Source organism: Mesorhizobium sp. P2_F8, from assembly GCF_056403655.1.
In genome coordinates this window covers 172,388-287,730 of the sequence record NZ_JBFUFB010000005.1, presented here as the reverse complement: position 1 = coordinate 287,730, position 115,343 = coordinate 172,388, and the positions used below count along the sequence as shown (strand labels likewise).

The following is a 115,343-nucleotide window of genomic DNA, read 5'->3' as shown; positions in this document are numbered from 1 at the left end:
TTGCGCCAGACGAAATCATTGAGCTCATCGCTGCCGTCCGGTCGCATCACCCCGGCGTCGAGCTTCACCTTTGCGATTCAGACGCCAAGAGCTTGCGGCGACGGCTGCTCGAAGGCGATCTCGAGGCCGCCATCTACGCCTTGCCTTCGAACGTGCCCGACGAGGACGTGCACTCGCTACCACTCTTTCAGGAGCAGATGGTGATGGCCGTCCATCTGAACCATCGCCTCGCCAACCAGCGAAGCGTGCGGGTGAAGGATATGAGCAATGAAAGCTATATCCACCGCAACAATTGCGAGTTTGCCGGCTATGCCGATGCCATTCTCTCCGAACAGGGCGTCACCGTCAGCCCTGTCTACTGGAGCGATCGTGACGATTGGACACTGGCAATGATCGCTGCCGGGCTTGGCTTCGGTTTCATGCCCGAACACACCGCCAAGCACCCGGGCGTGGTGCCCTTGCCGATCACCGAGCCGGAATTCTGGCGCGAGGTCAATCTCGTCACCGTGCGCGGCCGCAGGCATTCGCCGGCAGTTGGCGCGCTGGTGCGCGAGGCCACGCAGAAGCGGTGGTTCGGCGAGCGGGCAAAGGCGTTGTCCGCCGCTGAATAACCTCGTCGCGAGCAGCAGGCTGCGTCGCATGCACCGGCAGCGGATCTACGGCACATCATCCGTACTCAGTTCTTCTTGATCGTCGAGGTCACGGACTGGATGACTTCGGTCGCCATCTTGAACTGCGCCTCGCGGTCGGTGATGCCATGCCGCTTGGCGATCCAGTCGAAATCGCTGTAGGCGGCGTAAACCGTTCCGTCCGCGGTCTGGTAGACCAGGACGCGAACGGGCCAGTCGAGACCGGCCTCGGGATTGGAGGTGATGAAGGTCGTGCCGAGAGCCGGATTGCCGAACATCACCAGCCGCGACGGCTTGACGTCGTTGCCGGCATTCTTGCCAAGCCTTGCCTGGTCGATGACGCCGAAGAACTTGATGCCCTTCTTGAGAACGTCCTTCTTGATGCGGGCGACGGTTTCGGCGACGGAATAGTCGCTCTTCACGGTGACGACACCGTCCGAGGCGGCGACCGGGAGAATGAGCGCCATCAGCATGGCGCCCCCGGCAATCATGGTTTTCAGGTAGTTGGTCATGTCAGTCTCCTTTGTTTTCCAGGTTGCATGAATCTTGGCTACTACGTTGATATCTTTGTCCAATATCTGAGAGCGCTTCGCGATCGACGACTTGCGATCGTCAGCCGGTTGGCGTCTTCAATGCTCGCGCGACCGCAATTGCCCCGGCGAGGACCGCGGCAAGCACGGCCACACAGGCGGTCCAGCCGACGCGGTCGTAGACCTGTCCGATGACGAAGCTGCCAGCGAGCCCGCCCGCATAGTAGGAGGCTAGGTAGATGCCGCTCGCGGCGGCGCGGTCGCGCGACGCGGTCCGGCTGACATGCCCGGTGGCGATAGCCTGCGCCAGGAAGGTGCCTATGGCGACCAGCGCCATTCCCGCAAGCACCACCGGCAGGCTGCTCACCAGAAGTAGAAGCAAACCCAGGATGGCCAATGCAAGCGTTGCGCCGATCCCGATCCCTGGCCCGAGCCCGGCAGCAACCCGCCCTGCGAGTGGTGTCGTCAGCATCGAGGGCAGGAAGACGAAATAAACCAGCCCCAGCGCCATGGGCGACAGCGACAGCGGCGCGGCGACGAGCTGGAAGTTCACATAGGTGAAGGTGCCTATGAAGACGAAGAGGATCAGGAAGCCGATGGTGAAGCAGGCACGCAACTCGACGTTCATCAACGGGCCCTTCCATGCGGTGCGGGCAGGCTCGTTCTTGGCGTCAGCGCGCATCATTGCCGATGTCTTCTGCAGGGTGAGCCAGACAAGGGCCGCGCCAATCAGATTGAGCGCGGCGAACGTGAGGAAGTTGGTGGAGATGCCAAACGTGTCGGCCACGGCGGCCGACATCAGCCGTCCGAAAAAATTGCTGGCGACATTGCCGGTCACATAGGCAGCAAGAGCACTGGTCGTTTGCCTCGATGAAAAGTGTTCGGCGAGATAGGCCATCGTCAGCGTGAACGCGGTCGACATGCACAATCCCTGGACGACACGCAGCGTGGCGAAGACCACGATGCTGTCGGTCTGCGAAAGCAACGTCGTCGGGATTGCCAGCACCGCAAGGCTGATCCAGATTCCGTTGCGCCGATCGAGGTTTCTGCCGAAAAGCGCCACGGCGATCCCGGCCACAGCCATGCCGAACGTGCTGGCGTTGACGGCAAAACCCATTGTCGCGCGGCTGACGCCGAATTTTATCACCAGCGAAGGCAGGATGGCCTGAGTGGCGAACAGATCGACAAGCGTGAGAAACGCGATCAGGGCAATCAGGCCGAAGCGCCAGCTGTCTGCGGCAACCATGCGGAGCCGCGTCGGTTCGGTGTGTTCAGTGGTAGTCATGACAGGACTCCGTGGCCGCACGTCCCCGGGCGGACCGCCTGAGGACGCGCTTCCGTCGCTGATTCCGGGATCTGTTCACCGCGATGGGCGGCTCACATCATGTGGTCGTCGTGCATCGCAGGAGGCAGGACGTCGGCGGAATAGAGCACTGCGGGAACCTTGCCGTTGTTCTTCCACCAATGGGCGAGCTGGCCGAATTCGGCTGTCACGTCGCCAGCCGGATGTTCGATGCCGACCTTGCAGGTGCTGCGATATTCGGTGATCGAGCCTTCGACGATCAGAATGTTGGCGGGGCGGACATTGTGCTCATGCCACGGCACGACACCGCCCGGCTGAACGACGAGCTTGCGCAGGCGCAGCATATTGCCTTTCCACGCTTCGCCCTTGCTGCTGAGATCGATCGCCGAGAGAACCGTGTCGGTCACGCCGACCGGTTTGCTGGGGTGTTCCTGGATGTCGGTCGTGGCGGCCTGGCCGGCAGGGCAGTCCCCGGCGAAGGCCGGCGCAGCGGAAAATGCAGCGGCTGCGGACAGCAAGCCGATTGCCAACGCAAAGTTGAGTTTCTTGGTAGCCATCTAGTATTTCTCCTTTGTCGGTGCCCAAACGCGGGAGGCGGGGCATGGAATGGAGAGTGATGGGTGCGGCGAACAAAGAGAAATGCTGACTGGCTCTCAATTCGATACCCGAAAACTATGGTCGGACATCACGACGAACGAAAGGCGCACGACAGGTCCTGTCGTGCGGCGCTGGAATTTATTTGATTTGCTTCAGGCAGCGGTGCGGATCGTTTGAGCGAGGGCGCTCTCAGGCCAGCCATGCGCCTTGACGCTGTTGACGAAGGCAGATGCCGCCGGCGAAAACCTGCGCCCCGCCACGACTACCAAAGACACTTCCCGCCAGACCTCGGGGTCGATGACCGGCCTGACCTGCAAGCCAGGGATCACCGCGCTGAACTCCGGAATGAAGCAGATCCCGAGGCCGCCTGAAACCATGTTCTGGATCCAGTCCTCGCGTTCGCTCGCATAGGAAATCCTGAGTTTCACGCCACGGTCATTGCACAGGCCGGCGAGGTGATCGCGATACTCGCAGTTCAGTCGCCGCAGATAATTCTCGCCGTCGAGTTCGGAGATGGCGACATTGTCGTTGCGGGCCAACCGATGGCCGTTTGGAAAAGCCAGGACGAAGCGCTCGCGATAAAGCGGCGTGACATCGAACCGTTCCGGAAAACTGTTGCTGGACGCCATGATGGCGACGTCGATTTCGCCGGACTCGAGCAGTTGTGAAAGCGAGGTCGGCACACCTTCCACCAGCTGCAGCTGAATGCCCTGCTGACGCCTGTTGAAATCGGCCAGCAGGCCGGTGAAGCGGCGCGGTCCGATGGTGCACATGACGCCAACCTTGAGGTTGGCATTTTCCAGGCACAAGAATCTCGACGCCTCCTGTCGCACTCCCGTCAGTTCGTCGAGGATCTGTTGAAACCGGGGTCGCAGCAGCGCGCCCAGGTCGGTCAGGTGAGTCAGGTTTCGCTCGCGGCGGAACAGCAGGCCGCCGACCTCGTCTTCCAGCTGCTGGATGGCGCGCGACAACGCTGGCTGGGTAACGTTGCACTTTTCGCCGGCCCGTGTGAAATTTCGTGTCTCGCACACGGCGAGGAAATAGCGGATGTGATGAATGTCCATGCCGATTGTCCCCGTTGCGTATGGTCCTTTTTTGCTAAACCGAACCTTGCCGCAAACGACATCCTCGTTCCAATGCACCGCCGCTATGAAGTTCATAGCATATCGTCATGGGGTGACGCAGGTTGGCGCCTTTGTAGCTTTGCTGGGACATAGGAGACGATGGCGAACAGCTTGAACGCCATCGCGCTCGGGTCTGATCTGGAAGCAGCGTGACGTTCAGCTGTTGCCGCCGAGCAGATGCACCTTGACGCAGAATTCTGCATGAGGCTTGCTCGTCGCTGCGTCGTTGCATTCCTTCTTCATGGCGCCCTGCTTGTCCGTCGACATAGCGTGCCAGGCTGCTTTGAACTCGGCATCCGATTTTCATCGTCTTCATCGCGGCGTCTGTGTAGAAGGCGGCCGACAGGTCGCCGAAGGCGTCAGCCGAAGTCGCTCCGGCAATCGGAGCGAGGGCAATCGCCCCAGGTACGCGATTCGTATTCTCATGATTTGCTCCTTGTGTGCTGAACGCTCTCCGGCGGCCGTCTCGATGCTGGTCCAGGGCAAAATCCCGGAATCTTCGCTTGCCGACTAAATCTTGCGGCGCGCGCGTGATGGCAACCAATGCAATCTGCCTATGGAGTTCATGCCACCTTGGCATTTCGCAAGCGGAAGGAGTTGCGGCAGTCTTTCCATCAAACGCCCAGTCTGGCGTTTTGGGGATGGAGACTGAAACATGCATATCCAGACCGGAACCGAAACCGACCAAGCCGTCTTTGCAAGACCTGCAGTCGATGACCGGGGGGTCGTGGACATTGTCCTGGCAAGCGACGCGCACGGCGCCTTCGTCTGGGGCGTCCTCGACCGCTTGCTTGACGACCCCAGCCTTTCCATCGGCAACATCACCGCGTCCGGCTTCGGTGCAATGGAGGCCGCCGTTCTGGCCTATGGCCTGGCCTTGGGCGGCCGGCGCGGCGCGCGGACGGCGCTCACCAACTTCTGGCGACGCGTCAGCCACGCATCGATTTTTGCCGCCGATGCCGCAAGCCCCCTGAGATCGATCCTGGAACAATCGATCGATATTGCGGTAATCCGCAACAAGGACCGCCCGCTGCAATTGAGCATCCTGGCCTTCAATGCCCGCACCGATGCGGTGAAGATCTTCGCCGGCGATCAGTTGTCGATCGACGCGATCCTTGCGGCCGCCACGATCCCGTTCCTCTTCCCGCCGGTCGAGATCGACGGTGACAGCTATTGGGGCGACGGCGACCTTTCGGCTTTGCGGGCCCTGCAGCTAGACACCGATCATCGGCTGGTGGTCACCGGCAAGCCGGCACTGTTCACGACGCCGTGCGCGGATCGCCGCCTCGCCGCCAGCCATTGTGCGATGAAGCCCGCCGCAACCCACGTCATCTTCGACAGCCAATACCGCGCCGGCGCAGCACTGTTCACAAGGCCCTGGACCGACTGGGGTGAACTGACCGACATGCGTGACCGAGGACGCGAACGTGCCGGGGACTGGCTTTTGGCCGATCTTTCCGTGGCGGAGGACCACCCGGCCTTCGACCGCGGAACCTAATAGATCTAGGCGCCTCCCTCCCGCCTGGCCGCGCCTGTTTCGGCCGCTCCCGAATGCAGGTGCCAAGCCCTCCGGTGCCCCCGCCGGAGGGCTTTTTGCGTGCGGCCTCTCAACATAGTGGCCGCGTATCAAATCCATGCCGAGACAGCATTTCAGCTCAGGGGCCTGATCGGGGACACTGCTTGCAGACAGGCCGCAAGGCCAGTCTTTCCCTCGAAACGCAACCAGGAGACACGACTGTGATCAACACCAAGACCCTCATCGGATCGGCCCTCGCTGCCGCCACTTCGCTCGCCGCGACGGCGGCCTATAGCGGCCCCGCTGCCAAGCCCGGCTTCGCCTTCGAGAAATGCTACGGCGTCGTCAAGGCCGGCCAGAACGACTGTCAGACCGCGACGCATTCCTGCGCCGGCACGGCCACCGCCGACAACCAGCCGGATTCATGGCTCTACGTGCCCGCCGGCAGCTGCGCCAAGATTGCCGGCGGCAGCGACAAGCCGAAAGCCTGAACCATCCAGACTTCACGCCAACCCCTTGAAAGGAGCAGACCGATGTCCCGTGCGTTGCAGCCCCTCCCGATCCCCGCATCAGCGGGCATCGGTCTTCGCTCCCCTCACATCGGTGAAATGCTGACCCGCAGGCCTTCCGCTGGCTGGCTCGAGGTTCATGCCGAGAATTACATGGGAGACGGCGCCGGCGTCGAGGCGCTGGAACAGTTGCGCCAGACCTATCCGTTGTCGGTACATGGTGTCGGCCTGTCGCTGGGCAGCGCGCGAGGATTGGATCGCCATCATCTCGAGCGGTTGCGCAAGGTCTGCGAGCGCTTCCAGCCCGATCTTGTTTCCGAGCACCTCGCCTGGAGCGTCGCCGACGGCGCCTATCTCAACGATCTGCTGCCGCTACGCTATGATGAAGAGGCGCTGGCGATCGTGGCGCGCAATGTCGCGACCGTCCAGGATACGCTGAAGCGTCAGGTGCTGATCGAAAATCTGTCCGCCTATGTCGCCTTTGCCGACTCCTCTATGAACGAGGCTGAATTCCTGGCCGAACTCGTGGCGCGGACCGGTTGCGGTCTGCTGCTGGACGTCAACAACGTCCAGGTCTCGGCGCACAATTTGCAATATGATGCCAGAGCCTTCATCGACGCGCTGCCGACCGATGCCATCGGCGAGATCCATCTCGCCGGCCACGCGACGAACCAGGTCGGGGCCGACACCGTGCTCATCGACGATCATGGCTCGCGTGTGCCGCCGGTCGTCTGGAGCCTTTACCAGCATGTCATAGGCCGGCTCGGACCGCGCCCCACCCTGATCGAATGGGACACCGATGTCCCGGTTCTCGATGTACTGCTTGGCGAAGCCATGTGGGCCGACATGCTCACCGCTTCGATCATGTTCAACCGCAAGCAGGCTGCGAGACACGCTGAAACAGCCAAACCCCGACCGATGTCCCTCACCCGCTTCGAAAGCGTGGGGACCAGCATGCCGGTGCTGGCGGCATTCGCTGCCGCCAAGGCCGGAGCAACCATACCGGTAGCGTTGACGCCAATGGAAGGAGGATACGATGTTGCCGCTTGAAAACCTGCAGACCACCATGGCGCGCTCGGTGCTTGCCATCGAACCAATGGTCTCCGCGAAAATGCTGACCGCCGGCAAGGCCGATCCATTGGCCCGCCTGCGCATCTACCAGAACAACACGCGCAGTTCGCTCACTGCGGTGTTGATGGCGGTCTTTCCCGTCACCGTGCGCCTGGTCGACGAACGCTTCTTCCGTTTCGTGGCGAGCGAATTCATCCGACGCCATCCGCCGGTGGAGACGCGGCTGTCGCGCTACGGCGCCGGCTTCCCGCGCTTCCTGAAGACGATCGACACGCTGTCCGACATGCCGATCGTCGCCGAAACGGCGCGGCTCGAATGGGCCATCGCCGAGGCACTCGATACGGCTTCGCTGCCAGCCCGCAGCCTTGCGGACTATGACAAAATCGACCTGGGACCTTCACCCGATATCCTGCTGCAGCCATCGCTGAGGCTGATCGTTTCACACTGGTCGATTCTATCGGTGTGGACGGCGCACCAGCGGGGCACAACAGTCGATCGGCATTGCACCTGGGCGAGACGTCCCGAACGCGTGGCGTTGTGGCGGACCGGGAACAGCGTCCGCCTAATTCTCCTCGACCGAGCAGACTTCGCCTTCCGGCATTCTCTCAAGCACGGCCTCGGCCTCGAACATGGTGCAAGCCGCGCGCTTGCGCTCGAACCGAACTTCGAACTCGTGTCCGCGCTCGTGCGTCTGTTCGCTGACGGGCTTGTCACAAACGTGCGCATCACAGTGCATTCCCTCTCAAACTGATGGAGACAGTCATGACCGCAATTTCAGATCATCCCTCGACCAGCCCGAGCGGCTTGGTCGGCCTCTGCCGGCGCATCATCAAGCTGCCCGAACGCATTCCATTTTCGCTGATCCAGCTTGCGGCCCGTGTCGCGGTCGGACATGTCTTCTGGCAATCCGCGCAGTCGAAACTGGCATCCTGGCCGGTCACGCTGCAACTGTTTGCCAATGAATACAATCTGCCGTTCATCGATCCGTCGATCGCGGCGCCGCTCGCGACGGCCGCAGAACTCACGGGCTCGGTGTTGATTTTCCTGGGGCTGTTTTCGCGCCTTGCAGCGCTGATGCTGCTCGGCGTCGTGTCTGTCATCCAGATCTTCGTTTATCCGGAAAACTGGGCAGAGCACCTGCTGTGGGCGTCGCTGCTGCTGCTTGTGCTGACGCGCGGGGCTGGCGTCTTCTCGCTTGACCATATCGCCGAGCGGACCTTTTCGGCATCGAGAAAATGAACATTTCGATCGAGTGGGAACAGCACGGTGCGCGTCTTCATCGTTCACGCCCACCCCGAGCCCAACAGCTTCAATGGCGCCCTGACCAGCGCGGCGCAGGGGGCGTTGTCTGCGGCGGGACACGAGGTCGTTGTTTCCGATCTCTACGCCATGGGCTTCAATCCAGTATCAGATCGCCGCAACTTCACGACCGTGCGCGACGCGACCTACTACCGCCAGCAGGCTGAGGAGGCGAATGCGGCCGCCCACGACGGATTTGCTCCAGACATCCAGGCGGAGATGGACAAGCTTTTCTGGTGCGACGTCTTGATCCTGCAGTTTCCGCTCTGATGGTTCGGGCTGCCGGCGATCCTCAAGGGCTGGGTTGACCGAGTGTTCGCGTCGGGCGGCAGGATCTATGGTGGCGGCAAATGGTATGATCGCGGCGTCTTCGCGGGAAAGCGCGCGATGTGTTCCGTCACAATCGGCGGACCGCCGCCGATCTATTCGAGCCGAGGACTGAACGGCCCGATCGACGCAATCCTGTTCCCGATCAACCACGGCATGCTCTACTTTGTCGGCTTCACGGTGATCGAACCGTTCCTTGTGCACGCACCAGCGCGCGTCAGCGACGGCGAACGCCGGATCTGCCTCGATCGTTACCGTGAACGCGTCCTCAGCCTCGCGCATGCCCCCACTATCGCTTATCCGAAGCTCGCGGACTTCGACGACGCCCATGTCTTGAAATCGGCGTGAGAGAAGCACTGTTCAGCTTACTGGTCCGGACGCCACACGCCGACCGCGGTTCCTGAGCTAGCAGGTTTGCTCTGATGCACCGACGATTTGAGGTCCTGCTCTCGCTGAGAATTTTCAGGCAGCGATCACGTTGCTGTGAAGTTGTAACAGTCGGTCGCCACGGGGCGAACAATGGACTGTTACGGCGAGGCCATCCTGGTGACGGGAGCAGGCTTGTCGCCCGTGGCTAGTGTTTGGGATCGAGCTGGAGGAGAAAGCCGATGCTGGAGCGCAACAAGGACAATCAGCCCAATCAGGAAAAACTGGAAGCGCTGCTGGGAAAGATGGTCGACGATCTCGGCGCCATCACCACCGGAGCGGCGGTACTGCTGGGAGACAGGCTTGGCCTGTTCTCGGCCATGAGCGAGGGCGGCAAGATGACCGCCGGCCAACTCGCCAACAGGACCGGCACGCAGGAACGGCTGGTCCGCGAATGGCTCTCGGCGCAGGCGGCAGCCGGCTATGTCGAATATGACGAGGCCGGCGACAGCTTCTACCTCAGCCCCGAGCAGGAGCAGGTCTTCGTCAACGAGGACAGCCCGGCCTTCATGGCCGGCGCGTTTGAGGTGGTCTCGACGCTGTGGCTTGATGAGGAGAAGGTCAGGCAGGCCTTCCGCTCCGGCAAGGGGCTCGGCTGGCACGATCACAGCGCTTGCCTGTTCCGCGGCACCGAACGTTTCTTCCGGCCGGGCTACAACGCCAATCTGATCGGCTCCTGGCTGCCGGCGCTCGACGGTGTCGTCGAGAAGCTGGAGCGCGGCATAGACGTCGCCGATGTCGGATGCGGCCACGGCGCCTCGACCGTGCTGATGGCCAAGGCCTTCCCGAACTCGCGCTTCACCGGCTTCGACTATCACGCCCCGTCGATCGAGCGCGCCCGGGCCGCGGCGAAGGAGGCCGGCGTTGCCGGCAACACCAGCTTCGAGGTGGCGCCGGCCAAGGATTTCCCCGGCACCTATGATCTTGTCGCCTTCTTCGACTGCCTGCACGACATGGGCGATCCGGAAGGCGCGGCCAAACATGTGCACAAGGCACTGAAGCCGGACGGCACTTGGATGATCGTCGAGCCCTTCGCCAACGACCAGCTTTCGGCGAACCTGAATCCGGTCGGCCGCATCTACTACGCCGCCTCGACCTTCATCTGCACGCCTGCCTCGCTGTCGCAGGAGGTTGGGCTGGGGCTCGGCGCACAGGCCGGCGAGGCAAGGCTGCGCAAGGTCGTATCCGGCGGCGGGTTCAAGCGGTTCCGCCGCGCCACCGAGACACCGTTCAATATGGTCCTCGAGGCACGCCGTTAAGGTGATGCGCACAAGAAGGCGACCCTCGACGTCAAGGGCTTTTGCAAGGGCGCACTCGTCAAGACCGGAGACCGGACCTTCTGCGTCGTCGGTGAATGGAACGACATGGACAGCCTAGCGGCGGCACGACCGCAGATGATCGGTTTGCTGGATACGATGCGCGGCATGCTGGAGGATCTCGGCGGCGACCTCGRCGTGACCGATCCCGTCTCGGGAACCGTCGTTGCCGACATCGGGTGAAGCGGCGGAGCCAAAAACCGAACGCCGCCGCAACCGAACGTCCGGCAATGCGCCTCGATCTCGGCACACGCAATGTCTACTTTAAGTTAGCGGGCAAGTCGGCCGTCGCAACCGGCCTGAGGCGCGAAGCAGACCCGCCTTTGCGCACGCCGTTCTACGCTGTAGCCCTCTCCCTTTTTGAAAACTCTTTGGGCGCAGATCGGACTTGCCAGATCGGAGATGGAGAATGCCAGTTCAGCTGAAGTGAGCTACGGACACGAAAACAATTTTCGGCAGCGAAAGTCGTCACCGAAACTACGCTAACGGCGCCGTTTGTACCCCTCACTCCCACTCGATTGTGCCGGGCGGCTTTGAGGTGACGTCGTAGACGACACGGTTGATGCCGCGGACTTCGTTGATGATGCGGGTGGCGGCGGCACCCAGGAACGCCATGTCGTAGTGGTAGAAATCCGCCGTCATGCCATCGACAGAGGTGACGGCGCGCAGCGCGCAGACGAACTCGTAGGTGCGGCCATCGCCCATCACGCCGACAGTCTGCACCGGCAGCAGCACGGCGAAGGCCTGCCAGATGGCGTCATAGAGGCCGGCCTTGCGTATCTCGTCGAGATAGATGGCGTCGGCCTCGCGCAGGATCTCCAGCTTCTCGCGGGTAATGCCGCCTGGGCAGCGGATGGCAAGGCCAGGGCCTGGGAACGGATGCCGGCCGATGAAGCTTTCGGGCAGGCCGAGCTCCTTGCCGAGCGCCCTCACCTCGTCCTTGAACAGTTCGCGCAGCGGCTCGACCAACTGCATGTTCATGCGCGCGGGCAGGCCGCCGACATTGTGGTGCGACTTGATGGTCACCGACGGGCCGCCGGTGAAGGAGACGCTTTCGATGACGTCGGGATAGAGCGTGCCTTGCGCCAGGAAGTCGGCGCCGCCGAGTTTCTTCGCCTCCTCCTCGAACACCTCGATGAACAGCCGGCCGATGGTCTTGCGCTTCTTCTCGGGATCGGTTTCGCCTTCCAGCGCCGAGATGAACTTGTCCGCGGCATCGACCAGGATCAGCGGCAGATTGTAGTGCTGGCGGAACATCGCCACCACGCCTGCCGCCTCGTCCTTGCGCATCAGCCCGTGGTCGACGAGGATGCAGGTCAGCTGGTCGCCGACCGCTTCGTGGATCAGAAGTGCGGCGACCGAGGAATCGACACCGCCCGACAGCGCGCAGATGACCTTGCCCTTGCCGACCTGCTTGCGGATCGCCTCGACCGCGTGTTCGCGGTAGGCGCGCATAGTCCAGTCGCCCTCGATGCCGGCGATGTTGTGGACGAAGTTGCGCAGCAGCCTTGCGCCGTCCGGGGTGTGCACCACCTCGGGGTGGAACATGATGCCGTACATCTTGCGCTCGACATTGCCGAAGATGGCGAAGGGCGAGCCTTCGGACTTGCCGAACACTTCGAAGCCCTTGGGCAAGGAGATGACGCGGTCACCATGGCTCATCCATACCTGGTGGCGCTGGCCGGGCGCCCACAGGCCCTCGAACAGCGGACTGTCCTTCTCGATCTCGACAAAGGCGCGGCCGAATTCGCGATGATCGGAGCTCTCGGCGACGCCGCCCATCTGCACGCACATCGCCATCTGGCCATAGCAGATGCCGAGCACCGGCACGCCGGCATCGAAGACGATCTGCGGGGCGCGCGGGCTGCCGATGTCCGACGTCGAGGCGGGGCCGCCGGACAGGATCACGGCTTTCGGATTGATGCGCTCGAACGCCGCCTCGGCCGACTGGAACGGCACGATCTCGGAAAACACGCCGGCCTCGCGGATGCGGCGGGCGATGAGCTGCGTAAACTGGCTGCCGAAATCGACAATCAGGACGGTGTCGGGATGATTGGCTGTTTTCATGGCGAGCGTTTAGAGAAAGAAATGAGTCGACGCAATGGGTTGCGGGGCCTTGCTGTCACTTCGATTCCACGACTTCACCTTCAGCGCCAGTGTCTTCATCCTTCGCCGCAGCCTGTCCGGCCGCAAGTGCTCGCAAAGCGCCCATCAGCGCCGTGAACCGCTCCTCGCCAATGCGACTGACATAGCGCCGCTCGATCTCCATCTTGACCCGATCGCCGTCGCGCAAGGCATCCAGCCCCTTGCTGGTGTAACGCACCATCTTGCCGCGGCCATCTTGCGGATCGGGCAGACGCTCGACGATCCCCTCCGCCTCGAGGCCGTCGAGCAGTTGCTGGATCGCCTGCTTGGAGATTGCCGAGCGTTCGATCAACGCCGACTGGCGCATGCCGTTCCTGGTGATGTGACCAAGCAGTCCGGCGCGTGCTTCGGTGAACCAGCCGTGACCGGCGGCGCGCATCGCGGCGGCGAATTCGGTCTGCCAGGCGCGGCTTGCCTGCCAAAGGCGCCAGCCGACGTGATCGGGCAGGGTGTCGATTTTTTCGTCAAGCTCCTTGACCATTTTCTCCAAACCCCATATAGTCAAGATACTTGACGATAAACATCCCGTCGAGGCTCTTTCGAACTCAAGCACGGACAGGGACCATGACAATTCTCGACAGGAACATGCTGGCCGTTATCATGGTTGGCACCACGCATGTCATCGACATGGGCGGCAAGGACGCCTTCATCCACTACGAAAACGAGAACCGGGCGCATATGCTGCTACCGGATGGTACCCTTTTCCATGGGATCTGGATGCTGCTCGACCACGGCTACAAGGTCGAATGGAAAGATGGCCCCACCGGCTCCTGGAAACTCGATCATACGCCAGGAGCGATCGACTATGTCGATGCGAGCGGCGCCGTGCGCGGGCGCATTTCGCGCATCGATTTCGGCGATCCGGAGAGCCTGGCGGCTTGATGCTATTTCCGGTCAGGCGCTCAGCAAGCCATCGCCGATCGCCTGTTCCAGCCGCCCGACCGCTGCGGCCAGTTTCTCGTCGATGACGTGTAGATATTCGGTCCAGTCGCCGACGTGCCGCAGATCCGCCGCGCCGTCGGAAATGCCGCGCAGCCCGATCAGCGGGATGTCGAACAGCTGGCAGGCGCGCAGGCAAGCGAAAGTCTCCATGTCGACCATGTCGGCGGCAATTGCGTCATAGGCGGCGCCGGTGACGATCGCGCCACCGGTGGACAGCGTTGCCTCCCTCAGGTCGGGTATCCTGAACGGCAGCGGCACGGTCACCGGCAGGTCAAGGAAAGGCGTCGCGCCCTTTTCGAAGCCGAGCGGCGAGGCGTCGATGTCGCGGTAGCCGACCGACACGGCCTGGTAGATTTCCGTCTGCTCCAGAGTCCGGCTGCCGGCCGAGCCGAGCGATACGACGAGGTCCGGCAGGGTCTTCCGAGACTTCAGCAAGGAGAGTTCGGCGCCCAGCTTGACGCCGGCCTCGACCGGTCCAACGCCGGTCATCAGCGGCGTGAACAGCCGCTTAAGGTGCGGGCCATACTCGGCCTCGGCAGCCATCACGAAGAGGACGCCCTTGCCGCCAAGCCGTACAATCTTACCCATCGGATCAGCCTTCGATGCCATCACGCCCGACCACCGTCATCATCGTTCCGGTCATGGTGGCGATCAGCTTGGCCTCGCCGTCGGCGGCAAAGGCATAGGCCTGGCCGTCGGCGACGATGATGGTGCGGCCGGGTTTTGTCACCGAACCGCGGAACAGGAAGCGTTCGCCCCTGCCCGGCGCCAGCAGATTGACCTTGAATTCGATGGTCAGCACGCCGGAGTTTTCCGGCATCAGCGAGAACGCGGCATAGCCACAGGCCGAGTCCAGCGCTGTCGAAATGACGCCGGCATGCAGGAAACCGTGCTGCTGGGTCAGTGCCGCCGAATAAGGCATCTCGATCTCGATGATGCCCGGCGTCACCAGCGTCAGTTCGGCGCCGATCGTGGCCATGGCCTGCTGGCGCGCAAAGGAGGTTCTGACGCGATCCTCATAGTCCGGGGCGGGTACGATCTTTGCTGCCATGGCCGCTGCCTTTCTTTATGCGGATAAGCTTATTGCAGAGGCATGGGCGGCAGGCAAATGCTTTTGCTGCACTGCAGCAAACCGATCTTAATTCAACCAGAGAAGCGATGCGTTGAGCAAGGTGGCAAACGCAACCCATGCCGCATATGGCGCGAACAGCCATGCGGATGTCCGGTCGCGGTTCCAGGCCGTGGCGATGAACAGCCCAATGCTGGCGAGAAGAAGCGCGATCACAACAAGCGCGAGCCCCATCATCTTGGCTCCGAAGAAGGTCGGCGACCATAGGAAGTTCAGCACCAGCTGGACGGCCCAGATTTTCATCGCGGCTCCCGACGACGCTTGCAGCCATGTCCGCCAGCCGGCCACGCCGATCAGGAGATAGAGGAGTGTCCAGGCAGGTGCAAAAACCCAGTTGGGTGGATTGAAGGGCGGCTTGGTGAGCGATGCATACCAGGCACCCGGCAGCGTCGCATAACCGATCAGCAGGCCCCCGCCGAGCACCACAATGACGAAAAGCAGAAGCGACAGATATCTTTGCAAGTATCCTATCCCTTGATCGCGGCCAGACGCCCGGCATCTGCAACTGGGGCGCTATCGCCGCCTGTCAACGGCAGCGTCAATTCGCCTTGCGCAACGCACAGAAGTAAAACCCATCCGTGCCGCTCAACGCCGGCGACAGCGAGACGTCGCCGGCCGGACCGATCCGCACGGCCGTCTTATGGCCGGGAAAACGGCTGTCCCAGAGCGCGCGATGATCGACCGGGACAAAGCCGCTGTTGCGATGCCGGAATGCCGCGACCTGCTCGCCATTCTCCTCGTCGAACACCGAGCAGGTGATGTAGACCAGCAAGCCGCCTGACTTGACGTAGGCTTTGGCGGCTTCGAGGATCGCTGACTGTTCGCCCTTGCGGGCGTCGAGCTGTCTTTGCGTCAGTCGCCATTTGGCATCGGGACGGCGCCGCCAGGTGCCGCTGCCGGTACAAGGCGCGTCGACCAGCACGATGTCCATATGGTTGCCGAGCGGAGCGAGTTCGGCCGGCTTGGTGACGACCTGCACATTGCGGTTTTCCGAGCGACGGATGCGGTCGAAGATCGGCGCCAGCCGCGCCTTTTCGGCGTCGTGGGCGAATATCTGGCCCCGATTGTCCATTGCAGCCGACAGCGCCAGTGTCTTGCCGCCGGCGCCGGCGCAGAAATCGAGCACCTGCATGCCGGCCTCGGCGCCGGCAAGGGCGGCCGCGACCTGCGAGCCTTCGTCCTGGACCTCGAACCAGCCTTTCTGGAAAGCCGGCTCGGCCTGCACGTTGGGGTGCCTGCCGTCGCCATCGATCGGCGGGATGCGGATGCCTTGCGGGGCGATGGCGGCAGGTTTGGCGCCGGTTCCCGTCAGCTCGGCCAGCACCTTGTCACGGTTGGCCTGCAACGTGTTGACTCTGATGTCGAGCGGCGGGCGCGTCGCCAGCGCCGCCCCCTCATCAGCCCAGGTGTCACCGAAGGTTTTCTCGAAAAGCGGCACGCACCAATCGGGTATGTCGGCCCGCACCGCGGCCGGTGCATCGGCGAGCCGGCGTTCGGAAATGGCCTGAAGCTCGGTGGCAGTCAGCAACGGCGGCGCGAATTTGTCACCGTCGAGCGCATCGTTCAGCGACTGCGCCGTCTGGCCCCATTCGAGCAACAGCGCGCCGAAGCCGATAGCGCGCGGCGTGTCTTCCCCCAACAGCCATCCGGCGGAACGCTTTCGGCGCAAGCCGTCATAGACGATGTTGCCGATCGCCGCGCGGTCGCCGCCGCCGGCGAAGCGGTGCGACAGGCCCCAATCCTTCAGCGCGTCCGCAACCGGCCGGTGACGCCGGCCGATGTCTTCCAGCACTTCGATGGCCGCAGCCAGCCGTCCGCCCAGTCGCATTCGTCATTCCATCAAATCGAGCACATGATCTCCGGGCCTGCTCTTAGAGCCTTTCGCGACTGGATTGAACCCCGCTTCCGTCTCATGCCGACGAGGTTGTCTTGACCGAGGCAGGCTGATCGCCCGACCAGTAAATGTCCTTGGCCAGAAACAACAGATCATTCAATAGATGACAGGTTTCTAATGTTCGTAACTGGCACCTGCAAGTACGCGATCTGGCGCAACCGCTCTGCTTTCCTAGTTTTTCGGTTGGGAATACTCTCGCCGCCATGATTCGCGACACGGAAAACGTGGACCGGCGGATCGCTACGAGGAGATGGCAATGAAGACTTATCTGGCGGAAGTTCTAGGCACATTTCTGTTGGTGTTCATCGGTACGGCTTCGGTGGTGACGGGCGGCTTCGGCGGTGCGCTGCCGCTCGGCCAGGAAGGCATCGGACTGGCATTCGGCATCGGTCTCATTGCGGCGGCCTATGCGATCGGCCCGATTTCAGGTGCGCATCTCAATCCGGCGGTGACGCTGGGTGTCTTCCTTGCCGGCCGGCTGCCGGCCAAGGACGTCATCCCCTACTGGATTGCGCAGATCATCGGCGCCATCCTGGCCTCGCTGGCATTGTGGATCATCGTCTCCGGCCAGGCCGGCGGACACACCGGCGGCTTTGGCGCCAATGGTTGGGACGTGGCGAAATGGGGCGTCAGCTCGGCGTTCCTGTGGGAACTGATCGGCACTTTCACCTTCGTCACCGTGATCCTCGGTGTCACCGCTGAAAAGCACTCGACGGCGTTCGCCGGGCTGGTCATCGGCCTGACGCTGGCAGGGTTGCACTTCGCCATCATCCCGGTCACCGGTACGTCGCTCAATCCGGCCCGCTCGATCGGCCCGGCGCTGTTTTCCGGCAGTGCGGCGATCGGCCAGCTCTGGCTGTTCATCGTTGCACCGTTGATCGGCGGCGCCATTGCCGGCGTCGTCGCCAAGGCGCGCGTCTTCGAGAAGGACTGAGGTTTGGAAGCTTGAATACGAAAAAGGCGCGGGCCGTGGCCCGCGCCTTTTTTTGCCGACCCTGCCGCGTCCCAACGACAAGGCCATACCTCACTCGCCTGTTTTCGCTCGCTTGGTCGAGCGCGCTGGGAAACCGGCCTATAGCTTTCTAAAGAAGCCGGACAGAATATTCGGACCTGCTTCGCCGGGCCGCAGTCTGATTCCGTCCTCGAAGCAGTTCAGTGTCACGCACTGGAAGCCGTTGTGTGCGAGGAGTGCCACCAGCGAGTCACGGTCGAAGTGGTGCAGGTGCTCGTTGGGGAGACGCATGCGCCACGTCTGGAACCACGCGTCGCCGTCGGCCCCGAGCTCGCGGCAGCGGCTATAAGGGACGGCGACGGCCAGATAGCGGGCCTGAAGGCGGGCGAGGAAACCCAGATCCGGGATGTGCTCCAGCACGTCGAACATGGCGACGAGATCCCACGAGCTGGCGAGCGCCTCATCCCAATCGACAAAGCGGACGCCCTTGGGCAGCGGAAACCTGGCGATGTCGCAGCCGGCGCAGTCGGAGACTCCGGTTATTTTCGCGGCCTCGACGAATGTGCCCGTGCCGTATCCAATCTCCAGCACGGACCCGGGAATCTCGCCGGTGATTCCAAGCACCCAGCCAAGTCGCTGATATCCGAGCTTGATGGTCCGGTCACTCAGGTCCTCGTAATAGGAGATGTATTGCTTGTCGTATTTGATCGGGGTGAAGTCGATCTGGTTGATCACGCCAAACTCGTCCACCTCGTAATTGTCCAACATCAGCGCGCGGCCTCCGATTCCGAATTCCTAAATCACAGCCAACCGCGGATCTGGGCGCAAACCGGTCATGGTATAAATATAAGAAATATATACGTAAAAAATACCACGATATGGACCATGCCAGTCAGAAACGTTGTTCTTTCGGTACTAAAACTTACGTTGCATATGAAGAGTGCTAGAACTAGAAGTACTGCGTCAGTCGATGGAAGCCCAAGGGTTAAACCTCTCCCCGTCAGCAGGCTGGCGGCTGCGACAGCCGGTATTGTCAAGCCAATTGTAGCGCATGCGGAACCCATCGCAACATTCAAGCCGCGTTGCAGCTCATTGTGAAGTGAAGCGCGAACCGCCGAAATGGCCTCCGGCATCAAAACCAACCCGGCGATCAATGCTCCCACAATACTGTCGGACTGGGTCACCTGGTAGGCAACGAGCGTATCTTCAACACCTGCGGCGACTTGCTCGGCGAGCATGACAATTCCAATCAGCCCGATCAACAGGAGCAAAGTACTGACAGCGACGCTTTCGTGAGGGGCGGTCCGCATCGAAACGTCGTGTTCCTGTCCTTGGACGAAGTCGTCTCGGTGCCGGACAGTCTGCGCGAACACAAAACTTGCGTACAGCAGCACTGAAAGCACGGCTACGAAGCCCAGTTGAGCAGCTGAAAATGTGCCAGGGCCCGTAGTTTGTGTGTAGGTTGGCAGAATAAGCGTCATGACGGTCAGCGCGGCCAGAACCGCCAAATATGCGCTGGTTCCTTGTCGAACAATTGCCTGCTTGCGATGACGCCAGCCGCCAAGCGCGAGACACATGCCGACAACGCCGGTAGATGTAATCATCATCGTTGAAAAGACGGACTCACGTGCAAGCGTGGGGTTGTTCTCTCCATGCAGCATCATGGAAACGATGATCGACACTTCGATTGCCGTCACGGCAAAAGTCAGCACCAATGTGCCGTAGGGTTCTCCTACACGCCGAGCCACCGCCTCTGCATGGTCGAGCACCACGAAAATGGTGGTGAACATAATCGCACTCGAAAGCCCTCCGACAAGGATCCTGACGCCCAGCGAACCTTCATCCACCGACAGCCCGCTTGCCCTGACTGCGACAGCCATCATCAAGGCGGCCAAGGGCATCGCATAAGAGATCACCGATCGTCCGAAACCACGCATTCAGGCCCCTATGCGTTTGCAAAACTTGCGGAAAACCCATGGGAGCACCGTCGCCAATATCCGGCAGGGCCCCCATTCGACCCCTCACAAACAACGTCACCAAACGATGCCGCAGGATCCGCGATCCTTGGCTGCATTCAGTGCACCGACAAATCGAAGCGCTGCTCCCCTTACGCCGTCTTCTGCGTCACCAGCCCCAGTTCCTTGACCATCGCCTCGCGCATCAGAAACTTCTGCGGTTTGCCGGTCACCGTCATCGGCAATTCAGTGCGGAAGCGAATGTGGCGCGGGATCTTGTAATGGGCGATCTGGCCGGCGCAGAAGGTCTTGATCTCCTGTTCAGTGGCGATCTGGCCTGGCTTGAGCACGATCCAGGCGCACAGCTCCTCGCCATATTTTGGGTCTGGAATGCCGAACACCTGCACTTCCCTGACCTTGGGATGGCGGTAGAGGAATTCCTCGACCTCACGCGGATAGACGTTCTCGCCACCGCGGATGACCATGTCCTTGACCCGGCCGACAATGTTGCAATAGCCCTCGGCGTCGATGGTGGCGAGATCGCCGGTATGCATCCAGCCATCGGTGTCGATCGCTTCGCGGGTCTTGTCGTCGTCGCCCCAATAGCCCTTCATCACCGAATAGCCGCGCGTGCATAGCTCGCCCGGCGCGCCGACGGCGACGGTGGCGCCGTCGGAATCGACTGCCTTGACCTCGACATGGGGGTGGATGCGACCGACCGTCGAGACGCGCTTTTCCAGCGGGTCGTCGACGCCGCTCTGGAACGACACCGGACTGGTCTCGGTCATGCCGTAGGCGATCGTCACTTCTGACATATGCATCAGCGACACCACTTTCTTCATCACCTCGATCGGGCATGGCGAGCCGGCCATGATGCCGGTGCGCAGGCTGGAGAGATCGAAGGACTGGAAGTCCGGATGATCGAGGAGTGCTACGAACATGGTCGGCACGCCATAGAGTCCGGTGCAGCGCTCATTTGCCACCGCTTTCAGCGTGGCGCCGGCATCGAACCCCTCGCCCGGGAAAACCATGGTCGCGCCCTTCGACACGCAGCCCATGGTGCCCATCGACATGCCGAAGCAGTGATAGAGCGGCACCGGGATGCACAGCCGGTCGTCGACGGTCAGCTTAATCGCCGAGGTGACGAAATTGCCGTTGTTGACGATGTTGTTGTGGGTCAGCGTCGCGCCCTTGGGTGCCCCTGTCGTACCTGACGTGAACTGGATGTTGATGGCGTCGCCGGGCTTCAGCCCCTCCGAGATTCGGTCGAGGCTGTCATGCTCGTCGCGCCCGGCCATGGCCAGCACATCAGCGAAATTGAACATGCCGGGTGAGTTGTCCTCACCCATGCGGATGACGATCTTCAGCGCCGGCAGTTGCTTTGCCTTGAGCTTGCCGGGTGTGGCGGTCGCGATCTCCGGCGCCAGCGTCTCGATCATGCCGAGATAGTCGGAGGTCTTGAACTTGACCGCTGTCACAAGCGCCTTGCAGCCGACCTTGTTCAAGGCATAGTCGAGCTCGGTCAGCCGGTAGGCCGGATTGATGTTGACCAGAATCAAGCCGATGCGCGCGGTGGCGAATTGCGTCACTAGCCATTCCCATCGGTTGGGCGACCAGATGCCGACGCGATCGCCCTTTTCAAGGCCCAGCGCCAGGAAGCCGGCGGCCAGCGCATCGACCGTGTCCGACAGTTCGCTCCAGGTGAAGCGCTTGTCCTGGTCGACGAAGACCGCGGCATCGAGCGTGGCGTATTTGCTGGCGGTGTCGGAAAACAGCGCGGGAATGGTCTTGTTGAGCAGCGGCGTCGAGCGCTCGCCGGAAACATGCGCTGTGCCGTCGACGGGTGCCACGAAGACATCGCCATTGCGCGATCCACGCGCGCGCAAATTGGTGGCATTCTTCAGCTCGTCGAGATTGATCGGCATCGCTGTCTCCTCCCAGGACGGGTCGAGCCTATCAGCCCGCCGGGATGGTGGAAATCCCGTCGATGGTACTGGAGGGCATCCTCAGCTGACGATGGCCGTCATCTTCGCGGCCACATCGCGCAGCAGCTCCTCATCCGCCGCTGCGCGCGTCTTTTTTGACGCCACCAGACAGGCCTGCGAGCGCAGGACGAGGCCGTCGCCGAGCACCTTGAGATGATTTGCGCGCAGCGTGGAGCCGGTGGTGGTGATGTCGACGATGACATCGGCCAGGCCCGCCGCCGGCGCCCCTTCGGTCGCACCGAGGCTCTCGACGATGCGATAGACCTGGATGCCGTGTTTTAGCGAGAAGAACTGCTGCGTCAGCCGCCAGTATTTGGTGGCGATCCTGAGCCGCCGGCCATGGCGCTGGCGGAAATCGGCGGCAACGTCGTCAAGATCGGCCATGGTGTCGACGTCGAGCCAGATGTCGGGCACGGCGACCACGACATCGGCATTGCCGAAGCCGAGACGGGCGACGATTTCGGCGCGGGTTTCCCAGTCGGCAAGGTTCTCGCGCACCAGGTCTTCACCGGTGATGCCGAGATCGACCGCGCCCTGGCCGATCTCGCCAGCAATCTCGGAAGCCGACAGGAAGGCGACTTCGATGCCTTCCGAGCCTTCGATGCGGGCGCGATAGGAGCGCTCGTCGCCAGGCAGGCTGACGGCGAGCCCAGCCTTGGCCAGTACCTCCAGCGCCTGCTCCTTGAGCCGGCCTTTCGACGGGATTGCCAGGGTGATCATGGCGCCGTCTCCCGCAATGCGTCGATGCGATCGAGCCAGACAGAAAAGCCGACGCCGGGGATCGGCGTCTTGGCGCCAAGCAGCGTCAGCAGCCGGTCGTAGCGACCGCCACCGACCAGCGGCCGTTCGCCATCTTGCGCCGCGATTTCGAAGACCAGGCCGGTGTAATAGTCGAGCGGACGGCCGAAGGCGGCGTCGTAGCGGATCCTTCCCGTCGGCAAGCCATGCGCTTCGATCGCCTTGGCGCGGGCGGCGAAATTCTCCAGCGCGGCGCCCAGCGAGAGCCCGGCGCCGCCGGCGAAGGTCGCCAACGCCTGGGCCGCGCCATCCAGCGGCACGTCGATCGCCAGAAAACTCTTCAGCGCCGCGAAGGCCTCGTTGGACAGCCGCACGCTGCGCAACTCGGCTTTCTCGATCAGCCGCCGTGCAATGTCGGCCGGCGATCGGCCGGCGGAAGCCGACAGGCCGGCCTCTTCCATGCCATTGACGATATGCGCGGAAAGACCTTCCAGATCGCCGTCGAGGACGAGCGCGGCGACTGGACCGGAGAGCTGGCCGTTGCGCGGAGGGTTGGCGAGATCGGCGAGCGCCGCCTGCAGCATCGGCGCCGAGCCGAAGGCGCGGGCAAGACGCATGCGCCAGCCGCGCGGCAGCCCAAGGGCGGCCAGCACCGCCTCGAAAATGGTCTGGTCGCCGAGCGTGATCGCCAGCGCCTGGCCGGGCAGCACCAGGGCAAGCAGCGCATGTGCGTCGGCCAGCGAACGGGCATCGGCTTCGGCGGTGTCGCGATCGCCCAAATCCTCGATGCCGGCCTGAAAGAACTCGTTACCGCCTTCGCGGCGCTGGCGGAACACCTCGCCCAGATAGGAATAGCGGCGCGGCGTGCCCGCCTGCGATCTTATGTGGTCGAGACAGACCGGAATGGTGAATTCCGGCCGCAGGCACAGCGCCTGACCGGTTTCGCTTTCGGTGAGAAAGATACGCCGGCGCAAGTCTTCACCGGCCATGTCGAGGAACGGATCGGCCGGCTGCAGCACCGCAACCTCGACCGCATGCGTGTTGCGCTTGACGAAGAGATTGATGATGTCGGCTGATATGGCGGGGTAGCGGGAGGTCATTGATCGGATGGGCGCGAGGCGCCCCCCTCTGGCCTGCCGGCCATCTCCCCCGCAAGGGTGGAGATCGGCAGTTGCAAGCCCCGCGCCTTTTTTCCAACGTTGAAGATTGGCGAAAGCGTTCGCGACATCCAATCTCCCCCCTTGCGGGGGAGATGGCCGGCAGGCCAGAGGGGGGTGTTCAAGCGCCACCTTTGGCGCGATCGGCGGCCTGTGCCGCCAAGATCTTTTTCACCTCGGTGACCAGTTCGCTTTCCGCCACCGTCACCTGCGCCGGGCGGGCGGCGCGCCATTCGGCGTTGTCTGTGATCTCGGCCGACATGCGGGCGCCTTCGATCAGATCCTTGATCTGCAGCTCGCCCTTGGCGCGCTCGTCGCCGCCCTGGATGATTGCGACCGGGCAGCCGCGCCGGTCGGCATATTTGAGCTGCGCCTTCATGCCGGCGCCGCCGAGATACATTTCGGAACGGATGCCGGCAGCCCGCAGCGCCGCCACCATCTTCTGGTAGCGGCCGAGGCTGTCGGTGTCCTTGTCCATGACCAGCACGACGACCGGCGCGATCACATCAGCGCTGTCGAGCTTGCCGAGGTTCTTCAGCGCGGTCATCAGCCGGGAGACGCCAATGGAGAAACCGGTCGCCGGTACCGGCTCGCCGCGAAAGCGCGAGACGAGGCCATCATAGCGGCCGCCGCCACCGACTGAGCCGAAGCGGACGATCTGGCCGTCCTCATTGGGAATCTCGGCCAGCAGTTCGGCCTCGAAGACTGGGCCGGTGTAGTATTCTAGGCCGCGCACGACGGAACGGTCCATGGCGATGCGGTCTTCGGCGTATCCCGCCGCCCGGACCAGAGCTTCGATCGTCGAGAGCTCGCCAACGCCTTCCTGGTAGACCGCATTCGTGCTGACGGTGGAATCCTGGCCAGCCTGTGCGTTCCTCGCTGTCGCGCGAAGAACTGCCTCGGCTTGTCCGTCATTCAACCCGGCACCCTTGGCGAAGTCGCCCTCGCCTTCCTTGCCGCCATCCCAGCGCCCCGGCCCAAGCAGAAGTCTCACGCCTTCGGGCCCTAGCTTGTCCAGCTTGTCGATCGCCCGCAGCACCGTCAGCCGGCGGCCGGCATTGTCGTCGCCGCCAAGGCCGATCGCCTCCAGCACGCCGTCCAGCACCTTGCGGTTGTTGACGCGGATGACGTAGTCGCCGCGCTTGATGCCGAGCGCTTCCATCACGTCGGCCATCATCATCGCCATCTCGGCGTCCGCCGCCACGCCCGGCGTGCCGATCGTGTCGGCGTCGAACTGCATGAACTGGCGGAAGCGGCCGGGGCCTGGCTTCTCGTTGCGGAACACCCAGCCGGAGCGGTAGCTGCGATACGGCTTGGGCAGCCGCTCGTAATTCTCGGCGACAAAACGCGCCGTCGGCGCAGTCAGGTCGTAGCGCAGCGACAGCCACTGGTCGTCATCGTCCTGGAAGGAGAACACGCCTTCGTTCGGCCGGTCCTGGTCGGGCAGGAACTTTCCCAGCGCATCGGTGTATTCGATCAGCGGCTGGTCGGCCGGTTCGAAACCATAGAGCTCATAGACCGAGCGGATCGTCGCCATCATCTTCTCGACGGCGCGGATGTCTTCGGCGCTGCGGTCGGCAAAACCGCGCGGCAGCCGCGCTTTCGTCTTTTCCGATTTGTCGGCCATGGAATGGGTACTCGGTGTTTCGTGGCGCTGTGCGATAGGAAATTTCCTATTTCCGCAGCGCGCGTGTCCTAACCGATGCAGCTTTGTGCGGCAAGGGTTTGCCGCCTTGCCTCTCCCTGCCGGGAGAAGGCAGAGGCGAACCGCCCCCGAAACAAAAACGCACCGAAAATGAAACATTCCCGCCATGGGTGCGGCATCGTGCCGACACAATCGCAGCCGATAAGTCGCGCCGACACGAAGGGGTTCGGGCCATGACCAGCACAGCGAGATTCCATGCCATCGACGGCAGCGCAGGCGACTTGCCCGCGCGCCTGCGTCCAGCCGACATCCACGCCCAGAAAATCGTCAGCCAGGCCGCCGGTCCGTTCGAGATACCGGCCGACACCGGCGAGGGACCATCCATGCGCGACGCATTGATGACCGGCCTGCTGGTGATCTACCCGACCGTGGCCACGGTGGTGGCGATTGTCGCCGGGCTTTTCCTGGCCAGTGCCAACGGCACCTGAGATTTGGGCGGAATCAGTACCGGTGGCTGCAACGATAGCAGCCACAAGGGGGTGCACGTCGGCGGACCAGCACGAATTGACAAACCTCGCGCCGCCCCTCATCCGCCTACCGGCACCTTCTCCCCGTGAACGGGGAGAAGGGATTACTTCGGTCGCTTGAAAGCCTTTCGCTCTTTCTCGACTTGCTTGCGGCAGACACAGCCCTCGAGATGGTCGTTGACTAGGCCCATGGCCTGCATGAAGGCGTAGACCGTGGTCGGGCCGACAAAGCTCCAGCCGCGCTTCTTCAGTTCCTTCGATATCCGAACCGAGACGGCCGTGGTCGGGTTGGCGCGCAGATGGGCGAGGTCGACGATTTCGGGACGCTCGTCCTTGCCGGGTTCGAACTTCCAGAACCAGGCCGCCAGCGAGCCGAATTCATCGGCCATTTCGCGGGCGCGCTTGGCGTTGTTGATGGTCGAGACGATCTTGCCGCGATGACGGATGATGCCGGCATTGCCAAGCAGGCGCTCGACATCCTTGTCGGTGAAGGCGGCGACCTTGTCGAATTCGAAATTGGCGAAGGCCTCGCGAAAATTCTCCCGCTTGCGCAGGATGGTGAGCCACGACAGGCCCGACTGGAAACCCTCCAGGCAGATCTTTTCGAACAGCCTGCGGTCGTCCGCCACCGGCCGGCCCCATTCATGATCGTGGTAATGCAGATAGTCGGGCAGATTGCCGTGCCAGAAGCAACGCGCGACACCGTCGGGGCCGGCGAGCAGGCCGGTGTTTTCTTTTTCCATAGCCAAAAATCCGTCCGTTAACACGCCTTTGCGCTGCATTTACTGCGGCTTTACCAGATTCCTGAACCCAGCGGTAACCACACCAAAAGGTTTACTGACAACAGCGCATTTTACGCATTCCGATTCATGTTTCGGTTGCTGCTTGCGCGCCAATGATCGCCAAACCGGGGAGCGTTTTCCACCCGGTTGTGTCAGACGATCAAGGTGCGTTCCGATGAAGACAGTTCTGTTTCCCGTGCTCGGTGCCGTGGCTCTGTTTGCCTCGGGCGTCACGCCCTCAACCGCCGGCGACCGCTATGCCGACAGGCCGCCGGTGATGGTGAGCCCCGACCTTTCCGCCCCCTGGGTGCTGCAGCTTGGCCATGCGCCCGGCATCGTTCGCCAGAACCGCCAGGTCGTGCAGCAGCCGCGCCTGCGCTACGCGCAGCCGGGGCTGCCCGACCGGGTGCAGACGGCGGCCGTGCAGCCGCCTTCCAAGCGGATGGTCATGCGTCCGCAGATCAACCCGATCTACCTGCCGCAGGAAGTCGCCTATGACGGCCCGCAGAAGCCAGGCACGATCGTCATCGATACGACCCAGAATTTCCTCTTTCTGGTCGAGAAGAACGGTAAGGCACGGCGCTACGGCGTCGGCACCGGCAAACCCGGCTTCGAATGGTCGGGCACGCACAAGATCACCAACAAGCGCGAGTGGCCGGACTGGCGCCCACCGGCGCAGATGATCAAGCGCGAGGCCGCCAAGGGCCGCTACCTGCCGACCTACCTGGCCGGCGGCCTGGAGAACCCGCTCGGCGCACGCGCGCTCTATATCGGCACGACCGAATATCGCATCCACGGCACCAACCAGCCATGGACAATCGGCGGCGCGGTGTCGTCAGGTTGCATCCGCATGCGCAACGAGGACGTCGTCGACCTCTATGAACGGGTCAATGTCGGAACCACGGTCGAGGTGATATAGTTTCGGCGGCGAATCACTTGGCCGGCAAAGCACCTCGCTTTTGGCGGCCAGTCTGAAGATACGGGGGACGGGCCGTATGGGGATGCGGCCAGTCAGGAAGGGCAGCACGGGAAACCGCGCTGCCCTTTCCGTTTCGACCGGAGCCTGAGGGTCAGCGAGACTATGCCTTGGGGGGCACGTCGCGCAAAAAGCATGACGGTTCGCTTTCGCGCTGCCCTTGGCGATGTTCTTTTGCTATGTCGGCGGCAACCGAGCAAAAGAGTTCACCCATGTCCCTGTCCGACGACAGCCGCTATCTCAAGGGCGGCCCGGTTGCCCAGCGCATCATTGCCGCCGTGCGCGAGGATGCAGCGATCGCCAAAGCCGAGGGGTTTCCGCCCAAGCTGATCTCGATCACCGTCGGCGATACCGCGGCGGTGGATGTCTACGTGCGCAACCAGCGCGCCAAGGCGCAACTGGCCGGCATCGATTTCGAGGAACGGCGCTTTCCCGCCACCATCACATCAGGCGAACTGGAAGCGGCCATCCACGGACTGAACGCCGATCCGCGCGTCACCGGCATCATCATCCAGCGGCCGGTGCCGGCACATATCCCGGTCCGGACGCTGCAGGCGGCGGTGCATCCGCTCAAGGATGTCGAGGGCATGCATCCGGCTTCGATCGGCAACATCGTCTACAACCAGCTCGACCTCGCGCCCTGCACCGCGGCCGCCTCGGTCGAGCTGCTGAAGGAGACCGGCCTCGACCTCAAGGGGCTGGAAGTCGTCATCGTCGGCCATTCCGAAATTGTCGGCAAGCCGATCGCCTTCCTGCTGATGAGCGAAGGTGCGACGGTGACGGTCTGCCATCACATGACGCGATCGGTTGCCGCGCATGCGCGTCGCGCCGATGCGCTGTTCGTCGCCGTCGGCAAGCCGCGGCTGATCAAGGCCGACATGGTCAAGCCGGGTGCGGCGGTCATCGACATCGGCATCAATTCGGAGATCGGGCCTGACGGCTCCAGCCGTATCGTCGGCGACGTCGACACCGAAAGCGTGCGCGAGGTCGCCTCCTGGATCACGCCGGTGCCGGGCGGCGTCGGCCCGATCACGGTGGCGATCCTGCTGCGCAACACGATGGTGGCGCTCAGCCGGCAGCGCGCGCTCTATGAAGCGACATACGGCACGGCCGACAGGCTGGCGGCCGAGTAAGCACCGAGACGGGCCACGAGGCCTACTCGGCGGCGATCAGGCTGTCTTCCGCAACGCCTTCCGGCTTCGGCCCGCCATAGGCCCAGTCGAGCAGCTTGATCGTGTGCACCACCGGCATCTTCGCCGCGGACGCGATCTGCGTGATGCAACCGATGTTGCCGGTGGCGACGATCGAGGCCCCCGTGGCCTCGATGTTTTTCACCTTGCGGTCGCGCAGCTTGGCCGAAATCTCGGATTGCAGGATGTTGTAGGTGCCGGCCGAACCGCAGCACAGATGGCCCTCGCGCGGCTCGCGCACGATGAATCCGGCCTTGGTCAGCAATTCCTTCGGCTGGCGGGTGATCTTCTGGCCGTGCTGCATCGAACAGGCCGAATGATAGGCAACGACCGTGCCCGGCTTGCGCACCGGGTCGGGCAGGTCGATGCCTGAGAGATACTCGGTGATGTCCTTGGCCAGCGCCGACACCCGCGCGGCCTTGTCGACATAGGCCGGATCGAGACGCAGCATGAAGCCATAGTCCTTGATCGTCGTACCGCAGCCGGATGCGGTGATGACGATGGCATCGAGCCCGCTCTGTTCGATGGCGCGCGTCCAGGCGTCGACATTTTGCCTCGCAGAGGCAAGCGCAGCCTGCTCACGGCCCATGTGATGGACCAACGCGCCGCAGCAGCCCTCGCCTGGCGGCACCACGACCTCGACGCCGAGCCGCGTCAGCAGCGAGATCGTCGTCTCGTTGATGGCGGGATCAAGCACCGATTGCGCGCAGCCGGTGAGGATGGCGACGCGGCCTTTTTTGGCCCCTTGCCCGGCGTGGATACCCGGTGAGGCCATCGGTGACGTTTTGGGGATCGATGCCGGCGCGAGCTTGAGCATCGCTCCAAGCGGCTTCAGCGCTTGGACCTTCCCGAACAGGCCAATGAACGGCTTGCCCAGCCTCGCCAGCCTGAGTGCTGCGCGAAAGCGTGCGGGATAGGGCAGCACGAAGGCAAGCATGGCGCGGGTCAGGCGGTCGAGCAGCGGCCGCTTGTAGGTCTCCTGGATGTGAGCACGGGCATGGTCGACCAGATGCATGTAGTTGACGCCCGAGGGACAAGTGGTCATGCAGGCAAGGCAGGACAGGCAGCGGTCGATATGGGTGACGATCTCCCTGTCGGCGGGACGGCCGTTCTCCAGCATGTCCTTGATCAGGTAGATGCGCCCGCGCGGCGAATCGAGCTCGTTGCCGAGCGTGACATAGGTCGGGCAGGTGGCGGTGCAGAAGCCACAATGCACGCATTTGCGCAGGATCTTCTCCGATTCCGCGACATGCGGATCGGCAAGCTGGGCAAGCGAAAAATTGGTCTGCATCGCGATCTAGTCCTAGGCCATGCGGCCGGGATTGAGGATGTTTCTTGGGTCGAATTCCTGCTTCAGCCGCGCGCTAAGTGCGGCCAGCGTCGGCGCCTGCGGCTCGAAAACCGGCAGGGCGGCGCGATGGGAAGGGGCGGCGCGCACCAGCGTCGCATGGCCGCCGCCATGTTTTCTCAACAGCCCACGCAGCAAAGCGGCTTCCGGTTCGCCCTCTTCCATGCGCAACCACACCAGCCCGCCCTGCCAATCATAGAACGCGCTGACAGCGGCCTGCATGCGCAGCGTCAGAACCATCTGGTGGCCCTCTCCCGGCGTCATCGACACACGCCAGACCGGCTTCTCGGTGCCGTCGGCGAAGGGCCTGCAATCGCGCACATCTCGCCAGATCAGCCGTGAAGCCTCGCCGGAAATCTCCTCCAGCGGTCCAGCCTTGCCGAGCAGCGTTTTCAGAGCGGCGATGCGATAGGCGACGGAAGGGCCAAAACCTTCGACGCGCAGCAACGTCGCGGCCTCGCTGCCAAGCGTGCCGCCGGCGACGCGCGCGGCGATACGCTCCGGCAGATGGGCAGCGCTCGACACTTCGGCGCTGGAGCCGAGCGCCAGCGCCATGGCGGTGGCGGCGGCATCGTCGAGCAGGCCACGGACGGCGAGCGTCACCTCGGTCTCGGCGGCGGGCAGCACCTTGAAGGTGACATCCGTGAACACGGCCAGCGTGCCCCAACTGTTGGCCATCAGTTTTGACAGATCGTAGCCGGTGACGTTCTTGACCACGCGGCCGCCGGACTTGAATGCCTCGCCACGGCCGGAAACGGCATTGATGCCCAGGATATGATCGCGCGCCGCGCCCGCCTTCAACCGGCGCGGGCCGGAAAGGTTCGCGGCAAGCACGCCGCCGATTGTGCCCTTGCCGGGCTCGCCACCAAGCAGCGGGCCGTAGTCCATCGGCTCGAAGGCAAGCTGCTGGGCGTTTTCCGCCAGCAGTGTTTCGATGTCGGCCAGCGGCGTGCCGGCCTTGGCCGACAGCACCAGTTCGGCCGGTTCATAGAGCGTAACGCCTGTGAGCTTGGACAGGTCGAGCGTGTGTTCGCACTGTTGCGGACGACCAATGCCGCGCTTGGAACCATGGCCAAGGATTTCGAGCGGCGACTCCTCCGCCGCCGCCCAGGCGACGGTGGACAGGACTTCGTCCGATGTGGTCGGGGTAAAAGACGTCAAAGCCTGTGCTCCCGGAGCTTTTCGAGCACGGCTTCGCCCCTTGGCGACAGCCGGTAACCGACCTCGAGGCTCTCGGTGAGGCCGAGTTCCTTGAGCTTGCGGACATCCTGCTTGAATTTCAGCGGTTCGACGCCGGCCATCGCAGCCAGCTCAGCCGCCCGCACTTCCGGGTGGGCGCCGATCGTCCGCAGGATCGACGGGAAGTAACCCGGTGCCGTCTTGTCCCGGCGCGCAAATCGTGCGGTCAGGGCGTGCCAATCCGCATCGGAAAGCGAGGCCTCGCCACGCAAGGCAACGCGTTCGTCGGGTTCGATACCGTTGAGTTCGATGCGGTAGACCGGGGTGCCGTCATGGGAGCCCAGCATCTCCTGAAGAGCTCCGAGTGCCGGAAAGCCGGCCGCTGCGTCCTTTTCCGTCAGTGCGGACATGTCCACGATCGCAATATCGCCGATCAGCACGACGCCCGACGCCGTCCTCACCCGCCCGCCGGCCTTGACTGTCGGCCGCTTCCAGCGGCGGAACGCGAGCGTCACTTCCTTGCGCGCGATCTTGTCCAGCGAGGATTGTTTGAACAGCAATTCAGACCTCACTCGGGCTCGCCCCTTTCGACAGAGGGGCATGTTCAAGCACCAGCATCTCTGCTCAAAACCTCGAAACGATGTACTGTTCCTGCTCTTTCATCGTAATGCGCCTTCGCCGATCGCACGCAGAACCCAAAGTTTGTCGGCCTCTGACACCTCTAGTTGGCCCAATCTAGTTCGACCAGAAGCGGAGATTCTGAGCACATTTCTTCCAGGAAACTCCCGCTTCAACGTCAGCAAGCCGAGGTGCACCAAGGATTGCAGGTCACGCGTATATGGTGGACAGCGAGAGCTTCCGACCGCCATCCCCTCTTCACCGTAACGATCCACGAATACCCACAGCAGAGCACCCATACGGCGCAAAGAAGGCGGTGAAACAATCGGGTTTGGGTCAGTTTCGTGTCTCCAACTGCCATGTAGCCGCCTATCGGCAAGGCGATCCTTAATGATCTTGGACAATGGGAAAGCTGGCGCGGTTGGCTTCTTTGCCATCTCAACTCAAAACCTCGGAATGTCCGGAAACGGCAGCTTGCCGCCGGAAATGTGCATGCGGCCGAGTTCGGCGCAGCGGCGAAGCTGCGGGAAGACCTTGCCGGGATTCAAAAGATGGTTGGGGTCGAAAGCGCATTTGACCCGCATCTGCTGGTCGAGGTCGATCTGGTTGAACATCTCCGGCATCAGGTCGCGCTTCTCGACGCCAACGCCGTGTTCGCCGGTAAGCACGCCGCCGACCTTGACGCAGAGCCGCAATATGTCGGCGCCGAAGCTTTCGGCCTTCTCGAGTTCGCCGGGCACATTGGCGTCGTAAAGGATCAGCGGATGCAGATTGCCGTCGCCGGCGTGAAAGACATTGGCGACGCCGAGACCGTATGTCTCCGACAGCTCGCGCATGCCGGCCAGCACGCGCGGCAGTTCCTTGCGCGGGATGGTGCCATCCATGCAGTAATAGTCGGGCGAGATGCGGCCAACCGCCGGAAAGGCCGCCTTGCGGCCGGCCCAGAAGCTCAACCGCTCCTGCTCCGACTGCGAGATGCGGCAGGTGGTCGAACCGTTCTTGTAGGCGATAGCTTCGACAAGGCCGATCAGGTGATCGACCTCGACACTCGGCCCGTCGAGTTCGACGATCAGCAGCGCCTCGACATCCAGGGGATAGCCGGCATGGACGAAATCTTCCGCGGCATGGATCGCCGGCCGGTCCATCATTTCCATGCCGCCCGGAATGATGCCGGCGCCGATGATGTCGGCGACGCACTGGCCGCCCTGCTCGCTGGTCGGAAAGCCGATCAGCAGGGCGCGTGCGGTCTCCGGCTTTTTCAGGATGCGCACGGTGACCTCGGTGACGACGCCGAGCAGACCTTCCGAACCGGTCATGACACCGAGTAGGTCGTAACCTTCCGCATCGAGGTGACTGCCGCCGAGCTGCACCACCTCGCCATTCATCAGCACCATCTCGATGCCGAGCACATTGTTGGCGGTGAGGCCGTATTTCAGGCAGTGCACGCCGCCGGAATTTTCTGCGACATTGCCGCCGATCGAGCAGGCGATCTGGGAGGATGGATCGGGGGCGTAGTAGAAGCCCTCCTGCTCGACGGCGGTGGTGATGCCGAGATTGGTGACGCCCGGCTGGGCGACGACGACGCGGTTGGGGAAATCGATGGCCAGGATGCGGTTGAAGCGGCTCATGACCAGCAGCACCGCGTCCTCGAGCGGCAATGCGCCGCCAGACAGCGAGGTGCCGGAGCCGCGCGGCACGACGCGGATGTTGCGGTCGTTGCAGTATTTCAGCAGGCGGGAAACCTGCGCCACCGTCTGTGGCAGCACGACGACCAGCGGCAGCTGCCGATAGGCTGTCAGGCCATCGCTCTCGAAGGCCCGCATGGAATTGGCGGCGTCGACGACGCCCTCGCCCGGGACGATGATGCGCATGTCGGCGACGATCTCGTCGCGCCGGCGCATCGTGGCGTCGTCTGGTTTCGGCATGGCCAGGCCGGACATCTGCAGCCTCGTTTTGCTTGACTGGTCAAAATCTTTTACCAGTGAAGCGCGGCGGTTGCAAATCCCGCTTTGGCGGAAAGTCCAAAGTCACCGCCGGACAGGCTTCCGCAGCGGCAATCTGCCGCTGCGGGTACAGCCCTATTCGCCCGCCGGCTTGCCGGGTTCGGAATGCATCCGGCGCACGCGGCGCACGCCCCACCACACCAGCAGAATGGCGACGGGTACCGAGGCGGCGGTGACGACCTCCGGCGCGAAGGCATGGCCGAAGATCGAGGCGCCCTTGGCGACATAGCCGACGAGGCCGACCACATAATAGGAGACGGCGGCGACAGAGAGGCCTTCGACGGTCTGCTGCAGGCGCAGTTGCAGGCGGGCGCGATTGTTCATCGACGCCAGCAGGTCGCGGTTCTGCTTCTCGACCTCGACATCGACCCAGGTGCGCAGCAGCGTCGTGGCGCGGGTCAGCTTGCGCGACAGATTGGCCTGGCGCTCCTCGACCGAACGGCAGGTGCGCATGGCCGGTGCGACGCGGCGCTGCAGGAACCCACCCCAGGTGTCGTAGCCGGGCACGGCTTCTTCCTCGAGCGCCTCCAACCGCTCGACGACGATGCCGTCATAGGCGCGGCTGGCGCCGAAACGGTAGAGGCTCGACGCGGCGTCCGCTTCCAACTCGGCGGCAAGCTCGGTCAGGTCGGCCAGCAGCGTCTGGCTGTCGCGGGTTTCGGCGACCTTCATTTCCAGCGTGGTCTGCGCCAGCCTGTCCTCGATGCGGCGGGCGCGGCCGGACAGGGTGAGCGCCAATGGCAGGCCAAGCATGGCCAGCGTTCGGTAGGTTTCGATGTCGATCAGCCGTTGAGACAGCGCCCCGGTTCGCGCCGGCGTCAGGCCGCGGTCGAGCACCAACATGCGGGTCATGCCGTCGCCATCCTGGCGGAAATCGGTGACGATGGCGGCGTTGCCGCGTTCGACCAGCGAATAGCACAGGCTGGTCGGGTCGAAGCCGGCGATCAGCCGCTCACTCGCTTGCGTCCACTTGCGGATTTCGAGCCTGATCCCCGAGATGACGGTTCCCGGCGGGGAAAACCCGTTGCCGAACGGCGAGTCCTCCAGCGCCCTGCCGCTTTCGGAGAGCGGGCCTTCCCACAGGTAGGTCGAGAATTCCGTGTGCCGCTCCCAGCGCAGCGAGCCCTTGCCCCACTTCATGGCGTGGTGGCGGGCCTGGCGGTCGGGCGCGGCAATGCCCAGACGCCGCGATAGTTCGGACAGCACCGCATGGTCGACACCGGATCCGCCCTCGGTCATGAAGGCGAGTTGCACCAGGACACGCGGCTTGTCGATCAGCGGATGCGGCCGGGCATGGACCTCGCCAAGCGCACCGGGCCGGCCCTCATGCGCGGGAAAACCCATGACGCTGCCCTTGGAGCGCGGCTGGAACTCGAGATTGGACGGGTCGTCTGACACGGCTTGTCCCCCGGGGTTCTCTAGACCCTCTTACATTGCGTCCCTCTAGGGCCAATGGCCAGATGACGCAAACAGCAAAGTTTAGCCGAAGACGATATGGCGTCAGGCGTCAAAATCGACCCGCTTCGACCAATTGGATAAATAATTTGACCAGTTGGCGACGCAGGCTTTATCCTGCACGACAGCGGTTCACCTTCCAGGCATTCTGTTGAGCGACATTTTTTCCAGGATCGAGCATTCGCGCACCGCCGACGAGGTGGTGCAGCAGATCGAGAGCCTCATCCTGGAAGGCGTGCTGCGCACTGGCGACCGGTTGCCTGGCGAGCGCGAGCTCGCACGCCAGTTCGACGTGTCGCGGCCGATCCTGCGCGATGCTCTCAAGGCGCTCGAAGGGCGCGGCCTTTTGACGACCAAGGCCGGCGGCGGCACGCATGTCGCCGACATCATCGGCCAGCTGTTCACCAAGCCGGTGGCCGACCTGATCTCGATGCATCGCAAGGCGGTGGCCGACTACCTGGAATACCGCCGCGAGATCGAGGGCGTCGCGGCCGAGTATGCGGCGCGACGCGCCACGCCGGAGGATCTGGCGCTGCTCGACCGCATCATGGCGCGCATGGACGAAGCGCACCGGACCGGCGATTTCGACGACGAAGCCGAAATCGATGTCGAGTTCCACCACGCGATCTGCGAGTGCGCGCACAACATCCTGCTCTTGCACACGCTGCGCTCCTGCTACCGGCTGCTGTCGGAAGGCGTGTTCCAGAACCGGCTGCTGGTGTTCACCGTGCCCGGCGCGCGCGACGCGCTGCTTGCCCAGCACCGGGCTATCCATGCCGCGGTGAAGGCCGGTGACCCTGCGGCCGCGCGGCAAGCGGCGATGGACCACATGATCTATGTGGAGCGGTCGATGGCCGAGGCCGAGCGCAGCGGCGACTGGCAACGCGTCTCGCGGCTCAGGCTCAGGCAACGTTCTGAAGGGGCCAGATGAAACCACACGCAGACGCTTCCAGGACTGATAAGCGGGGACCCTCATGAGCCAACTCCTCACCATCGCCGATCTCAAGGACCTCGCGCGCCGGCGCGTACCAAAAATGTTCTTCGAATACGCCGATTCCGGCGCCTGGACAGAAAGCACCTACCGGGCCAACGAGGAGGATTTCGCCAAGATCAAATTCCGCCAGCGCGTGCTGGTCGACATGAGCAACCGCTCGCTGGAATCGACCATGATCGGCGAAAAGGTGACAATGCCGGTGGCGCTGGCGCCGACCGGCCTGACCGGCATGCAGCATGCCGATGGCGAGATGCTGGCGGCGCAGGCGGCCGAGGAGTTCGGCGTGCCATTTACCCTGTCGACGATGAGCATCTGCTCGATCGAGGACGTCGCCTCGGTGACCAGCAAGCCATTCTGGTTCCAGCTCTATGTGCTGCGCGACAAGGATTTCGTGCTCGACCTGATCGACCGGGCAAAGGCGGCGAAGTGCTCGGCGCTGGTGCTCACGCTCGACCTGCAGATCCTCGGACAACGCCACAAGGATGTCCGCAACGGACTTTCGGCGCCGCCCAGGATGACGCTGGCCAACATCGCCGACATCGCCATTCGCCCGCGCTGGTGGATGGGCATGGCCGGCACCAAGCGCCGCACCTTCCGCAATATTGTCGGCCACGCCAAGGGCGTCGGCGACGTCGCCTCGTTGTCCTCCTGGACGACGGAGCAGTTCGATCCGCATCTGTCATGGAAGGATGTCGCCTGGATCAAGGAACGCTGGGGCGGCAAGCTGATCCTCAAGGGCATTCTCGACAAGGAAGATGCGCTGATGGCGGCCAAGACCGGCGCCGACGCCATCATCGTCTCCAACCATGGTGGGCGGCAACTCGATGGCGCGTCGTCTTCGATCATGGCGCTGGAGGAGATTGCCGACGCGGTCGGCGACACGATCGAAGTGCACATGGATGGCGGCATCCGCTCCGGCCAAGACGTGCTGAAGGCGCTCTGCCTCGGCGCCAAGGGCACCTATATCGGCCGGCCATTTCTTTACGGCCTGGGTGCACTCGGCAAGGAAGGAGTTACCAAGGCATTGGAAATCATCCGCAAGGAGATGGACATCACGCTGGCTCTGTGCGGAAAGCGTCTGGTCACCGACATGGGCAAGGACCAGCTCCGGCGCTAAGTCCGTGACAGCCTGACCACGGAGACGGCGCAGAGTTGGCAGAACCCGGCATCCATTTTCTCGACGCGCATGGGCCGGAAGGTGTGCGTCTTTATGCGATCGGCGACGTGCATGGCCGGCTCGACCTGCTGGCCGCCATGCATCAGCGGATCGAGGATGAGATCGAGCGGGATGCGGCTGCCGACTGGCGCGTCATCCATCTTGGCGACTATGTCGACCGTGGACCGGACTCCAAAGGCGTCATCGACTTCCTGATCGAGGCGCGAGAGCGCGACCCGCGCCATGTGATGCTGGCCGGCAACCACGACGTCGGCTTTCTCGACTTTCTCAAGAAGCCCGACCCGGAAGGGCTTTTCATCCGTTTCGGCGGCATCCAGACGGCGCTGTCCTACGGCGTGGCGATCAGTGAAGGCACCAGCATGTGGTTCGGCAAAGCCGAGGCCGCCGTGCGCAAAGGACATGAATCCCTGGTCGAGGCGGTGCCGCAAACCCATATCGATTTCTTGCGATCGCTGCGGCTTTCGCTGACGCTCGGGGATTTCTTCTTCTGCCATGCGGGCATCAGGCCGGGCATCGCGCTGGCAAGGCAAAACCCGCAGGACCTGATGTGGATCCGCGACATCTTCCACAATTATCAGGGCCTGTTCCCGAAGATCGTGGTGCACGGGCACACGCCGGTGCCGGAGGCGGAAGTGATGGCCAACCGGGTCAATGTCGACACGCTTGCCTGGCAATCAGGCATGCTCAGCGCGCTCGTCGTCGACGGCCCGGACAAACGTATCCTGACGATCACGATCAAGGAGGCTGGGACGACGAAGGGAGCTTGAGCGCGGCGCGTCCAGGGACGCGAAAACGCTCCGGCTTTCAGCGAAGCGAGGCGGTGACGCCGTAGCCGTCGACGGCGTTGTGGTTGTTGGCTGCGTCGGCGGAATAGATGCCGAGGCCGCACAGCACGATGGCGGACAACATGGCAAAGGACAGAAGCGCTGCTTTCACGGACGTCATCTCTTGTTGAGCTTGCTGCATCTGTGCACCAGGCGGTTACCAATGCGTTGAAACGGAGAATTCGGTTCAAAGTTTCGACGATTTCGCGCTTCTAGGCGCACTCTGTATCGACGGTGTGTCGCGCGGGTCACACCAAAGGTTCATCGCGGTTGCACAGCCGATGCAGAGCGGGCGCCTTCTAGGATGACGGGCGGACACAAGCCAAGGATGAAAGGGGTTTTCCCCAGGCGGTTTCACCGCCGCGTGCCAATTATGTCACGTGGCAGGGTGCCGAGGGAGGACGCTCAGATCGTCGCCACCCAGGCGCGGGCAATGGCCAGGCCGGCAGCGTCGGCATCAGGCCCGTTGCGGGCCATTTCGCCATCGAGCTTGCCAGCCCAGTCGGGATGGCGCGCTGCGATGGTCGGCGCAAAGGACGTGCTCCAGTCCTGCACCATCGGCCGGTCGGCCTCGAAATGGAACTGGAAGCCGTAGACGGCACGGCCGACGCGAAACGCCTGGTTCTCGGCGACATCATTGCCGGCGAGCCGCACGGCGTTTTCCGGCAGCACGAACGTGTCGTCGTGCCACTGGAAGATCGGGAATTTCTCCGGCAACGTGCCCAGCACCGGATCGCCCTTGGCGTCCGGCGTCAGCGACACGCCGTGCCAGCCGAACTCGTTGGCGCCACCGATGCGGTTCTCGCCACCGAAGGCACGGGCAACGAGCTGGCTGCCGAGGCAGATGCCGAGCACGGCACGGTCCTTGTCGGCGAAATCGCGGGTCAATTCGAGCAGAGCCGGGAAATAGGGATAATCGTCGTCGTCCAGCGCATTCTGGCCTCCGCCGAGCACCACCATGGCATCGTGCCCGCCAGCATCATCCGGCAGGGGATCGCCCTTGTAGGGCAAACGCAGATCGAGGTCGGCGCCCGCTTCCGCCAGAGCCGCGCCTACCTGGCCAAGACCGGTATTGTCGTAGTTCTGGACCACCAGCACCCGCATCGCAAAACCCTGCTGACATGAAAATGATGCGAGGAGCGATATCATGCCGCCAGCATTGCAGCCAAGATGCGTGTTGCGGGAGAAAACTATGCCACTGCAGAACCGGGTCGATCCGTTCGGCGCCATCCACGCCGTGCCCGAGCGCGGGCTGTTCACCGGCAATCGCGGCATCATCCACGATCCCGAGACAAAGACGCTGCTGAAAAAGCGCTGGGCGCTTCCGGCCTGGATCATCTGCGTGTGCCAATTCCGCGACGTGTGGCGCGAGCCGATGGGGCGCAACCGGAAGAGCGACGACCAGTTGGGCGGCAAAGCGGGTTGGACCGAGCTGTTCTTCCTCGACGAGGTAACGGCGCTGGCGGCCGGGCATCGGCCCTGCTTCTTTTGCCAGCGCGAACGGGCCAAGGATTTCGTCGGCCGCTTCGGCCATGCCTTCGGCATTGCCGAGCCACGCGCGCCGCAAGTCGACAAGCGGCTGCACAAGGAGCGGCTGGCGTCCGGTGGCAAGGCACCGATGCTGGCCCTTGAGGAACTTACGGGTCTTCCCGACGGTGCGATGCTTGCTGATGGCGGCACCGCCTATGCCTTGCGCGGCGGCAAGGCGCTGCGCTGGTCTTTTGCCGGATATGGCCCACCCGGCGATTTCAGCTTGCTCGAAGGCAAGGCGCTTGCGCTGCTGACGCCGGCCACGGCGCTCGCCGTCCTGCAGCACGGCTTTCGGCCGGTGTGGCATCCGACCGCCGAGGCTTGACGCCGGCGGGCGGCTCGCTCATTTCTCGGCGATGCGCGCCAATTACAAGATGCAACGCCTGTTCGTGCCCGACGATCTGCGGCCCGAGATCGAGTTCGATGCCGGTCAGCAGCAAAGCCACTATCTGCTGCATGTGCTGCGGCTTGGCGAAGGTGCTGAAATCCTGGTGTTCAACGGTCGTGACGGTGAATGGTCAGTGGCAATCGCGGCGAAGACAAAAAGGGCGGTGCGGCTGAAGGTGCTGGCGCTGCAACGGCCGCAGCCGCCGCTGCCCGATCTCATCTACTGCTTTGCGCCTCTGAAGCAGGGGCGGCTTGACTATCTCGTGCAGAAGGCGGTCGAAATGGGCGCCGGTGTCCTGCAGCCGGTCATCACCCAGCACACACAAGTGGCAAAACCTTCCATCGATCGCCTGCGCGCCAATGTCGTCGAGGCCGCCGAACAGTGCGGCATCCTGGCGGTGCCGGAGGTGCGCGAAGCCGAAAAGTTCGACCGCCTGCTGACCGGCTGGGACAGAGAGCGGCGGCTGATCTTCTGCGACGAGGACGCCTCGACCAACAATCCGCTGCCGGCTCTGCAGGCGGTCAAGGAAAAGAAGCTCGGGCTGCTGGTCGGGCCGGAGGGCGGCTTCTCCGATGACGAGCGCAAGATGCTGCGCGCCCTGCCCTTCGTCACGGCCATTCCGCTCGGACCGCGTATCCTGCGCGCCGATACGGCGGCGGTGGCAGCACTTTCGGTGATCCAGGCAACCGTCGGAGACTGGTGAGACTTCATTCCTTGCAAGGGACGGAGAGCGCAGTATCGTTCAATTCCTGTTGACCTGTGGCTCAGGATTTTTTGCTTGATCGACTACTGACATTTCGTCCATCTAGCGCCGGCGGTCGTCCGACCGTCCTACAACTCAGCGTGTCCTTTCGGACGCGCAAAGGACGCTGTAACACTTGAAGGGGCACGTGATCCTTTCCGAAAATCGAAAGCCGATTTTCGGGATTATGTGCGGAGGGCTCTATCATGGCGCGCGACACAACCGATTTCCGCCCGATCGAAGGCGTCGATGAACTCGTCGAGCATCTGGCCGAAGGCAACAAGCCGCGCGACAAGTGGCGCATCGGCACCGAGCACGAGAAATTCCCGTTCTATGTCGACGGCAACGCGCCTGTGCCCTATGGCGGCGAGCGCGGCATCCGCGCCATCCTCGAAGGCATGCAACAGAAACTCGGCTGGGATCCGATCATCGATGACGGCCGCATCATCGGCCTGGTCGAACCGACCGGCCAGGGTGCGATTTCGCTAGAGCCGGGTGGCCAGTTCGAGCTGTCCGGCGCGCCGCTGGAGACGATCCACCAGACCTGCCGCGAGGGCAATGCGCATCTGGCACAGGTGCGCGAGATCGCCGAGCCGATGGGCATCCGCTTTCTCGGCCTCGGCGGCAGCCCGAAATGGTCGCTGGCCGAGACGCCGAAAATGCCGAAGTCGCGCTATGAGATCATGACGCGCTACATGCCCAAGGTCGGCACCAAGGGTCTCGACATGATGTACCGCACCTGCACGATCCAGGTGAACCTCGACTTCGAGAGCGAGGCCGACATGCGCCGCAAGATGCAGGTGTCGCTGAAGCTGCAGCCACTGTCGACGGCATTGTTCGCCAATTCGCCGTTCACCGAGAGCCGGCCGAACGGATTGCAGAGCTGGCGCGGCGACATCTGGCGCGACACCGACAACCAGCGCTCGGGCCTGCTCGAATTCTGCTTCTCGCCCGATTTCGGTTTCGCCGACTATGTCGAATGGGCGCTCGACGTGCCGATGTATTTCGTCATCCGCGACGGCCACTATCACGACATGACGCACATCACCTTCCGACAGTTCATGGCCGGCGCCGCGCGCAATGAAGTGCCGGACGGGCTGCCGACGATGGGCGACTGGGCGAACCATCTGTCGACGCTGTTCCCGGACGTGCGGCTGAAGCGTTTCCTCGAGATGCGCGGCGCCGATGGCGGGCCGTGGCGGCGCATCTGCGCGTTGCCGGCTTTCTGGGTCGGATTGCTCTATGACGAGGCAGCGCTCGACGCCGCCGAGGCACTGACCTCAAGCTGGACATATGACGAAGTGCTAGCGATGCGCAACGCGGTGCCGGAACAAGGCATTTCCGCGCCCTTCCGCAACACCACGCTGCGCGAGATCGCCCGCGACGTGATGGTCATCTCGCGCATGGGCTTGAAGAACCGCGGCCGCAAGAACCGCGACGGCTATGACGAGACCTCGTTCCTCAACACGCTCGATGAAGTGGTCGCACGCGGCACCACCAGCGCCGAGGAGATGCTCTCCGCCTACCACACGCGCTGGGGCGGCTCGATCGAGCCGGTCTTCATGGAATACGCCTACTAACCCTGCGAGTGCAGGCGCGGCCGATTGATTGGCAAAAGCCGCTTCAATCGGCCATCGAAACGAATTAGGCTCTCCACCCTAGGATTTCCCGGAGGAGAAAGCCGATGCCTACCTTGTTCGATATGCTGGCCCAGGCCCAGAACGGCAACGGCATGCAGGCCCTTGCCCAGCAATACGGGCTTTCGATGCAGCAGACACAGGCAGCCGTTGCCGCTCTGCTGCCGGCCTTTTCGCAGGGGCTGCAGCGCAACACGGCCGATCCCTATGGGCTCGGCGCCTTCATGACGGCGATGGCGAGCGGCCAGCACGCCAGGTATTTCGAGGACGCGACCCGAGCCTTCTCGCCGCAAGGCGTCGATGAGGGCAACGGCATTTTGGGGCACCTGTTCGGCTCGAAGGACCTGTCGCGGGCCGTGGCTAGCCAGGCAGCGCAAGCCAGCGGCGTCAGCCAGCAGATCCTGCAGCAGATGCTGCCGACCATCGCCTCAATGGTCATGGGCGGGCTGTTCAAGCAGACGACAAATCAGATGCAGGCGGCCGGCGGCCTTGGCGGCGGCAACAATCCGCTCGGCGAGATCATCGAGCAGATGATGCGGCAAAGCGGCATGCAAGCCCCCGCTCCACAGCCGCGCCAGGCACCGCAGCCGCAGAATCCGATGGACAACCCGCTCGGCAAGGTTTTGCAGGACATGTTCGGCGGCGGTGCCCCGCAGCCGCAAAGCCATCCGCAGCAGGCACCCAATCCCTATGGCGACAATCCGCTCGGCAAGGTGCTGCAGGACATGTTCGGCGGTGGAGCGCCGCAGCCGCAGCAATCGCAACCGCAGCAGACCCAGAGCCCCTATGGCGACAACCCACTCGGCAAGATCTTCGAGGAGATGCTGCGGCAAGGTGGTGGCGGCTTCGGCGGGGGCGGACAGCCCGCACCGCAACAGCCACAGGCACCACCGCAGCGGCAGGCGCCGCAGCCGCAGACCAATCCGAGCGGCCGGCCGAGGAACCCGTTCGACGACCTGTTCGGCAAGATGTTCGAGACCGGCGCCCAGCAGCGTGACGAGTACCAGAAGGGCGTGGAAACGATCTTCGACCAGTTCAAGCGGGACATGGATCGGCGGTAGCACCGATCGGCACTTCAAAAGAAAAGCCCGGTCCTGGGAGGACCGGGCCAGCGTGCAGGCGGGCCGGCGGGGATCCGGCAGGGAGTGGGGGCCTGCATACTCGTCAGTCGCGTCGAACCTTAAAAAGGTTCACGGCAACCGGTGCGATAGCAACCAAGCCAGGCGATCAGGCCCCCTTGCGGGCGAAATGCTCGATCGTTTCGACGCGATCGCTGGCGATTTCGCGCAAGATCTTCGTCGGATCGCGGCCAAACGGTATGTCGATGGCGACATGGAGATCGGCGCGCGTCAGGCCGATATCGGCGAGTTCGGAATCCGACATCTCGCCAAGGCGATAGAAGGCGCGGCGGTTTTTCCAGGCGCGGTAAACGTTGGAGGCGGTGTTTGCCACGCGCGTCGCAACGGCCGGACGCGAGGTAATGCGCGAGGTCTCGGTGGCGAAATCAAACGTGGTCATGTCGGTCTCCTTCAGACTCGAACGGACAAAGCCCTGCCATCGGCGCTGACGACAGCGACCGTTTCGGCTTCGATTCACATGCCTTCATGTGGACAATGACAATTTGCCATCGACCGATTGATTAATCCAACGAATGTTTCTAATCCTAGGCATCAACACTAGTGATGGATTGGACCGATGAAAGCGCCACTCGATCTCGATCAGTTGCAGACCTTCATCTCGATTGCCGACACCGGCAGCTTTACGCGGGCGGCCGAAGAGGTGCACCGGACACAGTCGGCAGTATCGATGCAGATGCGCCGGCTGGAAGAGCGGATCGGCAAGCCGCTGTTCGAAAAGGACGGGCGTACCAACAGGCTGACCGAGGAGGGCGACAAGCTGCTCTCCTATGCGCGGCAGCTGCTCTATCTCAACCGCGAAACACTGGCCGCCTTCGACGACCGGCGGCTCGAAGGCACGATCCGCATCGGCACGCCGGACGACTATGCCGACCGTTTCCTGCCCGAGATCATGGCGCGCTTCACGCGCTCCAATCCGCGCGTCGAACTGACCGTCATCTGCGAGCCGACGCCAGGGCTGGTCGAGCATATCAAGCGCGGCAATCTCGACCTGGCACTGGTGACGCACAATGATGTACGCGGCCAGTCGGAAGTGGTGCGGCGCGAGCCGCTGCTGTGGGTCACCTCGGCCAACCATGCGACGCACGAGCAGCCGACGCTGCCGATGGCCTTCGGCCGGCCGAATTGCATCTGGCGGCGCGCCGCCGTCGACGTGCTAGACCAGCAGCACCGGGACTATCGCATCTTGTTCACCAGCTTCTCGGCAACTGTCATCACCGCCGCCGTACTTTCTGGCCTGGCGATCTCGGTGTTGCCGGAATGCGCGCTCAGGCCCGGCATGCGGGTGCTAGGTGAAGCCGACGGCTTTGGCGCCCTGCCCGATTGCCGTATCGGCATCATGCGCGGGCAGACGTCGCGGCCGGAGATCGTCGATGCGCTTGCCCGCCACATTTCGGAAAGCCTGGACAATATTTCCGTGCCGATCGGCGAAGAGACCGGGACATTCGACTTCGCCGCCCTCGCCTATGCCAAGATGAAGAGGACGAAGCCGAACCAGATCCTGCCGGGCTGGTAGGCCAGATCCTCCCTGACAGGAAGATCAACCAAGGGCCGAAGCCGATCTGCCCTCGCCGGGCGAAGGGCCTGCCAGGGCCAGCATCTGGGCCGGCTCCAGCGGCGGTGACAGCAGATAGCCCTGCAACTGATGGCAGCCCATGCCGACGAGCAGGGCCTTTTGCTCCTCGGTCTCGACCCCCTCCGCGGTGACCTCGACGTCGAGAGCGATGGCAAGGTCGACCAACGCCTTGACGATCGCGGTGGAGTTTCGATCATTGTCGAGAAGGCGCACGAAGGAACGGTCGATCTTGAGCTTGTCGATGGCATGGCGGCGCAGGTAGTTCAGCGAAGAATAGCCGGTGCCGAAATCATCGAGCGCGACCCCGATGCCGGTTTGGCGCAAGGCCGCCAGTACCGTCCTGGTGGTGTCGTTGTTTTCCAGAAGCACACTTTCGGTGATCTCAAGTTGCAACCGCGACGGCGCCAGCCCGGTCTCGGCAAGGATCAACGCAACCTCGTCGGCGAACCCGGCGTCGCGCAGTTGCAGCGGCGAGACGTTGACGGCAACCCAGGGCAATTGCGTGCCGACGGCGAACCGGCAGGCCTCGCCCAGCACCCATTTGCCGAGCTCGCCGATCATGCCGCGTTCCTCGGCAATGGCGATGAACTGTTGCGGCGGCAACGCGCCATGGATCTCATGCGCCCAGCGGATCAGCGCTTCGGCGCCGGCGATCGTCCTGCCATCCGCGGCGAAAATCGGCTGATAGGCCAGTTTTATCCCGGTCCCGCCAGCAAGGGCGCTGCGGAGCTCGTTCTCGACCTTGCGCTTGTGCAGCAGGAGGTCGTCCATGTCGCCGGCGAAGATCTGATGGCGACCGCGGCCATTCTTCTTGGCCTCGTAAAGCGCGATATCGGCCTTGCGCAGCAGGTCGTCAGCATCGACTTGCGGACCCGACGCCAGGGCAATGCCGATGCTGGCACTGACGAAGACCTGATCGTCCATCAGCCAGAACGGCTCCTGCATCTTCCGCAGCAGCCGTTCCGAAACATCCTCGGCCGCCCTGATGTCGCGAACATCGACCAGAATGAGCGCGAACTCGTCGCCGCCGAGCCGCGCCACCGTGTCGATTTCCCGGATTGTCTGCTGCAGCCTGGTTGCCGTCTGGCGCACAAGCTCGTCGCCGGCGGGATGGCCGAGCGTGTCGTTGACATGCTTGAAACGATCGATATCGAGATAAAACAGCGCTATCCTTGCCGTATCGCGCCCGGTCGTGAGCAAGGCCCGTCGCAACCGGTCCTCGAAGAGAGCCCGGTTGGGGAGGCCCGTCAGCGTATCGTGAAAGGCGAGATACTGCGCCTGCGCCTGACTGGTCTGCAGCGCCAGCGATGTCCGCCGCAGGCGCCGCAGGAGAAAGATCAATGCACCCGCGGCAAACAGCACGCCGGCGACCAATGCCGGGCCCGCCTTGCGCACCAGCGTCAGACCGGGGCGCTCCTGATCCCAACCGATGTAGCCGAGAATGACACCGCGTGAATTCATCACCGGAATGGCGGCGGAGCTGACCGGTTGCGACAACAGCAGCAGGTGCGCGCCATCGAGCAGATATTTTTCGGCGATCTTGCCGATGACAGCGTCGTTGATGAACTCGATCGAGACATGCAGATATTCGCTGCCCGGCGCCTGGGTGACGCGGTCCGAACTCGGCACCAGCGGTGCGATGCTGAGGATCGCCGGCTTGCCCCCAAGCGACACGAGGTCCTCGGCGACCATTTTGGTCGGGCCGCCGGATGCGTTCTGTTGCGGCGGTTGAGCGATCAGCTGGCGCAGCTTTTCGATGGTGGGCCGCAAAGCAGGCTCATCCGCGCCGTAGACGCCCAGCGGCATCACCTTGCCTTCCTGCATGGCGTGGATCGGCCGGTTTGCCTCGTCCAGCACATAGACACGGTTGTGACCGTAGTAGGTGTACATCCAGACGCTGATGTTCTCAACCATCCATTCCTGGTTGCCGGCCTTGGCATTGAGAATGGAATCGTCCCAAACCGAGATACTTTCCTGCTCGCGCTCCACGGTAGCGATCTGATCCTGCAAACCGTTGGCGAAGAATATCTTTTGTCGCTCAAGTGAGGCACGATCGGTCTGCACGGCCGCGTAGAAGCCAAATCCGACGACCATGACCAGCGCAAAAGCGGCAAGCGCCAGCACGGTCAGCGTGACCTGATACGTCAATGGGCTGCGATGTCCGCTTGCGCTCATGCGTCCTTGGCCAGCTTCGTTGGATGCAACTCAATCAAAGCAGGCTTAAGATCACGTTATGACGTGTGGTCCGTCACAGGCGCCTTGACGCGAGCGTTCAACCGTTCCCCAATCGGCCAATGAGCGAGGCAGCATCCGAATCACGCACGAACGCCACCGAATACACGGTGAGCGAGATTTCCGGCGCGCTGAAGCGCACGGTCGAGGACGTGTTCGGCAATGTGCGGGTGCGAGGCGAAATATCCGGCTATCGCGGGCCGCATTCGTCCGGTCATGCCTATTTTGCGCTGAAGGACGACCGCGCGCGGCTCGATGCCGTGGTGTGGAAGGGGACGATGAGCCGGCTGAAATTCCGCCCCGAGGAGGGGATGGAGGTGATCGCCACCGGCAAGCTCACCACCTATCCCGGCAAATCCAACTACCAGATCGTCATCGACAATCTGGAGCCAGCCGGCGCCGGCGCCCTGATGGCGCTGCTGGAAGAGCGAAAGCGCCGGCTGCAGGCCGAGGGCCTGTTCGACCCCGGCCGCAAGCGGTTGCTGCCGTTCATGCCGCGCGTCATCGGCGTCGTCACCTCGCCGACAGGTTCCGTCATCCGCGACATCATTCATCGCATCAAGGACCGGTTTCCATTGCATGTGCTGGTCTGGCCGGTGCGCGTGCAGGGTGAGACGGCGGGCGCGGAAGTGACCGCCGCGGTCAACGGCTTCAACGCGCTGGCCTGGGACGGTGCCATCCAGCGCCCCGATCTGCTGATCGTGGCACGCGGCGGCGGCAGCCTCGAAGACCTTTGGGGCTTCAACGACGAGGCGCTGGCGCGTGCCGTTGCCGCCTCCGCCATTCCGGTGATCTCGGCTGTCGGCCACGAGACCGACTGGACGCTGATCGACCTCGTCGCGGATCGCCGGGCCCCGACACCGACAGGTGCGGCCGAAATTGCGGTGCCGGTGAAGGCCGACCTCGAAGCGACGCTTGCCAGCCTTGGCGCGCGGCTCAAGGCGGCGGTCTTGCGCAATTTCGAGCGCAAGCGGCAAGCCGCCCGTGCGGCCGCCCGCGCTCTGCCCTCGCCCGATCAATTGCTGGCGCTGCCGCGCCGACGCTTAGACGAGGCGACAAGCCGCCTTGGCCGGGCGCTGTCCGTCAGCGTCGACCGCAAGCGGGCGCGCCTTCAAGGCCAAAGGCTGACGCCGGCCACGCTGTCGCGGCGCATGAATGAAGCCCGCACGCTGACCGGCCGCGATCTCGCCCGCGCGCAAGCGGCATTTTTTGCCATCGTGCGAGAGCGTCGCGCACGATTTTCGCGCACCGCGACGCGGCTTTCGCCGGCCCCGATCGCGCGGCGCCAGAAGCTGCAAGGGGACACGCTGGCAGCACTGGCGCGGCGACAGGATCGGGTGATCTCCGTCCGGCTCGAGCGCCTGCGCGGACAATTGAGCCAGGCCGATCGCCTGTTGACCACGCTTTCGCACAAGGCCGTCCTGGCGCGCGGCTTCGCCCTGGTGAAGGACGCCGATGGGGCAGTGATCAAACATGCGGCCGAAGTGGCGTCGGGAATGGCGCTTTCGCTTGAGTTCGCCGACGGCACCGCCGATGCGATTGCCACCAGCGGCACGGCAAGACCGAAAGCCGTGGCCAAGCCGGCGGCAAAGGCCAAAGAGCCCGGCAATCAGGGATCGCTGTTCTGAGATCATGACCGACAATCTGAACCATCTGGCAACGCCTTCCGGCAAGCCGCGCGCGCGGCGTTTCGGCATCGGTTTCGACGGCACACCCGGTCCGTTCAACGCGATCACCGATGTGCCGGGCGTTGCGGTCGGGTACACGACGCTGATTTCAGGCGATGGCGCGCTCGTCGTCGGCCAGGGACCGGTGCGTACCGGCGTCACCGCGATCCTGCCCCGGCCGCGCGCCGATCTTGCCACGCCGGTCTTTGCCGGCATCTTCAGCCAGAACGGCAATGGCGAACTGACCGGCTCGCACATCGTCGAGGAAACCGGCGCATTCAACTTTCCGATCACCGTCACCAACACGCATTCCTGCGGTGTTTCACGCGACGGCACGCTGCGCTGGATGCAAAGCGTGCTGCCGGCGGCACTCGACAGCGCCTGGGGCCTGCCGGTGGCGGCGGAGACCTTTGACGGCTTCCTCAACGACATCAACGGCCACCATTTGACATCAGAGCATGTTGCGCAGGCACTTGACGGTGCGGCCCGCGGACCGATCGAGGAAGGCAGCGTCGGCGGCGGCACCGGCATGATCACCTTCGGCTTCAAGGCCGGATCCGGGACCGCATCGCGCATCGTCGAATGGCAAGGCCGTGCCTACACTGTCGGCGCCTTCGTGCAGTCGAATTTCGGCAAGCGGCACAATTTTACGGTTCGCGGCCTGCGCGCCGGGCCAGAACTTGCCGAGCCGGCGATCCGGCAAGGCACACCGCGTGCCGAAAAGGGCTCGATCATCGCCGTCATCGCCACCGACGCGCCATTCCTGCCGCATCAGATGAAGCGGCTGGCCCGCCGTGTGCCGCTTGGCGTCGCCATGACCGGCGGCTTCGGCTATCACAGTTCAGGCGACATCTTTATCGCCTTCTCAACCGCCAATGCGAGCGCGGCGCTGGCACCATCCGGCCGCATCGCCAGCGCCGATTTTGTTCCCGACACCGACATCGATCCGTTTTTCGACGCGGTGATCCAGAGCGTGGAGGAATCGATCCTCAACGCCTTGGTCGCCAATGACGACATGAGCGGGCGCGACGGCAATTTCGTGCCGGCGTTACCGAAAGTGTGGCTGAAAGAGAAATTTGGCGGAGGGGATGACTGATACGAAGACGCGGGCCGAATAGCCCGCGTTTCAGACAGTTTTCCTGGAATTGCTCTAAGCGGCTATTCCGCGGCTTTGCTGGGGGCCTGCTGGTTCTCGTCGGCCTCGGCCGCTTCCTCGAGCCGGGAGGCAATCAGTTCCTGAATGTCGCCGACCTCTTCCTGGATATCCTCCAGAGGGATGCCGACCTCTGCCGCCTTGGCAGCGCATTCCTTGGCCAGAGTCTCGGCCTGCTTGTCGATCCTGGCGTGGGATGACTGGCAGTGGACCTTTTCGCCTATCCATCCCCGCAAGAACTCGATCGCGTGTTCACTCATACTGCTGTTCCCTGGCGGCAAAGCCGGTTGGTAATCATAAACGCCGACACCCCGCAAAGGATGCATGCTCCCATACGAACCGAGTCGTCGCCAACCGGCAAGCCGATCTTGTCCAAGGTCCACAGCGTCAAAGGAAATCGAGGGGTCAAGAGCATTCTGTTTCTGAGGGGTCGGTACCGTTGGCTGGGATCACGCCCAGCTTTGCGCCACTGTTTCTATTTGCTTTTTTCCGGTTTCCTAGCCGATTTCGTCACAATAGATGGCGCAATCCGTAACACATTTACAGTCGCTTCGGCGGCGCTGCCCTGAGGCGCGCGGGTCGAAGCCGCCGGTATATAGTGACATCCTCACGCAATGTCGACTCTGCTCGCCATCAGGTAGTGTCTCAGTTTGAAATCTTGCGATGCGGTCGATGCCGAGACCTGAGAGGCAGATCGACCCAGGGTCATTTCTCTCGCACATAGGTCACTTCGTGAATAATCTCGCGCCCGTCGAACGGATTCTGGGTGGGGGGCGAGGTGTAAGTCAGCGTATGTTCGTCGACTTTGCAGAACCGCACCTGTTCCGTGCCACTCCATGCTTCATTCCAGCTCATGTCGACATGATGGACAACGCGATCTGACTCAACCGTATAGCTGCCCGAATAGGCGAACATCGAGTCGAACAACGCAATCTTCTCTTCGTCGGATGGCGGCAAACGCTGCGGCCGATTGCGATTGTTCCTAAGGATAAAGAAAATGACGCGCTCAGGTGTATAGATGACGATGCCATCAGGTTCCTGACCCAGAGCTGGCTGCCGCTCCTCGGTCGAAACGTCTCTCGTCATCCAAGACGTCATTCGCCAGCTTCCAAGCAGGAGTTCGCGGCGAATTGGTTGATCGGGCACATCTTCAGCCATTGCCCACACCTCCGTTATTTCTTGGCAAGCGCTCTCTATACCATCCGCGCGGTCCCGGCCTCGGCGCATCCGGGCAGTCTGGACGGCATATGGAATGAGATCTCCCCATGCTTTGCGGTAAGTATATAGGAGTTCGGCTCGGATCGCGACCAGCGAGCCTTCAAACCGAGACACGACCGGATCATGCGCATCGAGAACGGCGCAGCGAATGCCGCCGCTGCCTCCAAGCCGATAATGTGCTGGAGTTCATGCCGCCATTGACGCCGCCGCAGGACGAGGTGCGGTAGCAACGGGCCACCCCTATCTTGCCGGAAGCGAAGCCCCATATGCATGGTAGGATCCACTCGTCTTGCTGAGTCTTGCCTAGGGCACGGAAAACTGCGAACGACAGGGAAGCTTACCGGATGTCCCTTGGGATCGATCAGGCGACGATCACAGCCTATCTGGAAGTCATCACCATCAATCTCGTTCTGTCGGGCGACAATGTCGTGGTGATCGGCATGGCGGCCGCGGGCCTGGCAAAGGCGCTGCGGCAGAAGGCGATCATCGCCGGCATCGCCGCAGCGGCTGTCATCCGCATCGTCTTTGCCGTGGTGACCGTGCAGTTGCTGGCGATCCCGGGTATCATGCTGGTCGGCGGTCTGCTGTTGTTCTGGGTCTGCTGGAACATGTTCGGGGAATTGCGATCCGCCGGCGATGCCGATGACGCGGACGGTGCAGACGCCGATCCGACCGTGGCTTTCCTTACGGCGACACGACCGGCCAAGGCGCTGCGCACAGCGATCGTGCAGATCGTCGTCGCCGACGTTTCGATGTCGTTGGACAATGTGCTCGCCGTGGCCGGTGCTGCCAGCGACGACATGGATGCGCTGGTCTTCGGCCTCATCCTGTCGGTGGTTCTGATGGCGGTCGCCTCGACGCTGGTGGCGGCGCTGCTGGCCAGGCATCGCTGGATCGGCTGGCTCGGCCTTGCGGTCATCGTCTATGTCGCAGGCAGCATGGTGCTGGATGGCGTCGAGCAGTTGAAAGCGCTCGACTATTGGACGGTTCTTTCAAGAACGTCGAGCTCGATTGGAGCCCCAACAATTAGAGTCTCCATGCGGGGCAAGGAACGAGCGGCGACCATTTCTGGATTCGAATGCGGGAATCCTCTTGGGCAAAGCCCTCAGGGACTTCCGGCGACCCGCACGATGAGGTTGCCGAAATTCTTACCCTCGAGAAGGCCAAGGAAGGCTCGCGGAGCGTTCTCTATGCCATCCACGATATCTTCCCGGTAGCGAACGCGGCCGGATGCTATCCAGTCGGCCATGTCGCGGTAGAAAGCCGGGCGCTGGTCGACGAATTCACGCTGAATGAACCCCCTGATCGTCAGGCTTCGGTGGAGTACCTGCTGCATCAGCGTCGGCAGCCGATCGATGCCGGACTCCGCGATGACATTGTATTGCGCGATCAACCCGCAGACCGGCACGCGGGCAAAATCGTTCAACAGGGGGAACACCGCATCCCAGACAGGGCCGCCGACATTCTCGAAATAGATGTCGATGCCATCAGGGCAGGCCGCCTTCAGCTGCGCGGCAAAATCATCGGCACGGTGATCGACGACCGCATCGAAGCCGAGCTCCTGCCGCACGAAAGCGCATTTGTCAGCGCCGCCGGCAATGCCAACGGCACGCGCGCCCTTGATGCGGGCGATCTGTCCAACGGCTGACCCGACCGCGCCGCTGGCCGCCGCCACGACGACCGTCTCGCCAGGCTTTGGCTGTCCAATCGTGAGCAGGCCGGCATAGGCGGTGAAGCCCGGCATGCCGAGAACGCCGAGTGCCGTGGTGACGGGCGCCGCCGCGGGTTCGAGCTTGCGCAGCCCGACGCCGTCGGACAGTGCAAAGCTCTGCCATCCCGAGTGCGACAGGACGACATCGCCTTCAGCGAAGCCGGCGTGGCGGGATCTGACGACACGCGCAACGGTACCGCCTTCCATCACGCCGTCGATCTCGACCGGCTTGGCATAGGATTTGGCGTCGTTCATCCGCCCGCGCATATAGGGATCAAGCGACAGATAGAGGATCTGCAGGAGGAGTTCGTTCTCCGCCGGCTCGACAATTTCAACCGTCTCGATACGAAAATCGCCTGGCTTCGGCCGGCCTTGCGGTCGCGCTGCAAGCACGATGCGGGTGTTTGTCTGGGCTGACATTTGGGGACGACCTCGCTGTCAAGGACACTCTACTCGAAAAACCGGTTGGGCGGCCGCTTCAGGCCAAGATTCTCGCGCAATGTCGTTCCCTCGTACTGCCGCCTGAAGATCCCCCTACTCTGCAGTTCGGGCACGACCTTCTCGACAAAGTCGTCGAGCCCGGCGGGCAGATAGGGAAACATGATGTTGAACCCGTCGGAGCCCTCGGTGACCAGCCATTCCTCCATTTCGTCTGCGATCGTTTGAGGTGTACCGACGAAAGCAAGGCCGGAATAGCCACCCAGCCTCTGGGCAAGCTGCCTGACGGTCAGGTTCTCCTTGCGCGCCAGTTCGATGACACGCTCTCGGCCGCTCTTGCTGGCATTGGTTTCGGGGATTTCGGGCAAGGCCGCGTCCGGATCAAAACCGGACGCGTCATGCCCGATCGCGATCGACAGCGAGGCAATGCCGCTCTCGTAATAGACGAGGCTGTCGAGCTTCGCCCGCTTGGACTGCGCATCCTCGACACTGTCACCGACGACGACAAAGGCGCCGGGCAGGATCTTGATGTCGTCGCGCGAGCGGCCGAGTTTCTCCGCACGGCTTTTGACGTCGGCGAAGAAACGCTGCCCGGCGGCGAGATCGGCATGCGCAGCGAAAATGACTTCCGCCGTCTCTGCCGCCAGTTGCCGCCCAGCCTCCGACGCGCCGGCCTGGACGATGACCGGCCAGCCCTGGATTGGACGGGCGATGTTGAGCGGCCCGCGCACCGAGAGATGCTCGCCCTTGTGATCGAGCACACGCAATCTGGAAGGATCGAAATAGAGACCGCTTTCAGCGTCGCGGATGAAGGCATCGTCAGCGAAGCTGTCCCACAGGCCGGTCACGACATCATAGAATTCCCGCGCCCGCCGGTAACGCTCGTCATGCTCGACATGTTCGTCGAGACCGAAGTTGAGCGCTGCATCGGGATTGGATGTGGTGACGATGTTCCAGCCGGCGCGGCCGCCGCTGATATGGTCCAGCGAAGCGAAGCGGCGGGCGATGTGGTAGGGCGCGTCGAACGTCGTCGATGCGGTTGCGACCAGCCCGATATGATCGGTGACGGCCGCCAGCGCCGACAGCAGCGTGAACGGCTCGAACGACGTAACCGTGTGGCTGCGCCGCAGCGCCTCGATCGGCATGTTGAGAACGGCCAGATGGTCGGCCATGAAGAAGGCGTCGAACTTCGCCGCCTCCAAGGTCTGGGCGAAGCGCTTCAGATGCGCGAAATTAAAATTGGCGTCGGGATAGGCGCCCGGATAGCGCCAGGCGCCTGTGTGCAGGCTGACGGGGCGCATGAAAGCGCCAAGCCGCAATTGTTTCTGTGTCATGAAAATCGTTCCGACCAATCAATATGGTCGAGCGCCATCGCTCGAATCCTGATCTTTAGGATCGGCCGGTCCGCCCAACCCGGGAAGGTATTCCGTTGCGCCGCGCCGGGTTTTTGCAGCAATTCCGTTTTGCGATCCATGACCGCAGCACAAAAAATGGCCGGGCTCAAATGCGGCCCGGCCAAAAGAAGGTTCAAACCTTCAGAGGGGAACACCGCTCAGCGGAATGGGAGGAGACCGCCGAACGATTTTGCCTTTCTGAGCTTATTTCCGCGACTTGGCGACGAATGACGTTCCAAAGAACACGCAAAACGGCGAAAATCTGTTCGGCATCGAGGCTTTGTTATGCATGTCGTCCGCCTAAAACCGGGGCCACTTTTGGACGACATGCTTTGGGCTTCACGGGCGCTCCGCTCCGGTCTGGAGAAGATCGGCATAGTGGCGGCGCGCCACGTCAGGATGCGAACGCAGACGGCTTTTCAGAACATTGGTGCCGACATCGCGGAACAACGGGTTGTCCGGGTCGCTTGCCGGTCCGCGTGCCTCGGCCGCCAGTTCCTCGGGCAAATTCAGCAGCGGTATGGTCGCATCCAGCCGCGCGCTGAAGAAGAAGGGAACGGAAATCCGCTCGACGCCGGCAGGCGGGGTCACGACGCGGTGAACGGTGGCGCGCAGATACCCATTCGACGCCAGTTCGAGCAGTTCACCAATGTTGACGACAAGCGTTCCGGGGAGCGGGTCCACATTCACCCAGCTGCCGTCATATTCAACCTGCAGCCCCTTGTTGTCGTCCTGCAGCAACAGCGTCAGGAAGCCGCCATCCTTGTGCGCGCCGACACCCTGGTCGCCATCCGTCGCGTTACGTCCAGGGTAGCGCACGATCTTCATGCGATGGTTGGGCGAGTCCCTGTAGATCGCGTCGAAGGCGTCCTCGGGCTGATCGAGCGACAGCGCGAAGGCTTTCAGCAGCCGGATCGCCACCGCCGTAGCCCTGGCCTGCCATGCCAGCAGCGCCGGCTTGAGATCGGGCAATGCCGAGGGCCATTGGTTCGGTCCTTGCAGCCGTGTCCAAGGCGCAATTCCCGGCCCTTGCGGGATGGGCTGGCGCTCGACGCCGATGTCGAGTTGTTCACGCCAGTCGGCAGCGCCCTTGGTCAGTTCACCGCCGGCGCGCGTGTAGCCGCGAAACTGCGAGGACTTGACCATTTCGATCGCCAGCTTGTCGGTCTCCGGCAAGGCGAAGAACCGGCGCGAGGCATCGAGCACTTCATCAGTCTCTGACGCCGAAATTCCGTGGCCGCTGAGATAGAAGAAGCCGACGTCGCGGGCCGCCGTGCGCAGATCCAGGAGAAAGGTGCGGTGCTCGGACGCTCCTTGTTCGAGACGGCTCAGATCGAGTACCGGCACAATTCTGGGCATGCAGGTTCCTTCTTTTCTCCGCCCTTGCCGAGGAGAAGTAGAAGCGACCATCGGCAAGCACTCGAGGCGTGGACGTGCATCCAAGGTGCCACGCAGGGGCAGCCGATCAAAGCAATGGGCACCCCAATCTCGACGCCAACGGAAGAAAGTCAGCGCTGCATAATGTTTCCCGAGGGCAAAATAATATCCCAACGGATGTTTCATGCATGTTGCGACGAGACATAGATCGGAGACGTTTATGCGGACTTCCGCATGAACTGAAGGCCCGGCAGGTTGGCCGTTGCGCCTGGATCCTCCTCACGCCGCCTGCCTGATGACTTCAAGCCAGCCCGAACGTCTCCACGGCGCGCATGATGCCGCGCAGTTCGGCGAGGCCTTTCAGCCGGCCGATCAGCGAGTAGCCGGGATTGATCCTGGTCTTGCCGATATCGTCGGCAAGCAGGTGGCCGTGATCGGGGCGCATCGGGATGCGCCAGTCGGCGCGGCCTTCCCTGCTGCGGCGCGCCTCTTCCTGCATCAGTGCGAGGATGACATGCGCCATGTCGGTGCCACCCTCTAGATGCTCGGCCTCATAGAACGAGCCATCCTCCTCGATGGTGATGTTGCGCAGATGGGCGAAATGGATGCGGTCGGCGAATTCCTTGACCATGGCGACGATGTCGTTGTCGGCGCGCGTCCCATAGGAGCCGGTGCAGAATGTCAGGCCATTGGCGGGGCTGTCGACGGCGTTGAGAATAAAACGCGCATCCGCGGCGGTCGAAACGATGCGCGGCAGGCCATAGAGCGAGAAGGGCGGATCGTCAGGATGGATGCACATGCGCACCCCCTCCTGCTCGGCCACCGGAATGATCTCGCGCAGGAACCAGGCAAGGTTGTCGCGCAATTCCTTCGGACCGATCGCATCGTAGTCCGCCAGGGCCTCGCGAAAACTGTCACGGTCGTAGCTGCGCTCTGTTGCCGGCAGGCCGGCGATCAAATTGCGCTCGATCCTGTCGATCTGCTCGTCGCTCAATTCCCTTAGTCGCGTTTCCGCCTCGGCAATGCGGGCGGCGCTGTAGCTGGCCTCGGCATTCCTGCGTTTCAGCACGAACAGGTCGTAGGCCGCGAAATCGATCGCATCGAAACGCAGGGCGTAGCCCGTCGTCGGAAGCCGATAGGCCAGATCGGTGCGGGTCCAATCGACCACGGGCATGAAATTGTAACAGACCGTTGTGATGCCGGCCTTGGCAAGGGCGCGGATCGTGTCGCGATAGTAGCCTGCGTAGCGCTCGCGCTCCGGCGCACCGATCTTGAAGGAATTGTGGACGGGAATGCTCTCGACGACCGACCAGGTCAGCCCTGCCGCCTCGATGATCTGCTTGCGCTCCAGAATGTTCTCGAGCGGCCAGGCGCGCCCGTCATAGATGTCGTGCAGGGCCGAAACGATGCCCGTCGCGCCCGCCTGCCTGACATGATCGAGCGTCACCGGGTCGTTCGGTCCATACCAGCGCCAGCATTGTTCCATTACGGCTTTCCTTCTGCGAGGACGGCAACCTATTGTTGGACCGCAATGAGTGTCAAACCAAAGCGCGTCGCGTTTGAGCGGATTCAGGCGACGCGCTTTAGGTCCCTGTTTTTATGGATGTCGTTGCCCCAAAACCGGGGCCACTTTTGGGCGACATGCATTAAGAGCCACCTTGGACAGCAAATAACGGAGTACCCGCAATGAAGGATTTCGACGGCAAGGTCGCTCTGGTGACGGGTACGACCGGGATTGGCCTCGCAAGCGCTATACGCCTGGCGGCAGGTGGTGCCGCGATCATCGCCTGTGGCATCGACCGCGCGGCCAACGCGGCGATGCAAGCGCAACTGGAAAGCTCCGGGCCAGGCGTGCTGGTCATAGACACCGACGTCTCTGTGCCGGATCAGGTTCGCGATGCGGTCGCGGCCGGCGTCGAGCGGTTCGGCGGCCTCGACATCATCGTCAATTCGGCGGCGGTCCATCCATACGGAACAGCTACCAGCACCGATTTCGAGACCTGGAACAAGGCAATGTCGGTCAATGTCGGCTCGATCTACCTGACCGCGCATTTCGGCATTCCGGAAATGATCCGGCGGGGCGGCGGCGCCATCATCAACGTGGCCTCGGTGCAGGGTCACGCTTGCCAGCAGAATGTCGCCGCCTATGCGACGACCAAGGGAGCGATCCATACGCTGACGCGCTCGCTGGCGCTCGACTACGCACGCCAGGGCATCCGCGTCAACTCCGTGAGCCCCGGCTCGATCCGCACCCCGATCTTGGAAAAAGCGGCACGCGGCGAAAACGGCACCGATGCCGATGTCGAGGCCGCCTACAAGCGCTTCGGCGAAGCGCATCCCATCGGGCGCATCGGCGAGCCGGAGGAAGTGGCGGAACTCATCGCCTTTCTGTGTTCGGCCAAAGCCGGGTTCTGCACCGGAGCGGACTACAAAATCGATGGCGGCCTGACTGCCGGCATCGGCGTGAAGTAGAGCCATGTAGATCGGTTTGGCCTTTACCGGGAGTCGCCGACATCTGACGACCCCCGGCGCGACCGCTTTTGGCGGGCGCGGCGCTGAAGTCTTCATCGCCAAACTGGCAAGTTTCTTGCCACCGCGAACCTCGACCAACACCGACTTCGGGTTTTTAAACAGATTTAGCTCGGCATCTAGGCGCCTCGCGAGCGCTGCGGCCGTGGTCGCGGTAGCTCGCCCGGTTAGGGCGGTGGCTGGCACCCCGAGCACGGGGGAACGGCATTCTCGATGAGCTGGACAAGCCGGTAGACGACCTTGTGGAGCCGGGTCCTGATAGCCAGAATGACGTCGAACCCGTGCAGTACTATCGATGGAGGCGGCAGCGTGTATGGAGGCCGCGGCGTGGATGGCGCGTGGTTTGCCGTCGCTACTGGCGTCGAGGCCGCTGGCGCGCCGGAGATGTTTCCGCCAATCCTACTGGATCCGCTTCTATTGAAATCTCGTAAAACGCGAAGGCTCCGGCATTTGTTGGAGCCTTCGCAAAGAATTTCAGGGCCGAGGGATAGGGCCTTCGGCTGACGTCATTCCTCAGTGCCGGATCGAGCCGGCTGCGCTTGCGGCGGTGGCTCCCATCCAAAAACACTGCGTCCGCCCAGCATGTGCGACTGGTCGAACTCGCCTGCCACGATTTCCTTCAGGCTGGGACCGGTGACATAGCGCTCGACCTGGCGTGACTGGTCGTCCAGCCGTCTCAATGCATCGATCTCCTCGGTGCGGCCGAGCTTGGCCTTGTGAATGGCCGATTTCAGCACGCCGATCGTCTCGTCATAGACTTTCAGCGGCACGGGGAACGGGTGCCTGTCCTTACCGCCATGCGCCAGCGAGAACCGGCCGGGGTCCGAGAACCGGCATGGCGCTCCATGCACGACCTCGGCCACCATCGCCAGCGCACGCACGGTGCGGGCACCGACGCCTGGCACCAAGAGCAGCTCCGGGAAATCGGCAGGCCCGCGCTCGACGGCGGCAGCGATATTGCCGTGCAGGCGGCGCATGACGACGTCGCTTTCGCGGACGTCATGATGGGCCGGCATGATCAGATGCGGCAGCAGGGGCTGCGCGGGAGCGGGTGGCGAGCCGTGCTCCAGCAGGGCAAACTCTTTCACGATGCGATCGGGACCCAGATCCCGCAGCAGCTCCAGTTGGCCGTGACGCGAAGCATCGGCGCGCCGGTCGGTCAGATTGACGATCTCGCCCTGATTGGCGCCTTCGATCGCGGCATGCGGCTGCTCGACGAAGCTCGTCAGCCCCTCGGACAGCCAGTGGTAGCGACGCGCCACCTTGCTGTCGCCGTTCATGCCTTGTTGCACCACGACCCAGTCGCCATCGTCGGTAACGATGAAGCCATGAAGGTAGAGGTCGAAGCCGTCCTGAACGGCGGCGCTATCGACCTTGGCGACCAGCCGACTGGCCTTGGCCAGGCCCGCCCCGTCGAAACCGACGCGCTCGCCGATCAATGTCAGTTCGTGCGGAGTCTTGCGCGAATGGGCGCCACGTCCGCCACAGACATGGATACCGAGTTCGCCGGAGAGTGGAGACAGGCCGCGTTTCAGGGCGCCGACAACACTTGTCGTGATGCCGGAAGAATGCCAGTCCATCCCCATCACCGCGCCGAAAGACTGGAACCAAAAGGGGTGAGCCAGGCGGCGCAGCAATTCAGTGCGACCACAGTGATGGATGATCGCCTCGCACATCACCGCGCCAAGGCGCGTCATGCGATCACCGAGCCATTTGGGCACGCGACCGCCATGCAGTGGGAGATCAGCACTTCCAGATCGTTGCGCCAATTTCTGCCGCCCGCTTTGCTCGTTGATTAGAGATAGGTGTTGCGCACCTGTCAGGGAAGCCTGCCGTCGCCCTTGCCAACGGATCGCACTCCGCGGGTTCGTCGGATTTGCCGATCCCGAGCGTAGCGGAAACGGATGGCGGCAAACCGTAGGAACGATTTGCACGGAAACCCGTTTGCCCTGACTGGAAACAGGATGAGCAAAATGGTCGCCCCGCGTGCTGCCTGGAAGGGTTTTTTGAAGGTTGGTTCGGTGTCCTGCGGCGTGAAGATCGTCGGCGCCACCAGCGAGGCGTCGAAGGTTCATTTCAGGATATTGAACCGCAAGGACGGACTCCCGGTCAAAAGCGTCTACGCCGACGAGGACACTGGAAAGCCGGTCGACGCGGAAGACCAGGTGAAGGGTTTCGAGGTCGAAAAGGATGAGTTCCTCCAGATCGAGCCCGACGACATCAAGGCGCTCAAGCTGACGTCGAAGCATACGCTCGAGGTCGGCGAGTTCGTGTCGATTGACGAGATCGATACGCGCTATCTGGAGAAACCCTACTATCTGATTCCGGCCGATGGCGCCGCTGTGGAGGCCTATGGCGTGATCCGCGATGCCATGAAGAACAAGGGCGTCGCTGCACGATCCTGCGTCGTGCTGTATCAGCGCGGCCGCGAGGTTCTGATCCAGCCCTATGGCAAGGGCATGGTGATGACCGAGCTGCGCAACCACAATGAAATGGTCTCGCAGGACAGCGTGCTCGATGGCTTGAAGACGCAGAAATATGATCCCGAACTGCTCGAAATCGCCGGCATGCTCATCGACAAGAAGGTGACGACTTTCGATCCTTCGAAGTTCGAGGACACCTACGAAGATGCGCTGATTGCCATGATCGACGCGAAACGCAGGGGCAAGCAGCCGCCGAAGCCCGCGCCGAAGCCGAAAGAGAACGTCATCAACCTGGCCGAGGTGCTGAAAAAGAGCCTCAAACAGGAAGGGTTGGGGCCGCCTACAAAGAGCGGCTCGCCGAAACGCAAGATTGCTTAGCACCTGTCGTCGCTGGCACGCGCCAACACACTAGAATTGATCGAAGTGGAGAACTGCAGCGACGTTGTAGGCCGGCACGGTTGCAGCCTTCGGGGTGGCGCTGGGCCGTGCCGGCCGTGCTGGGGCTTCGAGGGACCAGCGACGATCAGGCTATAGGCATATTAGCAATCTCGCAATTAAGCCAAATGGCCTATCCTGCGCGGATATCGCGAAGGATGCGCATGCGGGTCCGCTCGCCATCGCGTTCGCAAACGATCTCATTCATAGCGGAACTTTAGCAATTTTCCCCAAGCCCTGGACACCGCAACGCTTCAGGTTGTGGCGGCAATGTTCCGACGCCGACACGGGCCTCCATCGCAAAATTCCACTAGGCGGCGCTCTTGCAGCACGACAATGGACGTGCGGGGCTACGCTGGCGGTTTGGTTCGTCTAGTTGGAAACGAAAGGCAGTAGGACGATGACGATTTCTCCGTTTCTCACCGCTCTCGGATCCGAAGGTCCCCCAGCCGACTGGGCGAAGGACATGGCCCTGTATGGATGGCTGTTGGAAGTTGGGAAGTGGATACGGTCCACCACCTCGACGACGGCACAATGCAGAAATGGAATGGAGAATGCCATTTTGGCTGGGTGCTTGGAGGCCGCGCGATCCAGGACGTTTGGATCAGGCCCAAGCGGCCTGCGCCGTCAACGATTTATGGCACGACATTGCGCATCTTCGATCCTGGGATCGATGGCTGGCACATCCTATGGAACGACCCGCTCAACCAGGATCACTCGCGCCAGGTCGGTCGGGCCGAGGGGAAGGACATCGTCCAGCTCGGCAATGACTCGCTCGGTTTGAAAACCCGATGGCGTTTCACTGAGATCACCGCCGACAGCTTCCATTGGATCGGCGAGGAAAGAGATTCCGAGAGCGACCCCTGGCAAATCACCTATGAACATTTTGCGCGCCGACAAAACCCCGAAGCCAGGTAGCCGTCGAAAGGAAAAGGCCGTCGTTTTTCCACGAACGACGGCCCCATGCTTGCCTGCCCGCCCCCCCCAAGGACAGCATGGAGCTCTATTAGAGCAGGCTAAAATTTGCCGTCTATAAACTTTGACATAGAGGGGCGGAAAGATTTTGCCGCCCTGATTGCGGCGATGTTCCCCAGCGAGTTTTTCGGACTAGGACAAATTACTAGCCGCCCCGTGAAGCGCGTCGCGCCGGTCAGGGCATAGCTTTGGCGGCTACGCACGCGACCGCCATCGACATAAGATGATTCCACCCGTCATACTAAGTGATTGATTCTGTTGAGGTGCGTATTACTTCGACGCTCGATACCAAAACAGAACCCATTCAGGCCGATGAGTTAGCCGGGTCACAATATAGATAAAATTTATTTCATTTTGAAATCCACCCAAATATAGTCTTTTACAAATCACTTTCTTCGTCTTACAATTATACTTTACGTCTTGGTAATATAAGCGCTTCACCAAGTCCTTCCGCCCAGCTCAAAGCGGCGGCAGGAGATGGCCGGATTGCGCCGTAGAGTGCATGGGAGGTGGGCATGATCGCTTTCAAACGCGATGCGAGCGGTCTTTATCTGGCGGACTCATTAGCCGGCGCACGTGTCGCCTTTCTGTTCCAGGACAAGTCACGCGCCGACCCGACATTCGATCTGACCGCCCAGAGCTGGGTCGACCCCGGTCAGCTTGGTTACATCGCGTTCTTCGTCCCTTCGGCGACACGCGACTGGAACGCTTTCGAGATAGGCATCCGCAAAGCCTTCGCCGACAGTCCCGGAACCCAGATCGGCTGGTTTCCCGAGCCGCTCAGCATCGCGCCGATCCTGGTCTCGGTCACCGGGCAAGGCACCTCGTCGCCGACGGTGGGGGAGTCCTTCTCGCTGGCATTCCGGCAGAGCGTGACGTTCCAGGTTCAGCCCGACCTGTTCACGCTGTCCACGACGGTGCTGTTCGACGACGCCTCCAACAGCTTGCAGATCGCCAACAGCCAGCCGCCGGCGGCGCTGCTGTTGACGGCGACGCCGCCAGCCGGCGCCACGGTGACATTCCAGTCGGCCGCGCCATTCGCGAGCTTGGCGGTCAGCGGACCGCTCGCTGGTACGGCAAGCGCCGCGTTTGAACTGGCGACCACCGACCTCGTCCAGTTCGAGGCCGGCATGATGTATTTCAACCCGCCAACCGGCGGCGGACTGGTCGGCGCCTTGAGCTATCCGGTTTTCCGCGGCGTCGCCGGCTCGACAACACCGTTCGGCTTCAACGTCACGCTGGACGTGCTCGGCCCGCTCGACGCGACGCGCAGCTTCTTCCAGTTCACCGACCCGCTGCTCGGCTCGACTTTCGTCACCACCAACGGCAAGCCCTTTGCCCTCAGCACCATCAACACCGGCGATATCAGCACGGTGAGCCGTCTCGTTTTCGCCGGCCGTCCGCAACAATCGCCGAGCGAGCAGCGATATTATTACCTGACGCCGGCTGGACAGTTCGGCCTGGCGCTCGATGCCGGCGCCAACCTGGCCGCGGGCGCAAGCTCCGAAACGGTGCAGATGCTGTGCGGCGTCACCGGCACCGAGTTCGTGACCGTCACCATCGGCTCGGCACCAGACAAGCTCGAATTCGTACCGGCGCAGCCGGCCTATCGCATTGCGCCAGCGCAGGATTCGCCGACCAGCCCGGCTTTTCTCGATGCCACCGCGACGACTTCGTGGGCACAGCTCATCGTCCAGGACGGCAGCTATGTCTCGCAGCCCGAGCGCGCTCCGCTCTACAATCAGCGGACCAACACGGCCACAATGCTTGCCGGCGCTGAACCCGCTTCCGGCCTCACCGTCTATGTCCTCGACGCTTTCAAGGTCGCCTCATGGAGCGCGAAAGCCGCAAGCACGCCAGCCATACCGTTGGTGCCCTATGCGGGACTCGATTTCTCGACCGACCCGAACCTCAATGCCGCCGCCTATCTCGACATGGAATCGCGGGCGCTCAACCCGAGGCGCGCCAGCGGCTTCATACCGGCGCCGAAGCAAGGCGCGGCGGCAAACGCTGCCGCCGCCGGACCGACGACGCTAGCGATGACGCCGCAAGGCATGCTGGCCGAACTTGCCGGCACGCCATTGGCATGGACCGGGTTGCAGATGGCGACGAGTGCGGCCGGCATCCTCGAATTCGAAGCCATGGGTCCGTCGATCTGCAAGGCCGTGCAGCAGAACCAGATCTTCACGGTGGTCAGCGAAAACCCCGCCAACCCCGACCCGCTTGGCTCCGGGCAGGCCCTGTTCGACTTTTCAGGCGACAAACTGGAGATCGGCGACTGGACGTTCGACCTTTCGCCGGGCAAGCTGGCCGCGCCCGACGGCACGCCGCCGATCTTCATGATGAAATTCTATCCGGGCGAGACGATCGAAGCTCTGGTCGCCGACACCAGGCTGTGGTCGCAGGCCGACATCTTCAACAAGACGTTCACCGCCGCCGCCACCCAGGCCTATCTGCAAAAGCTGATCACCGAGGCGAAGGCCGCGGTGTTCCCGAATGGCGGCACGCAGCCCGACACCACCTCGCTGTACTGGAATTTCTACCAGACGGTCACCGACCCGACCTTCAACGGCATCCTCGCCGTCAACTGCAACATGCAGCTCGATGAATTGCCGACGGCGGTGCGCGCAGTGCTCGGCGGCATGACGGATCCAGGCATAGCCGGCTTTCGTGTCCATCATGTCGGCATTGCCATCAACAACACCGACCCGTCGCAGGCCGTGCCGACGCTGGCGCAGAGCGCGACCTTTGCGCTGGTCGACTATGAAAAGGCGGCGAGCAAGTCGGCAGCGGCCGCCGATAGCAATATCGACATCGACTATGGCTTCGAGGTCGAATATCTGCGCGCTTTGTTCACCAATTCCGAGCTGCGCAGCTTCGCCTGCGAGGTCAATCTCACCATCAACAATCTGTTCAAGACCGGCGTCAATCTCGATGCCGCGCTGAGCCCGGCCGCCAATGCCGGCGATGACGCCAATGTCATCGCCATCATGGGCTCCTACCAGGCGCACGGCACCAGCGGCGACGACAAGAGTTCCGGACAGGGCGTCTATTCGTTCGTCGCCCAGGGCGATTTCGTCTTCAACTTCACCGACGAGAACGGCAAGTCCAACAACAAATATCTCAAGCAGATCACGCTGACGAAACTGCAATTCTCGTTCGACGACGAAACCGCGGCGACGCCGCCAAAAGCCGACACCACCCACATCAGCGCCCATTTCGCCATCTGGGGCGACATCGAGTTCAACGAATTCCAGGTGCTCGACCTGTTTGCGTTCGAGAAGCTGGCCTTTTCCAATCTCGGCATCGACGTCGGCTTCGACCTGACGATCCCGGCCCAGGGACAGCCGTCGACAAGCACGCCGTCGCTCAGCTTTTCGCCGGGTGACCTGCGGCTCGACCTCGGCGCCACCGAGAAGCGCAGCGGCGCCGACAGCCTGCTCGACCTGATCCCGTTCAAGCTCAAGTCATTCCTCTATTCGGGCACGGCCGATCAGACGATCGAGAGCCTGAACTATTATTCGCTCGGTTCGCTGCCTGGCCTGGCGGAAAACGGCGTCACGCTGCAGGACAATTTCAACTATGCGCTGATCTTCGATCTCGATCTCGGCTCGATGGGCGGGCTGGTCGGTTCGCTTTCGGCCTTCAAATTCAGCGTCCTCATCGGCTGGCTGAGCCCCGAGGACGGCGGTGGGCTGGCCTTCGGCATCCAGCTTCCGCAAGTCGACGGCAAGCTGGAAATCAAGATCGAGGGCGTGCTGACCATCTCGATCGAACAGTTCAACCTCGAATACGCCACCGATGCCGATCCCAAGATGCTGGTGCTCGGCATGCACAATTGCTTCATCGAGATTCTGGGCCAGCGCCTGCCGCCGGACGGGACGATCAGCATCGGCCTGTTCGCGCCGACCGAAGGCGCCGACCAGATTGGCTGGATCGGTGCTTACAATTTGGGCAAGGATGGCGGCGGCGGGGGTGGCGACGATGCGCAAAAGCTGCTGGCGGCGCCTGTGCCCGCCAAGGTGGGCGCTGTCAGCGATGTCTTCGAGCTCGTCTATCTCGGTGTCGGCCAGCGGGTCGGCCCGGACCCGACCAAGCCGCCCGCCAATTTCGATGCTTTCCTGAAGTTCATGCAGGGCGACTTCTGGGATGCCCTCAAGAACAAGAAATTTGCCGATATCTACCATCCCGAAGGCAAGTGGATCATTGTCACCGACTTCACGCTGCTGAAAGTGCTTGAGGTCGGCTTCGTCTTCTACGACGTGACGCCGTTCTACGCACTGCTGCTCAAGCTGACCGGCGGTGCCGGCAAGGGTGCGGAGTTCGAGGTCGTCTACACCAAGATCTCCGACACGATCGGCAAATTCGCCGCCATCTTCAGCCTGCCCGACAGCTTGCGCACCTTCCAGGTTGGCGCGGCCTCGCTGACGTTGCCGACACTGAGCGTCGACGTCTACACGAATGGCGACTGGAAGGTCGACCTCGGCTTCCCCGACGGCGACAACTGGAGCGTCTGCTTCCAGGTGCAGGCGCAGGCCGGACCTATTCCGGTGACCGGATCGGGCGGCTTCTACATAGCCAGCCTGAGTTCGGCCACCGACCCCGACGTGTTCAAGGGCACCTACCAGAGCATCCTGGCCTTCGGCTTTGCCGCGCGGCTGGGCGTCGGCAAGGACTTCACCGCCGGGCCGCTGAAGGCGGGGGTGAGCGTCACCTTCTTCGGCATCATCCAGGGTGCGGCCGGTTATCTCACCAGCGGTGGCGGAGACCTCGCCAAGAAACCGGACGCGCTGTCGCTGCAAGGCCAGTTCGGCATCATCGGCGAGCTCTACGGCTCGCTCGACTTCGTCATCATCAAGGCCAGCGTCAACGTCCGCCTCGAGGCCAGCATCGGCATCATCCTGGCGCTGGAGCCACCCAGTGTGCCGGGCGGCGGTGGCGGCTCGATCCTGCTCTACATCGAGGCGAGCGTCAGCGTCAGCGTCACGGTGGAGATCAACCTCTTCCTCTTCTCCATTTCCATCAGCTTTAGCTTCAATGCCTCGTTCCGCTTCGAATGGCAGCTTGCCGGTTCGTCGCAGCAGGCCCAGATCGAAACGTTCGCGCGGCTGAAGCAGCGGCTCCTTGCGGGTGTAGCGGCGACTGTCGGGCTTTGCCCCAACCTGCCGAAGGACCTGCCTATCCTGTTCCTGCCGGAACTGACCGTGGTGTTCCCCGATGCGACCAGCAAGGGCACGCCGTGGGTCGTGACCTCGCTCGGCATACAGTATGACGACAACCCGTCGCAGAACCCGACCTATGCCGATTTCAAGCCGTTCGAGGCGGTGACGACGCAGCTCGCCACCTTCGCGCTCATGCACGCGCTGAACCTGCCGGCCTACAACTCCGTGGTGCTGCTCGAATTCGATTCCAGCAGCGGCACGCCCGGTTTGAAGGACATCGACAGCGAGCCGGACGCGCTCACCGGCTGGATCGACTATCCGACCTTGCTTAGCCAGCTCGCCAATTTCTCCGCCACGCTTGCCGCACCGACCGGCAAAGCCAAGGCTTGCGTGTTCCCGATGCCGCCGTTCCTCAACATGGCGACCACCGGACGCACCGACGGCAATGGCAACGCACAGGATCTGTCCTACCAGTTCCTGGCGCAGAACCTCGTCTCGCAGACCTATCTGCAGACGGTCGACACCTATTTCAACCAGCTCTTCGTCAACCAGACCTCGAACCCGACCTCGGTCAACGACAGCGGCGGCACCACGCCGTTGTCGCAGGAGATATTCCTCGATTATTTCAAGGGACTGATCCGTGGCGCGGTGCACGAGCTGCTGGTGACGATGCAGGATGCGGGGCTGACCTCGTCACCGCTCGACAAGCTGTTCATGGCGGCGGTGGCCGCACCGACACCCGGTGCGCAAACGCGCTTCCAGGGCCTCGCGGGGCAGATGTCGAGCGCGTTGCGTGGCGGCGTGCGTCTGCCTTACACCGCCGGTCTCACCGTGCCGGGCGGGGCGGTGTCGACCAGCACGGACCCGCTGTTCGCGCTTCTGTGGCAGGAATTTCCGGCCGGCGGCTTCGCCAAGAACAACAGCTATAGCATCACGCTGAGCAATCCCGACAAGACGCAGGACTGGCTTGCCGTCAACGCCTCGTTCTCGCTCACCCAAGACGTCCTCAGCCCCTATCTCGCCTTCACCGAGGCGTCGATAACGGCGCCAACCAGCCCGACACCAATCGCGCTCAGCTCGACCGGGCCGCAATCTTTCGCGCTGGAGAACGCCATCGCCTGGACGCCGCCAAGCGCGACGGCGCTCAGCCTGCGGCCATTCGCGCCAAGCCTGGAGAAATTGCAGGTAAATGAAGGAACGGCAGCGATCCCCGTCCTGGTAAAATCCCGCCAGGCGCAAGGGGCCTATCTGCCGGACGGCACGCCGCTGCCCGCCGGGGACATCACCTTTGCCACCAGCATCACGCTGACGGTCAAGCAGATTCCGGGCGCCACGCAAGGCAGCATGCTTGCCGACGTCTACGCACTGTCCGGCGCCAGCCAGTCGGACGAGGCGCTGCTCGGCCGGATCCTCGACGATCTCAGGGGCGGTGACCGGCCGGTCGACGCGATCCAGATCCTGTTCCAGACGGCCGCCGGTGCGCCCGGCCTCGTCTCGGCAGTGGTCGATCCAAATGCCGTCTTCGCGCTGCGCACCAACACCACAACGGTGTCGCAGCCGCCGCAAGGGCTGATGGCCTTCGCGCTCGGTCTGCCGGCGGGTGTGTCCGTCGGCGCCAGCACCGACATCACAGCGGATGGCGGCTACGGTTTCCTGCAGATCATCCAGCAGGCGACGGTCACCAATGCGCAGGGTTACTATCTGCGCTTTGACGACAAGACCGGCAACGCGCTGCCAACCGCGCTGTTCGTCAAGGGCGTCGCGCAGGTGACGATGCTGGTGACCTACAAGGCCGGCAGCGGAACCAACCAGAGTGGCTCGCCGCTCGCCATCCAGCCCTATTACAACGCCGTCGTGCTTGCCGGCACGCAAAGCGGCCTCGTCTACTATGCCGAGACCGCCGACCCGGCGCTCGAGGCACGCTACGTCAAGGTCGCGGCCGGTACCTTCGGTGTCGAGCTGACGCGCTCCGAGAGCGTCATGCAGTTGAAGACGCCCCCCGCCCTGGTCAAGACCGGGCAGCTTGGCGCGGCGAACTCCCATTCGCGCGGCAAAGTCATCGAGGCGCTGCGCACCTCGGGCATCACCGACGACCGCGAATTGCATGAAGCACTGGTCGCGGCGGGTGACGCAAAAGCGTCGCTCAACTCGCTCTACAGTCTCGTCACCTACCAGATACAGGCGACGACAGGCTTCACGCTGAGCAATTTGTCGGCGCCGATCCAGCCGCAAAAGCCCGACCAGTCCGGCACCACCGGCACGTACCGGGTGTTCGCGCCGCTGTACAACGTCGCCACCGCCAATGCCGGCTCCACCACGCCCGACCGCTACGCTTCGATCAACGACAAGTTCACGCTGGACTTCTTCGTCAACGACGCCTTCGGCAACCAGTTGCCAACGCCGGCCAGCTACAGCGACACCAACCTCTATTTCGATCCGATCGTGCCGGTCGACCAATGGCCGGGGATCCTGCCGACCTATGGTTTCAACGGCTCGACGCCGAACACCATCGAGATCGTCCTGACGCCGAGCCAGGCGGCCTTCAGCGGCATGTCGGCGGACCAGAAGGCGGCAGCCCTGGCCAATTTCCGCACCATCGAGGACCAGATCAGCGGTCCAGGCATCTCGTTCTATGTCGAGACCAGTCTTGCCCTGCAGGCGGATGGCAGCAGCCTTGTCAATTTCCCGGTGGGTGCTGCAGACACCAGCAAGGTGACCGGCATGGTTGCCGACCTCGTCAACTGGCTGGCCGGGCTCAGCACCAACTTCCCCGGCGCGGTGACCATTTCGATGCCCGTCAGCGGCCCCGGGGCCTTGCCGCCTCTGTTCGAGATCGTCGTGCTGTTCGGCATCACCCGCGATGCCAATTTGATCTCGCCCTATCTGAAGGACCAGTTCGGTACGATCATGGTGCCGTCGGCGCAGAACGTCGCGACCGGATTTGTTCCGGCGACCGGCGGCGCCAGCAACATGTCGCAATTCGCCGCCGCTTTCGTCGGCGCCTTCCCGGCGCAGAAGCTCGCCATCGGCATGAATGGGGCCGACGCATCGCCACAGCAGAAACTGTCGAGCACGGCCCAGTCCAGCACGGCACTGGCGCGCAAGCGGCTCAAGTCATTGAAACTTGCCCATGACGGCTCCGGTGGGGCACGCGCCGGCTCGCAATCGCTGTGGGCAGCAGCGGCATCGCTGCTCGACATCTCGATCGGTGCCGCCGGTGCCGGACCGCGCTTCCTGTCGCCCAAGCCGCTCGACAACGTGCTGAACAGCGCCAGTGTTTCGATGCCGCAGCTGTCGTCCAAGCTGCCGGCGCTGCCGGCGCAACAGCTGTTCATCGACACCGACCTCGATCAGCTCAACCGCATCTTCTTCCAGGCGGTCGACGAGGTGCTGTCACCGGCCTCGGCGGCCAAGGCCTTCGAGGTCGCCCCCGACGCCTACGACGCGATGGCGCTCGGCCGCGAGGCGCTGGCGCAGAAATACGCGCAATACGAAGTGGACTGGCTGTTTGGCCCGCAATCGCCGTTCACCGGCACGACCGCAGCACTTGCCATCGCGAAGGATGTGTTCGAGCAGCAGATGCGCGCGGCGCTGATGACGGCCTATTTCGTCGACACCATCGTCCAATACGACGTGACCTGGAACCAGTCGGTCTCGGCTGCCGCCGATGGCAATATCGAGCTCTTCGGCCAGATCGAAGCCATGCTCGCCGGAAACTACAGCTGGAGCGGTCTCAGCCTGTCGGCGACGACAAACAATCCGCACGGCCTGACCGACGGCAGCAGGGTGCTGATGATATTCCAGGCCAGTTCGGGGCAATTGCCGGCGAATGGCGTCTACGGCGTCACCGTCACCGGTGACACCACCTTCACGATCGCCACCGCCGCCAGCGGTTCAGGCGCCGGCACCTTCTCCGCCACGCGCCAGAATGCCGGGCTCTCGACCGCCCATGTCGGCATCAGCAGCACGGGAGCAAGCCCCCTCACCTTCCTCTACGGCGATCCCGACGCGGCCGCTGCCGCAGTGGTGCCGTTCGATCTGCGTTTCGCCATCACCAACCTGCAGTTCTTCCTGGCGCCGGCGGGCGCACCCGACGAAGCGCGTCCATCGATCTGGCTGCAGCTCGTCGATCCCTATCCAAAGGGCGTGCCGCATGTCGGACCTGCCGGCGCGCTGACCAAAATCCCGGTGGTGTACCGTCAGTACCCGACGCCGCCGACGCTGGTCAGCCAGACCTGGTCGGGCTACACGCCAACGTCGGGTTCGGGCAATCCAATCGCCGACGGCGCCGACTGGAGCTATCTCTACACCTATCAGGCGTTTCTCGTCGCGCAGGACCAGATCAACACCGCCGTCACCTACAACACCAACCTCAGCGCGGCGCCGGACAACCCGCCGAACTCCGCCAACCCTGCCCCCAGCGCAGGCCCGCCCTACGACCTGTTCACGGCATTGGCGCGCACCTCGGCCGTCTACGGTGCCATCAGCCCGGTGCTGCGCAACCCGGCCGATCCAGCCTGGCCCGATGCGGTGGCCGCCTTCGCCACCGCCATTGGCGAGGTGACGGCCAACAAGGACTGGAATCCGAGCCTGAACATGGCCCTCGGTCAGGGTCTGATCAGCGTCACCGACAGCTACGTCGTCACAGACACGCTGCAGCCGGACGGGACGACGCGGCAGATCGATTTGCAGTGGCCGGCCGCTCAAGGCGAATCCAGCTTCTCCAATGTCGCGCTGACCGTCACCGCACTCGACCCGTCGACCCTGACGCCGTACCCCAACCAGCATCCGGTCCAGCCGTCGCCGCCGGACGGCCTGCTGTTCGAGGTCGACAACGCCGCGCCCGGCAATTTCGGCGTGGCGCACACGATCGAGGTCGATGCACTCAACGTGCTGGCGGCCGAGAATGCGCTCGCCTCGGTGCAGATCGAGCGCAACCTGATCACGCTTGAAGCCTCGAACAACACCGCGTGGCAGGTGGTGCCCGAATTCGTCTACATGACGCCGCAGGTCAGGCCGAGCCAGCCGGTCACGCCGTTCATCGACAATGCGACGCCGATCGATGTGGCGACGCTGCCCGGCCAGGGTTCAGGTGCTGCCTGTCCGACATCGCCGTCAAGCCTTTGCCAGCGCATCTACACGATCATGGCCGACCTTTTGGCGGACCCGGTGCACGAACAATCGCTGCTTGCGGCGCATGCGGCCGCCAACGTGACCAGCGGAACCACAAGGCGGGTCAAGGTCGCCTGCTCCTACCAGTTCCCGTTCCCCGCCGTTGCCGGCGGCGCGTTCGACAGCGCCTCGATCAGTCCGCTTGTTCCGATCGTGCTGGCGCGGTCCTTCGAGATCGACGGGCAACAGCCGGCGGAGCTCGGCGATTTCGCCGCGCTTTTCGCGGCGGCGATCGCCGGCTGGGCCTCCAAAAACAGCATCGTCTTTGGCGCCAACGCAATGCCGGCAGGCGCGAGGCTGGTCTTCGACATCACGCTTTACGCAGCACTCAGCGGCGTCAATACGCCGGTGCTGCGCTTCAGCAACCTGCAACTGAAACTGACGGACATCGACGCGAGCTGACCGCCTCAAGGCGGGCATCGCGGCGGCGTCACGCAGACACGAGTGGAAGGAGGAGCCGTTTCGAAACCAGACCATCGGGGCCCCAAGCCGGCAACAGGTTTTGGAAGCATCCGATGTTGAAACAAAACGATCGAGCGACGGCACGCTTCGGCTTCAAGTCCGCCGCTCTGGAATTCGCCTGCAAGAACGACAGTCCGAAACCCGCAAACCGCGAGGGAAATTATGGCAACGACCGCAAAATTCGACATTCTCGGTGCAAACGCATCTAACCCAAACTGGGATGGCTCGCCGCTGACGCTGGCCTACCACGACAGCGCGGCGATGCCGCAGACGACCAACGGATCGATGATCTTCGCCTATCAGAACACCGCCTCCCTGAACAATGCCGGCAAGCTGGCGCTGACCTCGGGCAGTTCGACACCGTCGTTCCTGACAGCTCCGGCGTTGCTTTCCCAGCCGAACATCCTCGTCAACAACTGGCAGGCAAACAATCTCTCCGTCACCAATGTCAGCGTCGCGACCGCGACGCCGATCTGGATCGAGGCCTTCGGTCCTGGACTGCCCGGCCAGAAGCCGGTTGCGCTAGCCATCAACACCGCGCTGACGCTCAAGCCAGGCGGCATCGCCCAGGGAACGTCGACCCCGAACTGGATGCAGCTGACCCTCGGGACGAATACCGGCCAGTTGATCATCGTCGCCGTTGTCGGCGGTCCGCAGGATGCGTCAGGCAACAACGCCTACGCTGTCGCGCTGAACTCGCCGTCCGGCAACACCGGCCCGGGCACCGGCACGGCGGCGCCACAAGGCTATTACGCGACGACGGGCGGCAACAACTACTCCTTCGAATTCAACTGGGGTTCCTCGGTCGTCTACGTGGCGAACATGTCGCCTTCGACGGCTTCCTCGCTGACTGCGGAACTGCTGTCTCTGTGATCGAAGCGCGGGAGCCGGAAGCGCAAGCCGCCGGCTCCCGTGACAACGCCGGTGCAAAGAGGACATCCTGGACATGCACGACTTCATCGCAGCGGGCACGGTCAACGCGACCTGGAACGGCATGCCGCAGACACTGGCGGTCCGTGGCAGCGTGACCATGCCGCAGACGCCCAACGGCTCCCTCATCGTCGGCTACTTCAACCAGTCACAGCAGAACAACGAGGGCAGGCTTACCTTCACCTCTGGCAGCAGCGCGCCAACGAACGTTCGGGTCCCGGCTCTGGCACGGATGATCAGCGTGCTGACGGCGAACTGGCAGGCCAACAACCTGACCCTCACCAACACCAGCCTCAATGCCGCGACCCCCATCTTCGTGCAGGCCTTCGGCCCCGGCATTCCCGGCATGCAGCCTGGCCAGCTCGTGAGCGGCACACCTGTCCAGCTGGCGATGCGCCAGGCGGTGCAAGGGATAACGACACCGAACTGGATGCAGCTTGAATTCAGCTCGAGCACCGGCAATCAGCAGGTGGTCGCGGTGGTCGGTGGACCGCCTGACCAGTCGGGCAACAATGCCTATGTGATTGCGCTCAACGCCCCGAGCGGCGACACCGGACCGCCGACCGGGAACACTCCGCCGGACGGGTTTTACGCCACGGCGGCCGGCAACAGATACACGATGTCCTTCAGTTGGGGGGCGGCGATAGTCTACGTGGTCAATCTCTCGCCGCAGACCGCAACGCCGGTGACGACCCTGCTGCAATCCCTGTAGACCTCCGCACCGGTCCGCCTTTCCGCCATCTTGGCTGCTCTCTGAGACGGAAGCCATGCCACCTTCGGACTTCAACATTCTGGGTCAATCCCTGGCGACGGACAATTGGGATGGCTCCCCGGTGGAGCTTGCCGTGCGCGACAGCGTGGCGATGCCGCAGACCCCCAACGGGTCGATGATCCTGGCTTTCCAGAATGCTTCCGAGATGAACAATGCCGGCAAGCTGGCGCTGACCAGCGGCAGCAGCCAGCCGCAATTCCTGCTGGCGCCGGGGCTGGCCTTGCAGCCCACCATCCTGATCAACAATTGGCAAGCCAACAATCTGAACATCACCAATGTCAGCGTGAACACCAACACGCCAATCTGGATCGCGGCCTATGGGCCGGGCATGGGCGGCGCGGCGCCAACGCCTTTGCCGACCACCGGCGACGCCGTCCCGGTCGCTGTCGACACCACGCTGAAAGCGGTCACGCTGCCGCAGTACATGCAGCTGGGCTTCCAGGCGAATTCGGCCGGTCTTTGCCTGTTCGCTTTCATCGGCGGCCCGCAGGACACCAAAGGCAACAATGCCTATGCGATCGCGCTGAATTCGCAGTACGGCGATACCGGGCCCGGCCACCCGACACCGGCCCCGGCCGGTTACTACGCGACGGCCGGCGGCAACAGCTACAGCTTCGAGTTCAACTGGGGAACCTCGGTGCTGTTCGTGGCCTATTTTGGCAGCGGCTCCGTCCTGAGCGGCCTCCCCAAGGTGGTGACTGCCGCCCCCACGGTGACATTGCAGACGCTGTGATCCTCGCGGTCATGGTCCGCCGTCGATCAGCACCTAAACTGATTAAAAATAGAGCAATATTGAAATAAACTGACCGTTAGTCGTATAAGCAAGTTCTTAAGTGCGCCATCACAATTTTGTTGGAAGTAAATTTTAGATTTATGGCTTTGCAAGCTAGACAGATTTCCGGATCGGGCGCACTATGCTTACGGATCGAAGTCTACAGCCAGTATGAGGGAGGCCCCATGTCGCTTGGTGGATCGATGGCGCGTGCGCGATTTCTCTTGGGTTTTTTCGGCAGCAGCCTGGTACCAATCGCGGTGCTGCCCGCGGCGGCCGAGATCCTCAATCCACCGGTGCTGCAAGATGACCGCGCGCCGATCGCCAAGCCTGCCCTGACGGAGCTCGCACCTGCTGCGCCACTGCCCGGAAATACGCTGCCGGTGGGTGGCGACCGCCTGCTCAATCTCAAGATCGAGTATATCGACAACCAGATCTACAACCCGTCCACGGGCGGCTACGACAAGGTCCATTTGCGCGGCTACACCGGCAAGGGCGTCGATCCCAAGGCTCCTTATGTCTCGCCGACGATCGAGGCCGTTCCGGGCGACACGGTGCGCGTCACCCTCGACAATCAGTTGCCGGCAGGGCCGCAGCCCGGCGACCCCGGCTGCATGCCCGGCGGCCAGATGCCCGACATCCCCCACTGCTTCAACGGCACCAATCTGCATACTCACGGGCTGTGGGTAAGCCCGTCGGGCAACAGCGACAACGTGCTGCTGTCGATCAACCCGCAAACGCAGTTCACCTACGAATACAACATCCCGTCGGACCATCCTTCCGGCACGTTCTGGTATCACACCCATCGCCACGGCTCGACGGCGCTGCAGGTGTCGAGCGGTATGGCCGGTGCGCTGATCATCCGCGGCAACCGCTTGCCGACCCCGACAACCCATGGCGACATCGATACGCTGATCCCAACCTCGGCGATCCCCGAGCGGGTGCTGGTGATGCAGCAGATCCAATATGCCTGCCGCGCGCCGGCGGCCAAGCCCGGAGAACTCGGCCCGATCAAGCAGGACATCAACGGTCATTATTTCTGCGATCCGGGCGATGTCGGCGGCATCGAGGGCTATGACCAGTTCGGGCCGGGCACCTGGCCGGCATCGGGGCGCTATACCTCGCTCAATGGCAGGGTGTTCAATCCGAACGACCCCTTGAAGGCGACGCAGGGCCAGATCGAGCGCTGGCGGATGGTCCATGCCGGCGTCCGCGACACGATCAGCCTACAATTTTTCAAGGTACTTGACGGCAAGCTCAAGCCCGGAGTGAAAACGCTGCTCAATGCCGACACCAACGCGGCGTTCATCAAGGATACGTGCAGCACCACACCCGTGCCCTATACGCTGGTCGCGGCCGACGGGCTGACGATGGCGGCGGCGCAGCCGACCAAGCTTGCAACCTTCCAGCCCGGCTATCGCTTTGACGCGCTGGTCGTCTTTCCAGAAGCCGGACGCTACTGCGTGATCGACTCCTCGGCACCCAAATCGGGGGTGGTCAACGGGCTCGATGTCGGACCGCAACTGCTCGCGCTGGTCGACGTCGCGCCGGGAACGCCGGTCGACAATGTGGAAACCTACGTCAACCGCAAACTGATTGGCCTGGCCGAGGCCAACATGCCCGCGAATGTCAAAGCGACGGTGGTGGCCGATCTCAAGGCCGGAATGAAATTCACCAGCTTCACGCCGCATCCCGACGTCACCGACGACGAGGTGAAGGGCAACGGCACGCAGGAGCTGACCTTCTTCATCGACACGACGGGGCCGAACACCAAGTTCGAGGTCGGGAACACGCTCAACACGGCCGACGTCAAGCCCTACGACCCGACCCGCATCGACCGCTCGCTGCCGCTGGGCAAGGCGCAGGAATGGACGCTGCAGTCACACTTCGTCAGCCATCCGTTCCACATCCACGTCAATCCGTTCCAGATCGTCTCGATCATCGATCCCAACGGCAAGGACGTCAGCGCACCGGGCGCAATAGACGATGCCGGCGGTGAGCCCTACGATCCGCAATATGCCGGGCTCAAGGGCGTGTGGAAGGATACGCTGTGGATCAAGAGCCTGATCCCGCAATCCTTGCCGGCCGGCTTCTCGGGCATCTACACGATCAAGGTCCGTACCCGTTACGAGCGCTACATCGGCGAGTACGTGCTGCACTGCCACATCCTCGATCATGAGGACCAGGGCATGATGCAGAACGTTGCCGTGGTGCTGCCTGATCAGGTGGGCGACATCACCCAGAGCGGCGCGATGCAGATGCAGATGGACAGCCACGATGGCCACAAATAAGGCGCAGCCAATGCCCGCCGCGCCGTTCACCTGGAGCGACGTGGAGGCGATCCTCGCCACGGCCGGCGGCACCGGGGGACCCGGCAGCCTAACGGGACTGACGCTGCCGGAGTTCCTGGCACTGCAGCTGCACGGGATGCCGCTGATCGCGCCGCTCTCGACTTCCTGTTGCGGCACGAGCGATGCCAAGGGCCGCGGCGCGCGCTCGGCGCTGATCCGGGGCTTGCGCGGACTGCCGCCGTTCGACGGCAAGCAGTTCCCCCGCCTGCCCTGGGGCGGCGAGCCGGTCGCCGATGAAGACATAGACCGGATCGAGACGTGGATCGAAGAGGGCTGCCCCGGCGCGTTGATCCGTTCGATTGCACTCGCCAGCGAGGTGAGCGTGGCGACCGAGGCGCGCGTCGAGGTCAAGGGGATTGCCGGCCCGGTCTTCAGCGCGGCGTCCGATCCGGCGGCATGGCGCTACGCCAAGGGCGAGCTGCGGCAGCGCATGGACGTCGATGTGCTGGACGACGCGCAAAAGGAGCGGCTGCGCTATGCCTTTCGTGAGCTCTACAAGCTCAACAAATGGGTCGGCGACAAACGCAGCTACAACAATCTGGCCTTGATCCACCAGAACCACTGTCAGCATGGCTGGGAACGTTTCCTGCCGTGGCATCGCGTGTATCTCTATGAATTCGAACAGGCTTTGCAGGATTTCTGCCCGGATGTGACCATGCCGTGGTGGGATTTCCCGGCTACGCGCTACAAGCCGGAGGATCCGGCCAACGGCGCCATCCTCCCCGATGCGTTCAAGGGTTTCCTCACGGAGGCCTCGGTGCGCTTCCTGCGCGATCACGGTTTCCCGGCCAAGATCGGCACGCTGGTGGGACAGCTGTGGGCCAATCCGACGCAGGCCTRTGACGCGGTCAGCGGCGCCTGCGGCAAGGACTATGTGGAAGGGGAAAACCGCAAACGGCTGATCGACGCGCTGCTCGAGGCCAATTCGCTATGGTATCCGCTGCGCTATTCCAGCCAGTTCGGCAAAGGCACGATCAACACCGTCATCCACTATCATTATCCGGCACAGGAGGACATCGACGAGATCCTCAGCCTGCGCACCTTCCGCGACTTCGGCGGTGGCAGCCTCTATGTCGACAGCTTCGGCTTCCTGGACCAGAATCCGCACAACACCATGCACATCTGGACCGGGGGCATGAACCCGGCGTTCAAGACCAGCGCGCCCGCCGATCGCAACAGCGCGGTGCGCGTTGCCGGGCGCAAGTTCCACCAGCGCGACGACCTCTACTCCGAGCCGCAGTTCGGCGACATGTTCTCGAACCTGACCGCGTCCTACGACCCGATCTTCTGGCCGGTGCACGCCAATATCGACCGGCTCTGGTGGCGCTGGCAGCAGGACCATCCCGACGGCCTGCCCGCCGATCTCGATTCCGCGCTGACGCCGTGGAGCTACGCGGTGCGCGATACGCTCGATATGAACCGCTTCGGCTATGAATATGTTCGTGGCGGATGCCTCATGCCGGTCGGGCTGACCAGTCCGGTCGGACGCTTCGTCTCGGCGCCAATTGCAGTGCACGAAGCGACCAAGAGCTTCCGCTCGGCGGAAGTGCGGCTGCACCGCGTGCCGCAATTGCCGCGCTCCTGCTTCATCCGCGTATTTCTCAACACGCCGGATGCCGACGCCAGCACGCCGCTCAACCTGCCGGGCTATGCCGGTTACGCGGCGATCTTCGGCCACGGGGAATGTTTTGGCGGGCCCGGGCATTGCGAAATTCCACCCGCGGAGAACCGCAAGTTCGATCTGCGCGAGCGCAGCATGAACACGCCGCGCAACCACCGCATCGATGTGACGCGCGCGGCACGCCGGCTGATCGCGGCCGGTGCCACCAGCCTGACAGTAAGCCTGGTCGTGATCGGCGCCTCCTATGAGGAGGACCGCGAGTTGCTGCGGCTCGACGGGGTCTCGCTCAACTTTCTCGATTGAAAACACAAGACACGGCCGGCGCAGGCACCGAGGGGAAATCAAATGGCCGACCCAACAGTCTATCGCATCCACCCGGCCGTCGGCATCGCGCGGCTCGGCGACAGCCCCGACGGTTTCTGCATCTCGCCGGAAAAGCCGGCGCAGTTGCCGATCGAATGCGACGCCAACGGCAATGCCGCGAAAGGCGATGCGCCGATCAAACACTTCAAGGACAGCAAGGGCCGCATCAAGCGCCAGGCCGCGCGCTTCCAGATCTTCGTTTATGACGCGGCCAACCCACAGGGCAGTCCGCTGAAGATCGGCGACCATGTCGAAGGCGGCGGCAATCGCGGCAAGCTGGTCGACATCCAGTGGCGCGTTCAGCTCGCCAACAAGAAGGCGGCATGGTTCACCTTCGACGGGCTGCGCGGCGAGGCCGGCTATGCCGCCGACGCGCCGCTGCGCAACGCTGGCATCACCGATCCGGTCGAACGGCAGAATCTGATCATCGACGCCGGCCCGCAAGCCGTCGACTGCACCGCGCGGCGCAAGGCGAGCTTCGGGCGGGACACCAACCCGGCCTATGCCGTCACCTTCCCGCCGACCGGGATGGTGCCAAGCGACATCGACACGCTGGGCGAAATGATGACCGACGACAGCGGACGGCTGCTGCTGCTTGGCGGGCACGGCAACAGCGGCTCGTTCCTCAGCGGGTTTGGCCATCCGCGCATCGAGACCTACGCCAACAGCGACGGCTGGTTCGACGACATCTCGGACGGGCCGGTGATGGCGCGGCTGGTGATGATGGAGGAGCGCGTCCAGGCGCTGCGCTACATCGATGTCGAGTATCCCGCCTGGGTGCTGGTCGGGTATCCGCGCTACGCGCCGGAAGTGCTCGACATGATCACGCTGGAGGACGTGGTCGAGGACATGTCGATCCGCGAGTTTGCCTATCGCACCGACATGTACGGCACCGCGGGAACGTTTGACGCGCCGCAGAAGATCGATCCGACCGACACGGCGGCCTTGCTGCACTGGCAGGCAGGACCGGTTGAGTGGAACCCGGCCTATCGCCCCTGGTTCTGGCGCGACATCTGGCCGATCATTTTCCGCGCCGACGAATTCTCCTATTTCACCAACATCCTCCAGCAATCGAACTTCCCGCACAACCAGTCGAGCCGGGGCACGTTCGATCCCTATCGCCTGTGCATCCCGCCACGCATCGCACCGCGTGCGCTGGCGCAAAAGGAAGGCCGCGCGAAGGACGACCATGTCGGCGGACGGCTGCTCGAGGCAGCGGTGGAACCGAGCCTGATGCTACTCGATGCAACGCAGGCGCCGGGCGCGGCTGCCGATGCCGTGGTTGGCGATGCCGCCGCCACGCTGAGGGCGGCAGCGGCGACTTTCACCGCCGCGGTCTGCCCGCCCGACGATGGCGAGGCGCCGCGCAGCTATGCCGCGCGCTGGCAAAAAACCTTCGCCGACAACGACACCGTGGCCGAGCCGGCCTATGCCGAGGCGCGCAGCGCCTTCGATGCTGAGATCACCGGCGTGATCGAGCGCATCGCCGCGGCCGCCGCGCCGCCGCGCAAACGGATGCTGACGCTCGCCCGGGCCTCGTCGCGGCAGGAGCCCGGCGAACCAGACCGGACCACCGATCCGGACGAGCCGATCGAGGCTGCGCTCCGCCGGTTGGCGTTCGAATACCGTTCCGGCCAGTTGCTCGAGCGCGCGCTCGCTGCCGCGGCCAAGGATGCCACGACCGATCCCGGCCGTTCCGCGCGGCAGTATCTGTTCGATCTGCTGCGCAAGCCAGGCGAGGAGAACCTATTCCGGCTCGACGCCAATCCGGCGACGCGGACCTATCACCTGCCGCTGATGCCGCTGCTTGCCGGCGACAATCCGATCACCAACAAGACGGTGAGCAAGTTCCTGCGGCTGACCGACACGCAACTGTTCCTGCTGCGGCAATGGGCGGCGGGCATCTTCATTGACGAGGTGGATGCAGGTTTCGCCCCCGTAATCGATCCCTGGCAGCCCTACAAGGACTGGAACGTGCAGGGCGGACGCGGTCTCGACCAGGGTGTGCTGTCGAACGGACTCGGCGGGGCCTTCTGCCCAGGCGGTGAGGTCACGTGGATCATCCGCAATCCGGCGATCTGGCGCGAGCCCTACCGGATCAAAGCAGACCCCGAATGGTACAGCTTTGCGCTGACCGCGGCGCAGGAGAACGCCAACCGATGGGGAGCGGGCGTCAGCGAGGAAGGCTATATCGCCTATGCCTCCGACCCGCTGTCACAAGGCAGCAACCTCGATGTGGGATTGCAGCCCGGCGACCTGACCAAGCTCAGCGGGCTGCCATGGCAGGCCGATTTCAACGAATGCTCCACCCAGACGATCGACGTCACCTACGAGGAATGGAACGTCCTTTATCCCGACAGCGTCGGCAACACGCTGATGGAGCGCGAGCGGCGCGTGTGGGAGACCTTATGGTGGCCGGCGCATCGGCCGATGCAGGCCTATTATCCCGTCGGAAAGGACTTTCAGTTCCGCAACTGGGCGCGCGGCATTCCGCAGACGCTTGCCGGCGATCTCAAGATGGTGACCGAATGGTCGAAGCTCGGCTTCATCGTCCGCAATCCGGCGGGCGGGCTCGATCAGCCCTCGCCCGGTATCAAATACATCTGCGTCGAGGATTCGGGAGAATGACCGTGACCAATCCGTTTGTCGGCAACTGGGCCTATCGCAGCTTCAACAACGACCCCGATCTCAGCAAGGCGGCCAACGACCTTTTGTTCGGCGAAGGCACGCTGGCCATTGCGGAGGTTTCCGTGATTGAACTTTCGGGAACGATCGGCGGGCCGGGATGGTCGCTCGATCTGCGCGGCAGCTTCGGTTACGGTTCGCCGATGCAGGTCCGCTTCCAGGGCAAGGGCGTGGTCGGCGGCGAGCAGTGGATCTACGACTATATCGGCTGGCTTGTGCCGGTTTGGCCCGATAGCACCGACCGGCTGGAAGTGCCCGCGATCGTCGGCTCGGTGGTGCGCACCATCCCGCATTCGGGCGACGGCGGCAGCACGAACCCGGCAGGGGTGGTGGCATCCTTCTATGCCGTGCGAGCAGGCTGACTTCGTCGTCATCGGCGGCGGGCCTGCGGGTGCCGCGGCAGCGCTGACGCTGCGCCGTCACGCGCCCGGACGGCGCGTGGTGCTGTTCGAAGCGGGACGGCACGAGCTGATAAAATCGGGTGAGATGTTGGCGGCGGTAGCACAGGGGCTGCTACGCCAGCTCGGCGTCTGGACGCCGTTCCTTGCCGCGGCTTTCGTGGAGAACCGCGCGGTCGTTTCGGCATGGGCCGGCGAGGCGCTCGACGAGCGGCACAGCATATTCTCCGCCCACGGCGCCGGCTGGCAACTCGACCGGGCACGGTTCGATCAGCTTATGGTGCAGGCGGCAGCGGCGGCAGGCGCGCAAGTGCGACTTGGGTGCGAGGTGCGTTCGGCGGTGCGCGAGGACCAGGGCTGGCGGCTCAAGCTCGCCGATGGGGACATTTTCGCAGGCGCCGTGATCTGGGCGACCGGCCGCAGCTGGCGGCTGGCGCGATCCTTCGGCGCGAAGCTTCGGGTGCATGGCCACCTCGCCGCATACACCCGCTTCTTCGACCGCGCGCCGGGTGATGGCCGCATGGTCATCGAGGCGCGCCCGGAGGGCTGGTGGTATAGCGCCGACTTGCCCGGCGGACGCCGGGTGGTGGCGTGCCTGACCGATCCTGACCTGGGCAGCGGCCTGCGCGATCCGGAATCCTGGTACCGCGCACTGGCGGCAACACGACTGATCGCACCGCTTCTGCCTCCTGGCGCGCGTGAAACCGCAACGCTGGTGAAATCGGCGGGAACGGCCACCGTCGATCCGGCAGCGGGTGAGCGCTGGGTGGCGGCGGGCGACAGCCTGTTCGCCGCCGATCCGCTGTCGTCGCGAGGGATCGTGCATGCGCTGCGCTCGGGGATCCTCGCCGCCTATGCCGCGTCGGACATGGTCGACGGACGCGACGACCTCGCACGCACGCGCTACGCGATGATCGCCTCGCAGGGCTTTGCCGACTACGCCTCCGCGCTCGGCGTGCATTATGCCGCCGCCGCGCGGTGGGACACTGCCTTCTGGCAGCGGCGTCGGCCTCAACCCGAAGAGCGCGCGGCAGATTTGTATCACAACACGTAGCACATTTACGGAACTGCCCTCGCCGACACCATTGACGTCGGGCTCGGCTGCCTGAAGATGTCGATACTGCCCGCCCGAACAAAACAAGCGTCAGGCCGCCACGTTAGACGAGGGATTTCAGCAGTGCCCTGTCGGCGATTTCCATGCCGAAACCGGGCGTGCCGTCGTGTGGTTGCATATCGATCGCCAGGGATTGAACGCAATGAACAAAATCGATCTTGAAGGACAGGTCGCCGTCGTTACCGGTGGAGCGCAAGGGCTGGGCCTGGCCTTTGCCCGGCGGATGGTCGCATCGGGCGCAAGGGTGAGCCTGTGGGACATGAACAAGGCAGGGCTGGAGTTGGCCGTTGCCGGCCTCGGGGACGCAGCCAAGGGCGTCCTGGTCGACATCACCGATGCCGAGGCGGTGCTTGCGGCGCACGCCCGCACCGAAAACGAGAGCGGGGCCGTCTCGATCCTGGTCAATTCGGCGGGGATAGCCGGGCCCAATCACACGCTCGACGAGTATCCGCTCGATGCCTGGCGGCGCGTCATCGATATCAATCTCAACGGAACCTTTCACGTCAACCGCGCTGTCGTGCCTGCCATGAAGGCGCGCAACTACGGCCGCATTGTCAACATCGCCTCGATCGCGGGCAAGGAAGGCAACCCCAACGCATCCGCCTACTCGGCGTCCAAGGCAGGCGTCATCGGGCTGACCAAGTCACTGGGCAAGGAGCTTGCCGGCTACGACATAGCGGTCAACTGCATCACGCCGGCTGCGGCGCGCACACCGATCTTCGAACAGTTGAAACAAGAGCATATCGACTACATGCTGGCCAAGATCCCGCGCGCGCGGTTCCTGGAAGTCGACGAGGCGGCGAACATGGTCGCCTGGCTGGTCTCGAAGGAGAACAGCTTCACCACCGCGTCGGTATTCGATCTCTCCGGCGGCCGCGCCACCTACTGATCCCAAACCACGAGAATTCGCGCCCGGCCCTTCGTTCTCTAGCGCTTGATCTCATCAAGACGATCGACCGCCTTGACGTTCTCGGCCGAAGGCCCGGTGGGATCGAAGTCGGACGCCAGATACTTGTCGACAATCGCCTTCGCCAGTTCCGGGCCAATCACACGCGCGCCCATCGTGATGATCTGAGCATTGTTGGACTTGGCGGCCCGTTCGGCCGAGTAGGTATCGTGGGTCAGTGCGGCGCGTATGCCCGGCACCTTGTTGGCGGAAATCGAAACACCGATGCCGGTTCCACAAAACAGCAAACCGCGGTCGAATTCACCTTCAAGCACCTTTCGAGCAACCGTCTGCGCTATGTCGGCGTAAAAGCCCGGCTGACTGAAATCCGTTAGCGTTATGCCGGTCTTTCCGGCCAGATGCGCCGCAATCACATCCAGAAGCGGCTTTCCCGCACTGTCGGCGCCGATAGCGATCTTCATGGGCTCACTTCCTTTCAGATTCTGAGTTGTGCCGCGGATGCGCCGTCTGGCGCCTGGGTCCTGGGCGTCAGCGGGTGCATTCCATCCGCGGCCAACGGTTGGCATTCATAGTTTCGCCTGCAGCTTGACATTTGTCGAGTGCTAATCGACTATTGTAAAAATCGACGCCAAGAACAGAGATCATTCGTGTCGATCAGCTCGCGCCAAGGAGGGGTGTCGAGTGCCCTTGGGAGGAGAGCCGACGTGGAATTTTTGCTCGAGGTGGAAGGGCTGAAGAAGTCCTTTGGTGGCGTCGCAGCCTTGCGCGAGGGCCGCTTTCAACTTCGCGCCGGCACGGTTCACGCGCTCTGCGGCGGCAATGGCGCCGGCAAGTCGACCTTCCTCAAGATACTGATGGGTATCTTCAAGCGCGATGCCGGCTCAATCCGCCGTCGCGGCAAGGATGTGGAGTTCGCAAGCCCGGCCGACGCATTGGCCTCGGGCATCGCTATTATCGAACAGGAACTCAGCCCTGTCCCTCACATGACGGTTGCCGAGAACATCTACCTCGGTCGCGAGCCTTCCGCGCGGTTCGGAGGCATCGATTTCCGCGCGATGAACAGGTCCGCGCAAAAGCTGCTGGACGATCTCGAATTCGATATTCGAGCCACACAATACATGATGAACCTCTCGGTCGCGCAGATGCAACTCGTCGAGATCGCCAAGGCGCTCAGCCACGACGCCGAGGTCATCTTCATGGATGAGCCGACATCGGCGATCGGCGAGCGGGAGGCGCAGCACCTCTTTGCCGCGATCCGCCGCCTGCAGGCCCAGGGCCGCGGTATCGTCTACGTTTCTCACCGGCTGTCGGAGATCTTCCAGATCGCCGATTCCTACACGGTCTTCCGTGACGGCGCCTATGCCGGCAGCGGGGCGCTTGCAGACATCGATCGGCACAACCTGATCCGCATGATCGTCGGCCGCGAACTGTCCGAGGAATACATCAAGACCAACACGCCCACCTTGGAAACCGTTCTCGAGGTTACCGCGCTCACGTGCCCGAAAAAGATCGAGGATATCTCTTTCACCGCACGAAAGGGTGAGATCTTCGGCATTTACGGCCTGATGGGGGCCGGACGGACCGAGATCTTCAACTGCCTCTTCGGGCTCGACAAGCCTTCGGCAGGAAGCATCAAGCTCGACGGTGCCGAGGTCACTATTTCCAAGTCGTCCGATGCCATGGCGCACGGGCTGGCGCTGGTCACCGAAGACCGCAAGCTGACCGGCCTCAATCTCTCCGATTCCGTGCGCGCCAACATCTGCATGGCGAGCCTGCCGGAAATGAGCCCCGCCTTCAGCATGGATCGGCCGCGGGAGGCGCAAGCAAGCCGCGACATGCGGGAAAAATTCCAGATCAAGGCGGCGCGCGACACGATGCCGGTTTCCGGCCTTTCAGGCGGCAACCAGCAGAAGGTGGTGCTGGCAAAATGGTTCCTTCGCAACCCGAAGGTCCTGCTTTTGGACGAACCGACCCGCGGCGTCGATGTCGGGGCCAAGCGTGAGATCTATCGGATCATCAGTGACTTCGCCGCCGCCGGCGGCACGGTCGTGATGATCTCGTCGGAAATCGACGAAGTTCTCGGCATGTCGGACCGCATCATGGTGATGCGCGCCGGCAAGAGCGCCGGGATCTACAGACGGGAGGAAACGGATGCCCAATCACTCGTCCACCTATCAACCTGAGCAGGGACAGGGTGTTCGTCCGGTGGCAGAGGAGTCAATGATGTCGGTTGGAAACAACGAGAACGCAAAAAGCTGGCTCGGTTCGGAGCAGCGCCGGCTGCTGATTCAGGAATACGGCATCTTCTTTGCCTTCCTGATCCTGGTTGCGGTTCTGTCGATCTCCAACGAGTTCTTTTTGACAGCCGGCAACATCTCGAACGTGCTGCTGCAGACGTCGATCAATGGTGTCCTCGCCATCGGCATGACCTTCGTCATCCTGACCCGCGGCATCGACCTCTCGGTCGGCTCCGTGGTCGCGCTTGCCGGTCTCATTAGCGCCAGTTTCGTGACCACGTCCGCGACCGCCGGGATTTCCGGTTCACCCTATCCAGTCGTCTTCGGCCTCGGCATCGGTCTTTTGGTCGGCGTTGCCTGCGGCGCCGTATCTGGTGCGATCGTGTCGCGCTTTTCGGTGCCGGCCTTCGTGGCAACGCTGGGCATGCTGTCGGCCGCACGCGGACTGACCCTCATCTATGGCGGAGGCCGGCCTGTTCCCGCGCTGACGCCGGCGTTTCGCTGGATTGGCACAGGCGACATCCTTGGCATACCGGCCCCGGTCGTCATTCTGGCTGTCGTGTTTGCCGTCTCCTGGTGGATCCTCAACCGGACCCGTTTCGGCCGCTACATCTATGCCGTCGGCGGCAATCCCCACGCTGCCAGGACCTCTGGCATCAACATTACCCGCATACAGTTCGTCGTCTATGTCGTCTCCGGCGGTCTTGCCGGCCTCGCCGGAATGCTGCTCAGCGCCCGCACCGGCTCCGCACTGCCCCAGGCCGGTATTGCCTATGAGCTGGACGCGATCGCCGCGGTGGTGATCGGGGGAACCAGTCTTTCAGGAGGGGTGGGCCGGGTGACAGGCACGCTGATTGGCGCGCTGATCATCGGCGTCATGAACAACGGCCTCGATCTGATGGGTATCCAATCCTACTACCAGCAAGTTCTCAAGGGCGCCCTGATCGTTGGCGCCGTGATGCTTGATCAGAAGAGAAACTACGGGGCTTAGAGCATCGGACCCAAAGCCCCTCCGGGATCGGACCTGCACACCGCGTGTCCGTTGATAGGCGAACCATGTCGGTCGCTCACTTAAAGTGGAGGTACGAAATGAAAACATTGATGATAGCGCTCGCGTCCGCGACCGCGCTGCTGGCCTCGTCGGCCATGGCGCAGGAGAAGATCAAGATCGGCGCAGCACCTTACGGGTTGAATGCGGAGTTCATGCAAATTTGGGCAGCAGCGCTTCAGGAGCACCCTGCCGTCAAGAGCGGTGAAGTCGAACTGACGGTTTTCGACGGCCGCTATGATGCCCTGGTGCAGCAGGACCAGTTCAAGACAATGGTCACGCAGAAGTACAATGCGATCATCTTCGCACCGATTGACGTCGATGCAGGCGCGGCCGCCGTGCAGTCGGCCGCCGATGCCGGCATCCCGGTTGTCGGCTCCAACACCCGCGTCAATTCCGATCTCCTGGCCTCCTATGTCGGGTCCGACGACACGATCTCGGGCTACATGGAAGCCAAGACCGTGCTCGACAAGATTGGCTGCAAGGGCAACGTCGTCATTCTCGAGGGGCCGGTCGGTCAGTCGGCGCAGATTTCTCGCCTCGAAGGCAACAAGAAGGCGCTTGCCGAGTGCCCGGATGTCAAGATCCTCGAAGATCAGACGGCGAACTGGTCGCGCGCTGAAGCCCAGACGCTGATGGAAAACTGGCTCACCGCCCACCCCAAGCAGATCAATGGCGTGATTGGCCAAAACGACGAAATGGCCCTCGGCGCCATCGAGGCGATCAAGGCCGCCGGCCTTGATACGAAGAGCTTTGCCATTGCCGGCATCGACGGCATCACCGACGCGCTCCACGCCGTCAAGAACGGCGAGATGACGTCGATCCTTCAGGACGCACGTGCCCAGGCACAAGGGGCGCTCGATCTCGCCATCTTCAATGCCAAGAAGGGTGACTACAAACCCCAATCCGACATTTGGGCAACCTACAAGGACATGCCGTGGAAGGACGGCAAGGAGAAGATCTACAATGTGCCGTGGACGCCGGTGACGGCGGAAAACGTCGACAAGCTTCTTGCGACACGCAAGTAATTCAGCCGTGGGGTGTGCCCTCTTGCACACCCCACTTTCCAACAGGCCGGGAAGAGAACCATGACTGATTCAATACAGGTCGATCTCAATTTTTCACTTGGCGGCAAAGTCGCCCTGATCACCGGCGGCGCCTCCGGCATCGGCAGCGCCATTGCATCGGCATTTGCCTCGAAGGGTGCCGCAGTCGGAGTGATCGACATCAATGAATCGGTTGCGAGATCGAAGGCCGATGAACTCGGCAACGGTGCCAAGTTCTTCGTCTGCGATGTGTCCGATCCGAAATCCGTGGAGGCCGTGTTTGCTGCGGCGGAAGCGGCTTTCGGCCATATCGACATCGTCGTCAACAGCGCCGGCGTCGCCATCCTTGCTCCGGCCGAGGAGCTCAGCCTCGATGCCTGGGACAAGACCATCGCCATCAATCTCAAGGGAACGTTCCTCGTCTCCCAGGCCGCCGGACGCGTCCTGATCAAAGCCGGCAACGGCGGCAAGATCATCAACATGGCTTCGCAGGCCGGCACCGTCGCGATCGACCAGCACGTCGCCTACTGTGCCTCGAAATTCGGTGTCATCGGCCTGTCCAAGACGCTTGCCGCCGAATGGGGCAAGCATGGCATCACGGTCAATACGATTTCGCCGACAGTGGTGCTGACCGACCTTGGCCGAAAGGCGTGGGACGGGCCGCGCGGCGAGGCGCTGAAGCAGCGCATCCCGACCGGCCGCTTTGCCTTCCCGGAGGAAATAGCCGCCACAGCGGTCTTCCTGGCATCGAACGGCGCCGACATGATCAACGGCGCCGACCTTCTGGTCGACGGCGGCTACACCATAATCTGAGCGGCGCAGGATTGGAGCAACAATGCAGCGGTTTATCAACAATCCCGACGAGGTCGTCGAGGATACGGTCAAGGGCTTCGTCAAGGCGCATGCCGATATCGTCAGGCTTGGCGGCAATCCCCGTGTCATCGTCGCCCGTCATGCGCCGGTCAGCGGCAAGGTCGGCGTGATCACCGGGGGTGGCTCCGGCCACGAGCCTGCCTTCATCGGCTATACGGGACGCAACATGCTGGATGCGGTTGCGGTCGGCGAGCTGTTTTCGTCACCAACGGCAAAGAGCTTCCTCGACGCCGCGCGCGAGGCAGATGGCGGCAAGGGCGTCGTCTGCCTCTATGGCAACTACGCCGGCGACAACATGAATGTGAAGATGGCGATCAAACTCGCGGCCAAGGAAGGCATCGACATCGCAACCGTCGTTGCCAACGACGATGTGTGCTCGGCAGGGCCGGATGAACGCGACAAGCGCCGAGGCGTTGCCGGCGAGATCTTCATGTGGAAATGCGCGGGCGCCAAGGCCGCGGAAGGTGCTGGTCTCGCGGACGTGCGGGCGACGGCGCAAACGGCGATCGACAACTGCCGCTCGATTGGCGTTGGTCTTGGCCCTTGCACGCTGCCCGCCGTGGGTCACCCCAACTTCTCGATCGAACCGGGCACGATGGAAGTCGGCATCGGTCATCACGGTGAACCGGGTGTCCGGGTCGAACCGCTGAAGCCCGCCGCCGAGATAGCGCGGGAGATGGTCAAGATCGTCCTCGATGATCATGACCTTGCAGCCGGAACGGAAGTTGCGGTGCTGGTGTCCGGCCTCGGCGCAACCCCGGTCAACGAACTCTACATCCTGAACGACACGATCGAACAGGAGATCACCGGACGCGGGCTGAGCATCCACAAGACCTATATCGGCAACTATTTCACGTCGCTGGAAATGGTCGGCGCCACACTCACGGTCATGGCGCTCGACGCCGAACTGAAAAGGCTGCTGGATGTCCATGTCGATTGTCCCGCAAGGTTCTAGGAGACAGGCGAATGCAGCATTTTGAAAACGCTTCCGCTGGCGACATCGTTCTTTCGGTGGCGGACCGTATCATCGAAAACCGGGCCTATCTGAGCGAGATCGACGGCAAGATCGGTGACGGCGACCACGGCGTCAACATGGCCAAGGGCTTCGGCATGGCCGCGGAGAGGATCAGGGGCAACGACATGTCGCTGGCCACCGCCTTCGATACGCTGGGCACCGTGCTGATGACCGAGATCGGTGGTTCCATGGGTCCGCTCTATGGCGTCATGTTCACGCAATTCGCCGAGACGATCGAACACTCATCGTCAATCGATGCGAAGACTTTCAGCACGATGCTCACCAATGGTCTCGACGGCATCCAGGCCATCGGGTCGGCCAAGGTTGGCGACAAGACGCTTCTCGACACGCTCGTCCCGGCCATCGACGCCTTCGACAGCGCCAACGCCGACGGGAAGCCATTTCCGGACGCGCTGGATGCCCTGGTTGCCGCAGCCGAAAAAGGCCGCGACGGCACGAAGGACCTTGTGGCCAAGATCGGCCGCGCCAGCCGCCTGGGTGAGCGCTCGCTCGGCGTCCTCGACGCCGGCGCCACATCCTGCGCGTTGATCCTGAAAGCCCTGGCGCTAGGCGCCAAGCAGAAACTGCAGCTGTCTGCGACAGCGGTGCGTTGAATTTTGAAGAATGCTCCTCCCGAGCAATGGCTCCCGGCTGATCTTCCAGCCGGGAGCAAGCTGGAGCATGATTCCGAAAAGTGGAATCCGGTTTTCGGACAAGATCATGCTCAAACAAAAACCAGAGCCCCATCGCTCTGGAGCATGATCCGGAGCAAGATTGAGAGTTCGCCCGTTTGCGCTCATCTTGGCGACCGATTTTGGATTCGGGGAAACCAGGCAGCATGACCGTCAAGGCATCATCGGCGCGGAAGAACGGCGAGGCCGGCACCGAACCCATCCCGTTGCGCTACGGTGACGACCCCTACGTCTGGGCCTGCTGGCTCTACTACGAAGATCGCATGACGCAAGGCGATATCGCCGACATCATGGGCATTTCGCGGGCGACGGTGAACAGCTATCTGGCCGATGCCCGCGCCCGCGGGATCGTCAACATTTCGCTTGAGCCGTCACGGCTGAGTTCGCTCTCGATCGCGCAGGAACTCAAGCGTCATTTCGGGTTGCATGACTGCCTGGTCGTGCCAAGCGACGACAATGCGCGCCCGCTGATCGATCGTCTTGGCGGGGCTGCGGCGCAGGCGCTTGCCAAGCTTTTGAAATCCGGTGACACGCTTGCCGTTGCCTGGGGACGAACTGTGTTGGCAATCGGGGAGCAGGCCTCCGTGCCTGGCCTCCAGGACGTCACCGTCGTTCAGGCAACCGGAGGCACTCGTGCGAGTTTTCCCTATACGCCGGAACTGTGCGCTGCCGCCATCGCCGGCGCCGTGGATGGGAAGCTGATCAACATCACCGCGCCAGCGGTCGTTTCGACGGCCGAGGTTCGCGACATGCTGTTGCGCGAGACGCTGATCGAAAGCCAGTTCGAGGCGCTTGCCAAAGCCAACAAGGCGCTTTTCGGCATCTCTTCCCTGCGCCCGAATTCGACGATCCACACCAGCGGCTTCTTCGAATCGGTCTCACTTCAACAGTACCTCGCCAAGGATGCCGTGGGTGTCGTCGCCGGCCGCTTCATCGACGGACAGGGCAATCCGGTGGCCGGCCCGCTCGACGACCGTACGATCGGGATATCGCTCGACAGGCTGAAGGCCATCGGCCTGCGCATTGCGGTCGCCGGCGGTTTCGACAAGGTCCCCGCAATCCTTGCCGCGCTGCGCGGCGGCTACGTCAACGTGCTCATCACCGACGCCGCCACCGGCCGCGGCATCCTCAATGCCGATGGCGTGACGGAGCTCGACCAGAAGCTCTCGCAGCGCCCAAGGCTCGACAACGCCGTGGCTTTGCCCAGCAACTTCCGCACCCATATCAAGAAGTTCCTCAACGACCCCGACGATGTCGTGGAGGAGATGCTTGACGGCGTGGTGAGGGCCCACGCCGCTTATATCGAGCCGATCAAGGGTTCGCATCGTGCTCTCGTTGCCCGCACGGGGCCGAGGCCCGGGAAAGTCGGGCTGGTGATCGGCGGCGGCACAGGGCACGAGCCCTGCTTTCTCGGCTACGTCGGCAAAGGGCTCGCCGATGCCGTGGCCGTCGGCAACATCTTTTCGTCACCGCCTCCCGGCACGATCTTCCAGTGCGCCAATGCCGCATCGGGCGGGCAAGGCGTGCTGTTCGTCTACGGCAACTATGCCGGCGACGTGATGAACTTCGAAATGGCGGCCGAAATCGCGGCGGAAAAAAACATCGAGGTCCGCACGGTGGTGACGACCGACGACATCGCCTCGTCGCCGATCGAGGACAGGGAGGGCCGCCGCGGCGTTGCCGGCAACTTCTTCATGTTCAAGATCGCCGGCGCCGCCTGCGACCGGGGCTTGTCGCTCGACGCCTGCGAGGCCGTGACGCGCAAGGCCAACGCACGGACTTTCACCATGGGCGTCGCGCTGGAGCCCTGCTCCATGCCGCAGACCCGTCGCCACAATTTCGAGATCGGTCCCGACGACATCGAGATCGGCATGGGCATCCATGGCGAGCCCGGCGTCATCCGCGAAAGGATGATGAGCGCCGACGCGATCACGGACCGGATCATGGACCGCATCTTTTCGGAAATGAAGCCGGCAGCAGGCGACCGTGTCGCGGTGCTGATCAATTCATTCGGCGCCACGCCGCTGATGGAGCTTTACATCCTGTTCAGGCGCGTCGCGCAGCGATTGAGCGCCAAGGACATCACCATAGAGGCGAACTGGGTGGGGCATTATTGCACATCGCTCGACATGGTCGGTGCGTCGATAACGGTCTTGCACCTCGACAACGAGTTGACGGACCTGTTGCATCACCCTTGCGATACGGCTGTCCTGCGCGTCGGCTGAGATACGAGTATGCGCCGATCGACGATGGGTCGCATCCTGCTTGAACTGGGAGGAACACGATGTCGGACAATGCGGCGCGACGCCTGAGCAGGATGTTTTATCGCATCTCCATTGCGATCGAGGCGGGGAAGGATCACCTCTCGGATCTGGATGGCGCGATAGGCGATGCCGACCATGGCATCACCATGTCGCTCGGTTTCATGGCGGTGAACGCGGAGCTCGCCAAGCTCGACCTCGACCACATGCTTGCGTCGGACGTTTTCACCGCTGCCGCTTCGGCCTTTCTCGATGCCGTCGGCGCCTCCACGGGACCGCTCTATGCGACGGCGTTTCGAAGAGCAGCACAAGCCCTCAAGCAAGATGAACGCCTTTCGGCTGGCGACCAGGCGGCGATCGTCGAGGCCATGACGACCGGCATCAAGGAGCGCGGCAAAGGGCAGCGCGGCGACAAGACGATGCTGGATGCCTGGATCCCAGCAACGGAAGCAGCCGTCGGTGCACGTGCCCGCGCTGCCGGAAGCCGGGAAATGTGGAGCAGCATCCTGGAGGCCGCGGAAGCCGGCGCAAATTCGACACGATCCATGGTCGCTGCCCGCGGAAGGGCGGCGCGGCTGGGAGAGCGATCCCTTGGGCACATGGACCCGGGAGCGGCCTCGGCCGTCATTATCCTGCGCGCGATGAAAGACAGCTTTGGTGAAGACATCGCGAAGTAATCCGTGATTGTGCCGCCCGACTTTGCCACGACAGACTTGACTGAGTTGGAGCAATTCCAGGAAGGCGTGAAACGGTTTTCCGTCCGGGATTGCCTTAGAAGGAGATACCGTCGTGTTTGGCGGGAGACGCTCCGTCGGGCTTCTTCTGAACCGCTCGATCGGCATCGGTCGCTTCATCGACGCGGCGGAAAATCATGACGAGCAGGCAGGCGAAATACCCCACCTGCAGCACCACGGCGCTGATGACTGTCCACGCGAACGAGACCCAAAACGAGCCCGTGACGCTGTAGATCCAGCCAAAGATGACGGCCAACGCCGCCGTTGCTCCCACCAGAAACTGTGGAAAATACATTCGCCCTCGAAAGATTCCGGGAAGCATCGGCCCGGTTGTCTTTCGCCCCATTGCATGATTTCTACCCCGAACGAACAGTTTCAGTTTTTGCATATCAATGCAAGCGTGAACTAATATGCCTCGGCGGCACGCTATGACGGATCTTTGTCTGTCACAATTTCAAACGGAACCCATCCGGGGCAAAGCGTTGCTGCAACGCCCGCGTCGTCACCCCGAGGGGACCGAGCGCCGACAAACTGGAGAGTCTCGTGAGCGCATGTTTGCCGGCGCTCGGTAATCGCAGCACCGGGGGGTCGTTTGGGGTGTTTTGGGCTGCGACCTCTATACGTTAGCACAAGCTAATATAGAGGTATACGGCCATTTTGCTGGCTATCTAAACTCGAGGTTCAGTTAAGCTGATTCAGAATTCCAGTGCTGGTCGCCAGCACCAAACTTTTGTAGATCAGGAACGCTATCGTACAGATCGCGGCTATCGAGATCGGCACTCCGAATGGCACCACGCCCTTGCGGTCCAAATGCTGGACAACGAGCCGAAAAGCGCCCGCAGGCAGCATGAACGGGTTTTTCACGATCGCCGCGGTGGCGAGGGCGAGAACCAGGAGCAGCACTGAAAACACCGCGAAATCGCGTCCGCCGATCAGGAAGGGCACCACGGCCAGCAACTTAACATCACCGGCGCCGATCTTGCGCAGCGCCCAGAACGGGAGCAGCGCGATGAACAAAACAAAGCCGGCCAGGGCGCTCAGCCCCATATCGAACCACGATCCGGATTGGAGCGACAGCAACAGCATGCTCCCCGCCCCCAGGCAAAGCAGCAGCAGCACGTCGCGATTTGCGATCTTCTGGGTGGTGAAATCGATCCAGCCAATCCTTGCCAGCAGAGGGATGGCGAGGGCTTTCAGCAGCAGCGATTCGACCAGCAGCATGCTAGCGCTCGATATTCTGCACGCTTGACGACAGCAGCTTCAGATTGTTGGCGACGGTCGGATCGTTGGGCGCCAGTTCGTAGGCCTTGAGGAAATTGCTGCGTGCATTTTGCAGCTTGCCGCGCAGCAGGTAGGAATAGCCGACATTATTGTAATATTCCGCCGTCGGGCCAACCAACTTGAGGGCTCGGGCATAGGCCCGGTCGGCGAGATCGAAACGATGGATCCGGTCGCTGCAGGCAGCCAACCCCATCCAAGCATTGCCGTCATTTGGGGACAGTTGCGTCGCCTTGAAGAACAAGGCGCCGGCATTGCCGTAGTTTTCCGCGCGGAACTGGTTCTTGGCTTCGGCCACGGCCTGGTCCGAAGCGTGATATTCGACATCGGCGACCGTCTTCAGCCCGTCGAAAGCATCGCCGAAAGACGTCACATCACCCTTCGACGGCTCGTTGGTGCGGACCACACCGTCGGTGGGGTCGGTCTGGCAGCCAGCGAGGACGACCGTCAACAGACAGGCTGCGACAGCGATAACCCGTTTCATACAGTTCCCCTCGAGCGTCCCCCGACTCACATTAGGACCAAAGCATACACCTAACTAGAAGAAAAGGCCCTTCATCCGGATGATGACCGGCAGCATGATGACCATCAACACGACCGGAAAGATGCACAGCCCCAACGGAATCATCATTTTCACGGGCAATGCGTTGGCTTTTTCCTCCGCGGTCAGAATCCTCTGGCCTCGCATCTCTTCGCTGTAGACGCGCAGCGCGTCCGTCAGACTGGTGCCCAGTTCTTCCGATTGCCGGAACAGTACGGCCAGCGACCTTGCTTCTTCAAGCCCAATGCGGTCCGCGAGTTCACGCAGCCCCTCGCGCAAGGGCTTTCCCGCCCGCAGTTGGAGATTCATGATCGCAAGCTGGATGCCCAACCATTTATGGGTGCCAGCCAACTCCGAGCCAACTCGCTCGACTGCTGCCTCCAGGCTCATGCCGGCGTCGGCGCAGGTGATCATCATATCCATGAAATCCGGGAACCCACGGCGGTAGGTTTCCTTCTGGGCATTCTCGAAGCGATCGAGCAGAATGGCCGGTATCACTATACACGCCAATCCTAGCAGGGCTGAGCCGGCAAGGCCGACGAATCCAGGCAAATGCGGTGGCAACACGCGCGGCAGAAGTGCGTAGGCAACCAAAAATCCGACACACACCACGCCGAGTCGCGACAGCGTATAGATCAATGGTGCGCTCGCTTGATAGAAGCCGGCGCGGAAGAGCTTTGCTTCAAGCGCACTCGGCTCCTGGCGCTCCTTCTCCATGGTTCGAAAGTATGCGTCGACCGGCCGTTGCGCCGCGATCTTGACCAACTGTTCCTGACCCGCGAGGGAGCGAGGATCAACCGCACCTTCGGCCATGAGGCTTTTCGCAACGAGCTTTCGCGTCTGCAGGGCCGGCAAGAAGACAAGCGCGCCAAACAGGAAAAGGGCCACCGCAGCCACGAAAACAGCGACGGAGACCAGAAAGCTCAGGTCGTTGGCGTTGGAAAACAGGTTGATCGCACGCTCCTCAAAAATCGAAGTTGACCATTCTATACATGATGTAGTCGCCCAACAGAGCCCATACGCCGAAGCCCAAAAACACAGGTATAATCATCGGGTCGTGCCAAACCTTACCATAGTATGACGGAGCAACGAGCAGAAGGATCAAGAACATCACTATTGGAAACAGCGAGATGATCCAGGCCGAGACCCGTCCCTCGGACGATAGCGCTCTGATCTTCATTCGCAACTTCTGCCGCTCACGCAGAACCGAGGACAGATTAGCGAGGATTTCAGTAAGATTGCCACCGGTCTTGGACTGAATGGAGAGCGCTATCGAAAGCAAGTGAAGGCCCTCGAATCCGACCCGCTGAGACAGTTTTCGCACTGCCTGTTCGATGCTCAAACCAAAGGTGATCTCGTCGGAGACGATGCCGAATTCCGTTCCCAGGGGATCAGGCATCTCGCGTGCCACAAGGCCAATTGCCACCGAGGCCGGATGCCCTGCGCGCAGCGAGCGCACGATCATGTCGAGCGCATTCGGCAGTTGCTTCGCGAACTTCAGGATTCGTTTTCTGCGCGCGCGGCGAAGCATGAACACGGGCAACGCAAACCCGACAATCATGAATACAATGAATGCCACTATTGCCGACAAGCCCAGGAGGAACGACAGCAGCAGCGCCAATGCCAGCCCGGCACAGATAAATATGCCGGCGAACGTCAGCGGGTTTCCGGTGATGCCGGATTGCGTATAGAGCCTGTTCAGTGCGACCAGCCCAAAAAGAAAGTCCCCCGATTCCGTCAGCCCCCGCTCGCGCAGCAGGTTTTGCAAAGTTCGTTCTGCCGGAACTTCGTCAGACAATCGCCTCAACCGACGATTGATGGCGCCGACCGCGGCACGGCGACCGGAAAATGAAAGGTACAGGGCCTCGCCGGCGAGGATGACCGACGCCGCCGCGAGTGCGTAGATAAAATAGAGCAGTGCCTGGCCGGACGGCATCAGAGCGCAACCTGCGGATTGAAGGCGTCCTTGCCGAAATGGTGCCCCAGTGTTGCCGCTTCCGCCGCAAATCTAGGCCTGACACCGGTGGCGCGAAATTCGCCGATGATCGTACCGTCGGCGGCGACATCGCGCCGGACGAAATGGTAGATTTCCTGGAGTTGCACGACATTGCCCTCCATTCCGGTGATTTCCGAGATGGATGTCACGCGCCTGCCGCCGTCCGACAATCTTTGCGTCTGCACGATGATGTCGATGGCCGAAGCAATTTGCGCCCGGATGGACTCGTGCGTCATCGGCATCCCGGCCATGCCAACCATCTGCTCCAGCCGCGAGATCCCATCGCGCGGGGTGTTGGCGTGAATGGTGGTCATCGAGCCTTCGTGGCCGGTGTTCATCGCCTGCAGCATGTCGAAGGCTTCCTCGCCGCGCACCTCGCCGACGATGATGCGATCGGGACGCATGCGCAGCGCATTCTTGACCAGCTCGCGCTGCCGCACCTCGCCTTTCCCTTCGACACTGGGCGGGCGTGTCTCCAGCCGGCCGACATGTGGCTGCTGCAATTGCAGTTCCGCCGCATCCTCGATGGTGATCAGGCGTTCCCTGGACGGAATGTAGCTCGACAGCGCATTGAGCAAGGTCGTCTTGCCGCTGCCGGTGCCGCCTGACACCAGGATCGATTTGCGCGCCTGCACGGCGATCCGTAACAGGTCGATCATCGGCTGCTTGATCGAGTTGAGCGCCATCAAGCGTTCGAGCGAGTACGGATTCTTCGAGAATTTGCGGATCGACACCAGCGGGCCGTCAACCGAGATAGGCCGCACGGCGATGTTGACGCGCGAGCCATCCTCCAGCCTCGCATCGACCATCGGCGACGATTCATCGACCCGGCGGCCGATGGCGGAGACGATCTTGTTGATGACGCGCAGCAGATGCGCCTCGTCACGAAACCGGATTGCCGTCTCTTCGACCAGGCCACGCCGCTCGATAAAGACGCGCTTGTGGGTGTTGATCAGAATATCGGTAATGGAATCGTCCTTGAGCAGCGGCTCGATCGGTCCGAGCCCCAGCATCTCGTCGGCCGTGTCGCTGGTCAGCTGATCGAGTTCGCGGGCATTCAGCGGCACGTTTCGATTTCGAACGAACTCGCGAACGATCGGACGGATCTCATTCAGGATCTCATCCTTGGATGCATTTTCAAGAGCGGTCAGATTGAACCGATCGATCAGGTGGCGATGAAGCTCGACCTTGAGCGTCAGAAAAGCGTCGGCGCCCTCGGCGACCTCGGTCGCTGGAGACGGAACGGCAGGCATCAGCGCTATGGGCGCCGGCTCCTGCGGCGCCCGCGTCTCACTCGGTCCCTTGATGAAACGACCTAGCATCTTCCGTAAGTCCCCAATGCCGTTGAACGGATACTATCGACTGGCCACAAGGAGTTCGCAAGACGGCTCATTCCATAGTTAAGTAAGGTCATGATCACGCCTGCTGCTCCGACGATTGCGCATCTTCGTAACCCGTTTGTTGCGGAGTCTTGAGTTTGGCAATCAAATGGACTGTTTGAATCGAGACGGCGGCGACCGCGAATCCCGCAAGAATATCGATAAGGTAGTGACCGCCTTCTGGCAGCGCGGCGAGTATCAGCATGGCGTTCAACAGATAGATGGGGAGCGCCACGTAACGAATGCCTCGCACGGAATAGACAAATATCGCAGCCAGTGCAGAATGGAACGACGGGAAGGTCACAAGGCCCTCCGGATTTTGGATCAGAAACGGCTTCAACATCCGAAGTGCGTGGAGCTGTTCAAGGTGCCGCGCTGAGGCACCGGGACCAAAAGAACTCAAAAGATCTGGTGAAGGATGGTAGAAATCGAAAGTCCCCGCCGCCGGCACCGCCATCATGATCAGGCACGTCAAACAACCGGCCAGCGCAAAATGCGCTGCGAATTCCTTTAGCCGGCCCGTGCGGGCGGTCAAGGCAAGGATGGCTGGCAACAGCAGAAACTGAACCTTCAGGCTGAAATAGGCGTACGAAAGTACCGACGCGATCCAAGGATGCTCATTCAGCCGCCCGACATATGCCACCCAATCGAAGCCCAGGGCAGCGTCGCCCGCGGCCAGATATACGTCCATCAAAGGACGGCTGGTTGCGGTTGCCAAATAGGACAACAACAAAATTTCAACCGAGAAGAGAGTGATCAAGCTCAATACCACGATCAGACTCTGGAGCCTGCCTGTGACATCGCTCAACATGTCGCGATAGCGAAAGGGAGTTTTGCGAAGTTGGTAGCGCATCGCGCCGAGCGCGACCCACAGCAGGACCATAGGCATTGCTGAGATCGCAGTTCGAGACCAAAGAACCGGCTCCACGCTTACGGTCGAAAACGGGTACCAGATCAAGACTGCAGCCGCGAGCCCTGCGAGCAAGGCCAAAACAAACGCAGTGAGCTGACGGCCCCGATAAATTGCCGCACTGCCTTGAGCCGATTTATACTCTGAACATCCCGTAGGTCTGGCGTGGGGCAAATCAGCAGTCACGTCGCATCCATGATGCGACACCTGGATGACCACCTGCTCCCCACCCATTGCCGAACCGCCCACCACGATGCGTTAGCCCCCGCTAAATTCGTGACACGGAAACTAACTGTTAACCACACATGGCACAAGCGGCGCGCGAGGTCGCGACCAGCCATTACTTACGACATAGTTAACAAGAAGCGCTAAAAAAAATCGTTTTTATTTGGCGACACGTCAGGACCCGGTGCCGGCCTGTCACCTCACGGAACATGAACGATTGCAATGAACCACGTCGGGTCGATACGCTCCTCGTAAACCCTTATATATAAAGGATTATGCATAGTGACTAATTTAGCGATACCGAATTCGGATGTATGGCCAAATTGTGAATGAATGGTTAAGGCGATTGAAAAATTAATCGAATCAAGCTCTTGTAAAAACTAACCTCCCCCCCAATCAGGTATTGGAAGGTTAAGGAACTGTTAATCTGTTTGACTCTGCTTTTTCGTGGGACAAGGATCGAGATGACGGGGGATGCTTGGGTATGGATTTCATCCTTGGCTCTGTCTCGTCGGGTTCAAACCTCCAAAGGGAGAAATTGGCATGAAGAAGCTCATGACGATGACCCGGCAGTTCCGCGACGACGAAAACGGCGCTGCCATGGTCGAATATTCCATCCTTGTCGGCATCATTGCTGCAGCGTCGCTGCTCGCTATCCTTGCCATCGGGGGATGGGTTGGTGATCAGTTCACCGGCCTCTGCAAAAATCTCAACACCAAGGGTGTCACGGCCGGTGGCGGCGCCGGCGGCGATTGCACGCCGTAACCATAGACCGCTGGGTCGGGATCGCTCGATCCCGACCCAGGCTTTCTGCATCACGAAATACTAGACGAAATACTAGCATCGCCCTGGGGCGGCGATTTGGGGTGGGAAGATGCGTGCCAATACTCTGATCATGATTGTTCTCGCCGGCGTCTTCGGCGTGCTGGCGGTAGTACTTGCCAACATTTGGCTGGCCGGCCAGCGCAATGCGATGGCGCAGTCGAATGGTATCCAGCGCGATACGGTCGTGGTGGCGGCAATGCCGCTGAAGTTCGGCGACACACTCAGCGCCGACAAGCTGCGCGAAATTCCCTGGCCGGCGGGCGCAATACCGGCAGGCGCGTTCAAGACGACAAAGGATGCCCTGGCCGGCGAAGGCACAAGGCAGGCGCTGCAATCGATCAGCGCAAACGAACCCGTTCTTTCCAGCAAGATCACCGGCCCCGGCCAGCGTGCCACGCTTTCGGCGGTGCTCGGCGAAGGGATGAAGGCCGTTTCCATTCGCGTCAACGACGTGCTCGGCGTCGCCGGCTTCGTCTTCCCCGGTGACCGGGTCGATGTTTTGCTGACGCGCACGGCGCGCGGCGACGATGGCGCGGACAGGAGTTTTGTCGACGTGCTGTTGCAGAGCATGAAGGTGCTCGCCGTCGACCAGGTGGCTGACGAGAGCAAGGACAATCCGACGGTGGTGAAGTCGGTGACGCTCGAGGTCAGCACCAAGGATGCGCAAAAACTGACTCTCGCGGCAGGGGCGGGCCAATTGTCGCTGGCGCTTCGCCAAGCCGCGGCCAGCCGGGGTGAGATGACCGAACGCATAACGCTTTCCGACTTGACCGGCGAAACGCCGGCCGATGTCGCCAAAAGGCAAGCTGAGCTCGACAGGAAGGCAGCGGCGGAAGCCGCGGCCGCGGAGGAGCGCAAACGCGCCGACGACAAGATAGCCGGTTTGACCCAAGCCGTGGACAGGGTGGGGAGCAAGCTCGACGATCTGAGCAAGGTGAAGCCGGCTCCGGCTGTGGCTTCTGCGCCGCAGGTGCAAGAAGTTGTCAAGGAAGTCGTCAAATATGTGCAGCCGGAACCACCGGCGCGGGCGACAGTGGGTGTGTTTCGAGGTATAAAGCTCGAAACATATGATGTGCCACGACAACAATAACACCGGCATACTGGGATATCTGGAGTCCGAATCAGCCGGCGAGGGGGTAGCGTAAATGCGCGTGTTCTGGGGACCACTGGCGGCCTTCGTTCTAGCCTGTCTCTGTCCGTTGCTGTCGTTGAGCCTCGCGGCTCACGCTGCAGACCGCTTCATCGATGTGTCGAACCCCAGCGTCCACAAGATCTTCCTGCCGATGTCGCAATCGGTAACGATCCAGGTGAATGCCAATCTGGGTGACATCGTCGTCGGCGACGAGAAGATCGCCGATGCCCAGCCGATGACTGACCGCACCCTCTACGTCATCGGAAAGGGCGCCGGCACCACCACGGTCAATCTCTTCTCCACGGACAAGCGTTCGCTCGGCGTCATCCAGATCGAGGTCGGCGTCGACGTCAGCGACATGGCGCAGGCGATCCGCCAGGTGGCGCCAAAGTCGCGCATCGAAGTCGGTTCGGTCAACGGCAGGGTCAGACTTGCCGGCCATGTCAAGGACGGCGCCACGCTGGCGGCGATCATGGAGGTGGCACAGCAATACGGCCCCGATGCCATCATCAACTCCGTCATCGTCGACGACAGCCAGCAGGTCAATTTGGAAGTGCGCGTGCTGGAAGCCAAGCGCAACGCCGGCCGCGATCTCGGCGTGTCGATCAGAACCACCAACAGCAGAGGCACGACTCAATCCGGAACTGGAATTGCTGCCGTCGACAAAGACGGTACGGTGCTTGGCTCGGGCGGTTTGCTCAGTGGCCTCCTGTCCGGCTCCAGTCCCTTCGGAGCCCTCCTCACGCGCGTCATCGACAACAACATCAAAGTCGACCTGTACATCGAGGCGCTGGAGGCCAAGGGCGTGGTGCGCACGCTCGCTAACCCCAACCTCACCACGCTTTCCGGCGAGCCGGCCAGCTTCAACGCCGGCGGCGAGGTCCCAATCCGCAGCATCGGCACGGATGGCCTAGTCCAGATCGATTTCAAGCAATTCGGCGTCAACCTTACGTTCACGCCGATCGTGCTCGACGACGGCAAGATCCATATGAAGCTGGCGCCGGAGGTTAGCGACCTGACCGGCTTCACCACTGCCGGCGACCCGATCTTCACCAACCGCAAGCTGGCGACCGTGGTCGAGTTGCGCGATGGCCAGAGCTTCGCCGTGGGCGGACTTCTGTCGAGCAAAACCACTAAGCTTCAGAACCAGGTGCCGTGGCTCGGCCAGGTGCCGGTTATCGGGACGCTGTTCCGCAATTCGAGCAACCAGAAGGAAGAAACCGAACTGGTGGTCATCGTCACGCCGCATGTCGTGCGGCCGGTTAAGCCCGGCGAGCAACTGGCGACACCGTTCGACAAGACGCGGCCCGCCAACGACCCGGAGTTCTTTATCCTCGGGCAACTCGAGGTGAACAAAGACATGATCCGCAAATACGAAACGGGCGACGGCGTCACCGGCCCCTATGGCCACATGCTCGACTTCAAATCGAAGGACAAGATGCTCTATGTCAAGAAATAGCGCCCTGATCCTCGTTCTGTGCGCCGGCGCGCTGTCGGGCTGCGCCGCGGACTATCTGAACAACTACGATTCGGTGACCTTGGCCGCCGGCGACACGCAGAAGTTCAATACGCTGCTGCAGACGGTCGACACGCTCAACCCGGCTTCAAAGAACACCAAGATCGAAGGTGACGGCACGCGCGCCGCCAATGTTGGCGAGAACTACAAACATCCACCACCGCCGCCGGCGCCGCCGCCTATCACGGTCAATGTCGGCAACTCGGGTGTGACAACGCAGTGAACTGAACGGAAGGATGCGGAGGCGCCGGGCATGCGAGGGGCCCTGGTGCAAGGTGAGAGAGAGAGAGAGTAAGGTCATGTTGGGGGCCATTCGTGCGTTCTGGAACGATCAACGCGGCGTAGCGATGATCTTCGTGGCGATAATGTTTCCGGTTCTGATCGGTTTTTCCGTGCTGGCCATCGATATGGCCAGGCTCAACGGGCTTCACAACGATCTGCAGAAAGGTATCGATGCGCTTGCGCTTGCGACAGCTTCAGAGCTTGATGGTAGGGCGGATTCGATTGACCGAGCCAACCGGGCGGCGACTACTCTCCTCAGCAACACAACCAAATTTTCAACGGCTGACAATCACACACTGGCTCTTGCCGATGTCACGATCAAATACCTGACCGGGATACCCGCCAGCGATGACACCACTTTGACTGCTAATGGCGTCGACTCCACTGGCCATGATTGGTCAAGCACCGACCCGAAAGCGGTGCAGTTCTCCTTAGTGACGGTGAACGCGTCCGGTTTGGCGGATGGTGCCGGCGCATTTGCGACGATCTTTCCGGCAAGCATGATTGGCAGCGCCAACACCATGGACATCCAGCCACAGGCGGTGGCCGGGTTCGTTCAGTCGATCTGCGAAACCGTGCCGATCTTCATGTGCAACCCGTTCGAGACGGCCGACCCGTTGACCAGCAAGACGATCCAACAGGCGTTTGCCTCGGGCAACACCTATAGCCGTGAGTTTCGTATTCTCAAGGTGGACTCGAACCCAGGCCCTGGCAATTTCGGGCTGATCGACAACAACCTGAGTTCGCTGCGTGATGCCATAGCGATGGGCACCTCAGGCACCTGCTACAACCGCGATGCGCTCACCACGAAAACCGGCGTCACCTTGGGACAGGTCAACGCTGGGCTGAATACCCGGTTCGATCTCTACAGCGGCTCGTTGAATAAAAACAACAAGGACTGGAACTACCGGCCTGCCAGCAATGTCCGCAAGGGCCAGAAGAACGGCTGCAGCAAATACACCCCCGTTACGGATGGAACGGCGCTGCCTCTCCCTCCCGGCGCAAACTATGTCGACTCAAAAGGAATGTCCGATCAGATTGCTACGCAAGGCTTTTGGTCCAGTTATTGGTCGATCAATCACGGCACGACATACCCCAACGTCCCTGCCGCCACCAACCCCACCGGCACCACCACTGTCCCGGCTTCCAGATATGACGTCTATAAATACGAGATTGCGCACGGGCTCGTCGGGGACAAGTCTCAGGCGCCGACAAAGGAAACCGGGACGCCGTCTTGCTTCAAGGGTGACAACCCAACGCCGGATCCTGATCGCCGTCTGCTCAACATGGCGATCGTCGACTGCATCGCGAACCAGGCCAAGATCAATGGCCACACCCAGTTAAAGCCGGATGGCTATGCCAGTGTGTTCGTCAACACCCCGGTCTCAAAGCAGAACAATGCCGATGATGACGACGGCACTGGTGCTGAGAAGCCGATCAGCCTGGAGATCGTCGACGTCGATGGAGGGTTTGCCAATAACACCCTTGTAGACAAAGCATTCCGCAATGAAGCCCAGCTGTATCGGTAGGGCGACATGACCAGGTTCGGCAAAATCGTCCGGCGGTTCCAAGGCGACGAAAGCGGCGCCGCCCTGGTGGAAGTCGCGATCACTATACCACTCGTATTGCTATTGTCGGCCGGCGTGTTCGAGTTCTCGAACGTTCTGAACACGCGTCTCCTGCTTGAAGCAGGCGTCGAAGATGCTGCGCGCTATATGGCGCGATGCAGTGGCGATTGGGTTACTTGCCAGGGCCTGGCACAAAACCTTGCGGCAAATGGGGCGATCGCTGGCGGCAGCGCAAGAGTTCCGGGATGGACCCCGGGTCAAGTCTTGATCACCAAGCCTGTTTCCACCCCAGCGGTCGATGGCAGCGGCAACGTGCTTTATCTCAGTAGCACCGGCACGGTGAACGTCGTGCAGGTCAGCACCGAGTTGCCATACAACGGCATCGTGTTCTGGGATTACCTGGGCCTTGGAACCCTCAACATCAACGTATCGCATCAGGAGCGCGTCTTCGGATGGTGATGGAAAACCGAAGGTTCCGCGCCGAGCAGTCGGGCGCCACGATGGTCGAAATGGCCATCGCTCTGCCATTGCTGCTGACGCTGCTGCTGGGTTTTGTCGACTTCGGCTACGCCTTTTTCCAGTGGAACGCCGGGAACAAAGCGGTGCAGGCCGGCGCAAGACTGGCAGAGATCTCTGCACCTGTCGCCAGCGGGCTTTTGCTTGAGACGTTGACGCAGAGCGATGTCACTAAAGTCGGTACCGCGGTGCCCGCAAACACCTACAACTATATCTGCACGGCCAATGCCGCTGGAACCGTCTCTTGCACTTGTGGCGCAGGCGCTACGTGCCAGAACCTGAATGCGAGCCAGGCCGCCTTTGATTTCATTTTCAGCGGCAACGGCAACCGGGCCGGAATGCAGAGGTTCCTGCCAACCTTGGTGAAGTCCGAGGTCAGGATACAATATCAGGCGTCAGGACTCGGATATTGGACGCGCCCTGAGGGGCCGGTGCCGACCATTACGGTCAGCATCACCGACCATCCCTTTCAGTTCTTTTTCCTGGCCGGATTGCTCGGATTCGGAACCATCACCATGCCCTCCATGCTGAGCACGGTCACGGGCGAAGACATGAAGAGCACGTGGACGCCATGAATGCCATCAACACCAAGGTTACACCGACCAAGCGCAAGCAGGTGGCGCTGTTCTCGTCGGATCCGAACTTCAAGCGCGAGGTGGCGACGCGGCTCGAGGCGCTGGCGATCTACGATGTCAGGGTTTCCGAGACCGCCGACTTCCTCAAGGGGCCGCCCGCCGACACGCGTCCCGGCATCGTCATCCTCGACCTTGCCAATGGCGAGGTGCTCGGCCAGGCAGGTATCGTCGAGGCGCGGTCCAAGTGGGCAACCGTGCCGCTGATCGCAGTTTCCGGCGAATTGACGTCGGAGCAGACGCGGGTGCTGGTGCGCATGAACGCGTCCGACTGGCTGCACAAGCCGCTCGATGCCAAGGAACTGCTCAACGCGGTGACCTTCCACGACACCGGCAACCAGGGAACGAAAAGCCGGATCATCACCTTCATCAGCGCCAGCGGCGGCGCCGGTGGGACGACACTCGCTTTGTCGGCGGCCGAATACCTGGCCTCGAAATCGGCCGAACGCGCGGCTTCCACCTGCCTGGTCGATCTCGATTTCCAAAGCGCCAATTGCGGCGCCTATCTCAACCTGTTCAACCAGTTCGACCTCGCCGGCATCATCGGCCAGCCGGAACGGCTCGATGTCGAACTGATGGATGTCATCAAGCTGTCGCGCCCGTCCGGCCTCACCATGTATGCCTTCGAAAGGCCGCAACTGCCTTTCGAGCCGCACGGCAGCGATTTCGTGTTCCGGCTGCTGGACCTCGTCGCCTACCGTTTCGACGACATCGTCATCGACCTGCCGAACATCGAGACGCCCTGGCATAACTCCGTGCTGTCGACCAGCGACGAGATCTTCATCGTCTTCGAACTCAATGTCGCTTCGCTGCGGCAAGGCAAACGGCTCTACAAGAAGATCCGCGAACTGCGCGGCAATGCGGTCAACATCACGCTGGTCGCCAACAAGCACAAGCGCAAATGGTTCGGCAACCACTTCTCGCGCAGTGAGCTCGAGAAGATCTTCAAGGCACCGCACATCAAGTCGGTCGCGCTGGACAATGCGTTGCTGACCGATGCCCTGAATCGTGCGATCCTGCCTTCCGAAGTCGATGGGCGGGCGCGCTTCAACAAGGACCTGAAGCGGATGTTCAAAGAGCGGCTCGATGACGCTGCTGCACGCTAGCTACCGGATCGCCCAGGGGTTGGCCTACGCCAGCCTGCTGGGCGTGGTGTTGGCGCTACCAGTCCAAGACTTCGCCCAGGCGAGATCGAGCCTTTCTGATCGGCCGCCGCTGCCGGCAATGGGCCCCAGCCTGCGCAAGACGGTTGCCTTCGCAACCACCGAGCAGCCAGGAACGATCATCATCCGCAAGAACGAGAAAGCGCTTTACCTGGTGACCCGCCAAGGCCAGGCGCTACGCTACCAGATCAGCGTCGGACGCGACGGGTTTGGCTGGACAGGCGTCGTCAAGGTGGGGGCCAAGACCGAATGGCCGGAGTGGCGCCCGCCGCAGGAAATGCGGACCCGCCAGCCGGAGTTGCCGAAAATGGTGCCCGCCGGGCCCTACAATCCTCTTGGCGCAAGGGCGCTCTACCTGCTTCGTGACGGTCGCGACACACTCTACCGGATACACGGCACCAATGATCCGTCCGGTGTCGGGTTCGACGGGACATCGGGATGTTTTCGGCTTACAAACACCGATGTGATCGATCTTTTCAAGCGCGTCGCGGTCGGCGCGAAGGTGGTGGTCCAATGACGATGCTCAGCGAACCGGACATGCCGGCGATCGATATCGGAAACCAGGAACCGCGCGAACAGGACGCCATCGAGAAACCGAGCAAGATAAAGACGATCGGCATTCTCATCGCCAGCGGCGGCTTGCTCCTCACCGTGGTCAACATGGCGGCCGCGATCTATCTCTATCGCGGCATGAACGACTTGCGTTTCGTCGAAGCGCGGCTGGAGCAGCTCGGGGCGTTCGAGCAGCGGATCGCGGCACGGCTCGACACGGTCAACAACGGCTTCCAGAGCCGGTTCGAGAAACTGGACAGCCAACTGCAAGGCAGCTTCAACGAGATCAATAGCAACGTTGCCCAGCTGGCACTGACTAGGCCGATCGCCGGCGACGAGGCCACGCCGGGTGCGGTGGAGCCGCCGGAGATGACCACCAGCACGCTGGCGGAAGCGCCCGAAGCTCTCGAAGGCGCGAGCGCGAGCGAACCCAGTATCACGCCCAGGAAGAGGGCCGCACCGGCGTCGCCCCCTCCCCCAAGCTCCAACTACCAGCGCATCCAGCAGCCTGACGGCAAGGTCTATTACAAGAGGATCAATTAGACCTCGTAGGGTATGGATTTTGGCAGGGCACTGGTGGCGAATGCCGCCCGCTCCAACTCTTTAGTTCTGACGCGACTCCCCAAGGGAACGCGCTACGCGCTTTTCCCGGAAACCCGTTTCACATTTTTCCCGGAATTGCTGTAGAGATCGCGGGATTGCTCAGAGATCGCGCTGCAGGGCCATGATGCGGGAGGTCCGGGCTTCAAACCGCGCCCGCGCTTCGTTGAGGAAGACGACGTGGCAGTACACACAGGCCGCAGCGCCCAAAAGCAGCACCAGGCTGTTCTTCAAGGTGAAATCCATCGCCAGCGCGAACGGAAGACCCCGGGGCGTCGTGAAGGCGGCGATCGTGCTCGCCGTTTCCGAGTGGCTGCCGACCGCGATCATCAGCCCGGCGAAGAGCAGGGCGACGTGGTTCGTTAGGAAGAAGAAGGCCGACCTCCGGGTCTGGCACGCCATCCAGCAGACGATCGATGCGGCGCCAAGGATGGCGGCGTCGGCAGCCATCGAGCCACCCAGATAGGCGTTGACCTGCTGCCAAAGCATCGTCGACAAGGGGCGCAGTTCAAGCCATACCCACCATGCGGTAGGGCTGGCTGGATAGATTCCCAGCAAGAAGGCTGCCATGCGTTCCCCTGCCAGGATCGCAAGAATGAGAAACGGGAAGGCAAAAAGCAGAAGCGGCTTGCGTTTCATGTTCCCTCACAATCTGCAAGTTAAGATAGACCGCGAAGATTGCGCAAGGCTTAACATCTCTCGCCGCCACGAAGCGCCGACCCGCAGCGAGGGCCGCCCGATCTACGGGAAGTTCGGGCTCGGGGGGAACCGCCCGAGGCGAAATAGGCGCCAGGCTGGAGGGCGGCGGGGCTATCGCCAGATCTCAGAAGACCCAAGGACTTCCCAGATGCGAGCGTGCTGATCTGCGCAACGCGGACAGTCGAGCGGCCGGGAATCGATCAAAGATTGAAGACGTGCGAAGCCGTCAGCCCGGCGAGGAGCACACCCGCAAGGAGCGCGATGATCGAGGCGAGGAACCAGCGCAGCGTGACCTGATAAACCGGCTCGTCGTCGTCTCGTGGGAGCAACGACCGCCACAGCGCAACGAACTGAAGGACGATGGCCAGTGCCAGCAGCAGCGTCGCCAGGATGGAGGCAAACGTCCATCCGCCCTCGACTTCGAAATTCCAGTACCGCAGGAACAGAAGCGAAAATCCGAGCAACACGGTGATCGCGGAGATGACACCTTGTCGGTAGCCAGCGGGCAAGGGAACTCTGCGCTCAAAGCCTGCTTCCTGCTGGCGATCGATCTGGCGATCGGGATAGTCGTCCGGGCGGTTGGGCTGGTCGGTCATGCGGTTCACAATATCGCCGGCGTCGGCATCGTCAAATGGTGACGATCTTCAAGGTATCGCTCGCCGTAGACGATGCGATCTTCTTCCGCTTCAAGGTCGGGAAATCACACCTTCCCGCGGCGCCCGCTCGAGCAGCCCGGCCTCTATGAGGACAAAGGCGCCGCTGCTGGGGAGCAGTTACCAAGAAGGCCGGCCCCTACACGTCCTTGTCCTCGAGCGCCCTGCGCATGCGCCTGATCACTGCGGCTCGACCCCGTTCGTCGGTCGCGGCGCTAACAGCCTCGTTTACGTCCAGGAGAAGCTTTGAAAGGTCATTGTGCCAGTCGAGGCGGGCAATCTTTTCCGGCTTCAAACGGCGGGGCTCGTTGACCTCGACCGGCAAACTGCGACCGGGAGTCAATTGGAAAGCATCGTCCAGCCTCGGGATGATGATCTTGTCGTCGGGTATCAGTCCTGCAAGCCTTCTACGCAGGCCGCCGAGTCCAGCCTCCTCTCCATGCGTCAAGAACACCYGCTGCTTCACAGGAGTTCGGGCCCTGATCCAGGCGACCAGTTCACTGGCATCGGCATGTCCGGAATAAAGGTCGAACAGGCTGATACGGGCCTTGACCTCTACTTCCTCACCCTGGATGCGCACGCGCTGCGCGCCGTCTAGCAGGATCCTCCCGAGCGACCCCTGGGCCTGATATCCGGCCATCATCACCGTGGCGTTCCTGCGCCAGAGATTGGCCTTGAGATGATGGCGGATACGCCCCGCGTCGCACATGCCACTGGCTGCAATCACCACGAAGAAGCCACTCAGGCGATTGATCGCCTTGCTTTGCTCCACTGTCTCGGTGAAGCGCAACTCTTTTGAACCGAGGGCCTGGCGCAGCACGTTGCCCTGTTCGATCTCGTCGGCATGCCGGTCGAAAATCGCGCTGGCGCGCGTCGCCAGCGGCGAGTCAACAAAAACCAGGGCTGATGGCACCTCCCCGGCTTTCATGAGCAGATACAGGTCGATCAGCAGTTCTTGCGTCCTCTCGACGGCGAAGGACGGAATAATGAGGGGGCCGCCGGCCTTGGCGGCGCCGCGCACGACGTCACCGAGCTGAGATCGCCGCCGTTCGGGCGAAACGTCCGGGCGGTCCCGGTCGCCATAAGTCGATTCGCAGATCAGATAGTCGACGTCGGCCGGCCCCTCGGGATCGGTCTGAAGCAGCTTGTGGCCTGGGCCGATGTCGCCCGAAAACACGATGCTCAGCGGCACATCATGTCGGTCGATCTCGAGCTCTACCGACGCCGAACCAAGCAGGTGGCCCGCGTTCCAGAAGCGGGTGCGAACGCCTTCGGCGACGGTGGTCCATTCGCCATATTCCGAAGCCCGAAACAATGTCATGCACGCGGCGGCATCCTGCTGACCGTAGATCGGCTCGACGGGCGGGCGCCCGCGCTGCGCATTGCGACGGTTCAGGTGCTCGACCTCCATCTCCTGGATATGCGCCGCGTCCGGCAGCATGACCGAGCAGAGATCAATGGTGGCACGGGTCGTATGGATCGGACCGGAAAAGCCCTGTTTGACCAGTTTCGGCAAAAGGCCACTGTGGTCGATATGCGCATGGGTCAGGATGACAGCGTCAATCGCGTCCGGTGGAAACGGGAACGCACCATAGTTCAGTTCCCTCTCGGACTTGGAACCTTGGAACAGGCCGCAGTCGATGAGGATGCGCGAATGCGGCGTCTCGATCTCATAACATGAGCCGGTGACGCCATGGGCCGCGCCGTGGAAGCGCAGGACTGGATCCGCCTCGCCTCTCATCTCGCGACGACCTAATGCGACAGGAGAACGGGCAGGCGCATATCCGCGAGAATGCCCTCGGTGGCTCCGCCGAGCACGAAGTCCCTGACGCGGGAATGCCCGTATCCGCCCATGACAAGCAGGTTGCCGCCGACCTTGAGAGCGTGTTCCTGTAGGGCAGTTCCGATTGAACGTTTCCCCGCTTGAATAGAGGCGGCCTCGGCCACCAGGCCACGCGTCCTCAGGCCCTGCGCAAGGCGTTCGCCGATGTCCTGTCCCGGAAGCGGTTTTTCATCAGTCACGGTCACAACAGTGACCATCGAGGCACGTTCGAGAAACGCCTTTGCGTCGGCAACGGCCCGGGCGGCGACTCGGCTGCCGTCCCAGGCGATAACGACATGTCCAAGAACCCCGACGTCAGTGGAGTCGGGAAGAAGCAGGGTCGGTCGACCCGAACTGAACAATATTGCCTCGGCTATCATCCGCGCCGTCTGGTTGGCCGGCGCCCAGCCGACCAGACAGATATCGAAATAGCGGGAGTGGTTTGCGGCAACCTCGCCCATCAGCGCCGGTGGTGCGCTCAGCCCCTGCGTCGTGTGGGTCACACCGCTATGTGCCGCTTCTTGCGTAATGGCCTCTAGCAGAACACTGCCGCACGTGCGGCTGGTCGCCTCGACCTCTCGTATCTTGCTCGGAAGATCAAGCAGGTAGCTCGATAGCGCGTTCGAAACGTCGGGAATGTCGACATTGATGGCAACAGCATCAAGCGATGCGTCGATCTGCTTGACGAGGGCGACCGAGTTCGCCGCGATTTTCGAGGAGTTCGCGTCTGGATAAGTCGCCAAGGACAGGGATGCCATCAGCTTCATTGGAATCGTCTCCATGGTCGAACGGCCAACTGCCATCACCATCTTGTAGTCACGATGGATGAGACGAGCTTTGACCCAGCGCAAATGCGATCCTTCAAATACTGAGCAGCAGGGTCGGCCAAGCTGAGCCCAGCTAGCGCCGCGAGATGGAGTTGACTTGGAGGGCCGCGTCACTGCCTATCTTGGCGCTTCGCGGGTTTTGGGGTGACAGCGTGATTGCCGTCGATCAGCCTTTCCATGTCGGCTGGCGCGGATGGATGTCGTCCTTGAAGGCGTCGAAGCCCTTCCAGGCAGGTTCGATCAGATCGCAGCCCGGCATGGGCGTGAAGGGCGACGGCTCGCTGAGCTGCATCGTCGGGATGTAGCGCGGACAGTTCGGGAAGATCACGCGCGCCTCCACGCGTACCATCATCTGTGCGCCGACCGTCCTGCCTGTTAGCGGATCGTCTCGGTCGATTCGGGCGGCGCCGTTAACGCGCAGGCGGCGCGGCGTGCCGTGCATGGCGATGAACAACAGCGCGACGTTCGGATTGACGTCGAGGTTGCCGAGGCTCCTGAACATGCCGTTGCCGTCATAATCCGGGAACGCCAGCTCCGATGGCCCAATGACACGCACGAAGCCGGCGGGGCCGCCCTTGAACGAGCAATCTGGCCGTCCCTCGGCGTCGACCGTGGCAAGAAAGAAGTAAATCGCATTCTCGATGAACGCCTTATCCTCGTCGGTGAAGGCCGTCCGTGCCATCTCTGCCAGGCGGTCAGCGATGCGCCGGCTCTCGAAGCGGTCCTGCAGAGAGCGATTGCCTTCGTGGTAGAATGCTTCGCCGGTCATGGACGTTCCTCCTTCACAAC

At 62.5% G+C, this 115,343-nt stretch carries 100 protein-coding genes and 2 pseudogenes (1 of these 102 cut by a window edge); 56 read left to right on the top strand and 46 right to left on the bottom strand.

Annotated elements, in window-relative coordinates:
* A protein-coding gene (locus AC1DZP_RS14755) for a LysR family transcriptional regulator (RefSeq protein WP_095080328.1) crosses the window boundary here: on the top strand, positions 1-611 show its 3' portion. Its footprint begins 301 nt before the window's first position; only the last 611 of its 912 coding nucleotides appear in the window; its start codon lies beyond the left edge, outside the window; it ends in the stop codon at positions 609-611.
* A gap of 65 nt (positions 612-676) precedes the next feature.
* Here AC1DZP_RS14755 and AC1DZP_RS14750 read toward each other — a convergent pair whose 3' ends face one another.
* From AC1DZP_RS14750 to AC1DZP_RS14735, 4 genes are all read right to left on the bottom strand, one after another.
* Positions 677-1,141: a DUF302 domain-containing protein gene (locus AC1DZP_RS14750; protein WP_457152712.1), complete on the bottom strand. Its 465-nt coding sequence runs from the start codon at positions 1,139-1,141 to the stop codon at positions 677-679.
* 100 nt (positions 1,142-1,241) lie between these two features.
* Positions 1,242-2,444, bottom strand: a complete 1,203-nt coding sequence (locus AC1DZP_RS14745; protein ID WP_477303316.1) for an MFS transporter — start codon at positions 2,442-2,444, stop codon at positions 1,242-1,244.
* A gap of 92 nt (positions 2,445-2,536) precedes the next feature.
* Positions 2,537-3,019: a cupin domain-containing protein gene (locus AC1DZP_RS14740; protein WP_095080322.1), complete on the bottom strand. Its 483-nt coding sequence runs from the start codon at positions 3,017-3,019 to the stop codon at positions 2,537-2,539.
* A 192-nt stretch (positions 3,020-3,211) separates the two neighbouring features.
* The gene (locus AC1DZP_RS14735; RefSeq protein WP_477303314.1) at positions 3,212-4,123 is read right to left on the bottom strand and encodes a LysR family transcriptional regulator; all 912 of its coding nucleotides are present in this window, start codon (positions 4,121-4,123) and stop codon (positions 3,212-3,214) included.
* Positions 4,124-4,838: 715 nt separating this feature from the next.
* On the opposite strand from AC1DZP_RS14735, the gene AC1DZP_RS14730 reads away from it, so the two are divergent.
* From AC1DZP_RS14730 to AC1DZP_RS14695, 8 genes and pseudogenes are all read left to right on the top strand, one after another.
* Positions 4,839-5,681: a patatin-like phospholipase family protein gene (locus AC1DZP_RS14730; RefSeq protein WP_477303312.1), complete on the top strand. Its 843-nt coding sequence runs from the start codon at positions 4,839-4,841 to the stop codon at positions 5,679-5,681.
* A gap of 239 nt (positions 5,682-5,920) precedes the next feature.
* Complete coding sequence (locus AC1DZP_RS14725; RefSeq protein WP_095081018.1) at positions 5,921-6,190, top strand: BufA1 family periplasmic bufferin-type metallophore; 270 nt, start codon at positions 5,921-5,923, stop codon at positions 6,188-6,190.
* A 42-nt stretch (positions 6,191-6,232) separates the two neighbouring features.
* Complete coding sequence (gene bufB, locus AC1DZP_RS14720; RefSeq protein ID WP_477303310.1) at positions 6,233-7,258, top strand: MNIO family bufferin maturase; 1,026 nt, start codon at positions 6,233-6,235, stop codon at positions 7,256-7,258.
* A complete protein-coding gene (locus AC1DZP_RS14715) occupies positions 7,245-8,030 on the top strand; it encodes an HvfC/BufC family peptide modification chaperone (protein ID WP_477303308.1) in 786 nt (261 codons plus the stop codon). Before bufB ends, AC1DZP_RS14715 begins: the two co-directional genes overlap by 14 nt.
* An 11-nt stretch (positions 8,031-8,041) precedes the next feature.
* Positions 8,042-8,518 (top strand): DoxX family protein, encoded by a 477-nt coding sequence (locus AC1DZP_RS14710; protein ID WP_477225595.1) that lies wholly within the window; start codon positions 8,042-8,044, stop codon positions 8,516-8,518.
* 27 nt (positions 8,519-8,545) lie between these two features.
* Positions 8,546-9,253 (top strand): annotated as a pseudogene (locus AC1DZP_RS14705) (NAD(P)H-dependent oxidoreductase).
* A gap of 260 nt (positions 9,254-9,513) precedes the next feature.
* Positions 9,514-10,590 (top strand): class I SAM-dependent methyltransferase, encoded by a 1,077-nt coding sequence (locus tag AC1DZP_RS14700; RefSeq protein WP_477303306.1) that lies wholly within the window; start codon positions 9,514-9,516, stop codon positions 10,588-10,590.
* Positions 10,591-10,695: 105 nt separating this feature from the next.
* Positions 10,696-10,830, top strand: a complete 135-nt coding sequence (locus AC1DZP_RS14695; RefSeq protein WP_477303304.1) for a hypothetical protein — start codon at positions 10,696-10,698, stop codon at positions 10,828-10,830.
* A gap of 321 nt (positions 10,831-11,151) precedes the next feature.
* On the opposite strand, the gene guaA is transcribed toward AC1DZP_RS14695, so the two are convergent.
* Together guaA and AC1DZP_RS14685 are read right to left on the bottom strand one after the other, a co-directional pair.
* Entirely contained in the window at positions 11,152-12,714 is a 1,563-nt protein-coding gene (guaA, locus tag AC1DZP_RS14690; protein ID WP_477303303.1) for a glutamine-hydrolyzing GMP synthase, read from the bottom strand.
* Positions 12,715-12,769: 55 nt separating this feature from the next.
* Complete coding sequence (locus AC1DZP_RS14685) at positions 12,770-13,273, bottom strand: MarR family winged helix-turn-helix transcriptional regulator (protein ID WP_477303301.1); 504 nt, start codon at positions 13,271-13,273, stop codon at positions 12,770-12,772.
* 83 nt (positions 13,274-13,356) lie between these two features.
* Here AC1DZP_RS14685 and AC1DZP_RS14680 point away from each other — a divergent pair, with 83 nt between their 5' ends.
* Positions 13,357-13,674 carry a hypothetical protein gene (locus tag AC1DZP_RS14680; protein ID WP_477225544.1) on the top strand — a complete coding sequence of 106 codons (318 nt, stop codon included), beginning with the start codon at positions 13,357-13,359 and terminating at the stop codon, positions 13,672-13,674.
* Between the two features lie 12 nt (positions 13,675-13,686).
* On the opposite strand, the gene AC1DZP_RS14675 is transcribed toward AC1DZP_RS14680, so the two are convergent.
* The 4 genes from AC1DZP_RS14675 to AC1DZP_RS14660 all read right to left on the bottom strand — a co-directional run bounded on the left by AC1DZP_RS14675 (position 13,687) and on the right by AC1DZP_RS14660 (position 16,691).
* On the bottom strand, positions 13,687-14,322 hold the full coding sequence (locus AC1DZP_RS14675) for a 5'-methylthioadenosine/S-adenosylhomocysteine nucleosidase (RefSeq protein WP_477303299.1): 636 nt from the start codon (positions 14,320-14,322) through the stop codon (positions 13,687-13,689).
* Positions 14,323-14,326: 4 nt separating this feature from the next.
* Complete coding sequence (locus AC1DZP_RS14670; RefSeq protein ID WP_095088397.1) at positions 14,327-14,785, bottom strand: PaaI family thioesterase; 459 nt, start codon at positions 14,783-14,785, stop codon at positions 14,327-14,329.
* 87 nt (positions 14,786-14,872) lie between these two features.
* Entirely contained in the window at positions 14,873-15,325 is a 453-nt protein-coding gene (locus tag AC1DZP_RS14665; protein WP_477303297.1) for a TspO/MBR family protein, read from the bottom strand.
* 76 nt (positions 15,326-15,401) lie between these two features.
* On the bottom strand, positions 15,402-16,691 hold the full coding sequence (locus AC1DZP_RS14660; RefSeq protein ID WP_477303295.1) for an RsmB/NOP family class I SAM-dependent RNA methyltransferase: 1,290 nt from the start codon (positions 16,689-16,691) through the stop codon (positions 15,402-15,404).
* 322 nt (positions 16,692-17,013) lie between these two features.
* Here AC1DZP_RS14660 and AC1DZP_RS14655 point away from each other — a divergent pair, with 322 nt between their 5' ends.
* Positions 17,014-17,691, top strand: coding sequence for an MIP family channel protein (locus tag AC1DZP_RS14655; protein ID WP_457154925.1), 678 nt, complete (start codon positions 17,014-17,016; stop codon positions 17,689-17,691).
* Positions 17,692-17,829: 138 nt separating this feature from the next.
* Here the strand turns inward: AC1DZP_RS14655 and AC1DZP_RS14650 are convergent, their stop codons facing one another.
* The 6 genes from AC1DZP_RS14650 to hisS all read right to left on the bottom strand — a co-directional run bounded on the left by AC1DZP_RS14650 (position 17,830) and on the right by hisS (position 25,171).
* Entirely contained in the window at positions 17,830-18,477 is a 648-nt protein-coding gene (locus tag AC1DZP_RS14650) for a class I SAM-dependent methyltransferase (RefSeq protein WP_477303293.1), read from the bottom strand.
* Between the two features lie 65 nt (positions 18,478-18,542).
* Positions 18,543-19,646: a calcium:cation antiporter gene (locus tag AC1DZP_RS14645; RefSeq protein ID WP_477303291.1), complete on the bottom strand. Its 1,104-nt coding sequence runs from the start codon at positions 19,644-19,646 to the stop codon at positions 18,543-18,545.
* 170 nt (positions 19,647-19,816) lie between these two features.
* Positions 19,817-21,589, bottom strand: coding sequence for an AMP-binding protein (locus tag AC1DZP_RS14640; protein ID WP_477303289.1), 1,773 nt, complete (start codon positions 21,587-21,589; stop codon positions 19,817-19,819).
* Between the two features lie 81 nt (positions 21,590-21,670).
* Positions 21,671-22,369 carry an ATP phosphoribosyltransferase gene (gene hisG / locus AC1DZP_RS14635; RefSeq protein ID WP_477303287.1) on the bottom strand — a complete coding sequence of 233 codons (699 nt, stop codon included), beginning with the start codon at positions 22,367-22,369 and terminating at the stop codon, positions 21,671-21,673.
* On the bottom strand, positions 22,366-23,487 hold the full coding sequence (locus tag AC1DZP_RS14630) for an ATP phosphoribosyltransferase regulatory subunit (protein WP_477303285.1): 1,122 nt from the start codon (positions 23,485-23,487) through the stop codon (positions 22,366-22,368). The genes hisG and AC1DZP_RS14630 overlap by 4 nt, the downstream gene beginning before the upstream one ends.
* Positions 23,488-23,665: 178 nt before the next feature.
* Positions 23,666-25,171: a histidine--tRNA ligase gene (hisS, locus tag AC1DZP_RS14625; RefSeq protein WP_477303283.1), complete on the bottom strand. Its 1,506-nt coding sequence runs from the start codon at positions 25,169-25,171 to the stop codon at positions 23,666-23,668.
* 251 nt (positions 25,172-25,422) lie between these two features.
* On the opposite strand from hisS, the gene AC1DZP_RS14620 reads away from it, so the two are divergent.
* Positions 25,423-25,677, top strand: a complete 255-nt coding sequence (locus AC1DZP_RS14620; RefSeq protein WP_477303281.1) for a hypothetical protein — start codon at positions 25,423-25,425, stop codon at positions 25,675-25,677.
* Positions 25,678-25,820: 143 nt separating this feature from the next.
* Here the strand turns inward: AC1DZP_RS14620 and AC1DZP_RS14615 are convergent, their stop codons facing one another.
* Positions 25,821-26,459, bottom strand: a complete 639-nt coding sequence (locus tag AC1DZP_RS14615) for a DNA-3-methyladenine glycosylase I (protein ID WP_184871953.1) — start codon at positions 26,457-26,459, stop codon at positions 25,821-25,823.
* Between the two features lie 214 nt (positions 26,460-26,673).
* Here AC1DZP_RS14615 and AC1DZP_RS14610 point away from each other — a divergent pair, with 214 nt between their 5' ends.
* Positions 26,674-27,417, top strand: a complete 744-nt coding sequence (locus AC1DZP_RS14610) for a L,D-transpeptidase (protein WP_477303279.1) — start codon at positions 26,674-26,676, stop codon at positions 27,415-27,417.
* A 269-nt stretch (positions 27,418-27,686) separates the two neighbouring features.
* A complete protein-coding gene (locus AC1DZP_RS14605; RefSeq protein WP_095088843.1) occupies positions 27,687-28,607 on the top strand; it encodes a bifunctional 5,10-methylenetetrahydrofolate dehydrogenase/5,10-methenyltetrahydrofolate cyclohydrolase in 921 nt (306 codons plus the stop codon).
* 22 nt (positions 28,608-28,629) lie between these two features.
* Here the strand turns inward: AC1DZP_RS14605 and glcF are convergent, their stop codons facing one another.
* The 5 genes from glcF to AC1DZP_RS14580 all read right to left on the bottom strand — a co-directional run bounded on the left by glcF (position 28,630) and on the right by AC1DZP_RS14580 (position 35,210).
* Positions 28,630-29,955 carry a glycolate oxidase subunit GlcF gene (gene glcF, locus AC1DZP_RS14600; protein WP_477303277.1) on the bottom strand — a complete coding sequence of 442 codons (1,326 nt, stop codon included), beginning with the start codon at positions 29,953-29,955 and terminating at the stop codon, positions 28,630-28,632.
* Between the two features lie 12 nt (positions 29,956-29,967).
* Positions 29,968-31,173 (bottom strand): FAD-binding protein, encoded by a 1,206-nt coding sequence (locus AC1DZP_RS14595; protein ID WP_477303275.1) that lies wholly within the window; start codon positions 31,171-31,173, stop codon positions 29,968-29,970.
* Positions 31,170-31,751: an ASCH domain-containing protein gene (locus tag AC1DZP_RS14590; protein WP_477303273.1), complete on the bottom strand. Its 582-nt coding sequence runs from the start codon at positions 31,749-31,751 to the stop codon at positions 31,170-31,172. The genes AC1DZP_RS14595 and AC1DZP_RS14590 overlap by 4 nt, the downstream gene beginning before the upstream one ends.
* Before the next feature lie 501 nt (positions 31,752-32,252).
* Positions 32,253-33,749, bottom strand: coding sequence for an FAD-linked oxidase C-terminal domain-containing protein (locus AC1DZP_RS14585; RefSeq protein WP_477303271.1), 1,497 nt, complete (start codon positions 33,747-33,749; stop codon positions 32,253-32,255).
* A 138-nt stretch (positions 33,750-33,887) separates the two neighbouring features.
* Entirely contained in the window at positions 33,888-35,210 is a 1,323-nt protein-coding gene (locus tag AC1DZP_RS14580) for a DUF3422 family protein (protein WP_477303269.1), read from the bottom strand.
* A 208-nt stretch (positions 35,211-35,418) separates the two neighbouring features.
* Here AC1DZP_RS14580 and AC1DZP_RS14575 point away from each other — a divergent pair, with 208 nt between their 5' ends.
* From AC1DZP_RS14575 to AC1DZP_RS14565, 3 genes are read left to right on the top strand one after another with little or no spacing between them, the layout of a single operon-like run.
* Entirely contained in the window at positions 35,419-36,198 is a 780-nt protein-coding gene (locus AC1DZP_RS14575) for an FCD domain-containing protein (protein WP_457151378.1), read from the top strand.
* Positions 36,199-36,241: 43 nt separating this feature from the next.
* Positions 36,242-37,378, top strand: a complete 1,137-nt coding sequence (locus tag AC1DZP_RS14570) for an alpha-hydroxy acid oxidase (protein ID WP_477303267.1) — start codon at positions 36,242-36,244, stop codon at positions 37,376-37,378.
* 35 nt (positions 37,379-37,413) lie between these two features.
* On the top strand, positions 37,414-38,205 hold the full coding sequence (locus AC1DZP_RS14565; protein ID WP_477303265.1) for a metallophosphoesterase: 792 nt from the start codon (positions 37,414-37,416) through the stop codon (positions 38,203-38,205).
* Positions 38,206-38,242: 37 nt separating this feature from the next.
* Here the strand turns inward: AC1DZP_RS14565 and AC1DZP_RS14560 are convergent, their stop codons facing one another.
* Both AC1DZP_RS14560 and AC1DZP_RS14555 read right to left on the bottom strand, forming a co-directional pair.
* Positions 38,243-38,374 (bottom strand): hypothetical protein, encoded by a 132-nt coding sequence (locus AC1DZP_RS14560; protein WP_257784452.1) that lies wholly within the window; start codon positions 38,372-38,374, stop codon positions 38,243-38,245.
* 293 nt (positions 38,375-38,667) lie between these two features.
* Positions 38,668-39,366, bottom strand: a complete 699-nt coding sequence (locus tag AC1DZP_RS14555) for a type 1 glutamine amidotransferase (RefSeq protein WP_477303264.1) — start codon at positions 39,364-39,366, stop codon at positions 38,668-38,670.
* Between the two features lie 88 nt (positions 39,367-39,454).
* On the opposite strand from AC1DZP_RS14555, the gene AC1DZP_RS14550 reads away from it, so the two are divergent.
* The 4 genes from AC1DZP_RS14550 (at position 39,455) to AC1DZP_RS14535 (ending at position 43,620) form a co-directional block, all read left to right on the top strand.
* Entirely contained in the window at positions 39,455-40,117 is a 663-nt protein-coding gene (locus tag AC1DZP_RS14550) for a hypothetical protein (RefSeq protein WP_477303262.1), read from the top strand.
* Between the two features lie 31 nt (positions 40,118-40,148).
* Positions 40,149-40,883 (top strand): 16S rRNA (uracil(1498)-N(3))-methyltransferase, encoded by a 735-nt coding sequence (locus AC1DZP_RS14545; RefSeq protein ID WP_477303260.1) that lies wholly within the window; start codon positions 40,149-40,151, stop codon positions 40,881-40,883.
* Positions 40,884-41,128: 245 nt separating this feature from the next.
* Positions 41,129-42,502 carry a glutamate--cysteine ligase gene (locus AC1DZP_RS14540; RefSeq protein ID WP_477225528.1) on the top strand — a complete coding sequence of 458 codons (1,374 nt, stop codon included), beginning with the start codon at positions 41,129-41,131 and terminating at the stop codon, positions 42,500-42,502.
* Positions 42,503-42,606: 104 nt separating this feature from the next.
* Positions 42,607-43,620, top strand: coding sequence for a DUF937 domain-containing protein (locus AC1DZP_RS14535; protein ID WP_477303258.1), 1,014 nt, complete (start codon positions 42,607-42,609; stop codon positions 43,618-43,620).
* A gap of 166 nt (positions 43,621-43,786) precedes the next feature.
* On the opposite strand, the gene AC1DZP_RS14530 is transcribed toward AC1DZP_RS14535, so the two are convergent.
* Positions 43,787-44,077, bottom strand: a complete 291-nt coding sequence (locus tag AC1DZP_RS14530) for a DUF1127 domain-containing protein (protein ID WP_477303256.1) — start codon at positions 44,075-44,077, stop codon at positions 43,787-43,789.
* A gap of 177 nt (positions 44,078-44,254) precedes the next feature.
* Between AC1DZP_RS14530 and AC1DZP_RS14525 the strand changes: the two genes are divergently transcribed.
* The gene (locus tag AC1DZP_RS14525; RefSeq protein ID WP_477303254.1) at positions 44,255-45,211 is read left to right on the top strand and encodes a LysR substrate-binding domain-containing protein; all 957 of its coding nucleotides are present in this window, start codon (positions 44,255-44,257) and stop codon (positions 45,209-45,211) included.
* A gap of 24 nt (positions 45,212-45,235) precedes the next feature.
* Here the strand turns inward: AC1DZP_RS14525 and AC1DZP_RS14520 are convergent, their stop codons facing one another.
* Complete coding sequence (locus AC1DZP_RS14520) at positions 45,236-47,446, bottom strand: bifunctional diguanylate cyclase/phosphodiesterase (protein ID WP_477303252.1); 2,211 nt, start codon at positions 47,444-47,446, stop codon at positions 45,236-45,238.
* 119 nt (positions 47,447-47,565) lie between these two features.
* On the opposite strand from AC1DZP_RS14520, the gene xseA reads away from it, so the two are divergent.
* Together xseA and AC1DZP_RS14510 are read left to right on the top strand one after the other, a co-directional pair.
* Complete coding sequence (gene xseA, locus AC1DZP_RS14515) at positions 47,566-49,131, top strand: exodeoxyribonuclease VII large subunit (protein ID WP_477303250.1); 1,566 nt, start codon at positions 47,566-47,568, stop codon at positions 49,129-49,131.
* 4 nt (positions 49,132-49,135) lie between these two features.
* The gene (locus AC1DZP_RS14510) at positions 49,136-50,266 is read left to right on the top strand and encodes a DmpA family aminopeptidase (protein ID WP_477303248.1); all 1,131 of its coding nucleotides are present in this window, start codon (positions 49,136-49,138) and stop codon (positions 50,264-50,266) included.
* A 62-nt stretch (positions 50,267-50,328) separates the two neighbouring features.
* On the opposite strand, the gene AC1DZP_RS14505 is transcribed toward AC1DZP_RS14510, so the two are convergent.
* Together AC1DZP_RS14505 and AC1DZP_RS14500 are read right to left on the bottom strand one after the other, a co-directional pair.
* Positions 50,329-50,583, bottom strand: a complete 255-nt coding sequence (locus tag AC1DZP_RS14505; RefSeq protein ID WP_477225521.1) for a hypothetical protein — start codon at positions 50,581-50,583, stop codon at positions 50,329-50,331.
* Positions 50,584-51,028: 445 nt separating this feature from the next.
* Entirely contained in the window at positions 51,029-51,481 is a 453-nt protein-coding gene (locus tag AC1DZP_RS14500) for a lipocalin-like domain-containing protein (RefSeq protein ID WP_477303246.1), read from the bottom strand.
* A 404-nt stretch (positions 51,482-51,885) separates the two neighbouring features.
* On the opposite strand from AC1DZP_RS14500, the pseudogene AC1DZP_RS14495 reads away from it, so the two are divergent.
* Positions 51,886-52,515, top strand: a pseudogene (locus tag AC1DZP_RS14495) (YjbE family putative metal transport protein); the annotation flags it as partial.
* 131 nt (positions 52,516-52,646) lie between these two features.
* Here AC1DZP_RS14495 and AC1DZP_RS14490 read toward each other — a convergent pair.
* From AC1DZP_RS14490 to uxuA, 4 genes are all read right to left on the bottom strand, one after another.
* A complete protein-coding gene (locus AC1DZP_RS14490; protein ID WP_477303244.1) occupies positions 52,647-53,672 on the bottom strand; it encodes an NADP-dependent oxidoreductase in 1,026 nt (341 codons plus the stop codon).
* A 29-nt stretch (positions 53,673-53,701) separates the two neighbouring features.
* Positions 53,702-55,024 carry an LLM class flavin-dependent oxidoreductase gene (locus AC1DZP_RS14485; RefSeq protein WP_477303242.1) on the bottom strand — a complete coding sequence of 441 codons (1,323 nt, stop codon included), beginning with the start codon at positions 55,022-55,024 and terminating at the stop codon, positions 53,702-53,704.
* A gap of 399 nt (positions 55,025-55,423) precedes the next feature.
* The gene (locus AC1DZP_RS14480; protein WP_095088845.1) at positions 55,424-56,443 is read right to left on the bottom strand and encodes an isopenicillin N synthase family dioxygenase; all 1,020 of its coding nucleotides are present in this window, start codon (positions 56,441-56,443) and stop codon (positions 55,424-55,426) included.
* Positions 56,444-56,762: 319 nt separating this feature from the next.
* Positions 56,763-57,947 carry a mannonate dehydratase gene (uxuA, locus tag AC1DZP_RS14475; RefSeq protein ID WP_477303240.1) on the bottom strand — a complete coding sequence of 395 codons (1,185 nt, stop codon included), beginning with the start codon at positions 57,945-57,947 and terminating at the stop codon, positions 56,763-56,765.
* A 200-nt stretch (positions 57,948-58,147) separates the two neighbouring features.
* Here uxuA and AC1DZP_RS14470 point away from each other — a divergent pair, with 200 nt between their 5' ends.
* Positions 58,148-58,933 (top strand): SDR family NAD(P)-dependent oxidoreductase, encoded by a 786-nt coding sequence (locus tag AC1DZP_RS14470; protein WP_477303238.1) that lies wholly within the window; start codon positions 58,148-58,150, stop codon positions 58,931-58,933.
* Between the two features lie 563 nt (positions 58,934-59,496).
* Here the strand turns inward: AC1DZP_RS14470 and AC1DZP_RS14465 are convergent.
* Positions 59,497-60,759, bottom strand: coding sequence for a DUF763 domain-containing protein (locus tag AC1DZP_RS14465; RefSeq protein ID WP_477303236.1), 1,263 nt, complete (start codon positions 60,757-60,759; stop codon positions 59,497-59,499).
* Between the two features lie 195 nt (positions 60,760-60,954).
* On the opposite strand from AC1DZP_RS14465, the gene ku reads away from it, so the two are divergent.
* The 12 genes from ku to AC1DZP_RS14405 all read left to right on the top strand — a co-directional run bounded on the left by ku (position 60,955) and on the right by AC1DZP_RS14405 (position 85,514).
* Positions 60,955-61,791, top strand: a complete 837-nt coding sequence (gene ku / locus AC1DZP_RS14460; RefSeq protein WP_477303234.1) for a non-homologous end joining protein Ku — start codon at positions 60,955-60,957, stop codon at positions 61,789-61,791.
* Between the two features lie 705 nt (positions 61,792-62,496).
* Positions 62,497-62,766 carry a hypothetical protein gene (locus AC1DZP_RS14455; protein ID WP_477303232.1) on the top strand — a complete coding sequence of 90 codons (270 nt, stop codon included), beginning with the start codon at positions 62,497-62,499 and terminating at the stop codon, positions 62,764-62,766.
* A gap of 572 nt (positions 62,767-63,338) precedes the next feature.
* Entirely contained in the window at positions 63,339-73,559 is a 10,221-nt protein-coding gene (locus AC1DZP_RS14450) for a hypothetical protein (protein WP_477303230.1), read from the top strand.
* A gap of 222 nt (positions 73,560-73,781) precedes the next feature.
* Positions 73,782-74,492 carry a hypothetical protein gene (locus AC1DZP_RS14445; RefSeq protein ID WP_477303228.1) on the top strand — a complete coding sequence of 237 codons (711 nt, stop codon included), beginning with the start codon at positions 73,782-73,784 and terminating at the stop codon, positions 74,490-74,492.
* A 73-nt stretch (positions 74,493-74,565) separates the two neighbouring features.
* Entirely contained in the window at positions 74,566-75,261 is a 696-nt protein-coding gene (locus tag AC1DZP_RS14440; protein WP_457151457.1) for a hypothetical protein, read from the top strand.
* A gap of 55 nt (positions 75,262-75,316) precedes the next feature.
* Positions 75,317-76,054: a hypothetical protein gene (locus tag AC1DZP_RS14435; protein WP_477303226.1), complete on the top strand. Its 738-nt coding sequence runs from the start codon at positions 75,317-75,319 to the stop codon at positions 76,052-76,054.
* Positions 76,055-76,278: 224 nt separating this feature from the next.
* Complete coding sequence (locus AC1DZP_RS14430) at positions 76,279-78,384, top strand: multicopper oxidase family protein (RefSeq protein WP_477303224.1); 2,106 nt, start codon at positions 76,279-76,281, stop codon at positions 78,382-78,384.
* Positions 78,371-80,368, top strand: coding sequence for a tyrosinase family protein (locus AC1DZP_RS14425; protein ID WP_477303222.1), 1,998 nt, complete (start codon positions 78,371-78,373; stop codon positions 80,366-80,368). Before AC1DZP_RS14430 ends, AC1DZP_RS14425 begins: the two co-directional genes overlap by 14 nt.
* Before the next feature lie 42 nt (positions 80,369-80,410).
* Positions 80,411-83,056, top strand: a complete 2,646-nt coding sequence (locus tag AC1DZP_RS14420) for a LodA/GoxA family CTQ-dependent oxidase (protein ID WP_477303220.1) — start codon at positions 80,411-80,413, stop codon at positions 83,054-83,056.
* Positions 83,053-83,475 (top strand): hypothetical protein, encoded by a 423-nt coding sequence (locus AC1DZP_RS14415; RefSeq protein WP_477303218.1) that lies wholly within the window; start codon positions 83,053-83,055, stop codon positions 83,473-83,475. The genes AC1DZP_RS14420 and AC1DZP_RS14415 overlap by 4 nt, the downstream gene beginning before the upstream one ends.
* Positions 83,456-84,565: an NAD(P)/FAD-dependent oxidoreductase gene (locus AC1DZP_RS14410; protein ID WP_477303216.1), complete on the top strand. Its 1,110-nt coding sequence runs from the start codon at positions 83,456-83,458 to the stop codon at positions 84,563-84,565. The genes AC1DZP_RS14415 and AC1DZP_RS14410 overlap by 20 nt, the downstream gene beginning before the upstream one ends.
* 202 nt (positions 84,566-84,767) lie before the next feature.
* Entirely contained in the window at positions 84,768-85,514 is a 747-nt protein-coding gene (locus AC1DZP_RS14405) for an SDR family NAD(P)-dependent oxidoreductase (RefSeq protein ID WP_477303214.1), read from the top strand.
* A gap of 38 nt (positions 85,515-85,552) precedes the next feature.
* Here the strand turns inward: AC1DZP_RS14405 and derI are convergent, their stop codons facing one another.
* Complete coding sequence (gene derI / locus AC1DZP_RS14400; RefSeq protein ID WP_477303212.1) at positions 85,553-85,993, bottom strand: D-erythrulose-4-phosphate isomerase; 441 nt, start codon at positions 85,991-85,993, stop codon at positions 85,553-85,555.
* Between the two features lie 243 nt (positions 85,994-86,236).
* Between derI and AC1DZP_RS14395 the strand changes: the two genes are divergently transcribed.
* The 8 genes from AC1DZP_RS14395 to dhaL (AC1DZP_RS14360) all read left to right on the top strand — a co-directional run bounded on the left by AC1DZP_RS14395 (position 86,237) and on the right by dhaL (AC1DZP_RS14360) (position 95,381).
* Positions 86,237-87,715 carry a sugar ABC transporter ATP-binding protein gene (locus tag AC1DZP_RS14395; RefSeq protein WP_477303210.1) on the top strand — a complete coding sequence of 493 codons (1,479 nt, stop codon included), beginning with the start codon at positions 86,237-86,239 and terminating at the stop codon, positions 87,713-87,715.
* A gap of 40 nt (positions 87,716-87,755) precedes the next feature.
* Positions 87,756-88,760: an ABC transporter permease gene (locus AC1DZP_RS14390; protein ID WP_477303208.1), complete on the top strand. Its 1,005-nt coding sequence runs from the start codon at positions 87,756-87,758 to the stop codon at positions 88,758-88,760.
* Positions 88,761-88,858: 98 nt separating this feature from the next.
* Positions 88,859-89,845 (top strand): substrate-binding domain-containing protein, encoded by a 987-nt coding sequence (locus AC1DZP_RS14385; protein ID WP_457154235.1) that lies wholly within the window; start codon positions 88,859-88,861, stop codon positions 89,843-89,845.
* 60 nt (positions 89,846-89,905) lie between these two features.
* Positions 89,906-90,676: an SDR family oxidoreductase gene (locus tag AC1DZP_RS14380; RefSeq protein ID WP_477303206.1), complete on the top strand. Its 771-nt coding sequence runs from the start codon at positions 89,906-89,908 to the stop codon at positions 90,674-90,676.
* Positions 90,677-90,698: 22 nt separating this feature from the next.
* Positions 90,699-91,691, top strand: coding sequence for a dihydroxyacetone kinase subunit DhaK (locus AC1DZP_RS14375; RefSeq protein ID WP_477303204.1), 993 nt, complete (start codon positions 90,699-90,701; stop codon positions 91,689-91,691).
* An 11-nt stretch (positions 91,692-91,702) separates the two neighbouring features.
* Positions 91,703-92,365, top strand: coding sequence for a dihydroxyacetone kinase subunit DhaL (gene dhaL / locus AC1DZP_RS14370; RefSeq protein ID WP_477303203.1), 663 nt, complete (start codon positions 91,703-91,705; stop codon positions 92,363-92,365).
* 224 nt (positions 92,366-92,589) lie between these two features.
* Positions 92,590-94,668, top strand: a complete 2,079-nt coding sequence (locus AC1DZP_RS14365; RefSeq protein WP_477303201.1) for a bifunctional sugar-binding transcriptional regulator/dihydroxyacetone kinase subunit DhaK — start codon at positions 92,590-92,592, stop codon at positions 94,666-94,668.
* Between the two features lie 59 nt (positions 94,669-94,727).
* Positions 94,728-95,381 (top strand): dihydroxyacetone kinase subunit DhaL, encoded by a 654-nt coding sequence (dhaL, locus tag AC1DZP_RS14360; protein WP_477303199.1) that lies wholly within the window; start codon positions 94,728-94,730, stop codon positions 95,379-95,381.
* 94 nt (positions 95,382-95,475) lie between these two features.
* On the opposite strand, the gene AC1DZP_RS14355 is transcribed toward dhaL (AC1DZP_RS14360), so the two are convergent.
* The 7 genes from AC1DZP_RS14355 to AC1DZP_RS14325 form a co-directional block, all read right to left on the bottom strand.
* Positions 95,476-95,760 carry an exopolysaccharide production repressor protein gene (locus AC1DZP_RS14355; RefSeq protein ID WP_184872005.1) on the bottom strand — a complete coding sequence of 95 codons (285 nt, stop codon included), beginning with the start codon at positions 95,758-95,760 and terminating at the stop codon, positions 95,476-95,478.
* A 359-nt stretch (positions 95,761-96,119) separates the two neighbouring features.
* Positions 96,120-96,659, bottom strand: a complete 540-nt coding sequence (locus tag AC1DZP_RS14350) for a prepilin peptidase (protein WP_477303197.1) — start codon at positions 96,657-96,659, stop codon at positions 96,120-96,122.
* 1 nt (position 96,660) lies between these two features.
* A complete protein-coding gene (locus tag AC1DZP_RS14345; protein WP_477303195.1) occupies positions 96,661-97,200 on the bottom strand; it encodes a tetratricopeptide repeat protein in 540 nt (179 codons plus the stop codon).
* A 54-nt stretch (positions 97,201-97,254) separates the two neighbouring features.
* Positions 97,255-98,205, bottom strand: a complete 951-nt coding sequence (locus AC1DZP_RS14340; RefSeq protein ID WP_477303538.1) for a type II secretion system F family protein — start codon at positions 98,203-98,205, stop codon at positions 97,255-97,257.
* Between the two features lie 16 nt (positions 98,206-98,221).
* A complete protein-coding gene (locus AC1DZP_RS14335; RefSeq protein WP_477303536.1) occupies positions 98,222-98,722 on the bottom strand; it encodes a type II secretion system F family protein in 501 nt (166 codons plus the stop codon).
* Between the two features lie 470 nt (positions 98,723-99,192).
* The gene (locus AC1DZP_RS14330; RefSeq protein ID WP_477303193.1) at positions 99,193-100,575 is read right to left on the bottom strand and encodes a CpaF family protein; all 1,383 of its coding nucleotides are present in this window, start codon (positions 100,573-100,575) and stop codon (positions 99,193-99,195) included.
* Positions 100,576-100,669: 94 nt separating this feature from the next.
* On the bottom strand, positions 100,670-101,776 hold the full coding sequence (locus AC1DZP_RS14325; RefSeq protein ID WP_477303191.1) for a phosphatase PAP2 family protein: 1,107 nt from the start codon (positions 101,774-101,776) through the stop codon (positions 100,670-100,672).
* A 534-nt stretch (positions 101,777-102,310) separates the two neighbouring features.
* On the opposite strand from AC1DZP_RS14325, the gene AC1DZP_RS14320 reads away from it, so the two are divergent.
* From AC1DZP_RS14320 to AC1DZP_RS14275, 10 genes are all read left to right on the top strand, one after another.
* Entirely contained in the window at positions 102,311-102,532 is a 222-nt protein-coding gene (locus AC1DZP_RS14320; protein WP_477303189.1) for a Flp family type IVb pilin, read from the top strand.
* A 109-nt stretch (positions 102,533-102,641) separates the two neighbouring features.
* Entirely contained in the window at positions 102,642-103,682 is a 1,041-nt protein-coding gene (cpaB, locus tag AC1DZP_RS14315; protein ID WP_477303187.1) for a Flp pilus assembly protein CpaB, read from the top strand.
* Positions 103,683-103,737: 55 nt separating this feature from the next.
* Entirely contained in the window at positions 103,738-105,183 is a 1,446-nt protein-coding gene (locus AC1DZP_RS14310) for a type II and III secretion system protein family protein (protein ID WP_477303186.1), read from the top strand.
* The gene (locus AC1DZP_RS14305) at positions 105,170-105,463 is read left to right on the top strand and encodes a hypothetical protein (RefSeq protein WP_457154320.1); all 294 of its coding nucleotides are present in this window, start codon (positions 105,170-105,172) and stop codon (positions 105,461-105,463) included. The genes AC1DZP_RS14310 and AC1DZP_RS14305 overlap by 14 nt, the downstream gene beginning before the upstream one ends.
* 76 nt (positions 105,464-105,539) lie before the next feature.
* Entirely contained in the window at positions 105,540-107,051 is a 1,512-nt protein-coding gene (locus AC1DZP_RS14300; RefSeq protein ID WP_477303184.1) for a TadE/TadG family type IV pilus assembly protein, read from the top strand.
* 6 nt (positions 107,052-107,057) lie between these two features.
* A complete protein-coding gene (locus AC1DZP_RS14295) occupies positions 107,058-107,549 on the top strand; it encodes a TadE/TadG family type IV pilus assembly protein (protein ID WP_477303182.1) in 492 nt (163 codons plus the stop codon).
* Positions 107,543-108,181 (top strand): TadE/TadG family type IV pilus assembly protein, encoded by a 639-nt coding sequence (locus AC1DZP_RS14290; RefSeq protein ID WP_477225484.1) that lies wholly within the window; start codon positions 107,543-107,545, stop codon positions 108,179-108,181. The genes AC1DZP_RS14295 and AC1DZP_RS14290 overlap by 7 nt, the downstream gene beginning before the upstream one ends.
* Positions 108,178-109,344 (top strand): CpaE/TadZ family protein, encoded by a 1,167-nt coding sequence (locus AC1DZP_RS14285; protein ID WP_477303534.1) that lies wholly within the window; start codon positions 108,178-108,180, stop codon positions 109,342-109,344. Before AC1DZP_RS14290 ends, AC1DZP_RS14285 begins: the two co-directional genes overlap by 4 nt.
* Positions 109,325-109,918: a L,D-transpeptidase gene (locus AC1DZP_RS14280; RefSeq protein WP_477303180.1), complete on the top strand. Its 594-nt coding sequence runs from the start codon at positions 109,325-109,327 to the stop codon at positions 109,916-109,918. The genes AC1DZP_RS14285 and AC1DZP_RS14280 overlap by 20 nt, the downstream gene beginning before the upstream one ends.
* Positions 109,919-109,938: 20 nt before the next feature.
* Entirely contained in the window at positions 109,939-110,496 is a 558-nt protein-coding gene (locus AC1DZP_RS14275; protein ID WP_457152636.1) for a hypothetical protein, read from the top strand.
* Between the two features lie 159 nt (positions 110,497-110,655).
* Here the strand turns inward: AC1DZP_RS14275 and AC1DZP_RS14270 are convergent, their stop codons facing one another.
* The 5 genes from AC1DZP_RS14270 to AC1DZP_RS14250 form a co-directional block, all read right to left on the bottom strand.
* Positions 110,656-111,192, bottom strand: a complete 537-nt coding sequence (locus tag AC1DZP_RS14270; RefSeq protein ID WP_457152637.1) for a hypothetical protein — start codon at positions 111,190-111,192, stop codon at positions 110,656-110,658.
* A 260-nt stretch (positions 111,193-111,452) separates the two neighbouring features.
* The gene (locus tag AC1DZP_RS14265; protein ID WP_477303178.1) at positions 111,453-111,848 is read right to left on the bottom strand and encodes a hypothetical protein; all 396 of its coding nucleotides are present in this window, start codon (positions 111,846-111,848) and stop codon (positions 111,453-111,455) included.
* Positions 111,849-112,044: 196 nt separating this feature from the next.
* Positions 112,045-113,646 carry an MBL fold metallo-hydrolase gene (locus AC1DZP_RS14260; protein WP_477303176.1) on the bottom strand — a complete coding sequence of 534 codons (1,602 nt, stop codon included), beginning with the start codon at positions 113,644-113,646 and terminating at the stop codon, positions 112,045-112,047.
* An 11-nt stretch (positions 113,647-113,657) separates the two neighbouring features.
* On the bottom strand, positions 113,658-114,494 hold the full coding sequence (locus AC1DZP_RS14255; RefSeq protein WP_477303174.1) for a universal stress protein: 837 nt from the start codon (positions 114,492-114,494) through the stop codon (positions 113,658-113,660).
* Between the two features lie 226 nt (positions 114,495-114,720).
* Positions 114,721-115,323, bottom strand: a complete 603-nt coding sequence (locus tag AC1DZP_RS14250) for a pyridoxamine 5'-phosphate oxidase family protein (protein ID WP_477303172.1) — start codon at positions 115,321-115,323, stop codon at positions 114,721-114,723.
* Positions 115,324-115,343: the final 20 nt, after the last annotated feature.

What these genes read in the sequence shown, in the direction of transcription:
- AC1DZP_RS14685 (WP_477303301.1), bottom strand. Translation starts at nt 13,273, where the DNA reads ATGGTCAAGGAGCTTGACGAAAAAATCGACACCCTGCCCGATCACGTC.
- AC1DZP_RS14410 (WP_477303216.1), top strand. Translation starts at nt 83,456, where the DNA reads ATGCCGTGCGAGCAGGCTGACTTCGTCGTCATCGGCGGCGGGCCTGCG.
- AC1DZP_RS14470 (WP_477303238.1), top strand. Translation starts at nt 58,148, where the DNA reads ATGAAGGATTTCGACGGCAAGGTCGCTCTGGTGACGGGTACGACCGGG.
- xseA (WP_477303250.1), top strand. Translation starts at nt 47,566, where the DNA reads ATGAGCGAGGCAGCATCCGAATCACGCACGAACGCCACCGAATACACG.
- AC1DZP_RS14660 (WP_477303295.1), bottom strand. Translation starts at nt 16,691, where the DNA reads ATGCGACTGGGCGGACGGCTGGCTGCGGCCATCGAAGTGCTGGAAGAC.
- AC1DZP_RS14420 (WP_477303220.1), top strand. Translation starts at nt 80,411, where the DNA reads ATGGCCGACCCAACAGTCTATCGCATCCACCCGGCCGTCGGCATCGCG.
- AC1DZP_RS14570 (WP_477303267.1), top strand. Translation starts at nt 36,242, where the DNA reads ATGAGCCAACTCCTCACCATCGCCGATCTCAAGGACCTCGCGCGCCGG.
- AC1DZP_RS14345 (WP_477303195.1), bottom strand. Translation starts at nt 97,200, where the DNA reads ATGAAACGGGTTATCGCTGTCGCAGCCTGTCTGTTGACGGTCGTCCTC.
- bufB (WP_477303310.1), top strand. Translation starts at nt 6,233, where the DNA reads ATGTCCCGTGCGTTGCAGCCCCTCCCGATCCCCGCATCAGCGGGCATC.
- AC1DZP_RS14745 (WP_477303316.1), bottom strand. Translation starts at nt 2,444, where the DNA reads ATGACTACCACTGAACACACCGAACCGACGCGGCTCCGCATGGTTGCC.
- cpaB (WP_477303187.1), top strand. Translation starts at nt 102,642, where the DNA reads ATGCGTGCCAATACTCTGATCATGATTGTTCTCGCCGGCGTCTTCGGC.
- AC1DZP_RS14640 (WP_477303289.1), bottom strand. Translation starts at nt 21,589, where the DNA reads ATGCCGATCAATCTCGACGAGCTGAAGAATGCCACCAATTTGCGCGCG.
- ku (WP_477303234.1), top strand. Translation starts at nt 60,955, where the DNA reads ATGAGCAAAATGGTCGCCCCGCGTGCTGCCTGGAAGGGTTTTTTGAAG.
- guaA (WP_477303303.1), bottom strand. Translation starts at nt 12,714, where the DNA reads ATGAAAACAGCCAATCATCCCGACACCGTCCTGATTGTCGATTTCGGC.
- dhaL (WP_477303199.1), top strand. Translation starts at nt 94,728, where the DNA reads ATGTCGGACAATGCGGCGCGACGCCTGAGCAGGATGTTTTATCGCATC.
- hisG (WP_477303287.1), bottom strand. Translation starts at nt 22,369, where the DNA reads ATGATCACCCTGGCAATCCCGTCGAAAGGCCGGCTCAAGGAGCAGGCG.
- AC1DZP_RS14555 (WP_477303264.1), bottom strand. Translation starts at nt 39,366, where the DNA reads ATGCGGGTGCTGGTGGTCCAGAACTACGACAATACCGGTCTTGGCCAG.
- AC1DZP_RS14500 (WP_477303246.1), bottom strand. Translation starts at nt 51,481, where the DNA reads ATGGCTGAAGATGTGCCCGATCAACCAATTCGCCGCGAACTCCTGCTT.
- AC1DZP_RS14710 (WP_477225595.1), top strand. Translation starts at nt 8,042, where the DNA reads ATGACCGCAATTTCAGATCATCCCTCGACCAGCCCGAGCGGCTTGGTC.
- AC1DZP_RS14615 (WP_184871953.1), bottom strand. Translation starts at nt 26,459, where the DNA reads ATGGAAAAAGAAAACACCGGCCTGCTCGCCGGCCCCGACGGTGTCGCG.
- AC1DZP_RS14385 (WP_457154235.1), top strand. Translation starts at nt 88,859, where the DNA reads ATGAAAACATTGATGATAGCGCTCGCGTCCGCGACCGCGCTGCTGGCC.
- AC1DZP_RS14445 (WP_477303228.1), top strand. Translation starts at nt 73,782, where the DNA reads ATGGCAACGACCGCAAAATTCGACATTCTCGGTGCAAACGCATCTAAC.
- AC1DZP_RS14295 (WP_477303182.1), top strand. Translation starts at nt 107,058, where the DNA reads ATGACCAGGTTCGGCAAAATCGTCCGGCGGTTCCAAGGCGACGAAAGC.
- AC1DZP_RS14585 (WP_477303271.1), bottom strand. Translation starts at nt 33,749, where the DNA reads ATGTCCGGCCTGGCCATGCCGAAACCAGACGACGCCACGATGCGCCGG.
- AC1DZP_RS14740 (WP_095080322.1), bottom strand. Translation starts at nt 3,019, where the DNA reads ATGGCTACCAAGAAACTCAACTTTGCGTTGGCAATCGGCTTGCTGTCC.
- AC1DZP_RS14645 (WP_477303291.1), bottom strand. Translation starts at nt 19,646, where the DNA reads ATGCGTGGTTTCGGACGATCGGTGATCTCTTATGCGATGCCCTTGGCC.
- AC1DZP_RS14735 (WP_477303314.1), bottom strand. Translation starts at nt 4,123, where the DNA reads ATGGACATTCATCACATCCGCTATTTCCTCGCCGTGTGCGAGACACGA.
- AC1DZP_RS14540 (WP_477225528.1), top strand. Translation starts at nt 41,129, where the DNA reads ATGGCGCGCGACACAACCGATTTCCGCCCGATCGAAGGCGTCGATGAA.
- AC1DZP_RS14480 (WP_095088845.1), bottom strand. Translation starts at nt 56,443, where the DNA reads ATGCCCAGAATTGTGCCGGTACTCGATCTGAGCCGTCTCGAACAAGGA.
- AC1DZP_RS14355 (WP_184872005.1), bottom strand. Translation starts at nt 95,760, where the DNA reads ATGCTTCCCGGAATCTTTCGAGGGCGAATGTATTTTCCACAGTTTCTG.
- AC1DZP_RS14490 (WP_477303244.1), bottom strand. Translation starts at nt 53,672, where the DNA reads ATGTCAGCCCAGACAAACACCCGCATCGTGCTTGCAGCGCGACCGCAA.
- AC1DZP_RS14605 (WP_095088843.1), top strand. Translation starts at nt 27,687, where the DNA reads ATGTCCCTGTCCGACGACAGCCGCTATCTCAAGGGCGGCCCGGTTGCC.
- AC1DZP_RS14320 (WP_477303189.1), top strand. Translation starts at nt 102,311, where the DNA reads ATGAAGAAGCTCATGACGATGACCCGGCAGTTCCGCGACGACGAAAAC.
- AC1DZP_RS14255 (WP_477303174.1), bottom strand. Translation starts at nt 114,494, where the DNA reads ATGAAGCTGATGGCATCCCTGTCCTTGGCGACTTATCCAGACGCGAAC.
- AC1DZP_RS14505 (WP_477225521.1), bottom strand. Translation starts at nt 50,583, where the DNA reads ATGAGTGAACACGCGATCGAGTTCTTGCGGGGATGGATAGGCGAAAAG.
- AC1DZP_RS14610 (WP_477303279.1), top strand. Translation starts at nt 26,674, where the DNA reads ATGAAGACAGTTCTGTTTCCCGTGCTCGGTGCCGTGGCTCTGTTTGCC.
- glcF (WP_477303277.1), bottom strand. Translation starts at nt 29,955, where the DNA reads ATGCAGACCAATTTTTCGCTTGCCCAGCTTGCCGATCCGCATGTCGCG.
- AC1DZP_RS14350 (WP_477303197.1), bottom strand. Translation starts at nt 96,659, where the DNA reads ATGCTGCTGGTCGAATCGCTGCTGCTGAAAGCCCTCGCCATCCCTCTG.
- AC1DZP_RS14335 (WP_477303536.1), bottom strand. Translation starts at nt 98,722, where the DNA reads ATGATCGTGCGCTCGCTGCGCGCAGGGCATCCGGCCTCGGTGGCAATT.
- AC1DZP_RS14520 (WP_477303252.1), bottom strand. Translation starts at nt 47,446, where the DNA reads ATGAGCGCAAGCGGACATCGCAGCCCATTGACGTATCAGGTCACGCTG.
- AC1DZP_RS14430 (WP_477303224.1), top strand. Translation starts at nt 76,279, where the DNA reads ATGTCGCTTGGTGGATCGATGGCGCGTGCGCGATTTCTCTTGGGTTTT.
- AC1DZP_RS14290 (WP_477225484.1), top strand. Translation starts at nt 107,543, where the DNA reads ATGGTGATGGAAAACCGAAGGTTCCGCGCCGAGCAGTCGGGCGCCACG.
- AC1DZP_RS14715 (WP_477303308.1), top strand. Translation starts at nt 7,245, where the DNA reads ATGTTGCCGCTTGAAAACCTGCAGACCACCATGGCGCGCTCGGTGCTT.
- AC1DZP_RS14330 (WP_477303193.1), bottom strand. Translation starts at nt 100,575, where the DNA reads ATGCTAGGTCGTTTCATCAAGGGACCGAGTGAGACGCGGGCGCCGCAG.
- AC1DZP_RS14675 (WP_477303299.1), bottom strand. Translation starts at nt 14,322, where the DNA reads ATGGGTAAGATTGTACGGCTTGGCGGCAAGGGCGTCCTCTTCGTGATG.
- AC1DZP_RS14380 (WP_477303206.1), top strand. Translation starts at nt 89,906, where the DNA reads ATGACTGATTCAATACAGGTCGATCTCAATTTTTCACTTGGCGGCAAA.
- AC1DZP_RS14440 (WP_457151457.1), top strand. Translation starts at nt 74,566, where the DNA reads ATGCACGACTTCATCGCAGCGGGCACGGTCAACGCGACCTGGAACGGC.
- AC1DZP_RS14280 (WP_477303180.1), top strand. Translation starts at nt 109,325, where the DNA reads ATGACGCTGCTGCACGCTAGCTACCGGATCGCCCAGGGGTTGGCCTAC.
- AC1DZP_RS14450 (WP_477303230.1), top strand. Translation starts at nt 63,339, where the DNA reads ATGATCGCTTTCAAACGCGATGCGAGCGGTCTTTATCTGGCGGACTCA.
- AC1DZP_RS14265 (WP_477303178.1), bottom strand. Translation starts at nt 111,848, where the DNA reads ATGACCGACCAGCCCAACCGCCCGGACGACTATCCCGATCGCCAGATC.
- AC1DZP_RS14680 (WP_477225544.1), top strand. Translation starts at nt 13,357, where the DNA reads ATGACAATTCTCGACAGGAACATGCTGGCCGTTATCATGGTTGGCACC.
- hisS (WP_477303283.1), bottom strand. Translation starts at nt 25,171, where the DNA reads ATGGCCGACAAATCGGAAAAGACGAAAGCGCGGCTGCCGCGCGGTTTT.
- AC1DZP_RS14670 (WP_095088397.1), bottom strand. Translation starts at nt 14,785, where the DNA reads ATGGCAGCAAAGATCGTACCCGCCCCGGACTATGAGGATCGCGTCAGA.
- AC1DZP_RS14530 (WP_477303256.1), bottom strand. Translation starts at nt 44,077, where the DNA reads ATGACCACGTTTGATTTCGCCACCGAGACCTCGCGCATTACCTCGCGT.
- AC1DZP_RS14250 (WP_477303172.1), bottom strand. Translation starts at nt 115,323, where the DNA reads ATGACCGGCGAAGCATTCTACCACGAAGGCAATCGCTCTCTGCAGGAC.
- AC1DZP_RS14275 (WP_457152636.1), top strand. Translation starts at nt 109,939, where the DNA reads ATGCCGGCGATCGATATCGGAAACCAGGAACCGCGCGAACAGGACGCC.
- derI (WP_477303212.1), bottom strand. Translation starts at nt 85,993, where the DNA reads ATGAAGATCGCTATCGGCGCCGACAGTGCGGGAAAGCCGCTTCTGGAT.
- dhaL (WP_477303203.1), top strand. Translation starts at nt 91,703, where the DNA reads ATGCAGCATTTTGAAAACGCTTCCGCTGGCGACATCGTTCTTTCGGTG.
- AC1DZP_RS14630 (WP_477303285.1), bottom strand. Translation starts at nt 23,487, where the DNA reads ATGACCTCCCGCTACCCCGCCATATCAGCCGACATCATCAATCTCTTC.
- AC1DZP_RS14365 (WP_477303201.1), top strand. Translation starts at nt 92,590, where the DNA reads ATGACCGTCAAGGCATCATCGGCGCGGAAGAACGGCGAGGCCGGCACC.
- AC1DZP_RS14405 (WP_477303214.1), top strand. Translation starts at nt 84,768, where the DNA reads ATGAACAAAATCGATCTTGAAGGACAGGTCGCCGTCGTTACCGGTGGA.
- AC1DZP_RS14545 (WP_477303260.1), top strand. Translation starts at nt 40,149, where the DNA reads ATGCGCGCCAATTACAAGATGCAACGCCTGTTCGTGCCCGACGATCTG.
- AC1DZP_RS14310 (WP_477303186.1), top strand. Translation starts at nt 103,738, where the DNA reads ATGCGCGTGTTCTGGGGACCACTGGCGGCCTTCGTTCTAGCCTGTCTC.
- AC1DZP_RS14435 (WP_477303226.1), top strand. Translation starts at nt 75,317, where the DNA reads ATGCCACCTTCGGACTTCAACATTCTGGGTCAATCCCTGGCGACGGAC.
- AC1DZP_RS14510 (WP_477303248.1), top strand. Translation starts at nt 49,136, where the DNA reads ATGACCGACAATCTGAACCATCTGGCAACGCCTTCCGGCAAGCCGCGC.
- AC1DZP_RS14485 (WP_477303242.1), bottom strand. Translation starts at nt 55,024, where the DNA reads ATGACACAGAAACAATTGCGGCTTGGCGCTTTCATGCGCCCCGTCAGC.
- AC1DZP_RS14730 (WP_477303312.1), top strand. Translation starts at nt 4,839, where the DNA reads ATGCATATCCAGACCGGAACCGAAACCGACCAAGCCGTCTTTGCAAGA.
- AC1DZP_RS14655 (WP_457154925.1), top strand. Translation starts at nt 17,014, where the DNA reads ATGAAGACTTATCTGGCGGAAGTTCTAGGCACATTTCTGTTGGTGTTC.
- AC1DZP_RS14415 (WP_477303218.1), top strand. Translation starts at nt 83,053, where the DNA reads ATGACCGTGACCAATCCGTTTGTCGGCAACTGGGCCTATCGCAGCTTC.
- AC1DZP_RS14390 (WP_477303208.1), top strand. Translation starts at nt 87,756, where the DNA reads ATGTCGGTTGGAAACAACGAGAACGCAAAAAGCTGGCTCGGTTCGGAG.
- AC1DZP_RS14620 (WP_477303281.1), top strand. Translation starts at nt 25,423, where the DNA reads ATGACCAGCACAGCGAGATTCCATGCCATCGACGGCAGCGCAGGCGAC.
- AC1DZP_RS14300 (WP_477303184.1), top strand. Translation starts at nt 105,540, where the DNA reads ATGTTGGGGGCCATTCGTGCGTTCTGGAACGATCAACGCGGCGTAGCG.
- AC1DZP_RS14325 (WP_477303191.1), bottom strand. Translation starts at nt 101,776, where the DNA reads ATGGGTGGGGAGCAGGTGGTCATCCAGGTGTCGCATCATGGATGCGAC.
- AC1DZP_RS14270 (WP_457152637.1), bottom strand. Translation starts at nt 111,192, where the DNA reads ATGAAACGCAAGCCGCTTCTGCTTTTTGCCTTCCCGTTTCTCATTCTT.
- uxuA (WP_477303240.1), bottom strand. Translation starts at nt 57,947, where the DNA reads ATGGAACAATGCTGGCGCTGGTATGGACCGAACGACCCGGTGACGCTC.
- AC1DZP_RS14535 (WP_477303258.1), top strand. Translation starts at nt 42,607, where the DNA reads ATGCCTACCTTGTTCGATATGCTGGCCCAGGCCCAGAACGGCAACGGC.
- AC1DZP_RS14375 (WP_477303204.1), top strand. Translation starts at nt 90,699, where the DNA reads ATGCAGCGGTTTATCAACAATCCCGACGAGGTCGTCGAGGATACGGTC.
- AC1DZP_RS14550 (WP_477303262.1), top strand. Translation starts at nt 39,455, where the DNA reads ATGCCACTGCAGAACCGGGTCGATCCGTTCGGCGCCATCCACGCCGTG.
- AC1DZP_RS14750 (WP_457152712.1), bottom strand. Translation starts at nt 1,141, where the DNA reads ATGACCAACTACCTGAAAACCATGATTGCCGGGGGCGCCATGCTGATG.
- AC1DZP_RS14525 (WP_477303254.1), top strand. Translation starts at nt 44,255, where the DNA reads ATGAAAGCGCCACTCGATCTCGATCAGTTGCAGACCTTCATCTCGATT.
- AC1DZP_RS14285 (WP_477303534.1), top strand. Translation starts at nt 108,178, where the DNA reads ATGAATGCCATCAACACCAAGGTTACACCGACCAAGCGCAAGCAGGTG.
- AC1DZP_RS14700 (WP_477303306.1), top strand. Translation starts at nt 9,514, where the DNA reads ATGCTGGAGCGCAACAAGGACAATCAGCCCAATCAGGAAAAACTGGAA.
- AC1DZP_RS14650 (WP_477303293.1), bottom strand. Translation starts at nt 18,477, where the DNA reads ATGTTGGACAATTACGAGGTGGACGAGTTTGGCGTGATCAACCAGATC.
- AC1DZP_RS14305 (WP_457154320.1), top strand. Translation starts at nt 105,170, where the DNA reads ATGTCAAGAAATAGCGCCCTGATCCTCGTTCTGTGCGCCGGCGCGCTG.